Genomic DNA, 109,999 nt, shown 5'->3' with positions numbered 1-109,999 from the left:
ACCGAGATGTCGTCGGTATAGCGGCCGTGCCCCTTCAGCAGCCTGGGGTCCTCGATCCGTCGCACGGACTGGCTGAGGCCGAACTTCGCCATTGGTCGCGCTCCCCGAAATCTTTCCTTGGCGCATCATCGGCCCAGGCGACGCAAAAAGAAAAGAGGGGACGCGATGACAGCCGCTTGGGCGGCGCCCTTCTGGGTGCTTGCGGCGCGCCCGGCCTGGGGGCAGCTTGCGCCGCCATGTGGTTCCCTGCCCCCCGCGACCTGACGCCCCGCCTCCTCTCCCGCCTGCCGGACCGGCACCGCGCGCCCCGCCGCACCGGCTGGGCCGACGCGAATCGCGGCGGGCGGGAGATCGACAGCTTCCTGGAAGCCCCCTGCTTCGATGCCGCCGGCAACCTGCATGTGGTGGATATCCCCTATGGCCGCATCTTCCGCGTCACCCCCACCCAGTGGCCGGTGGTGGCGGAATATGACGGCTGGCCCAACGGGCTGGCCGCCGGCACCGCCGACAGCCTGCTGGTGGCCGACCACCGCCACGGGCTGCTGAGCCTGGACCCTGCCAGTGGCGCCATCGCCCCCCTTCTGGAGACGGTGGGCGGCGAAGGCTTCAAGGGCCTGAACGACGTCACCACCGGCCCAGGCGGGCAGATCCTCTTCACCGACCAGGGCCAGACCGGCATGCAGGACCCGAGCGGCCGCCTCTGGCGCCTCTGGCCCGATGGCCGGGTGGACCGGCTGATCGGCAATGGCCCCAGCCCCAATGGCATCGCGCTCAACCGCGCCGGCACCCATGCCTATGTGGCCATGACCCGCTCCGCCGAGATCTGGCGCCTGCCGCTGCGCGAGGATGCCTGGGTGGGCAAGGCGGGCGTCTTCTTCCGCACGCCGGGTGGCATCGTCGGGCCGGACGGGCTGGCGGTGGACGCGCATGACCGGCTGTTTGTCGCCAATCCCGGGCACGGGATGGTCTGGGGCCTGGACCCCTATGGCCTGCCGGTGCTGGCCATCGACTGCCGCGGCTTCGGCCGCACGCCCACCAATGCCTGCCTGGCGCCTGATGGCACGACGCTGCTGATCACGGAGGCCGACAGCGGCAGCGTGCTGAGCGTGGACCTGCCGGCACCCTGACGCGCCCCGCCCGGTCGCGCGCTTTTGACAGGCATGCGCCCGGTGCGATGATGCGCGGATTCGCCGCCGGACATCCAGGAGCCTCCCCATGGCCGAAGCCCTCGCCGAGCAATTGATCGGGCGTTTCTTTCGCTACCTCTCGGTGGAGAGCCAGAGCGACGCGAAAGTCGCCACGGTCCCGAGCACGCCCGGGCAGCGCCGGCTGGCGGAGATGCTGAAGGCGGAGCTGGAGGCCCTGGGGCTGGCCGATATCCATCTCGACGAGCACAGCATCCTGACCGCCAGGCTGCCGGGCACCCTGCCCGATGCGCCCCGCATCGGCTTCGTCACGCATCTGGACACGGTGGATGTCGGGCTCTCGCCGGAGATCAGGCCGCAGCGGATGGTCTTCGACGGCGGCGACATGCTGCTGAACCCCGCGCAGGATATCTGGCTCCGGGTCGGCGAGCATCCGGAGATCCTGCCCTATCGCGGGCAGGAGATCCTGGTCAGCGACGGCACCAGCGTGCTGGGCGCGGACAACAAGGCCGCCATCGCCGTGGTGATGACCCTGGTGGCCCGGCTGAAGGACAGCGACATGCCGCGCGGCGACATCATCGTCGCCTTCGTCCCGGATGAGGAGATCGGGCTGCGCGGGGCGAAGGTGATGGACCTCGCGCGCTTCCCCGTGGCCTTCGCCTATACGATCGACTGCTGCGAGCGCGGCGAGGTCGTCTACGAGACCTTCAATTCAGCGGGCCTGACCGTCGACATCAAGGGCGTCACCGCCCATCCCATGTCGGCTAAGGGCGTGCTGGTGAACCCCATCCTGATCGCGGCCGAGCTGGTGCGGATGTTCGACCCCATGCAGACGCCGGAGCAGACGGAGGGGCGCGAGGGCTACTGGTGGTGCAACGGCATCTCGGGGAACCAGGGCAGCGCGCAGCTGCGGATGTCCATCAGCGACCATGACGGGGAGCGGTTCGCGGCGCGGAAGGCATTCGTCGCGGAAGCCATCGAGGCGGTCAGGGCGCGCCACCCCCGGGCGCAGATCGATTACCGCATCGAGGAAAGATACAGGAACATCAACGAATCCCTCGGGAACGACCGGCATTGCGTGGAGCTGATCTTCGAGGCCCTGCGGGAGATGGAGATCGCCCCGAAGGTGATCGCCATGCGCGGTGGCACGGATGGCTCCGCCCTCTCCGCGCGTGGCGTGCCGACGCCGAACTACTTCACCGGCGCGCATAACTTCCACTCGCGCTTCGAATTCCTGCCTGTGAATTCCTTCGTGGATTCCTACGAACTCACCGAGCGGCTGTGCCGGCTGGCGGCGCGGCCGCGCCGCGACGGCGGGGCCTGAGCGGCGGTCCGGAGGGGCGGCGCCCCTCCGGCACGGGCGAGGGAGCGAGGCCCCTCAGCCCTCCATCGTCACGCCGGTCAGGCGCACCATCTCCGCCCAGCGCTCCACCTCCACGCGCTGGAAGGCGGCGAAGCCCGCGGGCGGCAGCGGCGCCGCCGTGAAGCCGGACCCGGCCAGCCGGGCGGCCACCTCCTGGTCCGCCAGAGCGCCCAGCATGGCATCGGCGATCTGCCGCACCGCCTCCGCCGCCGTGCCGGCGGGGGCGAAGAGGCCGAACCAGGCATCGACGGCCAGATAGGGCGCGCCGGCCTCGGCGGCGGTCGGGATCTGCGGGAATTCCGGCAGCCGGGCGCGGGCGCCGATTTCCAGCGCGCGCAGCCGGCCCTCCCGCACCAGCGGCGCGACGGAGGGGAAGGTCGCCGTGTAGAAATCGACGAACCCGGCCACGGTATCCGTCGCGGCGGGGGCGGCGCCGCGATAGGGCACATGCGTCGCCTCCATCTGCTCCCGCCGCACCAGGGTCTCGGAGATGACGTGGCTGGCCGAGCCGGCCTGGGAGGAGGCATAGGTCAGCCGCCCCTGCTTTCCGCGCGCGATCAGGTCGGCCAGCGTCTTGTCCGGCGAGTTGGCGGGCACCACCAGCGCGTGGTGAACGGTGGCCAGCTTGGCGACGGGCACGAAGCTGTCGATGACGTGGTAGGGCAGGCGCTGCATCATCGACTGGTTGCTGGCATGCGTCTGGTTGTGGCCCAGCACGATGGTATTGCCATCGGGGGCGGAACGCGCGGCGGCCTCGGTGCCGATGATGCCGCCGGCGCCGGCGCGGTTATCCACCACCACCGGCCGGGACAGGGCGGCCTGGGCCTTGTCGGCCAGGGCGCGGGCCAGGATGTCGGTCGGCCCGCCGGGCGGGGCGGGCACGATCAGCTTCAGGGGTGCGGACTGCGCGCGGCCGATGGCGGGCAGGGCCAGTCCGGCCAGAAGGCCCGAGGCCAGAAGGACACGGCGGTGCATGTGACGTTCTCCCATTTCCTCCCACCTGGCGGGAGTCCTCACGGTCTGGTCATCCGCGGGACGGCAAAGGTCAAGTGTCTTCAAACGTCTTCCGTCAGAGCGGCTGTCGATTCCGGGCGGGGCCGGCCCGGTGGGGGCGCCTTGGGCGGCAGGGGGAACAGGGTCACGAACCGCTTGGCCAGGGCATGGTCGCCGCTGACGCGCAGCGCGCCGGATGCTTCCAGCGCCGCCAGCGGGCGGCCGCCATAGATGGCGGCGGCGAGGATGCGGGGCGCGCCCTCCAGCAGCAGGTCGGTCCCTTCCGTCGGACCGGCGGCGATCTCGATCCGCCCGCCGGCCAGATGCGCGCGGTAATCCTGCCCCTCCAGCCGGAAGCCGATTCGCGCGTCCAGCCCCGCGGCCCGCACGGGGTCGAGCATGGTGCGGAGCGACAGCAGCAGGGAGGCGGCGCTGAAGGGCATGCCGGGGTCATGGAAGGGGGAACGCGCGGCCCAGCGGCCCAGGGCCTGGAAGACCGGCTCGCTCTCCAGCCCCCATTCCGTCAGGGCATAGACCTGGGCGGAGGCAGGAGGCGGCAGCTGGCGCCGCACCAGCACCCCGATGGCCTCCAGCCCTTCCAGACGCTGGGTCAGGGTATTGGCGCTGATGCCCGGCAGGTTGGCGCGCAGCTCGCCGAATCGGCGCGGGCCGAACATCAGCTCCCGCATCACCAGCAGCGCCCAGCGTTCCCCCACCAGGTCCAGCGCATGGGCGGCGGCGCAGGCATCCTCGTACCAGCGGCGCTGGCGGGGCGGCGCAATCTCAGTCACTTTTTCTAACTTCATGGTTGCTTTTAATAACCTTCCGTGGCCCCATGGTCAAACACAACACCAATGGAAGGAAACGGCCCATGCCCAAGATGATCTTCGTGAACCTGCCTGTCAGCGACCTGCCGCGCGCCATCGCCTTCTACGAGGCCATCGGCGCGACGAAGAACCCGCAGTTCTCGGATGCCACGGCCGCCTGCATGGTGGTCTCCGACATCATCCACGTGATGCTGCTGACGCATGACAAGTTCCGCCAGTTCACGCCGAAGCCGATCGCGGACCGGGGCGTGACGGAGGTGCTGCTGGCCCTCTCGGCCGAGAGCCGGGAGGATGTGGATGCCGTGCTGGCCCGCGCGGGCGGTGCCGGCGGCCGGCCGGATGTCAGCCCGAAGCAGGACCACGGCTTCATGTACTACCGGAACTTCGAGGATCTGGACGGTCATATCTGGGAAGTCATGTGGATGCAGCCGGGCGCGGTCTGCACGGAAATGGCCCAGGAGAAGCAGGAGGCCTGAGATGCAGTCCGGCATCACCACCTGCCTCTGGTTCGATGGCCGGGCGGAGGAGGCGGCGGCCTTCTACACCGCCGCCTTCCGCGCCGGCGGGCGGGAGGCCTCGGTGGGCGAGGTCCTGCGCAACCCCGGCCCCGCGCCGGGGCCCGCGGGGCGCGTGCTGCTCGTGCCTTTCACGCTGCATGGCCAGTCCTTCCTCGCGCTGAATGGCGGGCCGGAATTCTGCTTCACCCCCGCCGTCTCCCTCTGCGTCATCTGCGACAGCCAGGGGGAACTGGACCGCTTCTGGGACCTGCTCGGCGATGGCGGGAGGCCCGACCAGTGCGGCTGGCTGACGGACCGCTTCGGCCTGTCCTGGCAGATCTTCCCGGCCATGCTGCCGCGCCTGGCGGCGGACCCGGACACGGCGCGCGGCGCACGCGTCATGACGGCGATGATGGGCATGACCAAGCTCGATATCGCCGCCCTGGAAGCCGCGTATCGCGGAGAATAACCGCATCCCGGCTTCGCCGCCCTCAGCGCGCGAAGCCGGCGATCCCCTCCCGCAGCGCGGGTAGGCGCCCGTCGCGCGTCACTTCCCAGAGCGGATTGTCCACCGAGAGGCGCTGGCCGCCATCGCGCTGGATCGGCCGGATCAGCACGCCGCCGCGCGCCCGGCTTTCCGCGCCGAAGAGGGAGAGGGGGATGCGGAGATAGAGCCCTTTGTCGAAGGAGCCTTCGCCGAAGCGCGCGGCGGAGACATCGGTGAGGGTGGCGAAGCCGCCGATCTCGATGCCCGAGGCGAAGCGGCGGCCCAGCTCGATGGTGGTGCCCCAGTCGCCCGCCAGATACCGCCCGGCGCGCAGCACGCCGTAGAGATTCCAGAAGGGTAGATCGGCATAGAGTGAGACATGCCCGGTGGTGGTGCCGTAGCGGCGGAAGCCCAGGCCGCCATCGAAGTCCCGCTGCCTCACCCGGTTCAGGTCCAGGCCCAGCGCGAAGGCGCGGTCGAAGGGCCGCCACAGCACCTCGCCCGATACGCCGCCGAACATCGGCTCCAGCCACCCCGCCGAGGCGCGCGCGAAGACATCCGGCGCCAGGTTCCAGATCCGCTCGGCATAGAGGGCGGGGATGGAGGTTTTCCCTTCCCGCGCGTAGCGGGCGTAGTCGGTCCGCACATGCGGCAACAGGCTGTCGGAGGGTAGCCCCTCCGACAGATTGCCCAGCAGCGCCTGCTGCAGGCTGCCCGCCAGGCTGAACCCCGCCCCCGGCGAGACCTGCCCGCCCGCCGCCACACCGGCCTGCCAGCGCAGGCTGCGCGTGGGGTCGCCCAGTTGCAGCGCCAGGCGCGGCTCCACCGCCCAGTTCCAGTGAATGCCGGAGGGCCGCAGGCTGCCGGGGGCGATGCCGCCGGTGGCGGGCAGGGGATGTGTGGAGGCCCAGGCTTCCTCGGGGCTGGCGCGGCCGGCGGCGCTGGCCTCCAGCACGCCGCGCGGAATCTCCAGCACCGCCATCTCCGCCCCAGCCTGCCACCAGCGGATGCGCAGCATGTCCGTCCGTGCCGGCAGCAGCGGGTTCACCGCGCGCAGCACTCGCGCCGCCACCTGGGCCTGCCCGGCGAAGCGCCCGCCCTCCACGGCGATCTCCGCCAGCCGTCCCTCCAGCCGGAAGGCCAGGGGCGTGAAACCCGCCTGCCGCAGGCTGGAGAAAACCTGTGCGGCCAGCGCCGCCTCATCCAGGGGGGCGGCGGTGGCGGCAGGGCGGGGGCGCAGCGCCGGCGGGGGCGGCAGGGGCAGGGCGGGCGGCGCCGCCGGGTCCATCCGCAGCGAGACGCGGAACAGCAGATCCGTGCCATGCGTGGCGAAAACCCCTGCGTCCAGCCAGTCATTCGACCATTGCAGGCCGAAGTTGAAACGCGACTCCGCCCGCCCGCGCGCCCCGTCCCGCGCGGGGTAGCCGCCGCGCTCGTCCCGCAGCGCATCGCCCGACCATTCGGCCTTGGCGCGCAGCCCCTCCAGCCGCCCCCAGGGGGTCGCGAGGCCGGGCAGGTTCCATTCGATGCCGGCGAAGGGCGCCACATCCTCACCACGGAACCAGTCGCGCCGCAGCATGCCGCCGCGCCCGACGCTGCGCCGGCGCGTATCGAACCGCTCCGACGCCAGGCCCAGCGGGTTGTCCCACTCGCCGCCCGTGCCCGGCCGCCCCCAGCCCAGCCCGGCCGAGACATCCAGCCCCCACCAGCGCTTGGAGGCCACCAGATATTCGCCGGCATAGAGCCCGGTGCCGATGATATCCTGGAAACCCAGCGCCAGGGCGGGGGTATAGTCACCCTCCCGCAGCAGCCGCAGCTTCAGGTCGAAGGCGCGGTCGGTGGTCATGCCCTGGCCGGTGGTGGCGTTCAGCCGCTCGGTCAGGCGGAAGGTGGTCTCCAGGAAAGGCAGGGCCTGGAGATTGACGAACCAGAAGCGCCGCTGGTGCCGCAGGCTGGCGCCGGCTTCCAGGGTGCCATCCTCGCGGAAACGGGCGTTGCGGGTCTCCACCACCCCCACGCCGCCGAAGCCGCCGCCGCTGGCGGGCACTTCCTCCGCGCCGGCGGGGCGCGCCAGCAGCAGCAGGGCTGCCAGCATCAGGCTGAGAAGTCGGCGCATTTCGGTGGCGCGGCAGGTCCCGGGCGTGAACTTCACGAATTCGTGAGTTCTACGCGACCTCCGGCTGAAAGGCGATTCCGATTTGCACGCGGTTCAAATCGCGGGAGGCATGGACAGGCGCGGGGCGAATACCTTCAATGCCGGGCCATGACCTTTTCCCTGCTTGGGCATTGCGCCCGCACCGGCCAGTTCGGCGCTGTCTGCACCACCTCCTCCATCGGCATCGGCGCGCGGGTGCCATTCCTGGCGGCGCGCCAGGGCGGGGTGCTGACGCAGCACCGCACCGACCCCCGCCTCGGCCCGCGCGGGCTGGATCTGCTTCGCAGCGGCTGCACGGCGCAGGAGACGGTGGCGGCGCTCGCGGCCAGCACGCCCGATCATGGCTGGCGGCAGCTGGCGGTGATCGACCGTGCCGGGCGCACCGCGCATTTCCATGGCGCCCGGATGAAGCCCGCCTTCGCCGAGGCGCATGGCGCCGGCTGCGTCGCCATCGGCAATATCATGGCCAGCGCCGATGTGCCGCGCGCCATGATTGATGCCTTCCTGGCCCGGCCGGAAGCCCCTCTGGCCACGCGCCTGCTGGAGGCCCTGCAGGCCGGCGAGGATGCCGGGGGCGAGGGCCGCCCGCTGGTCTCCGCCGCGCTGGTCGTGGTGGCGGAGGAGAGCTTCCCCTATGTCGACCTGCGGGTGGACCGCGATGCCGCGCCCATCGTGGCGCTGGCCGCGCTCTGGCGGGACTATGCGCCGCAGGCCGATGAATATGTGCTGCGCGCGGTGGCGCCGGATGCAGCCCGGGGCGGGTGACGCCGGCCCCGGCCGGGCGGGGGCGCCTGCGGGCGGGGCGCCCTAACCCTCGGCGATCATGGCGCGGATGCGCGTCGCCAATGCGTCCAGCGAGAAGGGCTTGGTCATCACCTGCATCCCCGCTTCCAGCCGGCCGCTGTCCAGCGCCGCGCTCTCGGCGAAGCCGGTGATGAAGAGCACCTTCAGCCCAGGGCGCGTGACGCGCGCGGCATCGGCCAGCTGCCGTCCGTTCAGGCCGCCCGGCAGGCCGACATCCGTCACCAGCAGGTCCAGCCGCCCCTTGGCCCGCAGCACCGCCAGCGCGCTGTCGCCATCCGCCGCCTCCAGCGCCGCATAGCCCAACTCGCGCAGCACTTCCGTCACCAGCATGCGGATGACCGGCTCGTCATCCACCACCAGCACCGTCTCGCCCTGCTCGGCGCGCGGCGCGGCGGCGGGGGCGCCGTCGGGCGCGCGCTCCTCCTCGCAGCAGCCGTCGTGGCGCGGCAGGTAGAGCCGCACCACCGTGCCCTGACCCACCGTGCTGTCGATCCGCACGCTGCCGCCGGATTGCTTGGCGAAGCCATAGATCATCGAAAGGCCGAGCCCGGTGCCCTCGCCGATCGGCTTGGTGGTGAAGAAGGGGTCGAAGGCGCGCGCCGCCACCTCCGGCGGCATGCCGGTGCCGGTATCCTGCACGGCCAGCACCACATAAGGGCCGGCCGGCAGGTCCAGCTGCGCCGCCAGCGCCGCGCCGATCTCGATATCCGCCGTGCCGATCCGCAGCCGCCCGCCCGCCGGCATGGCGTCGCGCGCATTGATGGCGAGGTTCAGCAGCGCGTTCTCAAGCTGGTTGGGATCGCAGAGGATGGTTCCCGCATCCTCGGCCAGCGCCGTCTCCACCGCGATCATCGGCCCCACGGTGCGGGCCAGCAGCTCTTCCATCCCCTCCACCAGCCGGCTCGGCGCCAGCGGGCGCGGCGCCAGGGTCTGGCGGCGGGAGAAGGCCAGCAGCCGGTGCGTCAGCGCCGCGGCGCGGCTGGCCGAGGCCATGGCGGCGCCGACATAGCGCCCCACCCCCGTCACCTCGCCACGCGCCACCAGCCCCTGGACCATGTCCAGGCTGCCCATGATGCCCGTCAGCAGGTTGTTGAAGTCATGCGCGATGCCGCCGGTCAGCTGGCCGACGGCCTCCATCTTCTGGCTCTGCCGCAGCGCCGCCTCGGCCGCCTCGCGCTGCGCGCTCTCGGCGCGCAGCTGGGCATTGGCCACCGACAGCTCGTGCAGATGGCTCTTCTGCACCGTCAGGTCCGTGAAGACGCCGCAGAGCATCGGCCCCTCGCCGTCCACGGGCAGCAGGCCGAGCGAGACATAGACCGGCACATTCCGCCCGTCGGCGCTTTCCAGCATGATCTCGCCGCGCCCGCCCTTGGCCAGCAGCCGCGCGAAAACGGGCTGGTCCTCCGCCCGCAGGAAGGGTTGCAGGGAACGGCCGATCACCCGCTCCTGCGCGATGTCCAGCATCTCCGCCAGGCGGCGGTTGCAATAGAGCACGGTGCCATCGGGGCCGAGCGTGACGGCCCCTTCCTGCATCTGCTCGATCAGCACGCGGTAGGGGCGGTCGGCGCTCTCCAGCGTATAGACGCGGTGCTGCTGCCGGCTGTCGTCGCTGACGACCAGCGCGTCGATATCGCCGCGCCGGATGGCGTCCAGCGTTTCCTCGCTCTCCTGCAGCTGCGCTTCCAGCGCGCGGATGCGGCGGCGCAGGGCGGCGGGATCGGCGGGCGGGGCGTCGTCAACCCTCATCCGTCATCTCCTCGTCCTCGCAGAGAATGAGCGCGCGCAGCACCCGGCGCTCGTCCGAGAGGTTGCCCACCACGCGGCGGACCGGCGCGGGCGAGAGCCGGATCAGGGTCGGCGCCGCCACCACATGGTCGCGTTTCGCCAGTTCCGGCTGCTGGTAGATATCGACCACTTCCAGATCCCCCGCCTCGCCCAGCTCGCGCTTCAGCAGCAGGCGCAGGTCCTGGACGGTACGCAGGGAGCGGGCGGTGCTGCCAGCCACGAAGAGGCGCAGGCGATAGCGCGGGGATTCCGGCGGCAGGCCTGCCCAGATGCTCACGTATTCGGGCTCTGATGCTGGATATCGAGGCCCACCAGCACCTTATCGGTATTGGAGAGGTCGCCGATGATCCGCTTCAGCGGCGAGGGCAGCCGCCGCACCAGGGTCGGGATGGCCAGGATCTGGTCGCCCGCCGCCAGCCGGGGGTTCTTCATGAGGTCGATGACCTCGATCTCGTAGCGCCCGGCCAGATGCTGCTCGCAGACCCGCTTCAGATTGGCCATGGCGGTGAGGGACTTGGGCGTCTGCCCTGCGACGTAAAGCCGCAGCCGGTAGAAGCCGGCATCGTCGTCCCCGCCGGGCGGGAGGTCGGTGGAGGCGGTGTTCATTCCGCGGCATTCCGGTGACGGGCCATCGCCTCGCGATCCTTCTCCAGCGTCGCTTCCCGCTCGGTATCCTCGCTGTGCAGCCGGGAGATCTCCTCCTCCTCCGCCACCAGCGCCGCACGCATCTCGTCGATCTGCCGCTCCAACGCCTGGCGCCGCCGCGCCAGCTCGCGCTGGCGGCGCTCGGCATCCTGCTGCCGGCGCAGCTGCGCCGCCTGTTCCCGCGCCACCTGGGTCAGCCGGGCGGAGCCGGTCAGCACGCCCTCGGGGCCGATATAGGGCTCGACCATCCCGATGCCGCCGCTGCTCATGCTGTATTCCCGCACCTGGTTGGAATGGCTCATGCCACGGGACTTGATGACATAGAGGGTGCGGTTCATCTCGCCATTCGCCTCCTCGTTGGTCAGCCGGATCCAGCTGTCCATCAGCGAGGACATGCCGAGATCCTGCTGCGCCGCGCTGAAATCCTGGTGCAGGAGGGTGGTGAAGACGCCGGTGATGCCGCGGGCCTTGAGCAGGTCCACCATCCGCAGCAGGGCGGACTGCACCTCATGCTCCGGCCCGCGGAAGGCGGAGATGGGATCGACCGCGACGATATGCGGCTGGAAGAGGTCGATGTCCCGGTGCATCCGCGCCAGATGCATCTCCAGGCCGAAGAGGCTGGGCCGCGCCGCCTCGAAGCGCAGCAGCCCGTTCTCCACATGCCGGGCGAGGTCGAGCCCGATGGAGCGCGCGTTGCGGATGATCTGTGCCGCGCTCTCCTCGAAGACGAAGTAGAGGCAGCGCTCCCCGCGCGCGCAGGCGGCATCGATGAAGGAGGAGGAGAAGGTGGTCTTGCCGGTGCCCGCCGTGCCGGTCAGCAGGATGGATGAGCCGCGGTAGAAGCCGCCCAGGCCCAGCATGGCATCCAGCCCCGGCACGCCGGAGGAGAGGACCTCGGTGGAGACGTCATGCGTCAGCCCCGCCCCCGTCACCGGCAGCACGCTGATGCCCTGGCTGTCGATCAGGAAGGGGTATTCGTTGGTGCCGTGGGCGGAGCCGCGATACTTCACCACCCGCAGCCGGCGGGTGGTGATCTGCTCATGCACCCGGTTGTCCAGCAGCACCACGCAGTCGGAGACGTATTCCTCCAGCCCCTGCCGGGTGAACTGGCCCTCGCCCCGTTCCCCCGTGATGACGCAGGAAAGGCCGCGCTCCTTGATCCAGCCGAAGAGCCGGCGCAGCTCGGAGCGCAGCACCGCCTGGTTGTCGAGCGAGGAGAAGAGCGTCTCGATGGTGTCCAGCACCACGCGCTTGGCGCCGATGGAGTCCACGGCCCAGCCGAGCCGCAGGAACAGCCCTTCCAGGTCGTATTCGCCATTCTCCTCGATATCGGAGCGGTCGACCTGCACATGGTCGATGGCGATGCGGCCATCGGCCACCAGCCGGTCGAGGTCATAGCCGAGCGAGGCGACATTGGCCGCCAGATCCTCGGCCCGCTCCTCGAAGCTCATGAAAACGCCGGGCTCGTCGTAGAGCATGGCGCCATTCACCAGGAAGGTGGTGGCGAAGAGCGTCTTGCCGCTGCCGGCCGCGCCACAGATCAGCGAGGGGCGCCCGGCCGGCAGGCCGCCCAGGGTGATTTCGTCGAAACCGCTGATGCCGGTCGGGGCCTTGGGCAGGGCGGAGCGTAGCTGGGCCTCGGGTGGCATTGAGCGAAGATGTCTCCGGCGGTGATCGCAGAGACCATGCCAGGGGCCATGCTACGCCGCCTGGCGCCGTCACGGGATGAGACCGCGACGGGAAGACCGACGGAAAGCCCGGGGCGCGGCGATTCCGCATCCATTGTAGGTTTATTGCGCCGGATGAACCAAAGCAATACGGCGCGGGAGGCCTGGGACCCGCCTCAGCCTGGCTGAGCGGCCAGGCGCGGATAGCGCGGCGCATCGAAAAAGCTGCGCCCGGGCTGATAGGCCAGCGCCGGGTCCGGGGGCGCGCCAGGCTCGCCCCGCCCGTCGAACAGCAGTTCCACCAGCACGCCGGAAGGATCGTAGGTGAAGAGCGACCAGATCTGCGACGCCGGCGTCAGATGCTCACGCCAGGGCAGGCCGGCGGCACGGAACCGCTCCCGATAGGCATGGAAGCCGCTGGCCGAGAGCGCCAAGTGGTCGATCGCCCCGGCCCCGAGCGGTGCGCGGCCCGCCGCCCCCATCTCCGGCCCGCCGGCATAGAGGTGCAGGATGGTCGGCTTCCCCGAGAGCTGCACCGAAAGCCAGGCGCCGGAATAGCCGGTCACCGGCCGCTGCGACTGCCGCAGGCCCAGCAGCCCGCCATAGAAGGCGAGGCTGGCCGCCAGGTCGTTCGTCCTGATCGCCAGGTGGGCGAGGCCGGTGATCATGGGGATGTCGGGCAAGTTGGCGGACCTCGCATGGCGAACGGTCATGCTCTGGCACTCCCGGGGTTGTGATGGCAAGGCCTGACTCGGCCACCGGTGCGGTTCCGCCGCCTCTGTTGCCGCAGCGCGGACATGGCCGCGGACCGCGCTGTACGACCGCAAGGCTGGGTGCCGCCGGCACAGGTGCCACGGCGACCTGGAACACAGCATGAATCCGACAGGCGGATTCAGCAGGAAATCAAGGCCTTGATCCGAGTCGCGAAAAACCGCTGGTTGCGGCACGGATGTTCCGGACGCACTGCATCTGGTGTCTGGAGATCCATGTCAGCCACAAGCCCGATCCGGATTCGTTCCGGACCTGACCCGAGTCGCGCGGCGCGGCGCCGCCCGCCTCCCTCAGTCCCGCGCGCGGCGCCGGACCAGCGCGAGCAGGCCGATCGCCCCGGCGAAGAGGCCCAGCGTGGCGGGTTCCGGCACGGCGACAGGGGTGAGGTAGCCACGGATCTCGCCCGCCGGGAACTGGTTGGAATGCAGGTTGAGATAGGCGAAGCCCGCGTCGAGGCCGGCGGCGAAGGCGGCTTCCGCCCCGGCCGCCGTGCCGCCATTCGCGGCGATGAAAGCGGGGTTCCAGGTGCCGGCATCCAGCGTGTTGAAGCTGGCGCTGTAGCTGCCGCTGGAGATCCCGGTCGGGAAGCCGGGGAAGCTGGGCACCGTCGTCGCCGGGGCGGTGTTGTTCGGCGGCGCCACGCAGCAATGGATATGCGCGACGGTCGTCTGCCCCAGCAGGCCGGAGAAGTCGATCTCGATGGTCATCAGATGCGCGGCCACATCATAGCCGAGCAGCCCCGTGCCACTGGCGGGCGAGGCATTGGGCGGGTTCTCGGCCGCGCCGGACAGGTCGGTGCTGTAGAAGACCGGGGCCGCCTGGCTGGCGGAGGCGGCGAGCATCGCGGCGACGGCCGCGGCGGCGAGAGCTGGAGCACGCATCATCGGAGGATCTCCCTGAAGCGGGCGCGGTGCCGGATGCATCGCGGCTTGAGGGCAACCGTAGAAGAATCCAAACCGGAATGATCTCACATCGCGGTGTGAGCCCGCCGCGCCGGAAGAGGGCCGGAGGCGGCCTAGAGGGGCGCCGCCCCTCCAGGCCAGGAGCGTCAGTTCCCCGGGAACATCTTGCCGGGGTTGAGGATGCCCTTCGGGTCCAGTGTCGCCTTCAGGCCGCGCATGACGGAGAGCACCTCCTCCCCATGCTCCTGCGCCAGGAACTCGCGCTTGCCGAGTCCCACGCCATGCTCGCCCGAGCAGGTGCCGCCCAGCGCCAGGCCCCGCGCCACGATCTTGCGGTCCAGCTCCCAGGCGCGCTCCAGGCCATCGGGATCGCCCTCGGGGAAGAGGATGACGCAATGGAAGTTGCCGTCGCCGACATGGCCGACGATACAGGTGTTCTGCCCCATCGCCACCGCCTCTTCCTTGGCGCCGACAATGGCTTCCGCCAGCTTGGAGATCGGCACGCAGACATCGGTGGTGATGCCGCGGCAGCCGGGATAGAGCGCGTTCGCCGCCCACCAGGCGTCGTGCCGCGCCTTCCAGAGCCTGTTGCGCGCATCGGCATCCTCGGCCCAGGCGAAGCCCTTGCCACCCATCTCGGCGGCGATGGCCTCCACCGCCTCCGCCTGCTCCTGCACCCCGGCTGGCGAGCCGTGGAATTCCAGGAAGAGCGTGGGCAGCGGCTGGAAGTCCAGCTTGGAATAGGCGATGGAGGCGCGCATCTGGTCGGCATCCGCCAGCTCGATCCGCGCGACGGGGATGCCGGCCTGCATCACCATGATGGTGGCCTCGACGGCGGCGCCCAGGCTATCGAACTGGCAGACGGCGGCGCTGGTCGCCTCGGGGATGCCGTGCAGGCGCAGGCGGATCTTCGTCACCACGCCCAGCGTGCCCTCGCTGCCCACGAAGAGCCGCGTCAGGTCATAGCCATTGGCCGATTTGCGGGTGCGCCCGCCCGTCCGGATGACGCGGCCATCGGCCAGCACGACCTCCAGCCCCAGCGTCGCCTCGCGCATCGTGCCGTAGCGCACGGCATTGGTGCCGCTGGCGCGGGTGGCCACCATGCCGCCGATGGAGCAATGCGCGCCGGGATCGACCGGGAAGAACAGCCCCTGGTCGCGCAGGTAGTCGTTGAGCTGGTGGCGCGTCACGCCCGGCTCGATCAGGCAGTCCATATCCTCGGCATTGACCTCCAGCACCGCGTTCATGCGGCTGAGGTCGAGGCTGATGCCGCGGCGGACGGGCACCACATGCCCCTCCAGACTGGTGCCCGCGCCGAAGGGCGTGACCGCCACGCCATGCGCGTTGCAGAGCGCGAGGAGGCGGGAGACTTCCTCCGTCTTCTCCACGAAGGCCACGGCATCCGGCAGCACGGGCGGATTGGCGTCCTCGCCCTTCGCGTGCTGCTCGCGGATGGAGAGATTGGTGGAGAGCCTGTCGCCCAGGAATTCACGCGCGGCGGCGATCACTGTCTCGACGGGGTTCGACTCGATGTTCATGGGATTTCCTCTCCCCGCGGATCAGGGGCGGGTCAGGCGTCCCGCGAGAGCGGGCATGTCAGACAATGGGGGCCGCCGCCGCCAAGCGTGAACAGCGACAATTCGGGGTCGAGCACCGTCAGGCCCTCGGCCCGCAATGCGGCGTTCAGCGCCGCACTGCCGCGCGCCGATACCACGCGGCCCTCGCCCAGCGCCAGGATGTTGCAGCCGAGGTTCATGACATCGCGATAGCTGACCGGCAGGCAGCGGATGCCATGCCCGCGCAGCCAGGCGACGAAGCCGGGCTCCAGCACATCCAGGCAGGCGACGGCGAGGCCGGGCGCGGCCATGCAGAAGAGCACGTCGAGATGCAGGAAATGCTCGTCGAAGGGCTCGAGCCGGACCTCCCAGCCCTCCTCGCGCAGCCAGCCGGCCAGCTGCTCCGCCCCCGCCTCGTCCGTGCGGCCGCCGGAATGCCCGATGACGGCGAGGCCGGGACGGATGATGTGGATATCGCCGCCCTCCAGCGTGCCGGCGCTGGACTTGCGCCAGAAGCGGCTGCCCGCGGCCTCGTGGAAGTCGATGAGCCCCGCATATTCGCCCCGACGCTGCGGCCGCTCCAGCTGGCAGAGCACGGGGCCGCGATGCGTCGCCACCACGCTGTCGCGGGTATAGACCATGTAGGGCAGGTGCGGCTCGGGCCGCAGGCGATGCACCATCACGCCTGCCTGCTCCATGGCCGCCACCAGCTCGGCATGCTGGGCGGCGAGATGGTGCGGGGCCGGGCCTTGCCGGCTCTCGGCCAGGGTGTGGCGGGCGATGGTATTGGTGGGCAGCCAGCGGTAGTGGTCAGGCGGGCAGACCAGCACTTCCCTGAGCAGCCCCGTTTCGGAGACGACGCGCCAATGTGACATGGCGCGAAGGCTACGCCCGCCATGCGCGGCTGGCCAGGGGGGCGCGCCCGCGTTGACGCTCATCCAAGGCAAGCCTAGCGTTTCCCGAACCCGGCGCGGGATGCGGCGGGCAAGCAAGAGGACGTCAGAAGCATGCCGAACCCGGTAAAGGACGCGTGGCGCGCAGGCCGCGCGGTGGTGAATGGGTGGCTCTCCATCCCTTCGGCCTTCAGTGCGGAGATGATGGCCAAGGGTGGCTTCGACAGCCTGACCGTGGACATGCAGCACGGCGTCCAGGACTACCTCTCCGTCGTCGCCTGCTTCCAGGCCATCCAGGCTCATCCGGTGGTGCCGTTTGTGCGCGTGCCCTGGAACGAGCCGGGGATCATCGGCAAGGTGCTGGATGCCGGCGCCATGGGCCTGATCTGCCCGATGGTGAACACGGCGGAGGAAGCCCGCGCCCTGGTCGCCGCCTGCCGCTATCCGCCGCTGGGCGCGCGCTCCTTCGGCCCGATCCGCGCCGCCATCTATGGCCAGGGCGGCGGCTATTTCGCCACGGCGAACGAGGATATCGCCGTCATCCCGATGATCGAGACCCGCCAGGCGCTCGACAACCTGGAGGCCATCCTGGACGTGCCGGGCATCGACGGCGCCTATATCGGCCCCTCCGACCTCGGCCTCTCCCTCGGCTTCGAGCCGCGGCTGGACCGGCAGGAGCCGGAGATCCTGGCCATCTACGACCGCCTGCTGGCCGAGACGCGCAAGCGCGGCCTCATCGCCGGCATCCATAACGGCACGCCGGAATACGCGCGCACCATGGTCGACCGCGGCTTCCGCCTGGTCACCTGCAGCAATGACGCCGCCCTGGTCGCCACCGGCGCGATCCGCGACGTGGCGGTGATGCGCGGGAAGTAGGACCCGCGGCCCTTAGCCCGCCGGCAGCCGCTGGCGGGCCAGGGCGCGGAAGAAGCGCACGCCATGCGGGATGGCGGCGTCGTTGAAATCATAGCGGGGATTGTGCAGCGGCACTGAATCCTCGCCATTGCCGAGGAAGGCGAAGCAGCCCGGCGCATGCGCCAGGAAGCGCGCGAAATCCTCGGATGCGGTCATGGGCGCGCCGCTCTCCCGCACCCGCGCCTCGCCCAGCGCCTCGCGCGCCGCCGCCAGCACCGACCGCGTGGCGTCGGCGTCATTGATCAGCGGGATGAATTCGCGCGTATAGGTCACCTCCGCCTCCAGCCCATGGGCGGTGGCGGTGCCGGCGGCGATGCGGCGCATCTCGGCCTCGATCGCCGCGCTGACCTCCGGGCGGAAGCTGCGCGCATCGCCCAGTACCCGCGCCAGGCCCGGCAGGGCATTGCGCGTGCCATCCGTCAGCAGCTCCGTCACCGAGACCACCGCCGCCTCGGTCGGGTCCAGCCGGCGGGAGACGATGGTCTGTAAATTCACCACCAGCGCGCAGGCGGCCACCAGCACCTCCCGCCCCGCCTGCGGCCGCGCGGCATGGCCGCCGAGGCCGCGCAGGATGATCTCGAAATTATCCTCGGCCGACATGGCCGGGCCGGGCCGCGCCTCCAGATGGCCGAGGGGCAGGCCAGGGGCATTGTGCAGCCCGTAGATCTCCTGAAATGGGAAGCGCCGCAGCAGCCCGTCATCCAGCATGGCCTGGGCGCCCTTGCCCCATTCCTCGGCCGGCTGGAACAGGAAATGGATGGTGCCGTCGAAGCCGCCCTCTTCCGCCAGCAGCCTCGCCGCGCCCAGCAGCATGGTGGTATGGCCGTCATGGCCGCAGGCATGCATCACGCCCGGCGTCCGGGACCGGTAGGGCGGCTCCCCCTGCTCGGGGATGCGCAGCGCGTCCATGTCGGCCCGCAGCGCGATGGCGCGCTGGCCATTGCCGCGCCGCAGCGTCCCCACCACCCCGGTGCCGCCGACCGCTTCCGCCACCTCCAGCCCGAAGCCGCGCAGGCGTTCCGCCACCAGCCGGCTGGTGCGCCGTTCCTCGAAGCCGAATTCGGGATGGCGGTGGAAGTCCTGGCGCCAGCCGCGCAGCTCCGCCCAGAGGGCCTCCCGGTCCTGGCTCATGCGGCTTCCTCTCCCTTCGCCTGGCCGATGAGAGCGCGGGCGGCGGTGGCGCACAAGTAGCTGTGCAAGTGCCGGGCAACGGCCCGCGCCGGGCCGGTTCTCTCGCGGCGGGGTGATCCCGTCGTCGCTCCCTTTTCCGGCGCGCCTCTGCTAGCCCTTCCGGAACAGGGAAGCCGGGAGAGGCGCGTGGCACGCACGGAAAAACAGAAGATGCTGGCGGGCGAGCTGTATGACGCCGGGGATGCCGAATTGCAGGCCGACGCCACGGCGGCGCGGGCCTGGATGGCGCGCTACAACGCGATGCTCGCGGCGCCGCCCGCCACGCGCCGCGCCGCGCTGCGGGAATTGCTGGGCGCGGTGGGGGAGGGCGCGGTGGTCCGCCCGCCCTTCCATTGCGACTATGGCTACAACATCCGCCTGGGCGACGGCGTCTTCCTGAACTTCAACTGCGTCATCCTGGATGTCGTGGCCGTGAGCATCGGCGACAAGACGCAGATCGGGCCGGGCGTGCAGATCCTGACCGCCGACCATCCGCGCGATGCGGAGACGCGCGATGCCGGGTTGGAATTCGGCCGGCCCATCCATATCGGCCGCAATGTCTGGATCGGCGGCGGCGCCCTCATCCTGCCCGGCGTGACCATCGGCGACGACGCGGTGATCGGCGCGGGCAGCGTCGTGACGCGGGACGTGCCGGCAGGCGCCACAGCCTTCGGCAATCCGGCGCGGGTGAAGGGCTAGGGCTTACCGCTCCACCGCGATCGCCCCGCAATTCCCGGCCACCGCCCCGCCCGCCATGACCCTGTCCGCGAAGGCGAAGGCATCGCGCTGCGAGCCCGGCAGCGCGGCCGAGTGGCCGAGGCCGGGATAGAGATGCGCCTCCACCCGTGTCCCGGCGCGGCAGGCATCGGCGAAGAGGCGCTGCTGATCCTCGGGCGGGACATCCCGGTCCGCCCCGCCGATGCCCAGGAAGAGCGGCTGCGGCAGATCCAGCCGGCCATAGGTCAGCAGCGGATAAGCGCGGGTGAAGGCGGGGGTCGGGTCCTGCCGGAAGGTGGTCTCGAAGCGCAGCCGCGCGCGGAAGGCGGCCCGCATCATCTCGCCCAGGCAGCCGGTGGCGCCGGCGCGGATCACCGGCATGGCATCCTGCGTCACGTAATCCTCGATGCGGAAGCCGGGCTCCGCCTGCTCCAGCAGGGAGAGGATCAGCAGCGCATAGCCGAAGCCCGGCGCGTTCACGTCGGCCGCATGCACGCGCGGGTCGGGCGGCGGGGCATAGCCGGGGAAATAGGGCGTGCCGGTCGCCACCGTGCCGCGAATCTCCAGCTCCGGCGCATAGTCCGGCGCATGGGCGGCGGCGGCCACCACCGCGCCCGCGCCCTGGGACTGGCCGGCCAGCATGGTCCGCCGCCCCGCCAGCCCCTGCCGTTGCACGGCGCGGATGGCATCCAGCACGCTGCGCGCCGCCGGGCGCGTCGCCAGATAGGGATGCCCCCCGGCGGTGCCGAGGCCCTGGTAGTCCGGGGCGACGATGGCATAGCCCCGCGCCAGCCAGCCGCCGAGATAGCCGCCGTCGCGCGCGGAGGAGCCGGTCCAGGAAGGCGCGCAGACATCGGCCGTGCCGACGGTCCCATGCCCCCAGGCCAGCAGCGGCCAGCCGCCCGGCGGCGGCGCGCCCCGGGGCAGGAAGACCGCGCCGGAGGAGACGACGGGGGAATGCCCGTCCAGCCCGTCGGTGGAGCTGTAGAGGATGCGAAGGCCCCGCGCCGCGCCCTCCGGCAGCATCTCCGGCGGCAGTTCCTCCGTCCGCAGGAGTGTGCCGGGCGTGGCGGGGACGGGGCCGGGCCAGTCGTAGAAGGCGGAAACCCCGCCATCGCCCAGGCGGGAGTCTGGCCTCTGTGCGGCCAGGGCCGGGGTGGCCAGCAGGGCGCAGGCCAGCAGCAGGCGGGGAAGGATGCTCCGCATGGACGCTCACCTCAGGGCCGCGGCGTCATGGCGCTTTCGCGGCAGTCTGGCTCAATCCATGAGGGGCCCGGCGGGTTTCAGCGCCGCCGCGCCAGGGCATAGAGCAGCGCCGCCCCCGGCAGGGCGCAGCCCACCCAGCAGGCCAGCGTCCAGCCGCCGCGCGCGATGGCCCAGCCGCCCAGCGCCGAGCCCAGCGCGCCGCCGACGAAGAAGACCGCCATGAACAGCCCGTTCACCCGGCTGCGGACGGCATCCCCCAGCGCGAAGACGGCGCGCTGGGAGAGGATGAGGTTCAGCGTCACCGCCGCGTCCAGCAGGATGGCCGCCAGCACCAGCACCCCCAGTCCCGCCCAGCCGCCGATGCCGCCGGCCCGGGAGAGGGGGAAGGATGCCGCGCCCAGCGCCAGGGCCAGCAGCATGCCGCCCCGCGCCAGGCCCGGCCGCGCCTGCCCCGCATCGGCCAGCCGCCCCGCCAGCGGCGCCACCACCGCCCCCGCCACGCCCGCCAGGGCGAAGAGGGCGATGCCGCGCTGGGTCAGGCCGAAGCCCTCCGCCAGATGCAGCGGCACCGTGGTCCAGAACAGGCTGAAGGCGCCGAAGAGCCCGGCATGGCAGATGGCGCGCTGCCGCAGCACGGGCTGGCCCGCCCAGAGCCGCGCCATGGAGGAGAGCAGCCCGCCATAGCCCAGCCCCGCCTGCGGGCGCCGCTGTGGCAGCAGCCGCCAGAGCGCGATGGCCAGCACCGCCATGGCCAGGGCGGAGAGCGCATAGACCGCGTGCCAGCCGGCGATGCTGGTGATGAGGCTGGAGGCCGGCCGCGCCAGCATGATGCCCAGCAGCAGCCCGCTCATGACATTGCCAACCACGCGGCCGCGCAGCGCCTCGGGCGCCAGATGCGCCGCATAGGGCACCAGGATCTGCGCCGCCACGGCGCAGGCCCCGATGGCCAACGAGGCCAGCAGGAAGATCGTGGCGGAGTGGGAGAGGGCGGCCACGGCCAGCGCGGCCGCGCAGGCGGCGACGATGCCGGCCACCAGCCGGCGGTTCTCGACCAGGTCGCCCAGCGGCACCAGCAGCAGCAGGCCCAGCCCATAGCCAGCCTGGGCCAGGGTCACGATCAGCCCCCCCGCCGCCGGGCTCATGCCCAGGGAGGCGCTGATCGGCCCGACCAGCGGCTGGGCATAATAGATATTGGCGACCAGCAGCCCGCAGGCCGTCGCCAGCAGCAGGGTCAGCCAGAGCGGCATGGCCTGGAGCTGGGCCTCGGCGGGGGCCGCCGTGGTGGCGGGGGCGGTGGCGGGCATGGGAAGCGCTCCGATGGATGCTGCGGCGCAACAGAATTAGCGCCCGCGCCCCTTCACCACCACGTCCTCGCCGAACTTTGCGCGCAGCGCCTCGATCGCCTGCCAGCGGGCGGCGCGGCGCGGCGCCTCGGCATCCAGCAGGTCGCCCCGGTCGGCGCCCGCGCCATCCACCAGCGGCTGCGCGCCGATGCCGATCAGCCGGTAGGGCGTGCCGTCCACCTCCCGCGCCAGCAGCGGCTGCGCGGCGGCGAAGAGCGTGTCGGGCAGCCGCGTCGGCGTATGCAGCCGGGCATGGCGGGTCCGCAGGGCGAAGCTGGCGCTCTTCAGCTTCAGCACCACGCCGCCGGCGGCGAAGCCCTGTTCCCGCAGCCGCCGCCCCAGCTTCTCGCACATCCGCCAGAGCGGCGCCTCCAGCGCGGCGAGGCTGGCGGTATCGCTCTCGAAGGTGGTCTCGGCGCTGATGGACTTGGTCTCCCGGCGCGGGTCCACCGGGCGGTTGTCCTCGCCGCGCGCGCGGGCGGCCAGCGCCGGCCCGTCCTCACCGAAGCGCTGTGCCGCCTCGCGCGGGGAAAGGGCCTGGAGCTGCCCCAGCGTGGAGAAGCCCTGCGCCGCCAGCCTGCGCGCCAGCACGGGGCCGACGCCCGGCAACACGGTCACCGGCTCCGGCGCCAGGATGGCGGCGGCCTCGGCAGCGCCGATCACTGCGAAGCCGCGCGGCTTGTCCCGCTCCACCGCCAGCTTCGCCAGCAGCCGGTTGGGGGCGAGGCCGACGGAGATGGTGACGCCCACCTCGCGCTCCACCCGCAGCGCGAGGCCCGCCAGCACGGCGGCGGGCGGGGCCTTGTGCAGCGCCTGGGTGCCGGTGAGGTCCAGCACCGCCTCGTCGATCGACATCGGCTGCACCAGCGGCGTCAGCTCCTCCATCATCCGGCGGATGCGCCGGCCGGCCTCGGCGTATTTGGCCATCTCGGGCTTCAGCACCACGGCATCGGGGCAGAGGGCGAGGGCCTTGAACATCGGCATGGCGGAGCGAACGCCACGGGTGCGGGCGATGTAGCAGCAGGCCGCCACCACCCCGCGCTTGCCGCCGCCGACGATCAGCGGCCTGGCCCGCAGCTCCGGCCGGTCCCGCTTCTCGACGCTGGCGAAGAAGGCGTCGCAGTCAATATGGGCGATGGTGAGGCTGGCCAGATCCGCATGCGCCACGCGCCGGCGGCTGCCGCAGGCCGGGCAGGCGGGGGCCGGGACCTCCGACAGGCTCAGGCAATCGCGGCAGAGGATGGGCATGGCGGAAGCATAGCACGGCGCGGGGGCGGGGAACGGGTGTTCCGGGCGAACTTCCGCCGCGCCGCCGCGTTCTGGAGGAAGAATCCACACGACAGGAAGCGTGTCATGACCGCCAGACCGCCCGAGGGACCCAAGGCCGACTTCACGGCAGAGGAATCCTCCGGGGGCTATATCCCCCGTCCGCCCTCCGCGAAGGATCTGGACGTGATCAGCGAGGCCCAGGCCCTGGTGACGGATGAATGGGCGGGCGAGCCGCCAAAGCGGAGCCCCCGCGCCGAACCCGGAAAGGACGAGGGAAAGGCCTGAGGCAGGCCGCGCCCCGGAGCTTCAGCTCAGGGCGAAATGCTTCCGCCAGAGAAATGTTTCCGCCAGACTGGCCCGGCGCCCGGCCGCGCCGCCACCGCCTGGGCCAGCCGGTCCAGGCGCGGGCAATGGAGGGGAGTCCATTCATCGCCCCCCAGCCAGCGTGTCAGGACGGAGAGATAGATATCCGCCAGGGAAAAGCGGTCGCCGAGGATGAAGGGATCGGGCGCCGCCTCCCGCTCCACCATCAGCCAGATCTCCCGCCCCATCTGCCGTGCCCGCTCGCGGATGGCGGGGGCATGGGCGGGGTCGGCGCTGAAGCGCTGGGGGTAATCGGAGCGGGTGACATGCGGGTAGAACTCGCCCGCCGCCAGGGTCATCCAGCGCAGGGCGCGGGCGCGGGTGGAATCGCCGGGGGGCGGCAGCAGGCCGGCCTCGGGGTGGCGGTCGGCCAGGGTGAGCAGGATGGCCAGGCTTTCCGTCACCACCGTGCCGTCGGGCAGGACCAGCGTCGGCACCCGGCCCATGGGGTTGATGCGCCGGTAATCCTCGGCCAGCTGGTGGTCGCCTTCCAGCGGCACCTCCCGCAGATCCACCGGCGCGCCGATTTCCGCCAGCGCCATTTCGGCGGTGGCGGAGCCGGAGCGGAGGTCGCCATAGAGGATGTAGCGGTCCATGCGCGGCAGCCTGCCGACTGGAGCGGCGCCAGGGCGAGTCAAAAACGGGATATCGCCAACGAGAGATCGGGCCATGCGTCCTTCGGCGAGCGGCATCCTCAATGGTATCGGCTGGCTGGGCATCCTGGCCCTGGTCGCGGCGGGGCTGGGCGTCGTGCGGCTGCTGGGCTTTCCTGGGGTGCTGATCCTCGGCCTGCTGGCGGCGCTGATCTGCACCCGGGCCGAGCTTTCGGGCACGGTGCCGACCTGGAGCCGCGCCGTGCTGGCGGCCCGTGAGGAGGATGCGGAGGCGCGGGCGCGCGAGGTCTCGGCCCTGCGCTACTACCGCCGCTGCGGGTTGGCGCTCGCCCTGGCAGGGCTCGCGGGAACGCTCTGGCAGGTCTGGTCATGAAGGAGGCAGGATGCAGCGGGAGGAATGCGAAGGCGTGGCGGATGCGGTGCTGCCCCTGACCCCGGCGGCGCTGGCGGAATCGCCCGTCCTGGCCAGGGCGCTGCTGGCCCTGAACAATGCCCATGCCGTCGAGCTTTCCTGGCTGGAGCCCGCGCGCTTCCGGCATCTGGTGGAGCAGGCCTTCCTGGCCCGGCGGATCGGCCCGGCGGAGGCGCTGCTGCTGGCCTTTGACCAGGACGCCGATTACGACAGCCCCAATTTCCTGTGGTTCCGCGCCCGCTACCCGCGCTTCGTCTATGTGGACCGCATTGTTGTGGCCCCGGCGGCGCGGGGGCGCGGCCATGCCCGCAGCCTCTACCGCGACCTCTTCGCCGCCGCCCGGCGGGCGGGGCATGAGCGGGTGGTCTGCGAGGTGAACAGCGACCCGCCCAACCCGGCCTCGGAGGCCTTCCACGCCGCGCTCGGCTTCACCGGGGCCGGCGCGGCCTCCATCCATGGCGGCAGCAAGCGCGTCCGCTATCTGGAATGCCGGCTGGGCGCCTGAGCCCGACTCCTATCCCTTGTCCCACAGCCGCGCCGCGCCGAAGACGCCGGAGGAATCGCCGTGCTTCGCCCGCAGCAGCCGGGTGCGGCCGACATCGCCGAAGATGAAAGGCGCCATCAGTCCGGGCACCGTCTCGTAGAGATGGCCGAGATTGGAGAGGCCGCCGCCCAGCACGATGGCGTCGGGGTCGATCAGGTTGGTCACCGCCGCCAGGGCGCGGGCCAGCCGGCTGGCATGGCGCTCCAGCGCGCCTTGCGCCGCGGCATCGCCGGCTTCGGCGGCGGCGGCGATGCCATGGGCGCTGCGCTCGCCCGCGCCCTTCCAGTCCGCCGCCAGGGCGGGACCGCAGAGGAAAGTCTCCAGGCAGCCATGCAGCCCGCACCAGCAGCGCGGACCGGGGAATTCGGCGGGCGTCATCCAGGGCAGGGGGGTATGGCCCCATTCGCCGCCGACGCGGTTATAGCCCTCGATCAGCCGGCCATCGACCACCACGCCGCCGCCGCAGCCCGTGCCGATGATGACGGCGAAGACCACGCCATGCCCGGCGCCCGCGCCATCGGCGGCCTCGCTCAGCGCCAGGCAATTGGCGTCGTTGGAGACGCGGACGGGCCGGCCCAGCAGCGCCGCCAGGTCCCGGTCCAGCGGCTGGCCGTTCAGGCACTGGGTATTGGCGTTGCGCACCAGCCCGGTGGCCGGGCTCAGGCTGCCAGGAATGCCCAGGCCCACCGAGGCGCCGCCCTCGCCCAGCTCGGACTCGGCCTGCCGCACCAGGCCGGCCAGCATCTCCAGGATCGGCCGGTAGCCGTCGGGGGTGGCGGCGCGGCGGCGCAGCCGGGGGGTGCCGTCCGGCGCCAGCGCGACGATTTCCGTCTTGGTGCCGCCGAGGTCGATGCCGATACGCAGGGTCATGGCGGCGGAGAATGGCGCCGCGCCCGGAACGCGGCAAGCGGCCACCCTTGCGCCGGCCCGCCGCTGGTGATCCATTGCCGGGATGAGTGAGACCACGCTCGACGTCCAGGGACTGACCTGCCCATTGCCGGTGCTGAAGGCCAACAAGGCGCTGCGCGCCCTGCCGCCCGGCGCCAGACTGACGGTGCTGGCCACCGACCCCGCCAGCGTCGCCGATTTCCAGGCCTATTGCCGGGAGACCGGCCATGCCCTGGTCAGCTTCAGCGAGGCGGCCGGGACCTATCGCTTCACCCTGCGCAAGCGGGAGGACCCGCCGGCCGCGCAGCCATGAGCTCGCTGGTCCTGCTGCTGACCCACCATGCCTGCCTGGGTCATCAGAACTTCGAGGACCATCCCGAATGCCCGGACCGCCTGCGGGCCGTGCTGACCGCGCTGGAGGCGGAGGAATTCTCCTCCCTGCTGCGCGACTCCGCTCCCCCCGCGACGGAGGAGCAGCTGCGGCTGGCGCATCCGCCGGGCTATGTGCGGCAGATCCTCTCCATCCGTCCCGGCCCCGGGCGCTTCGTGCCGGTGGATGGCGATACCGGCATGAGCGAGGGCAGCGCCGAGGCCGCGCTGCGCGCCGCCGGCGCGGCGGTGGCGGCGGTGGACGCGGTCTGCGCCGGCAGCGTGACGCGCGCCTTCTGCGCCACCCGTCCGCCCGGCCACCACGCCGAGCCCGGGCGCGCCATGGGCTTCTGCTTCTTCGCCAATGCCGTCATCGCCGCGCGCCACGCGCAGCGGGCGCATGGCCTGGCCCGCGTGGCCATCCTGGATTTCGACGTCCACCACGGCAACGGCACCCAGGCGGCGGTGCAGGAGGACCCCTCCATCCTCTTCGCCTCCAGCCACCAGTTCCCCTGCTACCCCGGTACCGGCGCGGCCAGCGAGACAGGGGTGGGCAATGTCTTCAATGCCCCCCTGCCACCGGGGGCGGACAGCGCCGCCTTCCGCGCCGCCTGGGCGGAACGGCTGCTGCCGGCGGTCGAGGCCTTCGCGCCGGAGTTGATCGTGATCTCCGCCGGCTTCGATGCCCATGCGCGCGATCCGCTGGCCCAGCTCAGGCTGCGTGAGGATGATTTCGGCTGGCTGACCCGGGAAATCTGCCGTATCGCCGACCAGGCCTGTCATGGCCGGGTCGTCTCGCTGCTCGAAGGCGGCTATGATCTGCCGGCGCTGGCCAGTTCGACCGCTGTCCATCTTCGCGCGTTGATGGCCTGATGCGGCGCCCCCCGCGCCGACGAGTTTCTTGAGGTTCCCGATGTCCGAGACGCCCTCGCAGCCTCCTTTCGCGGAAGCGCCGGCCCTGTCCAGCGGCGCCGCGCCTGGCCGCTCCTCCGCCCGCGCCGCCAAGGCGTCCGCCGCCGCGCCCGCCGTGACCGACCCCAATGATGTCTCGGCCCTCTCCTTCGAGGATGCGCTGACGGAGTTGGATGCCATCGTCCGCAAGCTGGAGGGCGGGCAGGCGAAGCTGGAGGAGGCGATCGCCGATTATGAGCGCGGCGCCGCGCTGCGCCGCCATTGCGAGGCCAGGCTGGCGGAGGCCGAGCAGAAGGTGCAGGCCATCGTCTCCGGCTCCTCGCTGCGGGACCTCACGTGACGGCGCCCCTGGCCGAGGCGCTGCGGGAGGCGGCGGCGGAGCTGGAGGAGGTCCTGGAGACGTTGTTGCCGCCGGAGGAGGGGCCGGAGGCGCGTCTGGCGGCGGCCATGCGCTATGCGACGCTGGGTGGTGGCAAGCGGCTGCGCGGCTTTCTGGTGCTGGAGAGCGCGCGGCCCTTCGGCGTGGCGCGGGCCAGCGCCCTGCGCGTCGCCGCCGCGGTCGAGATGCTGCACGCCTATTCGCTGGTGCATGACGACCTGCCGGCGATGGACAATGACGAGCTGCGCCGCGGCAAGCCCACCACCCACCGCGCCTTCGGGGAGGCGACCGCCATCCTGGCCGGCGACGCGCTGCAGGCCCATGCCTTCGCGGTGCTGGCGGATGAGGACACGCATTCCGACACCGCCGTGCGGGTGGAGCTGCTGCGCCGCCTGGCCATCGCCGCCGGGCCGCGCGGCATGTGCGGCGGCCAGATGCTGGACATGCTGGCCGAGGAGGGGGCGGAGCCGCCGACCGAGGCCTCCATCGGCCGGCTCCAGCTGCTCAAGACCGGCAAGCTGATCGAATTCGCGGCCGAGGCCGGGGCGATCCTGGGCAAGGCGCCCTCGCCGCTGCGGCATGCGCTCTGCGCCTATGGCCGCGACCTCGGCGCCGCCTTCCAGATCGCCGACGACGTGCTGGACGCGACCGCGACGGCCGAGGAGACCGGCAAGGCCACCGGCAAGGATGCCGGGGCCGGCAAGGCCACCCTGGTCGGGCTGCTGGGGCTGGAGCGGGCCCGCGCGCAGGCGGAACGACTGGCGGCCCAGGCGCGCGACCATCTCGACAGCCTGGGGGAGCGCGCCGATCTCTTGAGGATGCTGGCCGGCTACACCATCGCCCGGAGATCCTGATGGCTCAGTCCCCGACCCCCCCGGCGGCCAATCCCCGCCCGGTGACGCCGTTGCTGGACCGCATCCGCACGCCCGCCGACCTCAAGAACTTCTCCGCCGACCAGCTGCGGCAGGTGGCGGATGAGCTGCGGGCGGAGACGGTGCATGCCGTCAGCCAGACCGGCGGGCATCTCGGTGCCTCGCTGGGCGTGGTGGAGCTGACGGTCGCCATCCATGCCATCTTCGACACGCCGCGCGACCGGCTGATCTGGGATGTCGGCCACCAGGCCTATCCGCACAAGATCCTGACCGGGCGGCGCGACCGCATCCGCAGCCTGCGCCAGGGCGGCGGCCTCTCCGGCTTCACCCGCCGCAGCGAGAGCGAATACGACCCCTTCGGCGCCGCGCATTCCTCCACCTCCATCTCGGCCGGGCTGGGCATGGCAGTGGCCCGCGACCTGCTGCGCGGCCGCCGCAACGAGCAGAACGTCATCGCCGTGATCGGCGACGGCGCCATGAGCGCGGGCATGGCCTATGAGGCCATGAACAACGCGGGCGCCATGCGCTCCCGCCTGATCGTGGTGCTGAACGACAACGACATGTCGATCGCGCCGCCGGTGGGCGCCATGTCGGCCTATCTCTCCCGCCTGATCTCCTCCCGCCCCTTCCTGACGCTGCGGGAGGTGATGGCCAAGCTCGCCCGCCGCTTCCCCGCGCCGCTGGAGCGCGCGGCGCGGCGCGCCGATGAATTCGCCCGCGGCATGCTGACCGGCGGCACGCTGTTCGAGGAGCTGGGCTTCTACTATGTCGGCCCGGTGGACGGGCATAACCTGGACCACCTGCTGCCGCTGCTGCGCAACCTGCGCGACGCCGAGAGCGGCCCGCCGGTGCTGCTGCATGTCGTGACGCAGAAGGGCAAGGGCTATGCGCCCGCCGAGGCCAGCGCCGACAAGTATCACGCGGTGGCCAAGTTCAACGTCGTCACCGGCACCCAGGCCAAGGCGCCCCCCGGCCCGCCGACCTATACGAAGGTCTTCGCCCAGTCGCTGGTCGCCGAGGCCGAGCGGGACGAGAAGATCGTCGCCATCACCGCCGCCATGCCCTCCGGCACCGGGCTGGACCTGTTCCAGAAGCGCTTCCCGCGCCGCAGCTTCGACGTGGGCATCGCCGAGCAGCATGCCGTGACCTTCGCGGCCGGCATGGCGACGGAAGGGATCAAGCCCTTCGTGGCGATCTATTCCACCTTCCTCCAGCGCGCCTATGACCAGGTGGTGCATGACGTGGCGCTGCAGAAGCTGCCGGTGCGCTTCGCGCTGGACCGCGCCGGGCTGGTCGGCGCCGATGGCGCCACCCATGCCGGCGCCTATGACATCGCCTATCTCGGCTGCATCCCGGAGATGGTGCTGATGGCGCCGGCCGATGAGGTGGAGCTGGCGCATATGGTGGCCACCGCCGCCGGCCATGACGCGGGGCCCATCGCCTTCCGCTTCCCGCGCGGCGAGGGCTTCGGGCTGGAGAGCGTGCCGGCGCGCGGCACGCGGCTGGAGATCGGCCGCGGCCGCATCCTGCGCGAGGGCGAGACCGTCGCCCTGCTGAGCTACGGCACCCGCCTGCAGGAAGCCCTGCAGGCCGCCGCCGAGCTGGCGGCGCATGGCCTCTCCTGCACCGTGGCCGATGCCCGCTTCGCCAAGCCGCTGGACACCGCCCTGGTGGAGCGGCTGGCGCGGGAGCACGAGGTGCTGGTGACGCTGGAGGAAGGCTCGGCCTGCGGCTTCGGCGCGCTGGTCATGCAGCACCTGGCCTGGCGCGGCGCCTTCGATGCCGGACTGAAATTCCGTCCGATGTGCCTGCCAGACATCTTCATCGACCACGACACGCCAAAGGCGCAATACGACGCCGCCGGGCTCTCCGCACGCTCCATCGTCGACACCGTCCTGGCAGCGCTGGGGGAGGGCAGGGGAACGGCCATCGCGCCGGCACTTGCATGAGCATGATCGTCTTTGAACTGTGGCACTACCAGCTCGGCCCTGGGGTGGATGATGATGAAGTGGACTGGGAAGAGGTGAACGGATTGCGGATCGGCCTCTTCTCCACCCGTGCCCTGGCCGAGGCGGCGCTGGAAGCGCGCCGCGACAAGGAAGGCTTCGTCGACTGGCCCGATGGCTGGCGTATCTGGGAGTGCGAGCTGGACGAGGCCGGCTTCGAGGACGGCTTCCCGGGCTGGGAAGGCGCGCCCCCCGGCCCCGCCGCGCGGCCGAAGCTGCACTGATGGCCAAGCTGCGCGCCGACCAGGCGCTGGTGGAGCGGGGCCTCGTGGAAACCCGCAGCCGCGCCCAGGCCCTCATCATGGCCGGCAAGGTCTTCTCGAATACCAGGCGGGTGGAGAAGCCCGGCCAGCCCGTGCCGGAGGACATGCCGCTGGAGGTGAAGGGGCAGGAGCACCCCTGGGTCTCGCGCGGCGGCATGAAGCTGTCCCACGCGCTCGAATTCTTCGGCCTCTCGCCTGAGGGGCGCATCGCGGTGGATGTCGGCGCCTCCACCGGCGGTTTCACCGACGTGCTGCTGCATGGCGGCGCCACGAGGGTCTATGCCGTGGATGTGGGCCATGGCCAGCTGGCCTGGAAGCTGCGAAGCGACCCGCGCGTGGTGGTGCTGGAAAAGACCAATGCCCGCCGGCTGGATGCGAGCCAGGTGCCGGAAGCGCCGGGGGTTGTGGTCTGCGATGCCAGCTTCATCGGGCTGGCGACGGTGCTGCCGGCCGCCCTGTCCCTGGCCGCTCCGGGTGCCTGGGCGGTGGCATTGATCAAGCCCCAGTTCGAGGCGGGGCCGGACAAGGTGGGGAAGGGCGGGGTGGTGCGCGACCCGGAAGTGCATGAGGCCGTCTGCGCGGCCGTGCGGTCCTGGTGGTCGGGCCTGCCGGGCTGGCAGGTACTGGGCATCGAGCCAAGCCCGATCCTGGGGCCCGAAGGCAACCGTGAATTCCTGATCGCCGCCCGCAAGGCCGGCGCGGAAAGCCCGGCCTGACGCGCGTCAGGCCGCGACGGCGGTGGGCTGGGCCTGTGGCTGTGCCTGCCGGGTGGCGCCGGAGATTTCCTGCAGCAGGAGCCAGACCCGGTGCGGGTCCATCCGGACCTCAGGGTCGTTCAGCAGCCTGTCCAGCTCGGCAAGTTTAGCTTCCATCTCCCGTTCGGACATAAGGGCTCCTGCCTCGACACGCGTTGGACCGATGATGCAATGCAGCATGCAGCAAATAGTTCCATATCAGAGCAAGAAATTTTACCATTTGTTGCGAAACCCGTTTCACGAGCACGCGAGATGACAGGCTTCACGGCAGGATGAAAGCTCCCGGCGCCGGGAATTGAGCGCGTGCTCCCGCCGTGCTTCAGCAGGAGGCGATGGCCGGCCGCAGTGCCGGGTCGGCGGCGGCGGGATGGGCGGAATTGCGGAAGCGCAGCTCGCCCTCGGCGGCCGCGTCGGGCGGCGCGGTGCCGAAGATCTCATGCCGCGTCGTGAAGCTGGCGGCCGCCAGCGGCCGGGCCGCGGGGCTCGTGAAGAAGCGGCGTACCGCGCCCTCCAGTTCCAGCGCCTCCCGCAGCCCCCGCCATTCCAGGCGGTCGATATCATCCAGGAAGACGGAGAGGATGCCGGGCCGGCTGCCGCTCAGCCGCGCGGTGGCCTGGCCCAGGCCGCGCACGGCGGCCTGGGCCACCGTATTGTCCTGGCCCGCCCGCGCCGCCAGCACGAAGACGCTGCCCCCCGCCGGGTCCCCCGTCACGGCCAGATGCGCGTCCGGGCCGAACTGCGCGCGCAGCTGGCTCGGCAGGTCCCGCTGCGCGGCCATGCGGGCCCCGGCCAGCATCAGCGGGTCCAGCTTCAGCACCGCCGCCGCCGAGGCATCCTGCCGCTTCTGCGCCGCCAGCAGCGCCGAGATGCGCCGCTGCAGTTCCGAGAGCTGCTCCGGCCCATGGATGCCCTCGGGCAGGGTCATCTTCAGCAGGTAGCGGCCGGGATGCGCCGCCAGCCAGGTCTGCAGGTCCGGGTTGATGCCATCCATCAGCGCGCACCAGTCGCCGCGCGGCACGGGGCGTCCTTCCTCGGCCGAGAACATCTCACAGGCCAGCTCGGCCTCCACCCCGTCCCGTGTCAGCAACAGGTCGTATGGGGTGCCTTCGGTCAGGCCGGTGAAACGGACCTCGAAGCCCCGCGCGCGCTGCCGCGCCGCCTCCCGCAGCAGGTGGAACAGCGGGATCAGCGTGGCCTCGCCGGTCAGGCCCTGCAGCAACTGCTCCCGCAGCCGGGCGCGCGGCGCTGCAGGCAGGGCGTCGGAGAGGGCGACGGCATCCCGCGCCAGGGCCAGCAGCAGGTGCTCCGCCCGGCCAGGGCCCGGGCGCCCGGCCTCGGGGCGGGAGAGGCGGGACAGGATCAGCTCCAGCGCATGGCGCTGCTGCGCCGCGCGGCCGCGCCAGGAATGCGGGCGGGTCCGCAGGGCCAGCTCCGCCATCCGCCGCGCCCAGGCATCCGGCCCCGCCAGCCCCAGGAAGGCCTGCCAGGGGGCGGTGGCCGGTTCGGCATCGGGCAGGGAGAGGTCGTTGAGCGGCATGGGGACGCCTGTCTCCGTCACGGACGCCCAAGCCTATTCTGAGCAAGGTGGAGGCCGTCAAGCCGCTGGCCGGAGCACGACTTGCGGAGCGGGCCGCCTCAGTTGCGCGGCAGGCGGGGCCGGGTGGGGGCCTCCGGGTTCTGCGCGCGGTGGCGCAGCAGGTGGTCGGCCAGCACGCAGGCCAGCATGGCCTCGCCCACCGGCACGGCGCGCAGGCCCACGCAGGGATCGTGGCGGCCCTTGGTGCGCATCTCCACCTCCTGGCCGAAACGGTCCACCGACAGGCGCGGCGTCAGGATGGAGGAGGTGGGCTTCACCGCGAAGCGCGCCACCACCGGCTGCCCGGTGGAAATGCCGCCCAGGATGCCGCCGGCATGGTTGGAGAGGAATTCGACCTCCCCATCCGGTCCCATCCGCATCTCGTCGGCGTTTTCCTCGCCCGTCAGGGCGGCACTCGCGAAACCCTCGCCGATCTCGACGGCCTTGACGGCATTGATGCTCATCAGCGCGGCAGCGATCTCGGCGTCCAGCTTGGCATAGAGGGGGGCGCCCAGGCCCACCGGCACGCCCTCCGCCACCACCTCCACCACGGCGCCCAGGCTGCTGCCGGATTTGCGCGTCTCGGCCAGCAGGGCCTCCCAGCGCTCCGCCGCCACCGGGTCCGGGCAGAAGAAGGGATTCCGGTCCACCTGCGCCCAGTCGAAACGGGCGCGGTCGATGGCGTCGGGTCCCACCTGCACCAGCGCGCCGCGAACCCGCACCGCATCCCCCAGCACCTTACGGGCGATGGCGCCGGCCGCCACGCGCACCGCCGTCTCCCGCGCGCTGGAGCGCCCGCCGCCGCGATAGTCCCGCACGCCGTATTTCAGGTGATAGGCCAGGTCCGCATGGCCGGGGCGGAAGGTATTCACGATCTCCCCATAGTCGCGGGAGCGCTGGTCGGTGTTCTCGATGATGAAGGCGATGGGGGTGCCGGTGGTCAGCCCCTCGAAGACGCCGGAGAGGATGCGGACCTGGTCCGCCTCCTGCCGCTGGGTCACGAATTTGGACTGGCCGGGGCGGCGGCGGTCCAGATAGGGCTGGATATCGGCCTCGGAGAGCGCGAGGCCCGGCGGGCAGCCATCCACCACGCCGCCGATCGCCGGTCCGTGGCTCTCCCCCCAGCTGGTGACGCGGAAGAGATGGCCGAAGCTGTTATGGGACATGGCGGGCAGGCTCTCGGACGGGGCGTTCCGGGCCTTATGCGGGAAGGGGGAGGGTAAAGGAAGCCCGCGGCGCCGGCCGGGCGAAAGGGGTTGAAACATGACGTTGCCATCCGCAATCGCGGGAATGGTTGTCCTGGCGCGCAGGAAGCCACATCCTAGCATCCATGCGCCGACGTCAGCTGCTCATCTCCGGTTTCGTTCTCGCCAGCGCCATGGCCCATGGGCGGGCCTGGGCGCAGGCGCCTTCGTCCGCCCCCGCGGCCGGCGGGTCGTTGCCGCCCCAGCCGGCGGCCCCGCCGGTGCCGGAGCTGCGCCGGACCCATGCGCTCTCCCTGCTGGGGGAGCCCAACCTGCCGGCCGACTATCCGCACTGGCCCTGGGTGAACCCCGATGCGCCGAAGGGCGGGGAGCTGGCGCTGGCGGCCATCGGCAGCTTCGACAGCTTCAACCCCTTCATCCTGCGCGGCACCGCCGCCGGCGGGGTGATGCGGATCTACGACACGCTGCTGGCCCCCAGCATGGACGAGGCCAGCACCGAATACGCGCATCTGGCGCAGGTGATCGAGGTGCCCGGCGACCGCCGCGGCATCACCTTCGAGCTGAACGAGGCCGCCCGCTGGCATGACGGCAGGCCGGTCACGGCGGATGACGTGGTCTGGACCTTCAATACCCTGCGGGAGAAGGGCCGCCCCTTCTACCGCGCCTATTGGGGCGATGTGGCGGAGGTGGTGGCCGATGGCCCGCGCCGCGCCGTCTTCCGCTTCTCCACCGACGAGAACCGGGAGCTGGGGCTGATCCTGGGCCAGATGCCCGTGCTGCCGAAGCACTTCTGGGAGGGCAAGGATTTCGCCCAGCCCGGCCTGGAGGTCCCGCTGGGCTCCGGCCCCTACCGGATCGAGCGGTTCGAGCCCGGGCGGAGCCTCGTGCTGAAGCGCGTCGCCGATTACTGGGGCCGCGACCTGCCGAGCATGAAGGGCACCAACAACATCGACACCCTGCGCTACGAGTATTTCCGCGACAGCACCGTGGCGCTGGAGGCCTTCAAGGCCGGGCAGGTCGATTTCCGGCAGGAGAACGTGGCCAAGGACTGGGCCACCGCCTACGAATTCCCGGCCGTCCGCCGGGGCGCGGTGAAGCGGGAGGAAATCCGCCACGAACTGCCGACGGGTATGCAGGGCTTCGTCATGAACACCCGCCGTCCCCTCTTCCAGGACCGGCGGGTGCGCGAGGCCATGGGGCTGATGTTCGACTTCGAATGGATGAACGCCAACCTCTTCTACGGCAGCTATACGCGCACGACTTCCTATTTCTCCAATTCCGAGCTGGCGGCGACCGGCCTGCCCTCCGAGGGCGAACTGCTGATCCTCTCCGCCTTCCGCGGCCGGGTGCCGGAGGAACTCTTCACCAGCGAATTCCGCGTGCCGGCCTCGGATGGCCAGAATTCCAATCGGGAGAATGCGCGCAAGGCGCTGGGGCTGCTCGCCGCCGCCGGCTGGACGGTGAAGGACCGCCGTCTGGTCAATGGCCAGGGCCAGCCCTTCAGCTTCGAGATCCTGCTGGACAGCGCGACCTTCGAGCGGGTCGCCCTGCCTTACATCCAGTCGCTCCAGCGCCTGGGGATCGAGGCGCGGGTGCGTACGGTCGATGCCGCGCAGTATCAGAAGCGCATGGACGAGTTCGACTTCGACATGACGGTCGATGTCATCCCGCAATCCCTCTCCCCCGGCAATGAGCAGCGCGACTTCTGGTCCAGCGAGAAGGCGAAGGAGCCGGGTAGCCGCAACCTGATCGGCGTCGCCGACCCGGTGGTGGACGCGCTGGTGGAGCTGGTGGTCAACGCGCCGGACCGGCAGGCCCTGATCGACCGCACCCGCGCGCTCGACCGCGTGCTGCTCTGGGGCCACTACGTGGTGCCGCACTGGCACAGCCGGGTCTTCCGCGTGGCCTGGTGGGACAAGTTCGGCAAGCCCGAGCGCAACCCCCGCTACGGGCTGGACCTGATGAGCTGGTGGGTGGAGCCCGCGCGGGACCGCGCCCTGCCCGCCGACCGCAGCGCCGCGCAGTAAGCCCGCCGCGTGGGCGCCTATCTCCTCCGCCGGCTGGCGCTGCTGGTGCCGACGCTGTTCGGCATCATCCTGATCAATTTCGCCATCGTGCAATTCGCCCCCGGCGGGCCGGTGGAACAGATGCTGGCGGAGCTGCGCGGGCAGGGCGGCAGCGCCATCGGCCGCATCTCCGGCGAGGGCGGGGGAGAGGTGCGGATGCCCGGCGGTGGCGGCGGGGGCGATGGCGGGCCCGTCGGCACCTATCGCGGCGCGCGCGGGCTGGACCCGGCGGTGGTGGCGGAGATCGAGCGCGCCTTCGGCTTCGACAAGCCGGCGCATGTCCGCTTCCTCGAGATGATGAAGGGCTACCTGACCTTCGATTTCGGCAGCAGCCTGTTCCAGGGCCGACCGGTGCTGGACCTGCTGCTGGAGAAGCTGCCGGTCTCCATCAGCCTCGGCCTCTGGTCCACGCTGCTGATCTACCTGATCTCCATCCCCCTCGGCATCGCCAAGGCGGTGCGGGACGGCTCGCGCTTCGACTTCTGGACCTCGGCCGCCGTGCTGGTGGGCTATGCGGTACCGGGCTTCCTGTTTGCCATTCTCCTCGTCGTGCTCTTCGCCGGCGGGTCGTTTCTGCAGATCTTCCCGCTACGGGGCCTGACAACCTCCGGCTCGGCCGGCTGGCCCTTCTGGCAGCGGGCGCTGGATTATGGCTGGCACATGGTGCTGCCCATCACCTCCCTCGTCATCGGCGGCTTCGCCAGCCTGACCATGCTGACGAAGAACAGCTTCATGGACGAGATCGGCAAGCAATACGTGCTCTCCGCCCGCGCCAAGGGGGCGGGGGAGAAGCGCGTGCTCTACGGCCATGTCTTCCGCAACGCCATGCTGCTGATCATCGCCGGCTTCCCGGCCGCCTTCATCGGCATCCTCTTCACCGGCGCGCTGCTGGTGGAGATCGTCTTCTCCCTCGACGGCCTCGGGCTGCTGGGCTTCGAGAGCGCCATCCGCCGCGACTATCCCGTGATGTTCGGCACCCTCTACATCTTCACCCTGCTGGGGCTGGTGATGCAGATCATCGGTGACATCACCTATACCCTCGTCGATCCGCGCATCGACTTCGAGGCCCGCCGCTGATGACGCCCATCACGCGGCGGCGCCTGCAGAATTTCCGTGCCAACCGGCGCGGCTGGATCTCGCTCTGGATCTTCGCCGTCCTCTTCGTCCTCACGCTGGGCGCCGAATTCGTCGCCAATGACCGCCCCATCGTGGCGCGTGTCGATGGCAAATGGTTCTTCCCCGTCGTGCGCAGCTATGCGGAAAGCGACATCATCCCCGACGGCTTCCCCACCGAGGCCGTCTGGCGCGACCCCGAGCTGCGGGAGGAGATCGAGAAGCATGGCTGGGCCATCTGGCCCCCCGTCCCCTACCGCTACGACACCATCATCCGCGACCTCGGCCAGCCCGCGCCCTCGCCGCCTTCCTGGCGCAACCTGCTCGGCACCGACGACCAGTCGCGCGACGTACTGGCCCGCGTCATCTGGGGCTTCCGCATCTCCGTCCTCTTCGGCTTTGCGCTGACGCTCGCCAGCTCCGTCGTCGGCATCCTCGCCGGCGCGGTGCAGGGCTATTACGGCGGCTGGGTCGATCTCAGCTTCCAGCGCTTCATCGAGATCTGGTCCGGGATGCCGCAACTCTTCCTGCTGATCATCCTCTCCTCCATCATCGAGCCGGGCTTCTGGACGCTGCTGGTCTTCCTGCTGCTGTTTTCCTGGATGGCGCTGACCGGCGTGGTACGCGCCGAATTCCTGCGCGGCCGCAACCTGGACTATGTGCGCGCGGCCAAGGCGCTGGGCGTCTCCGACAGCCGCGTGATGCTGCGCCACATCCTGCCGAATGCCATGGTGGCGACGCTGACCTTCCTGCCCTTCCTGCTCTCCGGCTCCGTCACCATCCTGGCCTCGCTCGACTTCCTCGGCTTCGGCCTGCCGCCGGGCTCGCCCTCGCTGGGCGAACTGGTGAACCAGGGCAAGAACAACCTGCAGGCGCCCTGGCTGGGCATCACCGCCTTCGTGGTGCTGGGCGGCGTGCTGACCCTGCTGATCTTCATCGGCGAGGCGGTGCGCGACGCCTTCGATCCGCGCAAGCTTCCGGGGGGCGGGCGATGATGATGTGGAAGGGAAAGGCTGGGGTGGAAAGTCCACCCCAGACCCCGCTTCGAATTGGAGCGGGCTGGCCAGCCCCTGCCGCCACGACCCACCGCAGCGCGCGCGGCCCGGTGGAGATGATTTTCAACAGCCTCTCACGCCACGCCCGCGCTGCCACCTCCGCCGAAGTGCCAACTCGAAGCGGGGTCTGGGGTGGACTTTCCACCCCAGCCTTCTCTTCCTTCCCGGCGTTCGCGGCATGAAGCCCATCCTCGAAGTCCAGGACCTCTCCGTCGCCTTCCGTGGTCAGGAGGTGGTGCGCGACGTGTCCTTCTCCGTCGCCCCCGGCCAGACGGTGGCGCTGGTCGGTGAATCCGGCTCGGGCAAGAGCGTCACGGCGCTGTCCTGCCTGCAACTGCTGGGGCCGGGCGGCGCCAATCCGGCGGGGCGCATCCTGCTGGACGGCACCGATGTGCTGAAGGCCAGCCCGGCCGAGTTGCAGCGCCTGCGCGGCGGCGTGGCGGGCATGGTCTTCCAGGAGCCCATGACCTCGCTGAACCCGCTGCACAGCATCGGCCGCCAGGTGGGGGAGGCGGTGACGCTGCACCAGCCCCTGCGTGGCGCGGCGCTGCGGGCGCGGGTGATCGAGTTGCTCGAACGCGCGGGGCTGCCGGACCCCGCGCAGCGGCTGGATGCCTTTCCGCACCAGCTTTCGGGCGGGCAGCGGCAGCGCGTGATGATCGCGGCGGCGCTGGCCAACGACCCGAAGCTGCTGATCGCGGATGAGCCGACCACGGCGCTGGATGTCACCATCCAGGCGCAGATCCTGGAACTGCTGGGCCAGTTGAAGCAGCGCCTGAACATGGCGATGCTGCTGATCACCCATGACCTGTCCATCGTGCGGCGGCATGCGGACCATGTGGTGGTGATGCGCCACGGCCGGGTGGTGGAGCAGGGGCCGGCTGCCCAGGTGCTGAATGACCCGCGGCACGAGTATACAAAGATGCTGCTGGCGACGGAGCCGCGCGGGAAGCCGGAACCTGTTCCCGCATCGGCCCCGGTCGTCCTGGAAGCTGAACAGATAAAGGTGCATTTCCCGATCCGGCGCGGCGTGTTGCGGCGGAAGGTGGGCGAGGTGCGCGCGGTGGACGGCGTCTCCTTCGACCTGCGCGAGGGCGAAACGCTGGGCTTGGTGGGGGAGAGCGGGTCGGGCAAGACCACGCTGGGGCTGAGCCTGCTGCAGCTGGAGCGCAGCGAGGGCATGGTGCGCTTCGAGGGCAAGCCGATCCAGGGACTGTCCCGCGCGCAGCTGCGGCCCCTGCGGGCACGGATGCAGGTGGTGTTCCAGGACCCCTATGGCTCGCTCTCCCCGCGCATGAGCGTGGAGGAGATCGTGGGGGAGGGACTGGCCGTCCATGCCCCGGAACTCAGCCGGGCACAGCGGGAGGCGCGGGTGAAGGGGGCGCTGGAGGAAGTCGGGCTCGACCCCGCCACGGCCACGCGCTACCCGCATGAATTCAGCGGCGGCCAGCGGCAGCGCATCGCCATCGCCCGCGCCCTGGTGCTGAACCCCCGCCTGCTGGTGCTGGATGAGCCGACCAGCGCGCTGGATGTCTCCGTCCAGGCGCAGGTGGTGGAACTGCTGCGTGGCCTTCAGGCGCGGCACCGGCTGGCTTACCTCTTCATCAGCCACGACCTCCGGGTGGTGCGGGCCATGGCGCACCGGATCATGGTGCTGAAGGGTGGCAAGGTGGTCGAAAGCGGCGATGCCGATGCCCTGTTGCGCGCCCCGCGCGAGGCCTATACCCAGGCCCTGATGCGCGCAGCCTTCGAAGTATGAGTCAGGAGCTTATGACGGAACTGGAAGCCCTCCGCGGCATGATCGACCGTGGCGAGGTGCAGCTCGGCGTGCATGTCCGCAAGATGAACAGCCCGGGTTCCCCCGTCTATCACCAGGCGGAGAATGTCTGGCCCCTGAGCACCCTGCTGGTGGCCAGTCTGCTGAGCCTCTGGCTGATCCATTTCTATGTGGGCGCGGCGGTCCTGGCGGTGGGCACGATCTACTGGGTGATGAAGATCCAGCCCCGCATCAAGAAGGGCGTCTTCGAGCGCAGCGCCGCCCTGGCGCTGGAGAACGAGCAGAATTTCGACGCCCTCTGGGCCAAGGACGTGCTGACCCTCTACGCCAAGCTGCCCGATGGCTCGGAACGCGCGGCGGCGCGCAAGCATGACTGGCGCGCCTTCGTGCGGGACATGCCCGGCAGCGGGTTGTAAGAACCCACCAAATACAACCACGCATCCGGCGGTAACGAAGCGAGGTTGTATTTTCTGGGCGCCGGCGTTTTCACGATATTTTCGTTGATGTAACGAAACGACCGTGTATCCCTGTTCTCCAGGGGGATGCCGTAACGATGCAGTCTCAAGCTGGGGAAGCCGGAAGTAACGCGCCGCGGAGGTTGTCCGGGATAGAGGCCGGTCGCGGCCTCGCGGCAGTCCTGGTCATCCTGTATCACGCGGTCAGGCATCTGGATCAGGCCACCGAGGTGCCGCTTCTGAAGATGATGCTTCAGTTCGGCCATGCCGGCGTGGACTTCTTCTTCGTCATCAGCGGTTTCATTATCTGTTTTGTGCATGGCGCCGATATCGGCCGGCCGGCGCGGATCGAGCATTATGTGCGGCAGCGCTTCACGCGGTTGATGCCGGTCTACTGGATCGCCACGGCGCTGACCCTGGCGGCCATCGCCCTGACGGGTCGCGCGCTGCCATCGGTCGATGCCATTCTCTGGTCCATCACCCTGCTGCCGCTGGATTACGAGGCGGTGCTGGGCATCGCCTGGACCCTGCAGCACGAGATGCTGTTCTACGCGGTCTTCGGCATCCTGATCCTGAACCTGAAGGCCGGCCTCGTCCTGCTGGCGGCCTGGCTTTCGGTGGTGGTAACCAGCCTGACCGGGGCCGATACCGGCCTGCCTCGGACGGTGGTGGAAAGCTATAACCTGCAATTCCTCTTCGGCATGGCCGCGGCCCTTATCCTCCGTTCCGGCCCGGTCCGGTCGCCGCGCCTCCTGCTCACCGCCGGCATCGCGCTCTTTGGCATGGCGGGGATGCTGGAGAATGTGGAGGTCCTGGACGGCTACAGCACGGCCGCCCGCTTCGCCTATGGCGTTCCCTCCGCCCTCATCCTGATCGGCCTGGTCGAGATGGAGCGGCTGAATGCGCTGCGGGTACCGGCGGTGCTGCAGATCCTCGGCGCCAGTTCCTATTCCCTCTACCTCTTCCACATCCTTTGCATCGGCGTGGCCTGGCAGGTGCTGGCCGCGACGGCGCTGAATCAGATGCTGCCGCCATTCCTCCTGCTGCTCCTCCTCGCCCTCAGCGGCATCCTGGGCGGGGTCGTGATATCCTTCGCCGTGGAACGTCCCTTGATCCGCCTGCTGCGCCAGGGGAGGGATCGCGCGGCTCCGGCCTCGGCAGGCCGGATGTGGCGGCGCTGGGGCGGGGCCTGACGGAGGACCCGTCAGGCGCTGGCCGCCTCGCTCCCGGCGAAGGCGAAGCCCTCATCGGCCCAGCCGGCCATGCCGCCCAGCATCAGCTTCACCGGGCGGCCGAGGCCGGCCAGCCGCAGCGCGGCGCGGTCGGCGCCGTTGCAATGCGGGCCGGCGCAATAGACGACGAACAGCGTCCCCGCCGGCCATCCGGCCATCCGCGCGGCATCGATCCGGCGGTGCGGCAGGTTCAGCGCCCCCGGCAGATGCGCGCGGGCATAGGCGGCGGGGCCGCGCACATCCAGCAGTACGAAGCCGGGGCCGCCGGGCGCCTCCATGGCTGCCCGCACATCGGCGCAGTCGGTCTCCAGCGACAGGCGGCGGGCGAAATGCGCCAGTGCCACCTCCGGCGTGGCGGGCGGCGTATCGGTGACGGGGTTCGCGGGCATGGCGGCATCTCCTTCCCGCCCAGCATGCGCCGCTGACGCGGGGCCTGGGCAGCGGCCGGAATGTCCGATAGCGTCAAGATCATGCCAAGCGACGCGCCCGCCAATCCGCTGGTGGTGGTGCTGGCCTATGACGGGCTCTGCACCTTCGAATTCGGCTGCGCCACCGAGGTCTTCGGCCTGCCGCGGCCGGAGATGGGGGAGGGCTGGTACCGCTTCGCCGTGGCCGCCGCCGAGCCGGGGCCGCTGCGGGCCACCGGGGGCGTGCGGCTGCTGGCCGATGGCGGGCTGGACCTGCTGGGCCAGGCCGGGACCATCGTCATCCCCGGCTGGCGCGGCGTGGAGGCCCCGGTGCCCGAGCCGCTCTGCGCCGCCCTGCGGGCAGCCCATGCGGCGGGGGCGCGCATCCTCTCCCTCTGTTCCGGCGCCTTCGTGCTGGCGGCGGCGGGGCTGCTGGAGGGCCGGCGCGCCACCACCCACTGGCGCTATGCCGGCCGGTTGGTGGAGCGCCACCCCGGCATCCGCTTCGTGCCCGACGTGCTCTATGTCGATGAGGGCAGCGTGCTGACCGCCGCCGGCAGCGCCGCCGGGCTCGACCTCTGCCTGCATCTGGTGCGGCGGGATTTCGGGCCGCGCGCGGCCAACCGCGTGGCGCGGCGGCTGGTGCTGCCGGCGCATCGCCAGGGCGGCCAGGCACAGTATGTGGAACGCCCGGTGCCGCGCGCCCGTGCCGCCGATGCACGCATCGCCCCGCTGCTGGACCGGGTGCGGGCCGCGCTGGACGAGCCCTGGCCCATCGCCCGCCTGGCCGCTGAGGCCGCGGCCAGCCCGCGCGCCCTGCATCGCCGCTTCCGGGAGGCGGTGGGCCAGAGCCCCGGCACCTGGCTGCTGGAGGAACGGCTGGCCCGCGCGCGGGACCTGCTGGAAGGCCCGCCCCTGCCGGTGGAGGCCATCGCCGGGGCCTGCGGCTTCGGCACGGCGGCGGTGCTGCGCCACCATTTCCGCGCGCGGCTCGGCACCAGCCCGGCGGCCTATCGCGCGCGCTTCGGGGAAGGGGGCGCCGCGCGGGCCGGGGTCAGTTGATGCGCGGCGTCGGCGGCGCGTAGAGCGGGGCCGAGACATCCATCGGGTTGCGGAAGACCAGCCCGGGATTGGGGTAGTAGTCCACGAAGAGGTTCACGCGCTCCCGCTTGCCGTTGTTCCGCACGGAATGGCGCACGCGGTTGTTGAAGTCATAGGCATGGCCCATGGCCATCGTGAACTTGCGGCCGTCGATCTTGTACTCGACCGAGGGCGTGCTGGAGAGCGAGACATGGATGCGGTGCGCGCGCGCCGCCATCGCATGGCCGTCGATATGCGGCGCGATATGCCCGCCGGCCTTCAGCCGCACCAGCGCCAGCCGGGTGACCACGCCGCGCGGGGTCTTCAGCGGCGCGATGGCCTGCTCCACCACCGGGGCCAGCACCTCCTGGAAGCGCAGCCAGTCCGGCATGGTGTAGACCGGCCAGACATCCGTATCCTCCCGCGCGATCGGCAGGAAGGGCTGGGGGTCGTGTCCCTTGGCCCGGGCCCAGACACAGACCAGGTCCTCGAAATGCTGCAGCCCGCTGGTGGAGGCCGAGGGATGCCACTCGGTCTTCATCAGGATGTTGTCGGTGGCCGAATGCGCGCCGGCCGCGACCGCGTCCTGGCGGAAGGTATTGCCGGTCCAGTCCTCTTCCGTCAGGCCCTCGACAAGCTTCAGCAGGCCCTTCACGTCGATGGGCCCGAGATCCTTCAGCGGTACACCGATATCCATGGCCAAATCCTCCCCCAGCCCGGCAGGGGGGAACGCTGCCTCCGTGCCTGCGCCAAGTCAATCGGCCGGGGAGCGGTCAGACCGTGACGCGCCAGATGAAGTCGCGGCTCTCCCCCGGCGGCAGCAGCAGGATGCCGGGCTTGTGCAGGAACTCGCCGTCCCAGCCCACCGGGCTCGCCATGCTGAACCAGGGCTCGATGCAGAGGAAGGGCGCGCCCCCCGGCTTCGACCAGATGCCCAGGTCCTTGTAGCCTTCCCAGGAGACGGTGATGGCGCGCGCCACCTTGCCCGCCGGCCCCGGCGCGATGAAGCGCAGGGAGCGGCTGGTCACCCCCGGCATCACCAGCGCGTCCTGCGCGAAGAGGCCGGGGGAGAGCGGCAGGGTGCGGCCATCGAAGGGCAGGGGCTTCTCCGCCCCCAGCAGCGCGCCCTCCACCGCCAGGGCCGGCCCGCCTTCCTGCACGGCGAAGGAGAGGAAATGCGCCTCCTTCGCCACGCCCCCGGCCAGCGGCCAGCGGAAGGCGGGATGCGCGCCGACGCCGCAGGGCAGCACGGCGCGGCCGGGATTATGGACGCGGGTGGTGACGGAGAGGGTCCGCTCCTCCGCCGCGTAGATCATCTCCAGCAGGAAGGGGAAGGGATAGGCGGCGCGCGTCGCCTCGCTGTCCGCCAGGCGCAGGACGGCGCGGCTTTCCGTGCGCTCGGCCCATTCGAAGAGGCTGTCCCGCGCGAAGCCGTGCTGCGTCATGCGGTATTCGCGCCCCTCATGCCGCAGGGTGTCGCCCGCCAGCCGCCCCACCACGGGGAAGAGCACGGGGGCATGGCGGGGCCATTCCGGCCCGGCCTGCCAGAGCAGCTCCTCGCCCCCGGCATCGCGCAGGCTGGTCAGATCCGCGCCCTCCGGCCTGATGGTGGCGGCGATGCCCGCCGCGCCGATGCTGTGCCGCTCGCTCATGCCGCCCTCCGTGTCGCCGCCCTTCTGCCCGATGCGCCGGAGGGCGCCAAGGCGCCTCTTGCCACCCGGCCCGCCATCCGCATGCTGCGACCGCAGCAGGAGAAGCCGATGCCCTATCAAACGCCGGAAGTCGCCACTCTGGAACACGCATCCCATACCGCGGTGCCGGCGGCGCGCACGGGCTTCGACGGGCCCTTCCTGGTGCGCGCCTTCCTCGGCGGCACCGGCCGGGCCAATGCCGCCAGCGCCCTCTCCGCCGCGCCGGACCCGGAGCTCGCCGCGCGTATCCCGCGCATCGAGGCCGCCTATGCCCGGCACGGCCTGGCCGCCCGCTTCCGCTCCACGCCGCTGGACCCGCCGGGGCTGGAGGATCTGCTGCTGGCACGCGGCTATGGGCGGGACAAGGATTCGCTGGTGATGGCCGGCCCCGGCGTTTTCGCCGCCACCGACCCGGCGGTGGAGGCCCTGACGGCGCCGGACGAGGCCTGGCTCTCCGTCATCGCCACCGCCGAGTATCAGACCCCCGCCCGGCGGGAGGAGAAGATGCGCGCCCCCGGCCTGATGCTGGCCCCTGCCGCCTGGATGCTGCTGCGCCTCGGCGGCCGCCCGGCCGCCGCCGCGCAGGTGACGGCGGATGGCGCGCTGGCCGGGCTGTTCGACGTGGCGGTGCATCCGGATTTCCGCAGGCGGGGGCTGGGCCGCCGGGTGCTGGGCGCCGCCATGGCCTGGGCGGCGGAGCGGGGGGCGGAAACCGCCTGGCTGCAGGTCTCGGCGGCGAACGCGCCGGCCATCGCCCTGTATGGCGATCTGGGCCTGCGAGAAGTTTACCGTTACCGTTACTTCCTGCGCAGGTGAGGCATGGCTTTGGCATATACAACGGCGGTCGGGATAGGTATGCAAGGTGTCATGTAAATGACATCAAACCTTAACCAGAGTGATTCCGGTTTGCCCCGCTGCGTCATCACCTTCGGAACATTCGACCTGTTCCATATCGGCCATCTGAATATCATCCGGCGGGCTCGGGACCTGGGCGACCGGCTCGTGGTCGGCGTCTCCACCGACGAGCTGAACTTCCGCAAGAAGGGCATCTATCCCGTCTTCCCAGAGGCCGAGCGTTTCGCCATCGTCGCCGGGCTGCGCTATGTCGATGAGGTCTTCGCCGAGGAGAGCTTGGATCTGAAGGCGCATTACATCCGCACGCATGGGGCGCAGGTGCTGGTGATGGGCGACGACTGGGCCGGCCGCTTCGACCAGTTCCGCGAACTCTGCGAGGTGGTCTACCTGCCGCGCACCGAGGGGGTCTCGACCACCGAGATCAAGGGTGGCATCGCCGCGGGCGCCGGCCTGCGGCCCTGAGCCGCGGCCCGGAGTGAACGCCGATGCATTTTCACTTCATCCTCGATGAGATCCAGTACAACGACCTGCTCTCGCCGATGATCGCCGAGGCGCGCAGGCGCCGGCATCTCGTGACCACCAGCCTGCGCTGCGCCACGCGCTATGACGCCGATGCCTATGTCGGCCTGCAGGATGTCGCGCTGCTGGGCTGCCCGCGGCCGCGCGTCTTCATGACCCATGGCCTGGGCCTCGCCAAGCGCGGCCACCTGACCCTGGATGTCGACCTGCTGCTGCTGCCCTATGGGCGCGATACCGGCATCATCGACGACCAGGCCGCAGCCCCCGGCAACCGGATGACGACGGTGCATGGCCTCGGCTCCCCCAAGATCGACCTGCTGGCGCGGCGCCGCCAGAGCGCCCCGGCCCTGCGCCGGCGGCTGCGCGAGATCTATGGCTTCGACGCGCGCCCGATCATCGGCTACTGCCCGACCTGGCGGCATGACGGCACCCTGCACCACGCCCAGCGCGCCCACCGGCTGCGGGAGGCCGAGGCGCTGCTGGAGCGCGACTTCAACGTCGTCGTCCTCCCCCATGCGCTGGAGCACGACAAGAGTGAGGTGGAGGAACTGCACTTCCAGCCCTCCGCCGCGCTTTCCCGCCTCGACCATCTGGTGGCATTGGACTGCGCGGTGACGGATACCTCCGGCATCGGCTTCGAGCTTTGCGCCATCGGCATGCCGATGGTGCTGCTCGATAACCCCGCGGAGCCCGACTATCTGCTGGCGCGGATGCTGGAGCGGCCGGTGCCGATCGATTATGGCCCGGTCTGCACCCTGGAAACGCTGAGCGCGGCCGTGGCCAGCGCCCTGGCGCATCCCGAGGCTCATGCGGCCCGGCGCGACTACTGGGCCCAGATGGCCTTCGGCCCGCGCGACGGCCGCGCGGCCGAGCGGGTGATCGACGCCATCACGGAATTCGCCATCAGCCAGCGCCCGCGCTTCATCCCCGCCGCCGGCGCGCCGATGCCGCTGCAGGACTACCGGGCCGCGCGGCATCGCTTCCGGTCCGCCCGCCCCTGGATGGTGAGGGGCGGCGTGCCCTGCCTGCCGCTGGAGGACCGGGCCGGCAGCGTCTTCTACGGGCCTTACCAGCCCCTCGGCGCCGGCCGCTTCGCGCTGGAGGTGGATCTGGAGGCCAGCGGCACCGCACCCCTGGAATTGCAGGTGGATACCGAGGGCGGCCGCAGGGTGCTGGCGCGGATGCCGGTGCAGGGCCGGGTGCGGGCCTCACTGCCCTTCACCGTGCCGCCGGCGCTGGCCGGCAATTCCTTCGAGTTCCGGCTGCGGCAGCCGGCCCCGGCCGAGGGGGAGGTGCTGATGCATGCCTTCCGCCTGTTGCAGGTCGCCCTGCCCGAGCCGGAGATGACGCTGCCGCCGGAGAACCGGCCCCCGCCGGCCGAGGTGGTGAAGATCGTCGAGGTGGAAGTGAAGGTGGAGGTGCCCGTCGCGCCGCCACGGCCGGAGCCGTTGCCCGACCCGGCCTGGGCCGAGGTCGCCGGCTTCCTGGAGGCGCAGGTGGCGCCCGCCAGCCGCGTGCTGGCGCCTGAGGCCTTCCGCCCCTGGCTGCCCGAGCAGGCGCGGATGGACAGCTATGGCCATGCCCCGCCCCCCGGCGAGGGGCCGGGGCGGGAGGGGGATTACGACTGGGTGGTGCTGCACAAGGGCTGGCTGGACAGCCTGTCCCTGCCGCTGCTGCTCCAGTTGAAGGAGGCGGCGCGGCCGGTGATGGCCAATGCGGTCTTCATCGTCTGGCGCGCCACGGAGCTGCCGGACCGGCACCAGAGCGCCCATGTCCAGGCCTTCCTGGAGCGCCTGCGGGTGATGGATATGCAGAGCTTCTTCGCGAAGCTGGCGGCCCGGCCCGACGCGGAGGGCGGCGGGCCCGAGGCCAGCCCGGAAGGGGCTGAGCCCCTCAGGGAATGAGGACGGTGCTGCCGGTGGTCTGGCGGGCTTCCAGCGCCCGGTGGGCCTCGGCGGCGTCCTTCAGCGCATAGGTCTGGTTGATGCGGATCTTCACCGCCCCGGACTGCACGGCGGCGAAGAGGTCGGCCGCCGTGGCCTCCAGATCCGCCGGGCGGGCAGTATAGGTGGCCAGCGTCGGCCGCGTCAGGTAGAGCGAGCCCTTGGCGGCCAGGATACCGATGTCGAAGGGCGGCACGGGGCCGGAGGCATTGCCGTAGCAGACCATGGTGCCGAAGGGCGCCAGGCAGTCCAGCGAATCCATGAAGGTGTCGCGGCCCACGCTGTCATAGACCACGGGCAGCATGGCGCCGCCGGTGATCTCCTTCACCCGCGCCGGCAGGTTGTCCTGGCCGGCGATCAGCACGTGGTCGGCGCCGTTCTGCCGCGCCAGCTCCGCCTTGGCCTCGGTGGAGACGGTGCCGATGACGGTGCAGCCCAGCGCCTTGGCCCATTGGCACAGGATCAGGCCGACGCCGCCGGCCGCCGCATGCACCAGGATGGTCTGCCCCGCCTTCACCGGAAAGGTGCGGCGCAGCAGGTACTGGGCGGTCATCCCCTGCAGCATCATGGCCGCGCCGGTCCGGAAGTCGATGGCATCCGGCAGCTTCACCAGCCGGTCCGCCTTGATGGTGCGCGCCTCGCAATAGGCGCCCAGCGCCATGGCATAGGCCACGCGGTCGCCGGGCCTCAGGTTCGTCACCTCTGCGCCCACGGCTTCGACGACGCCCGCACCCTCCATCCCCAGGGTGACGGGAAGCTGCGGCACCTTGTAGAGGCCGGTACGGAAATAGACGTCGATATAGTTCAGCCCGACCGCCTCATGGCGCACCAGAGCCTCATCCGGCTTGGGGGTCGGCAGGGGCACTTCCTCCCAGACCATGTTCTCTGGGCCGCCATGGGCATGGACGCGGATGGCATGGTTCATAGGAGCGATCCTTGCTGGCGCAGTGCGCGCCGTTCGAGGTCGAGCAGGTAGCGTTTGGTGGCGGGCCCTTCGCCGCCGGAATAGCCGCCCAGCGCGCCGCCCGCCCCCACCACCCGGTGGCAGGGGATGATGATGGGAATGGGGTTGGCGCCATTGGCGCCGCCGATGGCCCGCGCGGCGGTGCCGAGCTGCCGCGCCAGGTCGCCATAGCCCCGCGTCTCGCCCGGCGGGATGGCGCGCAGCGCCGCCCAGACCCGCTGGCGGAAGGGGCTGCCGAAGGGCGCGAGCGGCAGGTCGAAGACCAGGCGGTGCCCGTCGAAATAATCCTGCAGCTGGTCGGCCGCGGCGCGCAGGCCGGGCGTCTCCTCCTGGTCGCGGCCACGGCCCCAGTCCAGCGCGATGATGGCGCCGTCCTCTTCCGAGAGGGTGAGCGCGCCGAGGGGGGTGAGAATGGAGAGCTGGGGCATGACAATGTAAACCTGAAGCGGATTCGACACGCTGGGCCGCCCACGTCAAGCTTCATGGGATCTCAGCCGCCAACGGCGGGGTGATTCCCGGGCGTCGGCCGTATCAGGTCGGCATGGCAGGCAGGCGGCTCAAGGGGCTGCGGCGCGGCATTCCGGGCGGGGCCGATCTGTTCTAGGAGACCGGCATGCACCGTGCCGCCCCCAACCTTCCGCTGCCCGCCCACGCGCCCGATGACGGCCGCGCGGCCCCTGCCCGCACGGCGGAGGGGGCCACCCCCGCCATGGCGCAGTGGTTCGCCGCCCGCGCCCAGCATCCGGGCGCCCTGATCTTCTTCCGCATGGGGGATTTCTTCGAGCTTTTCTTCGAGGATGCCCACCGGGCCGGCGAGCTGCTGGGCCTGGCCGTCTCCCACCGGGGCGAGCACCAGGGCCAGCCCATCCCCATGGCCGGCGTGCCCGCGCATGCGCTGGAAGGCTATCTGGCGCGGCTGATCCGCGCGGGGCTGCGCGTCGCCATCTGCGACCAGCGGGAGACGCCGGAGCAGGCCAAGGCCCGCAAGGCCCCGACCATCCGGCGGGAGGTGGTGCGCCTCGTCACTCCCGGCACCATTACCGAGGACGCGCTGCTGGAAGGCGCCCGCCCGGCCTGGCTGCTGGCGCTCTGCCCGCGGCAGGGGGCGCCCCATGGCGGAGAACTGGGCGCGGCCTGGGCCGACCTCTCCACCGGCGCCTTCCGCACCGAGCTGCTGCCGGAGGCCGAGCTTGCTGGCCTGCTGGCCCGGCTGGAACCTGCCGAGCTGCTGGCCCCGGCGGCGCTGGAGGGCCACCCCGCCCTGGCCCCCTGGGCCGACCGCATCGCGGCGCAGGAGCCTGGGCGCGACCCGGCGCGGGACCTGGCGGAATTCTACGGCGTCGCCAGCATGGAGGGCTTCGGCGCCTTCCAGCCCCCCGAATTATCCGCCGCCGCCATGGCCCTGGCCTATATCCGCGCCACCCAGGGCGAGGCCGCGCCGCGCCTGCGCCCGCCCGAGCCCGCGGGCGGTGGCGGCACGCTACGGATGGACGCCGCCACCCGCCGCAGCCTGGAGATCCTGCGCAGCGAGCGCGGCGATACCCGCAACTGCCTGCTCTCCGCCGTCGACCGGACGCTGACCGGCGCCGGCGCGCGGGAGCTGGCCTCGCGCCTCGCCTGCCCGCTGGCGGAGATGGCGCCGATCCTGGCACGGCACGAGGCCGTGGCCTGCCTGCTCGCGGATGCCCCCGCCCGCGCCACGCTGCGCGGCCATCTGAAGGGCGCGCCGGACATGGCCCGCGCCCTGGCCCGGCTCTCCCTGGACCGCTTCGCCCCGCGCGACCTCGCCGCCCTGCGGGACGGCCTGGCACGGGCCGAGGCCATGGCGGACTTCCTGCGCGGCCGCCCCCTGCCGGCGCTGCTGGAGGAGGCCGCCGCCGCCCTGGTGCCGGAAGCCTCTCCCCGCGCCGAGCTGGACCGGGCGCTGGCGGAGAACCTGCCCGCCCGCATCGAGGATGGCGGCGTCGTGGCCCAGGGCTATGACGGGGAGCTGGACGCCCTGCGGCGCCTGCGCGACGACGGCCGCGCCGCCATCGCCGCCATGCAGCTCGACCTTGCCCAGGCCTGGGGCGTGGCCAGCCTGAAGATCCGCCACCACCAGCAATTCGGCTATCTGGCCGAACTGCCCGCCGCCGCCGGCGAGAAGCTCCTGCGCGCCCCGCCCGCGCCCGGCCCCATGGCGCCGGTGCACCGCCAGACCATGGCCAATGCCATCCGCTTCACCTGCGCCGCCCTGGCGGATCTGGACCGCAGGCTGGCCGAGGCCGGGCAGCAGGCCGCGAGGCGGGAGGCGCTGGTGGTGCGCCACCTGCGCGACCTCTGCCTGCGTGCAGCCTTCGGCATCGACGCCGCCGCCCAGGCCATGGCCGAATTCGACATCCATGCCGCCGCCGCCGAACTGGCCGCCGGCCAGCGCTGGTGCCGGCCGGAGATGGTGGAGCGGACGGATTTCCGCATCACCCAGGGCCGCCACCCCGTGGTGGAGGCCGCCCTGGCGCGCGACCCGCTGAAAAGCGCGGCCTTCGTGCCCAATGACGCCGACCTCTCGCCCGGCCAGCGACTCTGCCTGCTGACCGGGCCGAACATGGCCGGCAAATCCACCTTCCTGCGGCAGAACGCCATCATGGCCGTGCTGGCCCAGGCCGGCATGTTCGTGCCGGCCGAGGCCGCCCGAATCGGGCTGGTGGACCGGCTCTTCTCCCGCGTCGGCGCGGCGGACGACATCGCCGGCGGCCGCTCCACCTTCATGGTGGAGATGACCGAGACCGCCGCCATCCTGAACCAGGCCACCCAGCGTTCCCTGGTGGTGCTGGACGAGGTCGGGCGCGGCACCGCCACCTGGGATGGCCTCGCCATCGGCTGGGCGGTGCTGGAGGCGCTGCACGACCGCATCCGCTGCCGTGCCATCTTCGCGACCCACTTCCACGAACTCACCGCGCTCACAGGCAAGCTGCCGGAACTGGCGCCCGCGACCATGAAGGTGCGGGAACATCGCGGCGAGGTGGTCTTCCTGCACCTCGTCGCGCCCGGGGCCTCCGAACGCTCCTGGGGGTTGCATGTGGCCAGGCTGGCCGGCGTGCCGCGCGAGGTGGTGATGCGTGCCACCGCCGTGCTGGCGGCGCTGGAGGAGCGGGCGAGGGGCCTCGACCCCCTGGCCGGGGAGATGCCGCTCTTCGCCCGCGCGCCCGCCGCGCCCGAGGAGCCGGAGCCGGAGGGGCCGGACCCCCTGCGCGCGGCGCTGGAGGCGCTGGACCCGGATGTCCTGACCCCCCGCGCGGCACTGGAGGCCCTCTACCGGCTCAAATCCCTGCTGCGCTGAGGCCACAGCCGCGGGATCAATGGCCTGTCCGGCAAGATCATGACACCTATTCGTGTTGAGGACGCTGTTGCCGCGTCGCAGCAGAGGATAACATGAAGGGATGATCAGCAGCGGCGACATGCCCGACGCCATCGCTTCCACCGACCGCCCCTCCGGCGCGCGTCCCCTGCGCCCCCTGCCGGACCTCGCCCTCGACCTGGTGCCGAGACCCGGCGCGCCGGTGCCGCGGGATGTCGCGCTCACGCTGCTGCGGCGGCAGCTCGGACGCATCCAGTCCCGCGTGCAGGAGGCTTTCGAGGCGCATGCCCTCTCCGGCCTCGCCGCCGGGCGGGCGCTGGCGGAGCTGACGGACGGGCTGATCTCGGCGATCCATGCCTATACCCTCGCCCAGGTGGCGCCTGAGGCTGGCGAGCGCGGCGCCAATCCCCTCGCCGCCGCCTCCGAGCCGCCCTTCGCCCTGGCGGCCACCGGCGGATATGGCCGTGGCGTCCTCGCGCCCTTTTCCGATATCGACCTGCTCTTCCTCTCGGATGCGCCGCTCGGGCCGCGCGGGCGGCGGGCTGTGGAGTTCATGCTCTACATGCTCTGGGACCTCGGCCTGAAGGTCGGCCATGCCACCCGCAGCATCCGCGAGTGCCTGGAGGATGCCAGGGCCGACGCCACCATCCAGACCGCCCTGCTGGACAGCCGCTTCCTGGCCGGGGAGAGCGGGGTCTTCGAGCGCTTCGACGCCGCCTTCAGCCAGGCACGCCAGGAGTGGGGCGTGGGGCAGTTCCTCGCCGCCAAGCGGGCCGAGCGCATGGCGCGCCACAAGCGCTATGGCGACAGCCCCTATCTGGTCGAACCCCATATCAAGGAAGGCCGCGGCGGCCTGCGCGACATCCAGACCATGTACTGGCTGGCGCGCTATGCCTTCGGCGTGCAGCGGATGCCGGAGCTGGTGGGCCCCGAGAGCCCCGGCGGCGGCCTTCTGACGGAGCGCGAGGCCCGCGCCTTCCGCCGCGCCTGGGACTTCCTCTGGACCGTGCGCTTCCACCTCCACTACGTGACGGGACGCGCCGAGGAGCGGCTGACCTTCGACCTGCAGCCCGTGGTGGGGGCCCGGATGGGCTATACCCGCCACGGGAAGCAGGATGGGGTGGAGCGCTTCATGAAGCACCTCTTCCTCACCGCCCGGGACGTGGTGCGCCTCTCCCACCTCCTGGAACCGGCCATCGAGCGCGCCGCCCTGGGCGCCCCGGCCGTGCAGAAGGCCAGCGATCCCGCGCTCGCCGCCGCCGGCATCGCCCTCGCGGATGGCCGGCTGATCTTCGCCCCCGACAAGGACATCGCCGCCGATCCCGCCGTCATGCTGCGCCTGGTGCGCGCGGCGCGGGACCGGGGGCTGGACCTGCACCCCCTGGCGCGGCGGGCGCTGATCCGCAACGCCCCGCGCGCCCAGGCCCTGCGGGACGACAGCCACGCCGCCGGCATCTTCCTCGACCTGCTGGAGGGGAAGGATTCCCACCGCTGGATGCGGGTGCTGAACGAGGCCGGCTTCCTCTCCCGCTATATCCCGGACTGGGCGCGCATCGTCGGGCTGATGCAGTTCGACACCTATCACGTCTTCACGGTGGAGGAGCACACGATCGAGGCGATCGGCGTGCTGAACCAGCTGGAGCGAGGTGATCTGGAGGAGGCCGTGCCGGTCGCCTCCGAGCTGATCGGCCAGCTGCAGTCCCACCGCGCGCTCTATGTCGCGACGCTGCTGCACGATATCGCCAAGGGCCGGGGCGGCGACCATTCCGAGCTGGGCGCGGGCCTAGCGCTCGAGATCTGCCCCCGCCTCGGCCTGAACCAGGAGGAGACGGAGACCGTCTCCTGGCTGGTGCTGAACCACCTGCTGGTCAGCCAGACCGCCTTCAAACGCGACATCGACGACCCCAAGACCATCCTCGACATCGCCGAGGTCGTGCAGTCGCCCGAGCGCCTGCGCCTGCTGCTGGTGCTGACCGTCGCCGATATGCGCGCCGTCGGCCCCAAGGTCTGGAACGGCTGGAAGGCGACGCTGCTGCGGGAACTCTACTGGCGCGTGGCGGAGGTCCTGGCCGGCGGCCTCTCGGTGCCCGAGCGGGACGTGCGCGTCTCCCGCGCCAAGCAGGCCGCCGCCGCCATGCTGGAGGACCAGCCGAAGGAGGTGGTGGAGCAGTTCCTCAGCCTCGGCTATCCCGGCTACTGGCTCTCCTTCGACCCGGAGACCCATGCCCGCCATGCCGCCCTGATCCGGGAGGCCGAGGCCACCGGCGCGCCGCTGACCGTCTCCTCCCGCGTGCTGGAAAGCCGGGCGGTGACGGAGGTGACGGTCTATTGCACCGACCACCCCGGCCTCTTCAGCCGCATCGCCGGCGCGCTGGCGGTGGCGGGGGCCAGCATCGTCGATGCGCGCATCCACACCATGACCAATGGCCGCGCGCTGGACACCTTCTGGGTGCAGGACGCCCAGGGCGGCGCCTTCGACGCGCCGCACCGCCTGGCGCGCCTTTCCGTGCTGATCGAGCAGGCGCTCTCCGGCCGGCTGAACCTGACGCAGGAGATCCTCAAGGTGCGGCGGGAGCCGGCGCGGCTGCGCGCGGTGCAGGTGCCCGGGCGCGTGGTGATCGACAACCACGCCAGCAATACCCACACGGTCATCGAACTGAACGGGCGCGACCGGCCCGGCCTGCTGCATGACATGACGGCGGCCATCAGCGAGCAGGGGCTGCAGATCGCCTCCGCCCATATCACCACCTATGGCGTGCGGGCGGTGGATGTCTTCTACGTGAAGGACGTCTTCGGGCTGAAGATCGAGAACGAGCGCAAGCTCGCCTCGCTGCGGATCGCCCTGCTGGAGGCGCTGGGGCAGCCCGGCACCTCGGAAGTGGTCCCTTCCTCCGCCTGAGACGAGGCCGGGGGCGGCGGCGCCTCATGCCCCCGCCACCCGGTCAGGCGGGATCACCGGACCGGGTGGGGCTGCGCGCCGGAACACATGGCTGGAGCAGGTGAAGTGAACCCGGGTGAGCGGAAGCCGCCCTAGCCGCGCCCGGCCACCGGTTCCAGCCGCAGGATGCGCCCGCGCCCCTCGTCGGTCAGGATATAGATCAGCCCGTCCGGCCCCTGCAGCACCTGCCGGAAGCGCAACTCGCCCCAGAGCAGCCGCTCCTCCCCCGTGATACGGTCGCCATCGGTCGAGAGGCGGAGCAGGCCGGGCGTGTTCAGGCTGGCCATGAAGAGGCTGCCCTTCCAGCCCGGGAAGGCCTCGCCGTCATAGAAGCCGATGCCGGAGGGGCTGACCGAGGGAACCCAGTAGCGCAGCGGCTCCTCCATGTCGGGGCGGGAGCTGCCTTCGCCGATCCGGCTGCCGTCGTAATCCACCCCATGGGTGACGATGGGCCAGCCGTAATTCAGGCCGGGCTTCAGCAGGTTCACCTCATCCCCGCCCCGGGCGCCGAACTCGGCCTCCCACAGGCTGCCCGTCCAGGGGTTCAGCGCCAGCCCCTGCGGGTTGCGGTGGCCATAGGTGAAGATCTCGGGCCGGGCATCCGGGCGGCCAAGGAAGGGATTGCCCTCGGCGGGGCGGCCATCGCGCTCCAGCCGCAGCACCTTGCCGGCCAGGTCGTCCAGCCGCTGCGCCCGCATCTTCTCGGCGTGGCGGTCCCCGGTGGAGAGATAGAGCTTGCCGTCCCGGCCGAAGGCGATGCGGCAGCCGTAATGCAGCCGGCCGGAGGATTGCGCCGGCAGCGCGTCCAGGATGGGCTGCGTCATCTCCAGATGCCTGGCGTCGGCGGAGAGGCGGGCGCGCACCAGGCGGGTGGCGGCGCCTCGGCCGCCGTCGCCCTGCACCATGGCGGCCTGGCAGAAATAGAGTTCGCGCGTGGTGGCGAAATCGGGCGCCGGCTGCACATCCAGCAGCCCGCCCTGGCCGGCGGCCAGCACCTCCGGCACGCCGCCCAGCGGCGGGGAGAGGGTGCCATCCGGCGAGACGATCCGCATCCGCCCCGGCCGCTCCGTCACCAGCAACCGGCCGTCGGGCAGGAAGGCGGCGCCCCAGGGGCGCTCCAGCCCGGCGCTGAAGGTGGAGACGCGGAAGGGCTCGCTGGCCCCGCGCACCACCTCCCCGGTGCCCGGCACGCGCTGGGCGCAGGCCGGCCCCGCCAGCATCACGGCGGCGGCCATGGCGGCGGCCAGCCGGGCCAGGGGGCGGCGCCCCCTGGTCATGCCGGGCAGCGGCATCCCGGGCCTACTTCGCCAGGGCGCCGGCGATCCAGTCCTTCAACTGGCTCTTGGGCAGGGCGCCGACCTTGGTTTCCACCGGCTTGCCGTCCTTGAACAGGATCATGGTGGGGATGCCGCGCACGGCATAGTCGTTCGGCGTCACCGGGTTCTCGTCGATATTCACCTTGGCGATGGTCAGCTGACCCTCATAGTCCTTGGCGATCTCGTCCAGGATCGGGGCCACCATGCGGCAGGGGCCGCACCATTCCGCCCAGAAATCCACCAGCACGGGGCCGGGGGCTTCCAGCACATCGGCCTTGAAGCTGTCGTCGCTGACGGGCTTGGTCAGTTCGCTCATGGTTTCGGTCCTTGTTGCGCGAAGGCGCGGCATGCCGGCCTCCGCCTCGCTTGGCAAGAACGTCGTGTCGCCGGGCATGCGGGTCAAGCCATCGTCATTCTCGCGGTGAAAGCCCGGGCGGCTGCTTGTGAGCCTCAGCGGCGGGAGGCATAAACACGGCGTGACACGTCCCCTGATCATCGCCCCATCCCTCCTGGCAGCCGATTTCGCGCGGCTGGGAGAGGAGGTGGCCGCCATCGAGGCAGCCGGCGCGGACTGGCTGCACCTCGATATCATGGACGGGCATTTTGTGCCCAATATCAGCTTCGGCCCCGCGGTGGTGAAGGCGCTCCGGCGCCACAGCCGCATGGCCTTCGATGTGCACCTGATGATCGCGCCCGCCGACCCCTACCTCGCGGCCTTCGCCGAGGCGGGCGCGGACCTCATCTCGCTGCACCCGGAGGCCGGGCCGCATCTGCACCGCTCGCTCCAGACCATCCGGGCGCTGGGCAAGAAGGCGGGCGTGGTGCTGAACCCCGGCACCCCCGCCTCGGCCGTGGCGCCGGTGCTGGACCTGGTGGACCTGATCCTCGTGATGACGGTCAATCCGGGCTTCGGCGGCCAGTCCTTCCTGCAGTCCCAGCTGCCCAAGATCGCCGAGCTGCGGCGGATGATCGATGCCACCGGGCGGGAGATCCATCTGCAGGTGGATGGCGGCGTGACGGAGCAGACGGCGCCGCTCTGCATCCAGGCGGGCGCCGATGCCCTGGTGGCCGGCACCGCCGTCTTCGGCAAACCGGATTACGCCGCGGCCATTGCCGCGCTGCGGGGGAAGCGCGCCTGATGTCGGACTGGCTGCGCGGCGCGCGCAAGGTTGTGGCGGGGCTGAAGCCGATCAAGGTGCCGGAGGCGCCGGCCCGCGCCTTCCGGGACCTTTGGCCGGGGGATGCCGCGCGCGGCCAGCGCCTGCTGCGCGGCGAATGCGAGGTGCAGGGCACCACCCGCGCGCTGATGCTGACGCAGGAAGGCGGCACGGGCTGGACCGCCGCCGGGGGCTCCGCCACCTGGCGGGCCGCCGTGCATGGCTTCGCCTGGCTGCGCGACCTGCGGGCCCTGGGCACCGACGGCGCCCGGCTGCGCGCCCGCGACCTGGCCGCCGACTGGCTGGCCTATGGCGGCAATGAGGCGATGGCGGCGGTGCCGGAGGTGGCGGGGGCTCGCATCTCCGCCTGGCTCGGCCACTGGGATTTCCTGGCGGCCACCGCCGAGGACGGCTTCCGCCGCGCCATCATGGTGCGGCTGGCGCAGGATGCCCGCGTGCTGGTGGCCAGCCTGCCGGATGAGAGCGGGCATCGCGGCGCCCTGGTGGCGCTGAAGGGCGCGCTGGCCGCCGCCGTGGCGCTGGCCGAGGAAGCCTGGATCGCCCGCTGCCTGCGCCTGCTGCCGGCCGAGATCGACCGCCAGATCCTGCCCGATGGCGGGCATGTCGAGCGCAGCCCGGCGCAATTGCTGCAGGCCGTGCAGGACCTGATCGAGATCCGCAACCTCGTGCATGGCGCGGGGCTGGAGGCGCCGCCGCACCTCGCCCTGGCGCTGGACCGCGCCGCGCCGGCGCTGCGGCTGTTCCGCCATGGCGATGGCGGGCTCGCGCTCTTCAACGGCACGCGGAACGAGGGCGCGGCGCTGGTGGACCTGGTGCTGACACAGGGGCAGGCGCGCGGCCGCGCGCCGCTCATCCTGGGCGAGGCGGGCTTCCAGCGGCTGCAGGCCGGGCGCACCCTGGTGATCGCCGATTGCGGCGCGCCGCCGGAGCAGGGGCGCGGCCCCTCCAGCGGCCCCGCCGGCCTGCCGCGCCATGCCGACCGGCTGCACCATGCCGGCACCCTGTCCTTCGAGATGTCGGTGGGGCGGGACCGCGTCATCGTCAATTGCGGCGCGGCGCCGGCGGCCGAGGCCGGCTGGCGCGACGCGCTGCGGGCCACCGCCGCCCATTCCACCCTCACGCTCTCCGACACCAACAGCAGCGAGCTGAAGGAAGACGGCCTCGGCCGCCGGGTGGAGGTGGTGGAGGCCGAGCGCCAGGAAGCCAATGGCGCGCAATGGCTGGATGCCAGCCATGACGGCTACCGGCGCGGCTTCGGCGTCATCCACCGCCGCCGCCTCTATCTCTCCGAATCCGGCGACGACCTGCGCGGGGAGGATATGGTGGAGGGCGAGGAGGTCCCCGCCTATACCATCCGCTTCCATCTGCATCCCGGCATCGTCGCAAGCCTGCAGGAGGAGGAGAACACGGTGCTGCTGCGGCTGCCCAGCGGCGCCAGCTGGCGGCTGCGCGCCAGCCGGGCCAGGGCCGGGCTGGAGGAGAGTGTCTTCATGGCCGGCGAGCCGCGCCGCACCAGCCAGGTGGTGCTGACCGCCGAGGCCGGCACCGGCTCGGTGCAATGGGCGCTGAGCCGGGTGAACCTGCCGCAATCCTCCGCCGAGGGCTGAGACGGGCTTGGCGCCCGGCCCCGTGCGCGCCTGAAACGAAGAGAAGAGGGATGGCCGGGGAGCTTCCATGCTCCCCCGCCGCCGCAATCCATGAAGATCGCTGAAGTCTGCAACGTCGATTTCTCCATGCGGCATTTCGTGCTGCCGCTGATGCGCGGCGCCCGTCAGCGGGGGCATGAGGTGGTGGGCCTCTGCGCCGATGGCCCGCTGCTGGAGGTGCCGCGCGGCGAGGGGTTCCGCATGATCCCCGTGCCCATGGCCCGCAGCCTGAACCCGCTGGCCCAGGCGCGCGCCTTCCGGTCGCTGCTGGATGTCTTCCGGGCGGAGAAATTCGACCTGGTGCACGGGCATATGCCCATCTCCGGCCTGCTGGCGCGGGCGGCGGCCAAGGCGGCGGGGGTGCCGCGCATCGCCTATACCGGCCATGGCTTCCTCTTCAACCAGCCCGGCCCGCTCTGGCGGAAGGGGCTGTCGATGGGGCTGGAATGGCTGGGTGGCCGCGCCACCGATGTCTTCATGACCGTGAGCCAGGAGGAGGCGGCGGATGCCCGGCGCCTCGGCATCGCCCGCCATGCGGTGGGCATCGGCAATGGGCGGGACCCCGCGCGCTTCCGGCCCGACCCGGCCGGCCGCGCCGCCCTGCGCGCCGAGCTGGGCGCCACGGAGCGGGACTGCGTCATCGTCATCGTCAGCCGCATCGTCCGCCACAAGGGGCATGTGGAACTGCTGCGGGCGATGGAGCAGCTGCCGGATGCCACCCTCTGGGTGGTGGGCAACCGGCTGGATTCCGACCACGGCCCCGACATGGCGGAGGATTTCGCCCGTGCCCAGCAGGTGCTGGGGCGGCGGCTGGTGCGGCTGGGATACCGGGAGGATATCCCGCGCGTGCTGGCGGCGGCCGATATCTTCTGCCTGCCCAGCCATTTCGAGGGCCTGCCGATGTCGGTGATCGAGGCCATGCTGACCGGCCTGCCGGTGGTGGCCACCGATATCCGCGGCCCGCGGGAGCAGGTACAGCATGGCGTGACCGGGTTGCTGGTGCCGCCGCAGACGGTGCAGCCCCTGGCCGGGGCCCTGGCGGCACTGGCCGCAGACCCGGCGCTGCGCGCCCGGATGGGCGAGGCCGGGCGGCGATACGCGCTGGAGCATTTCGACGAGGCCAAGGTGATCGCCCGCACCCTGGACCTGCTGGGCCTCTGAGCCCGGAGGCCCGGCTTTCATCTGGCTGGGCATCCTCACCCGATCAGGCGATTCCTTCTGATCGGGGTCCGCCCTAGCCCTGCGGCATCGGGTTCGCATCCCGCGCCGGGGTATAGACGATGCGCAGGTTCTCCCCGTTATCGACGATGGTCGGCGTCCAGCCCCGCTGGGCCGGCGCGCCCTCGGCATGGCGGATGACGATGCTCTCGCCGTTGCCAAAAACCTGCACGGGGCCGCCGCCCAGGATGTTGCCACCATCATTGGAGTATTCGACGGCGAAATTCTCGCCAGTGCCCAATACCTTCAGGGGTTCCTGCGCCATGGCAGCACCCATGGAGCCGCTGATGAGAACAGCGGAAAGAATAACTTTGCGAAGCATTTTGATTTCCTGTCACAATAAAGGCAGACTTTTGGCCGCCCTGCTGCGGCAAGGATGTTGCCGGGAAGGAGAATTGGCCAATTCTTCCAGGCAATGACAGGTATTTGCCGGATGGATGACGAAAGCATGACAATTTCCGGAGAGCGGCCTCGCCCTTCCGGTCGGCCGGGCCAGCGGCTAGCCTGCGGCCATGCTGTCCGAGAAGCGCATCCTCCTCATCGTCTCCGGCAGCGTCGCCGCCTTCAAGGCGCTGGCGCTGACACGGCTGCTGCGCAAGGCGGGGGCGCGGGTCACGCCCGTGCTGACCTCCGGCGGCGCCCGCTTCGTCACCCCCCATGCCCTGCAGGCCATCGCGGGGGAGGCGGTGCACCAGGATCTCTGGTCCCTGACCACCGAAGCCGAGATCGGCCATATCCGCCTGGCCCGGCTGCCGGATCTGGTGGTGGTGGCACCGGCCTCGGCCGATCTGCTGGCGAAGATGGCCCACGGGCTGGCCGACGACCTCGCCACCACCCTGCTGCTGGCCACCGACCGCCCCGTGCTGGTGGCGCCGGCCATGAACTGGGCGATGTGGGCGCATCCGGCGACACGGGCCAACATGGCCCTGCTGCGCGCGCGCGGCGTCCATGTGGTGGGGCCGGAGGATGGCGCCATGGCCGAGGCCGAGAGCGGCCCCGGCCGCCTTTCCGAGCCCGAGCAGATCTTCGCCGCCATCGAGTCCCTGCTGGCCGGGCCGCGCCCGCTGGCCGGGCGGCATGTGCTGGTGACATCCGGCCCGACGCATGAGCCGATCGACCCCGTCCGCTACATCGCCAACCGCAGCAGCGGCCGGCAGGGCCATGCCATCGCCGCCGCCCTGGCGGCGCTGGGGGCGCGGGTGACGCTGGTCTCCGGCCCCGTGACCCTGCCGGACCCGCCGGGCGTCACCGCCGTCCATGTCGAGAGCGCGCGGGAGATGCTGGCGGCCTGCGAGGCCGCGCTGCCCGCCGATGCCGCCATCTGCGCCGCCGCCGTGGCGGACTGGCGCACGGCCAGCGAGGCCGGGCAGAAGCTGAAGAAGGTGCCGGGCGAAGCGCCGCCGCCCCTGGCCCTGGCGCTGAACCCGGATATTCTGGCCACTCTCTCCGCCCATGCGGCCCGCCCCCGGCTGGTGGTGGGCTTCGCGGCGGAGACGGAGAATGTGGTGCCCAATGCCGTCGCCAAGCGGCAGCGCAAGGGGTGTGACTGGATCGTGGCGAATGACGTATCGGGCGATGTGATGGGCGGATCGGAGAATGCGGTGCATCTGGTGACGGCGGCGGGGGTGGAGGACTGGCCCCGCCTGCCGAAGGAGGAGGTGGCCCGCCGCCTGGCCGCGCGGGTGGCGGAGGCACTGTCGTGAGCGTCTCCATCGCCGTCCGCCGCCTGCCGCATGGCGAGGGGCTGCCGCTGCCCGCCTATGCCACCGCCGGCGCCGCCGGCTTCGACCTGCTGGCGGCGGTCTCGTCGCCCCTGGTCGTCCCGCCCGGCGGACGGGCGCTGGTGCCCACCGGCCTCTGCATCGCCCTGCCGGCCGGCTATGAATTGCAGGTCCGCCCGCGCTCGGGCCTGGCGCTGAAGCACGGCATCGCCCTGCCCAACAGCCCCGGCACGGTGGACGAGGATTATCGCGGCGAGCTGGGCGTGATCCTGCTCAATACCGGCGACGCCCCCTTCACGGTGGAACGCGGCATGCGGATCGCCCAGGGCGTGGTCGCGCCCGTGGTGCGCGCCATCTGGCAGGAGGTGGAAGTGCTGCCGGAGACGGCGCGCGGCGCCGGCGGCTTCGGCAGCACGGGGAGCTGAAAGGCCTGTTCCATCCCGCCTTTGCCGGCAAGCCGGCGAAGGCAGCGCCCTGGCTTCAGGGGCCTATCGGGAATCGCGCTGCGTCACCCGCCGTGGCGCCGGCAGCGTGATGCGTATTCGCCCGGACGGGAGGTCGACTTCTTCCAGGCGGGTGTCGATCCGGGTGCGAAGCCCGCTCCGCCTGAGATCCTCGTCGATCCGGCGCGACTTAGCCGCGAATTCAGGCGTGTAGATGTCGGGAATCGCCAGAGTCTGGGCGCCGGTGCCCGTCTCGGTGCCCAGTATCGGCACGGGCAGGGTGCCGTAGCGGGCGGAACCTGGCCAGATCGCCATGACCTTGCGGGCATAGGGGAAGCCGAGAGTCGGCGTCTGCGAGTGGTAGCCCGCGGCGGCCATGGGCCAGCTCCGCGTCGCTCCCTGCAGGCTTCTCAGGAAGCGGGCCGCATAGCTGGTATTGGTCTTGGGGTCGAATGCCTCCTCCAGCGAGGCGAAGGCATCCGGGTGATGCATCAGGTTGATCTGCGCGCATCCCACGTCGATGGAGCGGATGCCGCGGGCCTGGAAGCCGCGCACGGCTTCGACGGCTTCCTCCTTGGTGTCGTGGAAATATCCCTTGCCGCCGACATTGATCGCCCAGGGCCAGGGCACGGTGCGGCCGGTCACGGGATCGGTCCGCCCGCTCTCGACGAAGGCGATGCTGCGCAGCAGATGTGCCGGGATCTTGTGGCTCCGCTCCGCTGCGGCGATGGCCGGGAGGCAGAGTGTCCCCGCAGCCGGGCTGGGCGTGGCAGCCACGCTGGACGTGGCGGCGGGACTGGGCGTCGCAGCGGGGATGGGCGCCGTAATCGGACTGGGTTCGGCAGGCGGGTCGGCCAGGGCAAGGCCTGGAAGCAGCACCAGAAGGCCCGTGAGGCCACGGAAGCGGCGGCTCAGGACGGTACTGGCAGGGATGGTCGAGGTGAGCGCGTTCCGCGCGAAGGCGCCGAGGTCCAATTCTTCCATTCCCGCGAGCCTTCGACCGACTAGCGGTCTCGATATGCGCGCGGCTAATCAAAAAATGGTGCAATGGCGACTCGGCGCGGGGAAAAGCCGGAGGACGGCATCGCCGCACCCCGCCGGCACCCTGCCTCAGCCCGGCTGGCCATGCTGCCCTGCCGGGGGCGTATAGACCGCCCCAGCGCGCTTCAATCCGCCTCGGCCGCCTGCTGGAAGCGGTAGTCATGCGCGGCATAGGTGCCGAGCACGCGCAGCTCCTTGGAGAAGAAGGCCAGCTCCTCCAGCGCCCGGCGCAGCCCCGGCTGCTCCGGGTCGCCATCGACGTCGCAGAGGAATTGCGTGGCGGTGAAATGGCCGTCGAGCATGTAGCTCTCCAGCTTCGTCATGTTCACGCCATTGGTCGCGAAGCCGCCCAGCGCCTTGTACAGCGCCGCCGGGATGTTGCGGACGCGGAAGACGAAGGTGGTCACCGCCCGCTTCGTGCCCGGCGGCAGCGGCTGCGGCGTGGCGGACATGACATAGAAGCGGGTGGTGTTGTCGGCGGAATCCTCGACATTCCGGGCCAGGACCTCCAGCCCGTAGATCTCGCCGGCCAGGGAGGAGGCGATGGCCGCGTCCTCCATGCTGGGATTCTCCGCCAGCAGCTTGGCGGCACCGGCGGTATCGGCCTCGATCACCGGCTCCAGCTTCCGCTCCCGCAGCAGGTTCAGCACCTGGCCCAGCGCCATCGGGTGACTGTGGGCGCGGCGGATATCCTCCAGCCGCGCGCCCTTATGGGCCAGCAGGCAGTGCTCGACCCGCTGGTAGTGCTCGCCCACCACATGCAGGCCCGAATCGGGCAGCAGGCGGTGGATGTCCGGCACCCGCCCGGCCAGGGAATTCTCGCAGGGCAGCATGGCCAGTTGCGCCCGGCCCTCGCGCACCGCGGCCATGGCGGCCTCGAAGGACGGGCAGGGCAGGGTGTTCCAGCCGGGATAGGCGCTGCGGCAGGCCAGGTCGGAATAGGCGCCAGGCATACCCTGGAAGGCGATCACACCCGTCATCTCATCACCGCTCACATGTCCCGGCAGCGCCCCCATTCTCCGGTGGCGCCTTCGGTGGCACACGGGTTGAAGCGGAGGGCCTCTGCCATTATGGTCCGACCGCTTCTAGTCGAGGCCCCGCCTGGGCGCAAACGCACGTGGCTCGGGGTCATTATGCAGGGATCGGACGGCAGTATGAGCTTGGAGGCTAACAAGGCATTCGCGGCCGTCCTGACCGCGGGCATCGCCTTCATGGTGGCGGGCTTCATCGGGAAGCAGATCGTGCACCCGAAGCAGCTGGAAAAGACCGCCATCGCGATCGAGGGCGTTCCGGCCGCTGGCGGCGGTGCCCCGGCGCAGGAGGAACCCGCGCTCCCCGAGGTCGGTCCGCTGCTGGCCGCGGCCAATGCCGACAACGGCAGGCAGATCGCCGGCCGCCTCTGCTCCGCCTGCCATACCTTCGAGGATGGGCAGGCCAACAAGGTCGGCCCGAACCTCTATGGCGTGGTCGGCGGGCCGCATGCGCATCGCCCGGACTTCAACTACTCCCCCGCTATGGCTGCTCTGAAGGAAAAGCCCTGGGGGTATGAGGAGATGAACCACTTCCTGGCCGCCCCGGCCCGCTACATCCGCGGCACCCGCATGGCCTTCGCCGGCATCCGCAACGCGGAGCAGCGCGCAGACGTCATCGCCTATCTGCGCACGCTCTCCGCGAATCCGCAGCCGCTGCCGTGATGGACGACCTCATCGCGGCCGCCGAGGCGGCCGCTGATGCGGCGGGGGCGGTTATCCGCCCCCTTTTTCGTTCCCACCTGCTGGTGGAAGCGAAGGGCGACGCCAGCCCGGTGACGGAGGCGGACCGCGAGGCCGAGCGCACCATCCGCGCCCTGCTGGCCAGCCGCTTCCCCGACCATGGCGTGATCGGTGAGGAATTCGGCAATGCCGCCGCCGATGCCGAATGGGTCTGGGTTGTGGACCCGATCGACGGCACCCGCGCCTTCGTCACGGGCCGGCCGCTGTTCGGCACGCTGATCGGGCTGCTGCACCATGGCCGCCCCGTGCTGGGGCTGATCGACCAGCCCGGCACGGGCGAGCGCTGGATCGGCGCCGAGGGCCGGCCGCTCTCCTTCCGCGGGCCGATGGGCGGCACGCCGGGCTGCCGCCCCTGCGCGCGGATGGCCGAGGCCGAACTCTCCTGCACCAGCCCCTCCATGTTCGCGGAGGAGGAAGCCCCCCGCTTCGCCCGGGTGCGCGACGCCGCCCGCCGCGTGACCTGGGGCGGCGACTGCTACGCCTACGGGCTGCTGGCGCTGGGGCTGGTGGATGCGGTGGTCGAAGCCGACCTGAAGCCCTGGGACTGGGCGCCGCTGGTGCCGGTGATCGAATCCGCCGGCGGGCGCATGACGGACTGGCAGGGCCGGCCGCTGCGGCTCGATACGGCCTCGGGCCAGGTGATCGCGGTGGGCGACGCCGCGCTGCTGCCGGAGATCATGGGGCTGCTGGGGTGACGGCCGGGGGATAGGACGCCCCTGGCTTGTGCCCTGCGCCACGCCGGCACCGCCTGAGATCCTTGCCCTCCGGCGACTGACGCCCCGGCCCTGCGGCCCCAGCCGGACCCGAAGCGGGACCAGGGGGTGGAGCTTCCACCCGGCGGGTGGCATGGGCAGCGCCTCCCCCCCCCGGTGGTGCCTCTCAGCCGACCTCGACGATCCCCTCCAGCCCATATGCCGCCGCCAGGGCCTCCACGCGCCGCTGCACGCTGTCGCCGGCGAAGACGCCGCTGCCGGCCAGCCGCAGGGTCAGGGTGCCGCCGGAGACGCGCAGGGAGGTTCGCGCCAGCAGCGCCGGGGTGCCGCCCGAGAGGGTATAGGCCAGGCGCATCACCGCCCCCAGCATCTCGGCCCGCCGCATGGCGCCGGTATCCAGCAGCATGCGCGCGGTGGTCAGGAAGGGCGCGTCGTTCTCGGGCTCGTAGCGCAGCGCGGTGGCCAGGGCCAGGAAGGCGCGGGCATGGTGGTCCAGGCCGATGCCGGGCTGGCGCAGCACGCGCAGGAAGGACTGCTCGGCGCGGTAGTCCGGGTGGTCGTGGCTGCCGACATCCGAGAGCCAGCAGGCGGCCTGCCGCAGGGCCGTGTCCTCCGGGCTTTCCTGGTTCCAGAGGGGGGCGGTCCAGTCCACCAGCGCCTGGGGCATGGCGGTGTCGCGGCCATAGCGCGCCGCCATCTCCTGCCCGGCGGAGAGCAGCGGGTCCAGCCGCAGCGTCTCAGGCGGGAGGAGGCGGGCGTACCAGCCCTCCCGCATGCCATTGGCGCTGAAGACCACGCGGCGCGCGCCCGTGGCGCGCAGCAGGCGGCGCAGCGCCACGGCGGCGAAGGGCAGGTCCTGGATGCGCTTGCCGGGCGCGCCGGGGATGCGCTCCAGCGTCCGCCGCGTGGCCGCGATCACCAGCCCGCAGAGGTCGCGCGCCTCGTCCCGCCGCAGCACGTAGTGATGGACGATGGAGAGGGGATAGGAGGTCTGGGCGATATGGATCTTCGCCAGCGCGCGCCAGGCGCCGCCGACGAGGTAGAGATCCCGGTCCTTGCCCGCGGAGAGCCAGGGGAAGCGGGAGAGCTCGGCCTCGGCGATGCCACGCGCCTTGGCCACGTCGCCCCCGGCGCGGTCGGACAGGCGGATGGCGCCCAGCGGGAGGGAGGCCATGCGGCCGACCTCGCCCTGGTTCAGCTCCACCAGCTCCAGCGAGCCGCCGCCGAGATCGCCGAGGATGCCATCGGCGCCGGGGAATCCCATCAGCACCCCCTCGGCCGAGAGGCGCGCCTCCTGCTCCCCTTCCAGGATACGGATGGGCACGCCGGGCAGACATTGCTGGAGGGAGGCGGCGAAGGCCGCGCCATTCTCGGCATCGCGGACGGCGGCGGTGGCCAGCACCTCGAGCGGCCCGACGCCCATGGCGTGGGCGACGGCGTGATAGCGGGCCATGACGGTCAGGGCCTGGGCCATGGCCGTCTCGTTCAGCCTGCCGGTGGTCTGCAACCCCCGGCCCAGGCCCAGCACCGCCTTTTCATTGAAGATGGGCAGCGGGTTGCGGCCGCGCCCCTCGAAGACCACCAGCCGCACGGAGTTCGAGCCCAGATCCACCACGCCGCAGCGGGGCGGGTGGCCGGACAGGCTGGGGGGGGAGAGATTCGCGGTCTCCGGCAGATCCAACGGGAAAGTCCTTAGTCCTGGGCGACGCGGTCCTGCCGCCGGCGGGGGGTGACACGGCGCGGCCCCCGGTGCAACGCGCTGCCGCGCCCGGACAGGGAGGGGTTGGTCATGAAATAGTCGTGCGCCGAGACCGGGTTGGCCCCGGGTTCCAGCCGGCGCCACTGGCCGTCGGCGTGCAACTGCCAGGATTGCGCCGTGTCCTTCAGGTTCACGACCATGATCTGGTCGAGGATCTGCGCGTGCACCGTCTGGTTCTCCACCGGCACCAGCGTCTCCACGCGCCAGTCCATGTTGCGGGCCATCCAGTCGGCGCTGCTGATGAAGACGCGGGCGCGGCGGCTGGGCAGGCGGTGGCCGTTGCCGAAGACGCAGATGCGCGAATGCTCCAGGAAGCGGCCGATGATGGACTTCACCCGGATATGGTCGGACAGCCCCGGCACGCCCGGGCGCAGGCAGCAGATGCCGCGCACCACGCATTCGATCTTCACGCCCGCCCGGCTGGCGCGGTACAGCGCGTCGATCAGCGTCTCATCCACCAGGGAGTTCATCTTCAGCCAGATGCCGGCGGGCTTGCCCTCGCGCGCGAAGGCGATCTCCTGCTCGATCAGCCCCATCAGCGCCGGGCGGATGGTCAGCGGCGCGAAGGCCAGCCCGGCCATGGTCTCCGGCCGCGCATAGCCGGTCATGTAGTTGAACAGCTTCTGCGCGTCCCGCGTCAGGCCGGGGTCGGCGGTGAAGAAGCTGAGGTCGGTGTAGATGCGCGCCGTGATGGGATGGTAGTTGCCGGTGCCGAAATGGGCATAGGAGCGGAGCGAGCCGCCCTCGCGCCGCACCACCAGCGACATCTTGGCGTGGATCTTCAGGTCCACGAAGCCGAAGACCACCTGCACCCCGGCGGCTTCCAGTTCGCGGGAAAGGGCGATGTTGCGCTCCTCGTCGAAGCGCGCCTTCAGCTCCACCATGGCGGTGACGGATTTGCCGAGGTCGGCGGCCTCGATCAGCGCGCGGGTGATGGGGCTGTCGCGGGAGGTGCGGTAGAGCGTCTGCTTGATGGCGACCACATTGGGGTCGCGCGCCGCCTGCCGCAGGAACTGCACCACCACGTCGAAACTCTCATAGGGGTGGTGGACCACGATGTCCTTGGCGCGGATGGCGGCGAAGCAGTCACCGCCGAAATCCAGGATGCGCTCGGGGAAGCGGGGGGTATAGGGCGTGAAGAGCAGGTCGGGGCGGTCATCCACGATCAGCTGCTTCAGGTCCGCCATGCCCAGCAGGCCATCGACCATGAACAGCTCGGCGCGCGGCGCGTCCAGCTCCTCGGCCACGAAATCGACGAGGTCGGCGGCCATGCGGGCATCCACCGCCAGCTGGATGGCGCGGCCGCGCCGGCGCCGCTTGAGCGCGGATTCATAGGAGCGGACGAGATCCTCGGCCTCTTCCTCGAATTCCACGTCAGTGTCGCGGATCAGCCGGAACAGCCCCTGCTCGACATTGATGTAGCCGGGGAAGAGCCGGTGCAGGAACAGGCTGATCAGGTCCTCCAGCAGCACGAAGCGGATCGGCCCGGCCCCCTGCGGGAAGGCGGCGGCGCGATGATGCGTGTCCTCGGAGGGCGGCAGGCGGACGAAGCGCTCGATCTGCGAGGGCACGGGCAGCAGCGCCCGCATGATGCCGCCATCCTCCTCCCGCACCAGCTTCAGCACCATGCAGAGCGCGAGGTTGGCGATGAAGGGGAAGGGATGCGCCGGGTCCACCGCCAGCGGCGTCAGCACGGGGAAGACGCGCTCCAGGAACCAGCTCTCCAGCCAGCGGCGGTCGGCCTCCGACAGTTCCTCGACGCCGATCACGCCGATGCCCGCCTCCCGCAACTCGCCGCGAAGCTGGCGCCAGGCGGCGTGCTGGCCCTCGACCAGCGCGGCGGCGCGGGCATGGATGGCGACCAGCTGCTGCCCCGGCGTCAGCCCCTCGGGCGAGGTGGCGGCGATGCCCGCGCGCTCCTGCCCCGCCAGCCCGGCGACGCGGACGGAATAGAATTCGTCGAGGTTGGAGGCGGAGATGGCGACGAAGCGCAGCCGCTCCAGCAGCGGGTGCTTCGGGTTCTCCGCCTCCTCCAGCACGCGGGCATTGAAGTCCAGCCAGGACAGCTCGCGGTTGATGAAGCGCGCCGGCGCATCGGGGGCGATGGCGGCCTCGGCCGGTTCGGTGGTCAGCGGTGCAGCATTGGCGTCCATGCCCGTGACACTACAGCAAGGCGGGCGTGCCGGTGGAGAGGACAGCGGGCTCGGACCCGGAAACGTCATGAAGCGCGGGCGTATCAGCCCCGAAGCCCGGCCAGTCCGCCAGCGCCGCCCGGGCCAGGCCGCGCGTGACGGCGCCGCCGGCGGCCAGCGCCGCCCGGTCCAGCCGCGCCACCGCCTCGGCCAGGGCCGCGGCCTCGCGGGGCAGGCGCGCCAGCAGCCATTCCTGCACCGCCTCCGGCACCCGCAGCTGGCGTTCGGAGAAGTCGCGCGCCAGCAAGGTGGCCAGCAGCCGGTCGGAGGGCTCGGTGATGCCCACGGCGGTGGTGGCGCGCAGCCGGCTGGCCAGGTCCGGCAGCGCCACCGGCCAGCGGGCGGGCGGTGCGCGCCCGGCCAGCAGCAGCGGCAGCCCCGCATCGGCGCAGGCATTGATGAGGTGGAAGAGCGCGGCTTCCTCCACCACGCAATCGGCATCGTCCAGCACGCTGGGGGCGGGTTCCGGCACGCCGCGCAGCGCCGGCCCCTGCAGCACCCGCCAGCCGCGCCGCGCCGCCACCTGCCGCAGCAGGTGCGACTTGCCCACCCCCGGCGGGCCGAAGAGGGCGAGGCGTTGGCTGGGCCAGGATTCCGTCCGCTCCAGCCAGGCCATGGCCTCGGCATTGGAGGAATCCGGCAGGACCTCGCCCGAGAAGCTCTGCGGGAGATCCAGCGGCAGGGCGAGCTGGCGCTGCGGTTCCATCGCGTTCAGGGCCCCGTGCGGGGCGGGTCCAGATAGAGTGGGCTCTCCAGGTAGCGCCGCAGCCAGTAGCGCGCCAGCACGCCCAGGACGGCGGCCATGGGCACGGCCAGCAGCACCCCCAGGAAGCCGAAGGCGACACCGCCCGCGAACAAAGCGAAAATGACCCAGACGGCGTGCAGTTCCACCCGGTCCCCCAGCAGGTAGGGGTAGATGATATAGCCCTCGATGACCTGCCCGGTAACGAAGACGGCGGCGACCGTCGCCACCCCCTCCCAGTTGCCGAACTGGCCGAGCGCCAGCAGCAGCGCCGTGCCGAGGCCGGTCATGGAGCCGACATAGGGGATGAAGGAGAGCACGCCGGAGGCGAGGCCCAGGATCAGCCCCAGCTCCAGCCCTACCGACGAGAGGCCGATGGCATAATAGGCGCAGAGCAGGGCGCAGCAGAGCAGCTGCCCGCGCAGCCAGGCGGAGAGCACGCGGTCCGTCTCCCGCGCCAGTTGCCGCAGGGTGGTGGCGTAGCGGCGGGGCAGCCAGCTTTCCAGCCGCCGCAGGATCTTCTGCCAGTCCCTCAGCAGGTAGAAGCCGACCACGGGCGTAACGACGACTAGCGTGAAGACCGAGAGCAGCGCGTAGCCGCCGCCGATCAGCCGTGTCGCCGCCGTGCCGAGGAAGGAGAGGATGGCCGCCACCTGGCTGACCGCGAGGTCGCGCAGCCGGCTGTCCATCACCTCCGGCCCGAAGCGCTGCTCCAGCGCCACCATCGCGTCCTGCACCGCGCTGCCGATGCCGGCGACATAGTTGGGCAGCCGTGCCAGCAGGGTGCCGACCTGGGCGATCAGCAGCGGATAGAGCAGCAGCACCGCCAGCAGCGCCGCCGCCATCAGCCCGCCCACCAGCAGCAGCGCGGCCAGGCCCCGCGGTATGCCGAGCCGGTTCATCCGCGTCGCCACGGGGTCGAGGAAATAGGCGATGCAGCCCGCCAGCACGAAGGGGGTCAGGATCGCCGAGAACAGCCAGATCAGGAAGAGCAGCGTGGCCGTGAGCCCCAGCACCAGCCCCAGGCGCTGCCCCCGGGTGGCCGTGCGTGGCCCCGGCTGCAGCGGCGGCAGGGGGGGCAGCCGGGGTGCGCCGCGCGGCGGCAGCGGCGTTTCCGGCGATACGGGGGCGGGGGTCGTCTCGGACGGCATGCTCACCCTGTCTTGTGCCCTGCCAGGCGGCGTTCCGCATCGGCTCAGCGGACCTGGCGCCCGGCCTCCCGCAGATAGGCCAGGCCGGAGGCGGCGGTCGTGGCGGCCACGCCCCAGGCCAGCATCTCCATAGCAGGGCCCGGCCCTGGACCGAAACCCGCGACGAGCAGCGTCAGCCCGGCAAAGGCGATCTGCGCCGCCGTATTCACCTTGGAGATGCGCAGCGGGCGGATCTGCGGCGCCGTGCCCAGCAGCCAGAGCACCACCACGCCGCCCAGGATCAGCAGGTCCCGGAAGACGACCAGGATGGCCAGCCAGTCCGGGATCATGCCGGTGATGGCGAGCGTGACATAGGCGCCGGTCATCAGCGCCTTGTCCGCCAGCGGGTCCAGCATGGCGCCGAGGCGGGAGCGCAGATGCCAGCGCCGCGCGATCCAGCCATCGATGGCGTCGGAGATGCCGGCGGCGGCGAAGAGCACGAATGCCCAGTCCAGCCGCCCATGCATGATCAGCCAGATCGTCCCGGGCACAGCGCAGAGCCGGGCCAGGGTGATCAGGTTCGGCAGGGTCAGCGCGCCGGCCTCGGCCAGGGCCGGCCCGGGCGGCGGCGCGGCGGAAGGGCGGGGCGCTTCAGGCTCCGCTGGCAAGGCCGAGCAGCCAGGGCGCATTGGGCGCGGCCATCGGCACGGGCGCGGGGCTGGCGCCATAGGGCACCGGCGGCGCCAGCACGCCCGGCTGCGGCGCCGCGGGCATGGCGCCGGCCTGTTGCAGCAGGACGCCGCGGGCGGAGAGGCCGCGCGCCGCCTCGTCGGGCGGCACCCGCAGCCCCAGGCGCAGCCGCGCCCCGTCCACCGCGATGGCCAGGATATCGACCGAGGCGACCTCGGGGCTGGACAGCAGGCGGCGGCGCAGATCCAGCCATTCCGGCATGCCGTTGAAGACGGTCACGCTCTCCACATAGGCGGAGGCGGGGGAGGAATAGCCGGGCGGCGGGCTGAAGCTGCCGTATGACCCCCCCGGCGCGGCTGCCTCGGCGGTGCCGCTGCCGCTGCTACCACCACCACCACCACCACCACCACCGGAACCGCCGGAGTGGATGCCGGCGAAGTTGGAGACCTTGCGCGGATTGAAATTCACCGTCAGCCGCCCGTTGTAGCCGGTGCGGGTGGCGCGCTCCTGCTCGACGATGATGCTGTCCACCATCGACTCGATCTGGGAATCGGAGGCGCTGCGGCTGAAGCCCATCTCGCTCGCCATCTTTTCATAGGCTTGGCGCTGGGCGGCGGCCAACGCTTTGGTGCGGGCCACCACGGCATTCTCGGCAGTGGTCTCCACCGTCACGCCGCGCTGCACGAAGCCGCTGCCAGCCTCCTGGGCACCGGCCAGGAGCGGCATGCCGAGCAGTCCCGTGATGACAGCAGTTGCAGCCAGCCGCCGAAAATGTTGCATTCCGCCCCCTTGGAAGCCCGGGCCATCGACCCCTGGGTCTTTGCGCATAGCTTATCGGGCCCCTTCATGACCAGTCTGACCTACCGCGACGCCGGCGTGGACATCGAAACCGGCGATGCCCTCGTCGATGCCATCAAACCCCTGGCCAAGGCCACCACCCGTCCGGGTGTCATGGGCTCGCTGGGCGGCTTCGGCGCGCTCTTCGACCTCAAGGCCGCCGGCTATACCGATCCCGTCCTGGTGTCCTCCACCGACGGCGTCGGCACCAAGCTGAGGCTTGCCATCGATACTGGCTTTCATGACGCCGTGGGCATCGACCTGGTTGCCATGTGCGTCAACGATCTGGTGGTGCAGGGCGCCGAGCCGCTGTTCTTCCTGGACTATTTCGCCACCGGCAAGCTGGAGCTGGCGCAGGCGCGCGCCGTGATCGCCGGCATCGCCGAGGGCTGCCGCCAGGCCGGCTCCGCCCTGGTGGGCGGCGAGACGGCCGAGATGCCGGGCATGTACGCCAAGGACGACTACGACCTCGCCGGCTTCTCGGTCGGCGCGGCCGAGCGCGACCAGCTGCTGCCCCGCCCGGATGTGCGCCCCGGAGACGTGCTGCTGGGCCTCGCCTCCTCCGGTGTGCATTCCAACGGCTTCTCCCTCGTACGGCGCATCCTGGAAGCCAGCGGCCAGGGCCCGGCGGACCCGGCGCCCTTCGCCGCCGGCACCACGCTCGGCCACGCGCTGCTGGAGCCCACCCGGATCTACGTGAAGTCCGTGCTGGCGCTGCACAAGGCGCGCCTCCTGAAGGCGGCGGCGCATATCACGGGCGGCGGCATTGTGGGCAACCTGCCGCGCGTGCTGCCCCAGGGCAGCGTCGGCGTGGTGGATGCCAGCGCCTGGACCCCCGCGCCGGTCTTCGCCTGGCTGGCCCAGGCGGGCAATGTGACGCCGGATGAGATGCTGCGCGTCTTCAACTGCGGCATCGGCATGGTGCTGGTGGTGACGCCCGGCGATGTGGAGACCGCCACCGCCCTGCTGACCGCCGAGGGCGAGCAGGTCAGCCGCATCGGCCAGATCACCGCCGGCACCGCGGGCGCCGAGCCCGAGGTGCGGATGGAAAACCTCACGCCGCAATGGCCGGCGTGAGCGGGACGCGCCGCCGCACCGCCATCCTGATCTCCGGCCGGGGCAGCAACATGGCGGCGCTGCTCAGCGCCGCCGCCGACCCTGCCTTTCCGGCCGAGATCGTGCTGGTGCTCTCCAACAAGCCCGCCGCCGCAGGGTTGGCGCGGGCGGCCGAGGCTGGCATCTCCACCGCCGTGGTGGAAAGCCGCCCCTTCGGCCGCGACCGCGCGGGCTTCGAGGTGGCGATGGAAGCCGTGATGGCCGAGCACGGCATCGAGCTGATCGCGCTGGCCGGCTTCATGCGCATCCTGACCGATGGCTTCGTCAACCGCTGGTCCGGGCGGATGGTGAATATCCATCCCTCCCTGCTGCCCGCCTTCCCCGGCGTGGATACCCATGCCCGCGCGCTGGCCGCCGGGGTGCGGCTGCATGGTTGCACCGTGCACCTGGTGACGCCGGGCGTGGATGAAGGCCCCATCATCGCCCAGGCCGCCGTGCCCGTGCTGCCCGAGGATACCGAGGACAGCCTCGGCGGCCGGGTGCTGGAGCAGGAGCATATCCTCTACCCCGCCGCCCTGGCGCTGGTCGCCGCCGGGCGGGTGCGGGTGGAGGAAGGCCGCGCGGTGATCGAGGCCCCCGCCCCCCCCAGCGCCACGGTGCTGCGCAATCCAGGCTGAGCGCCAGGGGTTCCTCCCGGCGGCTTGCGGCGTTCCGGATGGCCGGGAATGATCGCGGGAAGCCTGCGCCAGAAGGAGTCCGCGGCATGAACGAACCGGCTACTCCCAGGCAGCGCGAGGCCGCGGTGGCGGAGCGCCAGGGGCTGGCGGTCAATGGCTATGCCAGCCCTGCTGGCCATCCTGGTGCTGGCGGCCGCCGGGGTGGCGCTGATCGCCAGCGGCACCGCGGCGGAGAACCCCGGGCAATCCGCCCTGGGCTTCCTGCCGCTGGCGCTCAGCGCCATCCTGCTGCGCGGTGTCTATGTGCTGGCGCCGAATGAAAGCGCCGTCTTCCTGCTCTTCGGCTCCTACAGCGGCAGCGACAGCAGCACGGGGCTGCGCCTCACCAATCCCTTCTACACCCGCTCCAAGGTTTCCCGCCGGCTGCGGACGCATGAGATCGCGGCGCTGAAGGTCAATGACGCGGCGGGCAACCCGATCGAGATCGGCGCCGCCGTGGTCTGGTCGGTCTCGGATGCGGCGGCGGCGCTGCTGGAGATCGACGACTACGAAAGCTTCGTGCGGGTGCAGAGCGATGCCGCGCTGCGCCGCATCGCCGGCAGCCACGCCTATGACGCCGAGGAAGCCGCCATCGCGCAGGGCAGTCCCGAAGGGCCACCCGTGCCGAAGTCGCGCGCCACCCTGCTGGATGGCGGCGACGAGGTGGTGCAGGGCCTGGTGCGGGAGCTGCAGGACCGGGTGCGCCGCGCCGGCATCCGCATCGAGGAAGCGCGGATCACCCACCTGGCCTATGCGCCGGAGATCGCCGGCGCCATGCTGCGGCGGCAGCAGGCCGAGGCGGTGCTGGCCGCCCGGCGCAAGATCGTGGCCGGCGCGGTGGACATGGTGGAGGACGCGCTGGCAGCCCTGGAGCGCAAGGGCCTGTCCCTGGAGCCGGAGCGGCGGGCCGCCATGGTCGCCAACCTGCTGGTGGTGCTGGTGGGCGACAAGGACGCGACGCCGGTGATCAACACGGGCGCGATGCCCTAGGGTGAAAGCCCATCAAGGAAGGGCTGGAATGGGTGGGATGCAGACTCTCAAATCGCAGGTTAGGTTGGAACTATGCAGCTCTCCACCGTGCCGCCAGAGAAAGTCGCCTTGGTGCCCGAAATTGAGGTGTCGGACTTCGCGCGGAGCCTGCGCTTCTATGTCGCGGTGCTCGGCTTCTCCGTCTTGTACGACCGGCCCGAACGCCCCTTCGCCTACCTCACGCTCGGAGCGGCGCACATAATGATCGAGCATGGCGGCACATGGATGACGGGCACTCTCGAACGGCCGTTCGGGCGAGGCATGAATTTCCAGATCACCGTGCCGGATGTGGCAGCCGTAGTGTCGAGGCTCGCCGCGGAGAAATGGCCCCTGTTCCGGCCTATGGAGGATGCCTGGTACCGCAGAGGCGACGAGCACGTCGGAGCACGCGAGATCGTCGTGCAGGACCCTGATGGATACCTCCTGCGGTTCTCACAGCACCTTGGCGTCCGCCGAACGTAAGTCTGCTTCGGGTCGATAGCGGCGGCAGCCAATTGGGTTCACCATAGCGCCCGCTGCGGCGGAAGGCCTCCCCGGCCTCCCGCCACGCGCCTCTCACCGCCCCAGCAGCATCCGCAGGTCGATGCTGTTCGCCATGGCCAGGTAGCCAGCGCGGTTGGGGTGCAGCTTGTCGCCCGGCCCGCCGGTGGTGGATTCCGGCACCATCTCCGCCCGTAACCCGCCGCTGGCCTCGTCCAGCACGGCGTTATCGAAATCTGCCACGCCGTCGAAGGTGCCGGAGCCGCGGATGAAGGCGTTCAGGGCGCGCCGCTTCTCGTCCTGCTCGGCATGGCCGTGGGCGGCGCTGCTGCTGCCCAGGGCCGTGGTGACGGTGGCGCCGATCACCCGCACGCCCGGAATGCTCTCCCGCAGCCGTTTCACCCCCTGCTGCATGCCGTCCCTTACCGCTTCCAGCGTGGCATTGCCGTTCTTGCTGAAGTCGTTGATGCCTTCCAGCCAGATCACCGCCGTGACGCCGGAGAGGGAGATCACGTCCCGGTCCAGCCGCGCCAGGGCGGAAGGGCCGCCGGGGAAGGGAGCGGTGGGGCCGTAGCTGGCGGGGCCGGCCACCTGGTTGCCGCCGATGCCGGCATTGACCACCGCCACCGGCCGCCCGGTGCTGGCCGCGAGGCGTCGCCACAGCACGTCCGGCCAGCGGTCATCGCCGTTCATGGTGGAGGCCGTGCCGTCGGTGATGGAATCGCCGAAGCCGACGATCACCGGCGTGCCGGCCGGCGCCATCATATCCACGGCATCCAGGAAGAACCAGGAAGCGGTGGAGAAAGGGAAGGACTCCTCGCCCTCCTCCGCGCCACGCGGGCCGGCGCCGGGCGGGGTGGCATAGGAGGTCTGCAACGCCTTGGCGTGCCAGGTCATCGGCCCCGTGGCGCCCACGGCATGCAGGGAGACCGCCAGCTTGCGTCCCGCCAGCAGCGGCGCGGCCGGATTGGCGGCGAAGGGCAGTTCCACCGGGTCGGACCAGACCTGCCCGCCGGGCGGGATGGTCACCGCCTCCTGCCCGCCGAAGCGCACGGGGCGGTTGCTGCCGGGCATCAGGGCGGCGCCGCCCAGCTGCAAGCCGGCATGGACGCCGTCCAGCGTCAGCGGCCGGGTGCCGAAGGCATTGGAGAAGCGCAGCCGCGCCTGCGGCCCCCAGACCGTCGGCCGCAGCACCAGCCGCAGCGTCTGGTCCCGCGCGCCTTCCGCCGGATCGGGGAAGGCGAAGCGCTGGTCGGGCTGGGCGGAGGGATTGCCGGTGGGGTAGGGGCCCTGGGCGGATGCGGCCCAGCTGGTGGCCCAGCGCGGCGTGCCGGCGCCGGGCGCGGTGGGCACGGTCACCTGGGCGAGGGCGGCCGGGTCGCCGGCCCCGGCCGCCAGCATCATGCCCGTGCCACCCATGGCGAAGGTCCTGCGTTTCATGGCATCGTCCTCACGCGGCTCGTGCGGCCGCTGAGGCCAGTGTTTCGCGGCTCAGCCCGCAAAAGCAACGGGATTGCGGTCAATCCACCCAGAGCCCGCGCCTCCTGTGCCAGTCCTCGATCGATTCCTCCGGATATTCGTCGAAGGTCACGTCGCGCGGCCCGATCTGCGGCCGGACCCAGGACGCCTTGAAGCGCAGCATCAGGTGCACGCTCTCCTCCGGCACCGGCAGCGGCGTATCGATGGCCGAGGCGAAGGGATGCACCAGCTCCGGCCAGCTCGGATCCGCCATCCAGAGCGCGCTGGCGCATTTCGGGCAGAAATGGCGGCGGCCGCTGCTGGTCTCGCAGCTTCCGTCATCGGCCTGCAATTCGGCACGGTAGATGGCGGTCCGGCCCTGCACCTGCAGACTTCCGGCCGTGCCCATGATGTTGATGGCATAGCCGCCGCCGCCGGCCGTCTTGCGGCAGATGGTGCAGTAGCAGCGCTGATAGGGCACGGGAGTATGGCTTTGCAGCGTGAAGCGGACGGCGCCGCAGCGGCAGGAACCTTCCAGGGTCAGGGGCATCGGGGTGTCTCCAGCACAAGGGGGGCTGCCCAGAAACGCCGGGACGGGCGTCCCGTTCCCCCCTTGCCCCCAGGCTCGGCGCTGCCTAAACCACGGCTTGACGGTGGCGCAGCAAAGGGACGTCCATGGCCGAAGTGAAGCACGAGATCGACTTCGTGGAAGTCAAGGCAGAGGATATCGTCGGTGAGCGCGCCCATGGCTGGTCCGTCTTCACCAAGGCGACCACCTGGACCATTGTGGCCGTGGTCCTGCTGCTGCTGATGCTGTACGGCTGCTGGGGCTGAAGCCCGCGGCCTTCACCGACCGCGCATGAAAAAAGGGCGGCTCCCTGCGGGAGGCCGCCCTTTCTGCTGCGCGGGTGCCGCCAGGGCACCCGCCGCCGGCGTCAGCCGACCAGCTCGATGCCCGAGAAGAAGAACGCGATCTCGCGCGCCGCGGCCTCGGGGCCATCGGAGCCGTGCACGGAGTTCGCCTCGATGCTCTCGGCGAATTCCTTGCGGATCGTGCCCTCGGCGGCATTGGCCGGATTGGTGGCGCCCATGATCTCACGGTTACGGGCGATGGCGTTCTCGCCTTCCAGCACCTGCACGACCACGGGGCCCGAGGTCATGAAGGAGACCAGGTCCTTGTAGAAGGGGCGGGCCTTGTGCTCGGCATAGAAGGCGCCGGCCTGGGCCTCGGAGAGCTGGATGCGCTTTTGCGCCACGATGCGGAGGCCCTGCTCCTCGAACTTCGCGTTGATCTTGCCGGTCAGGTTCCGGCGGGTCGCGTCGGGCTTGATGATGGAGAGGGTGCGCTCGGCCATGAGGGAGGTCCTTCTGTGCGAAGAGGAAAAAAGGCGGTTCAGCGCGCCGGATAGGCGGGGCCGGGGCCGGGCGCAAGGGGCCAGCGGGTGACAAGGCGGCGCGGCCTGGGCGCGGCCTTGGCAACTTCCGCCGCCCGCCAGGGCTTTACCCCGCGCTTTCTGCCACCGAGGAACCCTCCATGCGGCGCCGGCCCGTCTCCGTCATCACCTTCGCCCTCATCCTGGTGCTGCTCGTCTGGCAGGTGCCGGACGCCCTGCTGCTGACCTTCGCCGGCGTGCTGCTCGGGGTCTTCCTGCGCGGTGGCGGGGATCTTCTCTTCCAGCGGTTCGGCTTCTCCGGCATGGCCCGGGTGCTGCTCTTCGCGCTGCTGCTGCTGCTGGGCGTGGGCTTCGCGCTGCTGGCGGCGCCGCAACTGGCGGAGCAGGCCAGCCAGCTCTGGCAGCAGCTGCCCAGGGCACTGGCGCAGATCACGGAGCGCCTCTCCCGGTACAGCTGGGGCCAGCAGCTGCTGGAGAGGGCGAAGCCGGAGAACCTGCAACTGCCCAGCGGCGGTGGCAGCAGCGCCTTCGCCCTGCTGGGTGGCACCTTCGGCGCGCTCGGCAATGCCGTGCTGCTGATCTTCCTCGGCCTCTATTTCGCGGTCGATCCCGGCCTGTACCGGCGTGGCATCGAGCTGTTCTTCCCGCCCTCCCTCCGCCCCAAGGCACGCGCCACCTGCGAGGAAGTGGCCGGAACCCTGCGCGGCTGGCTGGGCGCGCAGTTCATTTCCATGGCCGTGGTGGGGGTGCTGACCACGCTGGGCCTCTGGGCCCTGGGCATCCCGCTGGCACTGCTGCTGGGCATGATCGCGGCGCTGCTGACCTTCATTCCGAATATCGGGCCGGTGATCGCGGCGGTGCCGGCGGTGCTGCTGGGGCTGGATTCCGGGGCGACCGGCGCCTTCTCGGTGATCGGGCTCTACCTGGCGGTGCAGTCGGTGGAGAGCTACCTCATCACCCCCTATGTCCAGAAGCGCAGCGTGGACCTGCCGCCGGCACTGACCATCATGGCCCAGGTGGCCATGGGCACGCTCTTCGGCATCATGGGCCTGGCCCTGGCCACGCCCCTCGCGGCCGTGGGGATGATGCTGGTGCACCGCCTCTACGTCGAGGACTACCTGGAGCAGGAGCGGCCGGAAGAGACGCCAGTCGTGCTGCGCTGAACGGGAGGTCCGCCGGGCCGGGCAACCCTCCGGCCGCGGGCGCGGAAAAAGCCGGGGGGGGCGCCCCGCCGGCCGGGTATCTCAGCTCACCTTCTTCCGCACCCGCTCGCATTCCTCCCGCGGCGACGCCTCCCGCGCCACGGAGAGCAGCAGGCGGCGCAGCCAGGCATGGCCCTGGTCCGCCTCGAAGCGCCGGTGGAAAATCAGGGACAGGCGGGTATGGCGCGTCTCCACCGGGCAATTCCGCACCGCCAGCCCATGCGCCTCCGCCATCTGCACGGCCAGGCGAGCGGAAATCGCCATCACCATATCCGTCCGCCCGAGGATGCCCGGCACCGCCGCCAGATGCGCCACCACCGCCCCCAGCCGGCGCGGATGCCCGGCCTCCCGCATCGGCAGGTCCAGCGCGCCCTCGCGGGAGCCATTGGGGGAGTGCAGGAGGTGCGGATACCGCGCGAAACGCTCCACCGTCAGCGCGCCCTCCGCCAGCGGATGGCCCGGGCGCATCAGCACCAGGAAGGCCTCGGGCAGCAGGCGCAGCCGCGTATAGAGCGCCGGCGGCTCGGCCAGCATGCCCAGCACCATCTGCGCCCCGTCCTGCTCCAGCAACTGCATGGCATTGATCCGGTCGGCATGCTGGATGGCCAGCATCACCCCCGGCGCCTCCACCGCCAGCCGCTCCAGCAAGGGCGGCGCCAGCACCGCCTCCGCATATTCCGAGAAGCCGAGGGTGAAGACCCGGTCCGATGTCGCGGGGTCGAAGGGCGCATGGGCGGCCAGCGTCTCCCGCAGCCGGTCCAGCACCTCCGCCACCGGGGCGGTCAGGGACAGCGCCAGCTCCGTCGGCTCCACCCCGCCGGGGCGACGCAGGAACAACTCATCCCCCAGCGTCTGGCGCAGCCGCGTCAGCGCATTGGACACGGCGGGCTGCGACAGGTGCAGCCGCTGCGCCGCGCGCGTCACATGCCGCTCGCGCGCCACCGCGTCGAACACCCGCAGCAGGTTCAGGTCCAGGTTGGAAAGGTCGGCCATTGATGCCGGTGATGATGACCGTTTCCGATCGGCGTTGGAAGCCCGGGCTGGAGCAGGGCTACCCAGGAGCCAACAGGCTCCCCCGCCGCTCCGAAGGATACACCGCCATGAACGACCACCGCCTCGCCCCCTATGCCACGCTGCTGCTGCGCGTCAGCCTCGGCATCCTCCTCCTCGCCCATGGCTTCTACATGAAGGTCCTGACCTTCGGCCTCGCCGGCACCATGGGCTTCTTCGGCAGCCTGGGCTACCCGCCCGTCCTCGGCGCCATCGTCGCCCTGGCCGAGACCGCGGCCGGCATCGCCCTGATCCTCGGTCTCTGGACCCGGCTCGTCTCCCTGCTCACCCTGCCCATCCTGATCGGCGCCACCCTGCAGCACGCCGGCAACGGCTGGGTCTTCAGCAACACCGGCGGCGGCTGGGAATTCCCGCTCCTCCTGACCGTGCTGATGCTGGTGCAGGCCGGGCTGGGCGCCGGCGCCCATGCGCTGGACATCAACCGCCTGCTGGGGCGCCCCGCCACCACCCAGGCGGCCTGACCCGGCGCCTTGCCGTGGCGCCACCGCCACGGCTCGGCATCGCCCGCGCCCTGGTCTAGGATGCCTCCCAAATCATGGGAGGAACCGCGGCATGGACGCACCATCGGCCGGCCTGATCGTCACCATCATCCTGCTGGGTCTGGTGGTGCTCACCGCCTTCAAGGGCATCCGCACCGTCCCCCAGGGCTATAACTGGACCGTCGAGCGCTTCGGCGCCTTCACCCGCGTCCTCCAGCCCGGCCTCAACTTCGTCATCCCCTTCATCGACGCCATCGGCCACAAGGTGAACGTGCAGGAAATCGTGCTCGATATCCCCGAGCAGGCCGTCATCACCCGCGACAACGCCAATGTCTCCGTCGACGGCATCGTCTACTACCGCGTCATGGACCCGGAGAAATCCGCCTACCAGGTGCAGAACCTGACCCAGGCCCTCTCGGCGCTGGCCATGACCAACATCCGCGCCATCATCGGCGAGATGGACCTCGATTCCGCCCTTTCCTCCCGCGACAAGATCAACTCCCACCTCCTCTCCGTGCTGGACGGCGCCACCGACCCCTGGGGCGTGAAGGTGACGCGCGTGGAAATCCGCAAGATCGAGCCGCCCGCCAACCTCGTCGTCGCCATGAACACCCAGATGATGGCCGAGCGTGAACGCCGCGCCACCGTCATGCGCGCCCAGGGCGACCGCGAGGCCGCCGTGGCCCGCGCCGAAGGCGCCAAATCCGCCCAGATCCTGGAAGCCGAAGGCCGCCTGGAAGCCGCGAGCCGCGACGCCGAGGCCCGTGAGCGACTGGCCGAGGCCGAGGCCCGCGCCACCCAGGTCGTGGCCGAGGCCGCCCGCGACGGCGGCACCGCCGCCCTGAACTACTTCATCAGTGAACGCTACATCCAGGCCTTCGGCCAACTGGCCGCCAACCCCGCCTCCAAACTGGTGGTGGTGCCGATGGAAGCATCCGCTCTTGCCGGCGGCATCACCGGCGCGCTGGAAATCTTCCGCGCCGGCACCGGCACGCCCCCGCCGCCACGCCCCATCCCGCCAGCCTCCCGCCCCACGCCGAACACCAGCGTGCCCAACACCTGATGGCCGGCTGGTTCGCCCCCTGGGCCGTCTGGGTGGTGCTGGGCCTGCTGGCCATGGCGGCGGAACTGCTGCTGCCCGGCGCCTTCCTCATCTGGATCGGCGCGGCGGCGGTTGGCACCGGGCTGGTGCTGCTGGCCTTCGACCCCGGCTTCATCGCCACCGCCCTGGTCTTCATGCTGCTGCTGGCCGCCGGCATCGGCGCCAGCCTGCGCCTGTTCCGCCCCCGCGCGGCACCCGCCGCCCTCAACACCCCGGCCTCCGGCCTCGTCGGCCGCACCGGCCATCTGCTGGAAGCCCAGGGGCTGGAAGGCCGCGCCCGCATCGGCGATTCCGACTGGCCCGTGCGCTTGACAGCGGAAGCCGAGCCCGGCGCGCGGGTCGAGGTCATCGCCGTGCAAGGCATGACCCTGCTGGTGCGGCCGGGGTAGGTCGCGCTTGCGGCACCCGGCCAGGGGAAGGTGCCACCTTCCCCCGGACCCCTATCCGCCAGGAGGCTGAGCCTCCTGGACCTGCGACGGTTTAGGTGAGGTATCCAAAGGGTTAATCCTGGCCGTAAACGGACTGGCAGCTTGCAAGCCTAAACTCACAAATGCGGACCATCTGAACACCTTCCGAGCACAGATTCTAAGCCAACGAAATTCAAAGGCTTGTGGCGCGCGCGGAGTCGCGTTGAAGAGGTATTTAGAGATGTCCATCTGCGTGACCAGTTCTCAGCAAGTTCGGCCCAAGTATAGCTTAGAAGGCACTGCGGTGGATCTGAGAGGTGATGAGCGTCTCGGCTTCCTTTGGGCTACAAGCCCATAGCTTGGTGGCCCACCTTCGTCAGAAGTGCAGTTCGATCTCAGGCTGCGCTGGCGACCCGAGCTCTGGCCTTGACAGGTGAAATGAGCCGGCTTGAACTAAGCTGACCTTACGTTGCGATTTCAGAGCCCGTTTGAGAATGGTCATGGGTGAGCAATGCGCCGGACGAGGAGCGCGCCCATGCTGACGTGGATCATGGCTTCGGAGACGTCGCAGCGGCGTTCATAGTCGCGGACCAGGCGGCGCCAGCGGGTCATCCAGCCAAAGGTTCTCTCCACCACCCAGCGGCGTGGCAGCACCTGGAAGCCTTGCTGGTCCGTCAGCTTGCGCACCACCTCGATGACGAAGTCATGGAAGGCGGCAGCGCTCATCAGCTTGCCGCGGTCATAGGCGCCGTCGGCAAAGAGGTGCTTCAACCAGGGCCAGCGCTTGCGGATCGCCTTGACGATCTGCTCCGCCCCGGAAGCATCCTGCACGTCGGCCGTCGTTAGGTTGACCATCAGCAGGCGGCCATCAGTGTCGACCGCAATGTGGCGCTTGCGGCCCTTGAGGCGCTTGGCGGCATCAAAGCCGCCGCCGCCCAGTGCTTGGGGCGACTTGACCGTCTGGCTGTCCAGAACCCCGGCGGAAGGGCTGGCCTCGCGCCCCACCCGCTCACGATCCAGCATCAGCGCGATGTTGTGCAGAGTGGCGAACAGGAACCGTCGTGCGAGCCGCCGGAACCACCAATAGATCGTCTGCCATGGTCCGAAATGGACCGGCAGCATGCGCCAGCCACACCCGGCCCGTGCCAGGTAGCGGATCGCGTTCAGCACCTCGCGCAGGTCAACGCCTGGCCGCCTGCCGCGGGTGCTGCTGGGCGGCAGCAGAGGCCGAATAACCCGCCATTCCTGATCCGTCAGATCGGTCGGGTAGCGGCGCCGCTCAAAGCCAGCCTGCCGTGCGCGATGTTCCTTGGTCCACATCCAGCCCATCTGGGCACGCGAGGACGCCTGAACACCTCACCCGCAGCATTCTCAAACGGGCTCTCAGATCTGGGGTACCCTAAATGGCAGATTTTCCGATTCAGGTTAAGATTACCAGTAATGAAGCCACTCTCAGCAGCATCATGGAGTTTATGCAGTCGCAGAGTGAAGGACCTGTGCGCACGGGAGAAAGTTTGGACGAAGGAGATACTCTCAATTTCGATCCGACTTTAGGGGACCTTGCAGCTATTCTGGCGGTGGTACGCAGCGGAGTCTGGCTCGCTTCTGCGCCGAAGTATCTCTTCAACTACATAAGAGGAGCTGCCCGTGAAAATCCGAAGGTTATGATGACGATCAAGACGCCTAAGGGAATGGTGAAGCTAGAGGCTGTTATGAACCTGGTGCTAGAGAACTGATTTTGCTGGCCTTCCCCAGCGGACCTACCTGCGGAAGGCCGAGCAGATCCAGCATGTTATGAGTGGTTCATAACAGCCTCTAGAGTATTCTCAGTCGTTGACTGAGCATGAGGTGAAAGAAATGTTGAACAGTATCCTCTAAATAGCATGAGGGCGCCGAAGGGAGGTGTGGATCCGCGATTTTTGGGGCTACAGTTCCATTTTTCTGATGCCGCCTCTCTACACTATTTTATGGACTGTTATACAGACCCGGCTGCCCGCAAAGCCAGAGGCGGTAAGGATTATTTAGAACGGCTGATTACATCTACGGTGTTTGAGCATGAAAATCGTCATTTTTGGGACAGCTTACTTAGCCCATACTACTCATCACTCCTCAGAAAGAAAATTTCTGCATATTTGAATTTCACTCGATTGTTGCCGAGTTTGGTTCCGCTAGCTGTATTGTCCGGAAGCAACATATTCCCGGTGCCTCTGTGTCGATGGCTTGAAATGCCACCGAACACCCGCAAAGATATGGACCCCTTTGCGGCCTTCTTAATTGGGAACGAACATCCAGTTCGGACAGTTCCCATGCCAGTTATCCCAAATCTTGCGCAGACTCCGAGTTCAGGGGCTTTCGAATGGCATCCTGACCCGGAGAAAACTCTGGCGGAATTTCTTTCCCAAGCAAGCATAGATGCACCTGGAGGTGGTTATAATGATTCGGCGAGAGCCGAAATAGAACTTTACCTTGTAATTATAAAAGATGTCTACGACACAATTGACTGCTGGTCCTCCAGACCTGCCAGAACAAAGATTGTCCACGCGGAACCGTGGGAAATCTTTGAAATTCCCGCAATAAACGTGCAACTCATAGCCGCTGCACAGATGCATTCTCATAAGGCATCTCGAGATTTGTTGGCCTCTTTTATAAGGGGTAAAACTACTTACTCAAACGCTTTGCTTCAAATCGTAAGTGGCTGGTTTGCGAACGAAAAACGAATGCTGGTTGGTCCGACCGCGGCTTCAGTTTGGTCGTTGCTTGGACCCTCACCACCACGCCAAAAGCCAGTTCGCGAATTCGAGGAGGCGGATTGGTCATTTCATCCTTCGATTCGCCTGGACTGGCTCTACTCTAAACTCCAGCAACGAGGCTTTCCCAAGGAGGACGCCATCGGCTTGAACACTCTCGACGACTGGGAATCCGCCCTTACGGGAAGAACCATCAAAGCGAATCTTGAGGAAATGGTGTATCAAAATCTTCGCTTTGCGCACTCAGTTGAGGCATCCATATCGCAAACTTGGAATTCTCTTCGCGATTCCGCACAGATGAAGAATCTGTCAAAATTCCTACAGCAATTCCTAGCTTGGCAGGCGTTGGCCGTTAGTAGGTTTCTCTCCCACCCTGAGATGTACTTAAATCCTGAGTTGTTTGTCACGTACGAGCAACGCGAGCTACCTCTTCCCCATGCACTCATGCATTTCCATGGGTTTGGCTGGAGTGTTACTGATAGCAATCAAAGAATCGGAGTTACGCCGATCCGCTTTCATATGCAAAACGGGAAGCCTGTAGCTACAGCTAAGGCTCTTATGGAGGGCGATACCTACCTCAAAGGTGGGCACCCTGCTCCCGCGAAATATAAGATAACGGCGCCGGAGGCATTCGATGTTTACGAATCGATCTTCTGGATGGATCACCTCTTCTCTCGCAAACGAGGTGACTATATGGAGGAAAACCCTTTGATTAACGGGTTAGTTAGGGGTCAATCGCCCATCAAATTTTTCGAACTGCTTTGATGATACTCTATTTTCACGTTAAACAGAAAGTCGAACGGCATTGTAAGATGAGCTAAAATTAAGATAGATTTTTTTACTGTGGGAGCCAAAGTAGAAATAAATGTGGATCAGAGTTATATCTAATATTCATTAATTGAGAAAGGGTAGCAGACATCGCACAGGCCGCCTTTACCTTTTAGTCTAACTTACTCATCGGCTGATGAGCCCGCTTCTGGTGCTGCTATGACCACCTTAGGTGTCTAGGAAGGGCGCAGAGTGGACCTGAGCAGAGGCTCCGAAAGCTTGCTAATCCTTGACAAAAGGAATAAATTCCTCATACCCTTGTTCGCCCCGTCGGAGTGAGCCTAATGTCCAGCCTCACCATCTTTACCCGCTGGACCCCGCTCTCTGATCCCGCCTGGACCGCCCTCCAACCCTTTCTCCCGACTCTTGCACCCCAAGGACGCCGCACGGCGGACCTCCGCCAGCGCCTGGACGCCATCTTCCACCTCGCCCACCAGCCCGGCGACCCGTGGAAGTACCTGCCGGAACGCTTCGGCCGCCCCGAAACCGTCGCTCGCTTCTTCCGCCGCCTGGTGCATGATGGCTTCTGGCACCGCCTGCTGCGCGCCCTCGCCGCCGCCCCGCTGGGCCACCCGCTGAGGGCGCTGGAACACAGCATTTGCCGCGCCTGCCGCCGCGCCGCGCGCCTGGGTGGCCTGCCGCTGCTGGTCCTCATCCGCCGCCTCAACCTGCGCGCGGCCCTGAACGGCCCGCCCTGGCTGCTGCCGGACCCCCTTTTGTCCGAAACCCTCCACCGCCTGCCGCTCAACCCCCGTTGGGCGCCGGATGCCCTCCGCAGCCTCCTCCGCCTGGCCCGCAATGCCCTCGGCCGGGCCAGTATCCCGCGTTCCGTGCGTCTGGCATGGGTATGACCGCCTTGCTCGCACCGCGCGCCTGCGGCAAACCCACGCGGAATTCTCCCCTTGGGAAAAGGAACCCGGCGCAATGGCGGTGAAAGACGTGAAGAAGGTGGTCCTCGCCTATTCCGGCGGGCTGGACACCTCCGTCATCCTGAAATGGCTGCAGACCACCTACCAGTGTGAGGTGGTGACCTTCACCGCCGACCTGGGCCAGGGTGAGGAGCTGGGCCCGGCACGCGACAAGGCCCGCCTGCTCGGCATCAAGGAAGAGAATATCTTCATCGACGACCTGCGCGAGGAATTCACGCGGGACTTCGTCTTCCCCATGTTCCGCGCGAATGCCTTGTATGAGGGCCAGTACCTGCTGGGCACCTCCATCGCCCGCCCCCTCATCGCCAAGCGGCAGATCGAGATCGCGGAGCAGGTGGGGGCGGACGCCGTCTCCCACGGCGCCACCGGCAAGGGCAACGACCAGGTCCGGTTCGAGATCGGCTATTATTCCCTGAAGCCGGACGTGAAGGTCATCGCCCCCTGGCGCGAATGGGACCTCACCAGCCGCACCAAGCTGCTGGAATTCGCCGAGGCGAACCAGATCCCCATCGCCAAGGACAAGCGCGGCGAGGCCCCCTTCAGCGTCGACGCCAACCTCCTGCACAGCAGCTCCGAGGGCAAGATCCTGGAGGAGCCCTGGGACGAGCCGCCGGAGATCGTCTGGCAGCGCACCATCCGCCCCGAGGACGCGCCCGATGTCGCGACCGAGATCACCATCGAGTTCGAGCGTGGCGACTCCGTGGCCATCAATGGGGAGCGCATGTCCCCCGCCACGCTGCTGACCAAGCTTAATGAGCTGGGCAAGGCCAATGGCATCGGCCGCCTGGACCTGGTGGAGAACCGCTTCGTCGGCATGAAGTCCCGCGGCTGCTACGAAACCCCGGGCGGCACCATCCTCTACGTCGCGCACCGTGCGATCGAGAGCATCACCCTGGACCGTGAGGTGGCGCACCTCAAGGACAGCCTGATGCCGAAGTATGCCGAACTGATCTACAACGGCTTCTGGTTCGCGCCCGAGCGCCGCATGATCCAGGCGATGGTGGATGAGAGCCAGAAGAGCGTCAGCGGCACCGTCCGCCTGAAGCTCTACAAGGGCAACACCATCGTGACGGGCCGCCAGTCCCCGAACAGCCTGTATTCCATGAAGCACGTCACCTTCGAGGACGACCAGGGCGCCTACGACCAGTTCGACGCCCAGGGCTTCATCAAGCTGAACGCGCTGCGCCTGCGCCTTGGCGCCATGGCCGGCCGCAAGGGCGGCGCGGTCTGACCCGCGCGGGGGAGAGCACAGCCTCTCCCCCCAGGACCGCACACCACGGTCCGAAACCGCAGAAAAAAGATGGGGGTGCCGGGGGAATTCCTTCCCCCGGCCCTTTCCTTGTCAGGCCACAGCCGGAAAGGCCGCCGCCACCCGCCGCAGGTGGTCCGCCTCATGCCGCGCCACCTCGGCCATCACCGCCGCGCTGGCGCCATCCCGCAGCGCCCGCACCGCTTCCCGCGCGGGGGAGGTGCCGTAGATCCCGTGCCCATCGGTGCCCAGCACCGTCGGCACCCCCGCCGAGATCAGCCGCGCCAGCCGCCCGCCGCCGCCGCTGCGCCCCGGCCCGCTGCGATAGCCCAGCGCGCGGTTGGAGCCGATGCCCATTTCCACGACGGCGCCGATCTCCCGCGCCAGCGCCACCTCCCGCCGCCCGACGCCGTAGAGCGCATGCCCGATCCGCCCCATGCCGGGTGGCAGCCCCGCCTCGCGGAAGCCTTCCAGGGCCATGCGGACATTGCCGGGGTGGCAGGGCGTCTCCCCCGCATGGACCCGGACGATGGCCGGCAGCCCCTGCCGGACGCGCGTCGCGGCCCAGGCCGCCACCGCCGGCATGAAGTCGCCTGTCGGGTTGGTCTCGTGCCCAGCGATGTCGAGGCCGGCCAGGAGGGGATGCCCGGCCATCATCTCATCAAGCCGGGCGAGGGCGCGGGTGATAGCCTCGGGCGGGGCGTGGCGGTTCACGGTGGCAAGGAAAAGGATACGCACCCCCTGCGAAGCCAGGGTGGCGCGGGCCGCCCGCTCCGCCGCCTGCATCCAGGCTTCCCCATCTTCCGTCAGCGGCGCGCTGGCGCTGAGCTCGATATGCCGCACGCCGTCCTGCCGGGCATCCGCCGCGACCGATTCCAGGATGCCCGCCAGCAGCGCCGGATGGGCGCCGAGGGGACGCCGCACGGAATAGGCGCGCTCCAGCAGCAGGAAGGGGTCGGGGCCGCTGCCATCGGCGGGCCGCCGGGGCATTTCCATCGCCGCTTCCAGCAGGGCGAGGCTGCGCGGGGGCAGCGAGCGGAGGGGAATCATGGGCGAGCCACGCGCCGGGGCGGCGATCCCGCCCGGCAGGATGCGGGTATCCTCCTCGACCAGCCGGATGCCGTCTGGCAGGGGGATGCCGGCCAGCCGCAGCATGGCCGCCGGGTATGGCAGGTCGTGCAGCAATCCCAGTCGGATGAGTTCAGCGGAACGTGGCGCGCCGGTCAGGTGGGTATGAATATCGGTCTTGAGCGCCGTGGCCGGGGAGAGGCTAGTGAACTGTTCCATGGCGGAGCATATCGGGCCGATCCGGCCCAAGGCCAGTCAAATTTTTTTACCAAGAGAAACCCAGGGTCAGCTCCCCACCGGCCGCTCGAAGCTCCAGCGCAGGGTGCGGGCCATGCTCCGCGTGCCGGCGCGGATCAGCGGCAGGCGCAGCCCCGGCGCGGGCAGCCCGTGCATACGGCGCGCCCAGCCCGGCAGCAGGTCGATCGCCGCTTCCATGGTCAGGTTCTGCAAGGGCTCGATCAGGCGGTTGGAGGCGCGCCGGTTCAGCACCAGCCCCGCTACCTCCCGCGTGCGGGCATCGCAGAGCAGCTCTGGCCGCATGGCAGCCATCAGCCGCTGTGCCTCCAGCCGGCTGTGCGGCACCGGAGCGGCGCCCAGCGCCTCGGCGACCTGGGCCACCTCGGTAAAATAACGGTCCTGGTCCGCCAGGGGCATGTCTGGCTCGGCATAGCGGATCCAACTCTCCAGGAAGCAGGTGGTCTCCGTCACATGCACCCAGCTCAGCAGGGCGGGGTCGCTGGCGGCATAGGGGCTGCCATCGGCCAGGTGGCCAGTCACCCGCTCATGGATGGCGCGGACACGGGCGATCACCGCTTCCGCCTCCTCCCGCCCGCCATAGGTGGTCAGGGCGATGAAGCGCGCGGTGCGGCGCAGGCGGCCATGCATATCGGCGCGGAAGTTGGAATGGTCCCAGACGCCCGCCAGCACTGCCGGGTGCAGCATCTGCAGCAGCAGAGCGGCGATGCCGCCCACCATCATCGCGACCACGTCACCATGCACGCGCCAGGCGACTGTCCGGGGGCCGAAGAGCCCGTCAGGGCGCCGCCGCACAGGCTTCTCGCCGCGCGCGCGGTCGTTGAAGATGCCGGCGACCTCGGCGGCGATGGCCTGCTTCACCGGCCGCGCCAGAGGCGCCAGAAGCCGGGCGGGCAGCATGCCCGTGCCACCGGCCCCTGCATCGGAAGGGGGCGGGAAGAACCTCATGCGCATGGCTTCATAACGCTCCGCCCGCCCGGCGGCTGCGCCTTCGCGGCCTCGGCCTCGCGAATAGGAGGCGCCGGTCACGTTATCCCGACGGAGGAGGTCAGGAAGGGCACCGGAGCGGCCGGAAGCTCGGGCGGACCAGCAGCTCCAGGACGGGCCTTAACCCCCCAGGCGCGCAGATCGGCCAGCCAACCACCAGCATCCATGCGCCCGCTTCACGCGCAGGCGGCACTCGGCTTCGTCGAAGGAGAGCAGAGGCAGCGGTCATCTCCCGGGCGCGCGAACCGCGCTGCGCCTTGTCCGGGAACATGGCCGCCGGAGGTGGCCGGGAGGGGCGGTCACCCCTCCCGGCCAGGTCGGTCTCAGGCCGCGCTCTTCAGCGCTGCCTTCTTCACATCCTCGCTGACGCCGCTGGCGAAGGTCTCGAAGTTCTTCTCGAACAGGGAGACCAGATGCTTGGCCGTCTTGTCATAGGACGCCTTGTCAGCCCAGGACTCGCGGGGGTTCAGCACCTCAGCCGGCACGCCCGGCACATCCTGCGGCACGGCGAGGCCGAAGAACGGGTCCGTCACGAAGGTGGCGTTGGCCAGGCTGCCATCCAGCGCCGCGCGCAGCAGGGCGCGGGTGTGCTTGATGGACATCCGGTGGCCCGTGCCATAGCTGCCGCCGGTCCAGCCCGTGTTCACCAGCCAGACCTGGGCGCCATGCTTGCCGATCAGTTCGGCCAGCATCTTGCCGTAGGTTTCCGGGTGGCGCGGCAGGAAAGGGGCGCCGAAGCAGGTGGAGAAGGTGGCCTGCGGCTCCTTGCCCAGGCCCTTCTCGGTGCCCGCCACCTTGGCGGTGTAGCCGGAGAGGAAGTGGTACATCGCCTGCGCCGGGGTCAGCTTGGCGATCGGCGGCAGCACGCCGAAGGCATCGGCGGTCAGCATCACCACGTTCTTCGGCAGCCCGGCCATGCCACCCGGCGCCGTGTTCGGGATGAACTCGATCGGGTAGCAGGAGCGGGTGTTCTCGGTCAGCGAGCCGTCGTCGAGGTCGAGATTGCCGCGCTCATCCGCGATGACATTCTCCAGCACCGTGCCGAAGCGGTGGGAGGCGTTCCAGATCTGCGGCTCGGCTTCCTGGGAGAGCTTGATGACCTTGGCGTAGCAGCCGCCCTCGAAATTGAAGACGCCCTTGTCGGACCAGCCGTGCTCGTCATCGCCGATCAGCGCGCGCTCGGGGTCGGAAGACAGCGTGGTCTTGCCGGTGCCGGAGAGGCCGAAGAACAGCGCGGTGTCGCCATCCTTGCCCACATTGGCGGAGCAGTGCATCGGCAGCACGCCCTTGGCCGGCAGCAGCCAGTTCATCACCGTGAAGATCGACTTCTTGATCTCGCCGGCATAGCTGGTGCCGGCGATGGCGATCACCTTCCTGGCGAAGGAGAGCGCGATCAGCGTGGTGGAGTCCGGGCGGCCGCCATGCTCCGGCTTCGCTTCCATCTCCGGCGCGTGCAGGATGACGTAATCCGGCTCGAACCCGGCCAGATCCTCCACCGGCGGGCGGATGAACATGTTGCGGGCGAAGAGCGCGTGCCAGGCATTGGTCGTCACCAGGCGGACCTTGATGCGGTGCGCGGGATCGGCGCCGGCATAGAGGTCCTGGGTGAAGAGTTCCTTCTGCGTGCCCAGCCAGGCGCGCACATCCGCGGTGAAGGATTCGAACTTGGCGGGGTCGAGCTTCCGGTTGACCTTGCCCCACCAGATTTCCTGGGAGACTTCCGGGTCATCGGCCACGAACTTGTCGGCGACGGAACGGCCGGTGTGCTGGCCGGTGACGGCGATGAAGGCACCATCGGCCGACAGGCGGCCCTCGCCACGGCGCAGCGCATGGGTATAGAGGCCCGGGGCCGTCAGATTGGCATGAAGCTCCGCCGTCGTGGCGACGCCGGTGCCGGCAAGGGCGGCGATATTCGCGGTCATCAGCGCGATTGTCTCCATATGGCGCTTTTCCTCCGGAGGGGGTCCGCCGGGGCAGTAGCCAGAGGGTTGAGGCCGCTCCATCTCTCACCTGGACGACATCGGCGCGACGCTAGGGCGGCGGCATGAAGCGCGTCAACGTATGTGTTGCGGTATGATCATACGATGACTGGAGCCGCCTGCCCGAACACCCGTGGTTCCACTCGGCGCCGAACTGCCTTATGCCGCGTTGTGTTCTGCATCTGGCCCGGCTTGCGCCACATTCGGTCGCGATACTGGCCTTCAGAGCCTGGGATGCCCGCGCGATCACATTCTCTTGGGGGAGCCCCGCCCGACTATGCCCGCCACCATTGCCCTGGTCGATGACGACCGAAACATCCTCACCTCCGTTTCCATGACGCTGGAGGCGGAGGGTTTCCAGGTGCGCACCTATACCGACGGTGAGAGCGCGCTGCAGGGCCTGCTGGCCCGCCCTGTCGACCTGGCCGTGCTGGACATCAAGATGCCGCGCATGGACGGCATGGAACTGCTGCAGCGCCTGCGCCAGCGCTCCTCGCTGCCGGTCATCTTCCTCACCTCAAAGGACGAGGAGCTGGACCAGCTGATGGGCCTGCGCCTCGGCGCCGACGACTACATCACCAAGCCCTTCAGCCAGCGCCTGCTGCTGGAGCGCATCCGCGCCCTGCTGCGCCGCAACGAGGCCGGCCGCGCCGAGGGCAGCGGCGCGCCGCCCACCGGCGTCATCTCCCGCGGCGACCTGGTGCTGGACGAGACCAAGCATACCTGCACCTGGAAGGGCCAGCAGGTGCAGCTGACCGTCACGGAATTCCTGCTGGTCAAGGCGCTGGCGCAGCGGCCGGGCATGGTGAAGAACCGCGACCAGCTGATCGACGCCGCCTATGGCGAGAACATCTACGTGGACGACCGCACCATCGACAGCCACGTGAAGCGCGTGCGCAAGAAGTTCCGTCAGGTGGATGACGACTTCAACATGATCGAGACGCTCTACGGAATCGGCTACCGCTACAAGGAAGCCTGAGGGCTCCCCCCGAGGATCGAGACATGCCCGACGCCAGCGGCGCAGCCGCCGTCCTGCCGCAGATCCGCCCGCAGCGGGAGCGGCGGCGCGTGTCGCCGCTGCTGCGCCGCATCCTGCTGGTCAACATGGTCGCGCCGGCGCTGCTGGCGGCCTCGGTCCTCTATCTCGACCAGTATCAGACCGGCCTCCTCTCGGCCGAGGTGGAAGGCCTGCGGACCCAGGCCCGCATCTATGCCGCCGGCATCGCCGAGGCGGCGGTGCGGCTGCAGGACGACCGTGCCGTGCTGGTGCCCGATAGCGCGCGCCCGCTGCTGCGCCGGCTGGTGGAGCCCTCCGCCAATACCCAGGCCAAGCTCTTCGACACCTCCGGCCTGCTGGTGGCCGACAGCCGCGTGCGGGAGGGGCAGGGCGGCGCCATCATCACCGAGCCGCTGACCCCGCCGAAGCCGCAGGGCCTCTTCGCAGGCGGTATCGGCCGCTTCTACGACCGGCTCGTGACAATCCTGCCGCGCTCGCTCTTCGGCGCGCGGCGGAGCGACGACATCCATGTCGATGTCGCGCCGGATGCGCCGAGCTTCGACTGGCAGCCCGAACTCGGCCCCGACCGGCGGGAGGAGCTGCGTCTAGCCCTGGAAGGCGGCGTCCGCCCCTATATCCGCCGCACGCGGGAAGGCCGGCTGCTGGTCTCCGTCGCCGAGCCCGCGCGGCGCGGCAGCCAGAGCATCGGCATCGTGCTGCTGACGCGCGAGGCGCGGGAAGTGGACCAGCGCCTGCTGGAAATCCGCACGTCCGTTCTTGGCCTTTTCATCCTGGCGCTGCTGCTGACGGTGGCGGCCTCGCTCTATCTCTCCCGCACCATCGCATCGCCCATCCTGGCGCTGGCCGGCGCCGCCGCCGCCATGCGCCAGGGCAAGGGCCGCGCCGGCTCCGTCCCCACCGCATTGCTGGCGCGGACGGACGAGATCGGCATCCTGGCGCGGGACCTGCAATCCTCCGCCACCGCGCTCTGGGCGCGCATCGACCAGAACGAGCGCTTCGCCGCCGATGTGGCGCATGAGCTGCGCAATCCGCTGACCAGCGTGCGCTCCGCGCTGGAGACCCTGCTGCGCGTGGAGAAGCCGGACCAGCAGAAGCGCCTGCTCTCCATCATCGCCGAGGACGCGGTGCGGATGGACCGCCTGATCGGCGATATCGCCGATTCCTCCCGCGTCGATGCCGAACTCTCCCGCACCGTCTCGGAACCGGTGGATGTGGCGCCGATCCTCTCGGCCCTCGTGGATCTGCACAACACCACGCGCGACGAGGAAGAGGACCCCGTTATGGTGCTGGACGCGGCGCCCGTGCCCCTGGTGGTGCGCGGCGTGGAGGGGCGCATCGTGCAGGTCTTCCGCAACCTGCTGGGCAATGCCGTCTCCTTCTCCCCGCCCAAGGGCACGGTCTGGGTGCGGGCGCGGCAGACCGGCGCGATGATGGAATTCACCATCGAGGACGAAGGCCCCGGCATCCCGGAAGCCAAGCTGGAAGGCATCTTCGACCGTTTCTACACGGAGCGCCCGACCAGCGAGAGCTTCGGGCAGCATTCCGGCCTCGGCCTTTCCATCAGCCGGCAGATTGTCGAGGGCCTGGGCGGGCGGATCAGCGCGGAGAACCGCCGGAACGAGAGCGGCAAGGTCATCGGCGCGCGCTTCGTGGTGCGGCTGCCGGTGGGGTGAAGCGCCAGGGGCGCTGCGCCCTGAAGGGCCACCAGGGTGACGGCGGCGCCGCGGACCCATTTGTCTGGCGCATTGCGCCGCGCTTCCCAGCTTCGGATAAGGCTCGAAGCGAATCCGGGGCGGAGTTTCCGCCTCCGGCGGGGCATCGAATGGGGCGGAGCCCCTTTGGCCCGGGCCCATGCTGTGGCAGAACCGCTCCACCAGATGCGGACGTGGCGGAACGGTAGACGCAGCAGACTTAAAATCTGGTTCCCCCCGGGGAGTGCGGGTTCGAGTCCCGCCGTCCGCAGACCTTCACCTCTTCGCCCCGATGACCGGCCCGAACGAACTCACGATCCGCTGCTCCGCCAGCCCGCGCGGGATCAGCTGTCCAGCCGGATGCCCAGCTCGCGGATCAGCGGGCGCCACTGGGCATTCTCGGCGGCCACGAAGGCATTGAGCTGCGCGGGCGTCCAGGGCGTGGTCTCCACGCCCAGGCCGGCGACGCGGGCCTGCATCTCGGCCGAGGCCATGGCGGCGTTCATCTCGGCATTCAGCCGGTCGATGGCGGCCTGGGGCGTGCCGGCGGGGGCGGACATGGCCTGCCAGCCGAAGGCCACCGCATCAGCCACCCCCGCCTCCGCCGTGGTGGGCACCTGCGGCGCCTGTGCCGAGCGCGTCTCGGACAGCACGACCAGCCCGCGCGCCTTGCCGTCGCGCAGGAAGGGGATGCCGGTGGCGCAGTCGATCAGCACGCTGTCCACCGTGCCGTTCAGCAGGTCCTGCATGGCCGCCGGGCCGCCGCGATAGGGCACATGCGTCGCCTCGAAGCCGGCGCGGCGCTTCAGCATCTCCATCGCCAGGTGGTGGGGGGAGGCGACGGCGGGCGAGCCATAGGTGGGCACCCGCTGCCTTGAGGCGGCGATATAATCCGCCAGGGTCTGCACCGGGCTTTCCGGCCGCACCACCAGGAAGAGCGGAAAGCGGCCGATGAAGCCGACGCCCGTCAGGTCCCTGTCGGGGTCATAGGGCAGGCGGCCATAGAGCGCGGGGTTGTAGACAAGGTTGCCATTGTCGGCATGCAGCAGCGTGTAGCCGTCCGGCGCGCTGCGGGCGACGGTCTCGCTGGCCAGCACGGCGCCGCCGCCGGGGCGGTTCTCGACGATCATGTTGAAGCCCAGATGCGGGCTGATGAAGCTGGCGATCAGGCGGGCGAAGGTGTCGCTGGGCCCGCCGGGGGGATAGCCCACCACCCAGCGCGGCGCACGGTCCGGCCAGGGGGCGGCCTGCGCCATCGCGCCGCCAGCCGGCAGCGCGGCGCCGAGCAGCGCCCCAGAGACGAGACCACGGGCGAAATCGCGCCGTCCCAGCATACTCCATCATCCTTTGCGGATGGCACGCACCCCATGGCATGCCCGCGCATATCATGAGGCGTGGCGGCGGATCGCGCCAGCATGCGGGAGCGCGACAGGGTTCAGGGAAACGCGGGGCTGGCTTCGGGCGTGCTCCGTCGCGCCAGGAAATCCCAGAAGGCGAGGGAGGCCGGCGCCAGCATGCGCCCCACGGGACGCACCAGGGCGATCTCCAGCGCGCAGTCAGGCTCCCGCACCGCTGCCTGGGCAAAGCCGTAATGCGCCATCTCATCGAGATTGCGGGCATGCAGCACCGTCACGCCGATACCCTCGGCCGCCATGCAGGCGGCGGTCTCGGCCGTCTGGGTCTCGATGAAATAGCGCGGGAAGCGTCCGGCAGCGCGGAAGGCGGAGGCGGTGATCTCATAGGTGGCGGAGCTGCGGCCGACGAAGATGAAGCGCTCCTCCGCCAGCTCCCGCCAGGTCGCGCCGGTGGCGGCGAAAGGATGGCCAGGCGCCACCACCACCCGCATCGGCGAGCGCAGCAGCGGATGGACGATCAGCTCGGTGCCCTGGCGCGGCAGGGTTGCCAGACCGAAATCGACCTCACCGGCGCGGACCATGCGGATCACCTCCTCCCCCACCGCGTCCCGGATGAAGAGCGCGGCCGTGGCGCTGCCGGCGCGGAAGTGGCGGTAGGCCGGCACCACGATCTGCCGCGCGATGGAGGGGAGGGCGGCGATACGCAGCCGCGCGGCCTCCTCCGCTCCGTTCCGCCGCAGGGAGGCGACGGTGAATTCCAGCGATTGCAGCACGCTTTCGCAGGTGGAGAGCATCTGCCGCCCGGCTTCGGTGAGGGTCACGCCGCGGGTGTTCCGCTCCAGCAGCATGGCGCCGGTCTCGGTCTCCAACAGCCGCACCGCCTGGCTGAGCGCGGGCTGGGACAGGTTCAGCTCCTCGGCCGCGCGGCGGAAGCTGCCGAGGCGGGCGACCGCCGCGAAGGCACGGAGCTGCCGGAGGGAGATGGGGGGAAGAGACATAAGCGCAGCCTATCACCGGCGGTGAGAAATCCTATTTTTCAATCGCTTTCCCCTTCGCTAGCTCTGGTCCGCCGGGCAAGCCGGCCGCGGCGGCGCCGGGTAGGGCGCGCAGAGGGAAAATGACCATGTCCAGATCGCGCATCTCACGCTTCGGCGGCCTGTTGGCCGGGCTGCTGGCAACGGCCGGTCTGGCCGGGCTCGTGCAGCCGGCCCAGGCGCAGAACTTCCCCAGCCGGCCGGTGACGCTGGTGGTGCCCTATGCGGCCGGCGGCACGCCGGACATCCTGGCGCGGCTGCTGACCGACCATGTCGGCCGGCAGATGGAGCAGCCTTTCGTGCTGGACAACCGCGCCGGTGCCGGCGGCAATATCGGTGGCCAGATGGTCGCCCGCGCCCAGGCCGATGGCCATACGCTGCTGGTCTGCGCCTTTTCCTGCTCGACCGCCGGCAGTCTCTACGCCAGTCCCGCCTATGACATCCAGCGCGACTTCGCGCCCGTCATCATGATCGGCACGGTGCCGAGCGTGATGGTGGTGCCGGCAGCGCTGCCGGTGCGGACCTTCGCGGAATTCGTCGCGCTGGCGAAGAAGGAGTCGGTCAACTATGCCTCCTCCGGCGTCGGCTCCTCCCCGCATCTGGCCAGCGAACTGCTGAACCAGCTGGCGGGGATCGAGGTCACGCATGTGCCCTATCGCGGCGCCGGGCAGGTGACGGCGGATCTGCTGGCCAATCGCGTGCAGCTCTATTTCGATAACCTGCCTGCCGCGCTGCCGAATATCAAAACCGGCCAGATCCGCCCGCTGCTGGTGGCGCAGACCGCGCGCTCGGCCGCGGCGCCGGAGATCCCGACCTCGGCCGAGGCCGGCATTCCCGACCTGGTGGTGACCCCCTGGTTCGGCATCCTGGCCCCCGCCGGCACGCCGGAGCCGGTGCTGCAGAAGCTGAATGCCGCCTTCGACGCCGCGCTGCACGACCCCGCCGTGGCCGCGCGCATGAAGGAACTGGGGGTCGATGTCATCGGCGGTGGCCGCGACAGGCTCGGTGAGTTCATCGCCGGCGATGTGGTGAAGTGGGGCGCCATCATCAAAGAGCGCAACATTGTTGCCAACTGACCGTCAGGCGACGGCGGCCATGCCGGAATTCCGACTCGCCGGTTTCGGCTCCTACACCGCTGGCGGCCGGGTGGTGGAGATCAGCGGCGAGCCGGTGCGGGAACTGCAGTTCACCAGCACCACGAGCTACCGGCACGATCCCAACGGCATGCTCGCGATCGAGCATGCCTATGTGCAGTATTTCACCCCGGCCGCGCGCCGCGGCCTGCCGCCTGTCGTGCTGATGCATGGCGGCGGCATGTCCGGCACCATGTGGGAGACCACGCCGGACGGGCGTCCGGGCTGGCTGCATGGGCTGCTGGCCGCAGGGCTCGAAGTGCATGTGGTGGACAATGCCGAGCGCGGCCGGGCGGGCTGGTGCCCGGTGCCCGGAATCTGGCCGGGCGAGCCGATCCTGCGCACCATCGAGGAAAGCTGGACCCGCTTCCGCTTCGGCGAGACGGATGCCGATGGCCGACGGCAGGCCTTTCCCGGCCAGCGCTTTCCCGTGGCGGCGCTGGAGGCTTTCGCGCGCGGCTTCGTGCCGCGCTGGACTACGCTGGGGGATGTCGCGGCAGCCTCGCTGGGCGCGGTGCTGCGGCGTGTCGGCCCCTGCATCCTGCTCTGCCACAGCCAGGGTGGTGAGCCCGCCTTCCGCGCCGCCGCGGCGGCGCCGGGGCTGGTGCGTGCCATGGTGGCGGTGGAGCCGACCGGCTTCGCCGACCCCGCCGCGCTGCGCGGCATCCCGACCCTGATGGTGATGGGCGACTACCGGGAGCATTCGGCGCATTGGCGCGGCGTGTCCCGGCGCTGCATGGATTTCGCCGAGGCCCTGACGGGGCAGGGCGGCCGGGCAGACTGGCTGGACCTGCCGGCCGAGGGCATCCACGGCAATAGCCACATGCCGATGATGGACGACAACAACCAGGAAATCCTGGTGCGCATCCTGCGCTGGCTGGACGCCCGCCTGGCCTGAGCGCGCCGCCTCAGCCGGTCAGCAGCAGCGCCCAGAGCGGCAGGGTGGCCAGCGCCAGCAGGTGCTGGCTGGTGATCATGGCCGCCATCAGCGGCGCGTCGCCCCCCATGGCGCGGGCTTGCACATAGGCGGTGGAGGCGGTGGGCTGCGCCATGAAGAGGATGGCGGTGGCCGCCGCCAGCGTCTCCAGCCCCGTCAGCATTGCCAGCCCCAGGGCGATGGCCGGCATCAGCAGCAGCTTGAAGCCGGCGGTCAGGGCCTGGGTGGGCATCCGGTCGGTCAGCGCGCCGGGCGTCAGCGCCGCGCCGACGCAGAGCAGCCCGGTGGCGAGGCTGGCCTGGGAGAGCCCGCGCAGCAGCCCCGAGGCCCCCGGCGGCACCCCGCCCGCGAGCGCCAGCAGGAAGCCGATGGCGCAGGCCAGCAGCAGCGGGTTCAGCGCGATCTGCCGCAGCAGGCGCAGCGGGCTGGGCTTGGTGGCGCGGCCCAGCGTCAGGGCGACCGTGACGACCACCTGCACGAAGGGCACGATCAGCCCGGTGGCGATGCCGCCCATGGCGATACCCGGCGGCCCCAGCACCGCGCCCGTGATGGCGAAGGCGAGGAGGTTGTTGTAGCGGATACCGCCTTGCAGCACCGAGGTCATGGCGGCATGCCCATGCCCCAGCGCGCGGGCCATCAGCACGCTGCCCGCCGTGCCCAGCGCCAGCGTGCCCCAGATCACCGCCGCCATCCCGCCCAGCGGCAGGTTGGCTAGGTCCAGTGTGCCGATGGCGACGATCAGCAGCGCCGGCAGCAGCACGAAGAAGACCAGCCTCTCCAGCCCGGCCCAGACGGCGGCATCCGGCAGCAGGGTCCGCCGCAGCAGCACGCCCAGGCCGATCATGCCGAAGGTGGCGGCGAAGGCATCCACCCCCGCGGCGAGCGGCAGGGCCATGGCGTCAGGCGCCGATCAGCGCCTTCAGGTCCGCCTGGGGCCGGGCACCGAAATGGCCGATCACCTCGGCTGCCGCGACGGAGCCCCAGCGGCCGCATTCGGCCAGCGGCAGCCCGCGCGTCAGCGCGGCCAGGAAGCCGGCGGCATAGGCGTCGCCGGCGCCGGTGGTGTCCACCACCTTCGCGGGCTCGGCCTTCACCGTCACGGTCTCCCCGCCGGCCAGGATGACGCTGCCCCGCTCGCTGCGCGTCAGCGCGGCGATGCCGACATCGGCGCGGGCGCGCTCCATGGCCTGCTCGAAGCTGTCGGTCTCGTAGAGGCTGAGGATCTCGGTCTCGTTGGCGAAGAGGATGTCCGTCTCCTCCGCCACGAAGGCGCGGAAGGCCTCGCGGTGGCGGCCGACGCAGAAGGCGTCGGAGAGGCTGAGCGCCACCTGCCGGCCCGCCGCATGGGCCAGCCGCGCCGCGCGGCGGAAGGCCGCCTGGGCCGCCGGCGGGTCGAAGAGATAGCCTTCCAGGTAGGTGACGGCGGCGCGGGCCACCATCGTCTCCTCCACATCGGCTTCGCCGAAGGTGACGCAGGCGCCGAGATAGGTGTTCATGGTCCGCTGCCCGTCAGGCGAGACCAGGATCAGGCAGCGCGCGGTGGGGGCGCCACCCGACAGCGGGGCGCCGGGGAACTCCACCCCGGCCGCGCGGATGTCATGCGCGAAGGCCTGGCCCAGCAGGTCGTCCGCCACCTTGCCCAGGAAGCCGACCCTGGCGCCCAGCCCGGCCGCCACGGCGCAGGTATTGCCGGCCGAGCCGCCGCTGCTCTCGATCCCCGGCCCCATGGCGTCATAGATCGCCCCGGCCTGCGCGGCGTCGATCAGCGCCATGGCGCCGCGCGTCATGCCATGCCGGGCCAGGAAGCCGTCATCCGCCCGCGCCAGCACGTCCACGATGGCGTTGCCGATGCCGAGGATATCGAGGGTGGGTGCTGCCATGTGGGGGAACCTTGCCGCGGATGAGCTTCCGCCGATAGCAGCCGCCCGGCGGCCCGGCCAGGGGGCAGCGCCGCTTCCGGTGGGCCTGCGGGATCGTTTCGGGTAAGTGTCAAGCTCAGGCTTTCACCTGGGGTTGCTTGGCACCCGCCGCTATCCGCGCCCGTAAGGAAGTCCCTGAAAAAATTCACGGAGCAGGGGGGCTGACCCGGTTGTCCGCCCGCCATGCCGCGTGATAGCCCCAGGGTGAAACCGCGCGCGCCCGCAGCCCGCGCGGCCAGGCTGATTTCGCCCGTGCCGCCGGCACGGGAGCCGGCATGCAGCCGAGCAGAGGGGGAGCGCCCATGTCCGTCTTTCGCCGCCGCCGCGAGGAACCCACGCCCACACAGGGAGCTCCGTCCGGCCTTCCGGAAGGGGGGGAGCCGACCACCGTCCCGGTGGCCCGCGACCCTGATCTCGCCGTTCCGCCCTTCCGCCCCGCGCCCAGCAAGGAGGCCTCCGCCATGAACCTGCCGTCGAAGCCCGGACAGCCCGCCGGTATTGGCGTGCCGCCCCGCCCCCCCTCGATGGGCGGCGCGAGCCCCTATACCCCGGCCGGGGGCAGCCCCCGCCCGGCTCCGGCGCCCGACCGCCGCTCCATGGTGGTCGGCAAGGGCATCAGCCTGCAGGGCACCGTGACGGATGCCGAGCGGCTGGTGGTCGAAGGCACGATCGAGAGCCAGATGCTGCACGCGGCCGAGCTGGTGATCAGCCATTCCGGTGTCTTCAAGGGCGAGGTCGAGGTGGATGACGCCGAGATCGCCGGCATCTTCGACGGTACGCTGACGGTGCGCGGCAGCCTGATCATCCGCGGCACCGGCAAGGTTCTGGGCGTCGCCCGCTGCCGCCGGCTGCAGGTGGAGGAAGGCGGCCAGGTCTCCGGCCGCATGGAGATGCTGGGCGACAATGGCCCGGCGCCGCGCCAGCCCATGCCGCTGGCTTCCAGCGACGCCGACCAGATGAACTGAGCTTCTTCAAGCTCCGTGCTGAAGAAAAAGGGCGGGCCGCACCGGCGTCCCGCCCTTTTCCATGTCTGCGGCGCGGGTTATCCCGACCGACATGCCCTGCACCCCGCTGCTGCCCCTGCTGCTGGCCTGCCTGCTGGCGGCCTGCGCCCAGGACCCTGCCCTGGAGCGTCAGGCCGTGCTGGATGAGGTGCTGGCCAGTTACCGCGCCAACCTCGCCGGCATGCGGCCGCTGAACGCGCCTCTCGTGGCGCGGGAAGGCGATATGGAGGCCAGCATGGTCGCCATGCCCGCACTGAGCGGGGTTCCCACCCAGGCGGCCCAGCTATTGGGCCAGCCCCCCGCCGCGCTGCTGCGCCTGCTGGGCGCCCCGCGGCTGCGGCGGCAGGAAGGGGATGCCGAGATCTGGCTCTACCAGAGCCCCTTCTGCCACCTGGACGTGATGTTCTACCGCGACTCCGGCCGGGCGGGCACGGCCCCCGCCGGGTCCGGCCTGCGCGTCACCTACGCGACGGCCCGGGCGGCGGGGGCGGAGCGGCGCACCGAGGCCGCCTGCCTGCAGGAACTGGCGGGGCTGCGGCAAAGCTGAGCGTGCGGCCGGGCCTCAGGCCGCCCGCAACGCGGCCAGGAAGCCATCCATCTTGCCGCGTAGCCCCTCCGCCTGGCGCGCCAGCTCCCCGGCCGCGCCGCGCACATCGCCGGCGGCGCGGCCGGTGCGCTCGGCATCCTCGCTGACGCCGGTGGCATGGCGGGAGGCTTCCTCCGTCCCCGCCGCCGCCTGGGCCACGGCATGACCGATCTCCCGCGTCGCCTCCGCCTGCTGCCCGGCGGCCTCGGCCACCAGCCCCGTGGCGTCGTTCAGCTCGCGGATCATGCGGGCGATGTCGCCCATGGCCTGCACCGTCCGCTCCGTCTCCGCCTGCATGGCGGCGATCTGCTGGCCGATCTCCTCGGTGGCGCGGGCGGTCTGGCTGGCGAGCGACTTCACCTCGCCCGCCACGACCGCGAAGCCCTTGCCGCTCTCGCCAGCTCGCGCGGCCTCGATGGTGGCGTTCAGGGCCAGCAGGTTGGTCTGGCTGGCGATACCGGTGATCAGCTGCACCACATCGCCGATCCGCCCTGCCGCCTCCGACAGCCCGCGCACGGTGCGGTCGGTGTTCTGCGCGGCCTCGGAGGCCTGCTGCGCCCGGGCGGCGCTGTCGCGCACCTGCCGCGCCACCTCGGCGATGCTGGCCGAAAGCTCCTCGGCCGCCGCCGCCACGGTCTGCACATTGCCGCTGGCCTGCTGCGAGGCCCCGGCCACCGAGGCGGCGCGGGCATTGCCGGATGTGGCGATCTCCGCCATGCCGCCGGCGGTGGCGTCCATCTCCGACGCCGCCGAGGCCACGGCGCGCAGCGCGCTGGCCGTCTCCGCCTCGAATTCCCGCAGCAGGGTATCGACGCGCCGGGCGCGCTCGATCTGCAGGCGCTGGCTCTCCTGCTGCGCCGCCGCCATCTCCCGCCGCTCCAGCGAGCCGGCGCGCAGCGTCTCCACCGCCTGCGCCATCTCGCCCAGCTCGTCCCGCCGGTCCCGGCCGGGCACGGCGAGTTCCAGCTCGCCGCCGGCGATGCGCGTCACGCTGCCGGTCAGCGCCCGCAGCGGCTGCACCACGCGGCGCAGCAGCAGGATCGCCGAGGCCGCCGCCGGCCCGCAGATCAGCAGCACCAGGAGCAGCGCCTCGGCCAGCATGACCTTTGCCTCGCTTCCGGCGACCTCCACCATCTCCTGCGCCTGGTCCAGCGCGGCATCGCGCAGCAGCAGGATCTCCGCCTGGGCGGGGGTGGACCAGGCGCGGAAGGGCACCACCGCCACGGGCCAGGTGACATTGCCACCGTTCAGCCCGCCCCGCGCCAGCGCCATCATCTCGCGCCAGCGTTTCTCGGCCTGGGCCAGATAGGTCTCGCGCTGGTGGCGCAGCGCCGCCTGCAGCGCCGGGCGGTCCGGCATGGCGGCCGCCAGCCGGCTGGCGGTGGACCAGGCCTGCTCGATCCGTCCGGTCTGCTGATGCGCCAGTTCCAACTGCTCCTGCGTCACGGGCATGCCGCCCAGCCAGGCGGAGACGACGGTGTTGCGGCGCCCGGCATGGTCGCGCAGGTCCATCACGGCGGTGGCGATCTCCACCGCCTGGCTGGCGGCGGGGGCCAGGTCCGCCACCTGCCGCGCCGCGTCCTCGCCCAGCCGGGCCAGGCTGTCGGCCCCCTGGTTGCGGAGCGTCTGCGTGATGTTCGGCAGGCCGGCGTCGCGCCGCGCCAGGGGCTGGGCCAGCGCGTCCATCACCTGCGCCCGCAGGGTGGCGACGCGATCCTTCACCTCCCGCACCCGCGCGGCGGGAAGGCCGATGGCGGAGAGGCGGCGCTCGGCCTCGGCCAGCAGACGGTCGGTCTCGGGGGACTGGCTCCGCAGGGGCATGAGGTCCGGCGCCTCCAGCCGCAGCAGGGAGGCATAGGAGCCGACCTCCACGCCGATCGCCGTCTGCGCCCGCTGGGCGGCGGCGGTGGCGCGGGTGGCCAGGATGGCTCCCTCCGCCCGTTGCCAGGCGCTCCAGGAGGTGCCGGAGAGCCAGGCGGAGGCGATGGCCCCCGGCACCGCCACGCCGCAGAAACAGGCCAGGAAGAAAGTGCGGATACGCATGCCGATGCCTCCGGTCTCAATGGCCGGAAGGGTCGGGCACAGGGCTTAAGATTGGGTTAGGCGCGCGCCTCAGCCGGTGCGGCTGGCGCCCATGGCCAGGGTGTGCTGGTCCGCCCGCGCCTCATAGGCGGCGCCCCGCCGTGCCGCCCAGGCCGAGACCTCATGATGCAGCGGCAGCAGCGCGTGGTCGGTGAAGGCGATCTCGCAGGCCCGGGCCAGCAGCGTGTTGCGCGCGCCATCCTCCATGTTCCGCAGCGCCTGCCGCAGCAGCGCGTCCAGCTCGGGGTTCGAGTAGCGGCCGGCATTGCTGGCACCCATGCCGGCCTTGCGGTCATGGGTGGCGAGCAGCGCCCTCAGCGGGCTGGAGGTCTCGCCCGTGTTCACGCTCCAGGCGGCCAGCGACATGCTGAACCCGGCGCCGGCATTGCGCTGGGAATAGGTGGCCCAGGGCATCGTCTCGGCCTGTGCCTGGATGCCGACGCGCGTCAGCATCCGCGCCACCGCCTGCATGAGCCCGGTGGCGTTCACGTAGCGGTCGCCGGGGCCGTGCAGGGTAAGGCGGAAGCCTTCGGGGTAGCCGGCCTCGGCCAGCAGCGCCTGCGCCCTGGCGGGATCGAAGGGCACGGGAGACAACCCCTCCGCGATGCCGGCGCCGCCGGGGGGCAGGAACTGGCTGGCGATGACGGCATCGCCTTCCATCACCTGCTCCACCAGGGCCTTCCGGTCGATGGCCATGGAGAGCGCCTGCCGCACGCGCCGGTCCTTCAGCGGGTTCCGCGCCAGCGGCTGGCCGTCGTGGTCCGTGATGAAGGGGGAGACATCCCGCTTCTGGTCCATGGCGAGATAGACGAAGCGGCTGGAGATGCCGCGGACCAGGTGGAAGCCGCTCCCGGCCTTCACCCGCGCCGCGCCGCCGGGCGGCACGGCCTCGATGATGTCCAGTTCGCCCGAGAGCAGCGCCGCCAGCCGCGCGTCGGCATCGGCGATCAGGCGCAGCTCCACCGCCTCCCAGGGCAGCCTGCCGCCCCACCAGCCGTCGTTGCGCGACAGGCGCAGGTGGCTGCCCGGCTCGTATTCCTCCAGCACCAGCGCGCCGGTGCCGATGGCGGCATTGCCGTTGTTGAACTCGGTGGTCGGCGCGTCCCGGTGGCCGGCGCTGATGATGCGGATGCGGCTGAGCGCGTTCAGCAGCAGCGGGTCGGGTTCCCTGGTCTCGATCAGCAGCCTGCGCGGCCCTGTGGCCACCATGTTCCTGATGCCGCGGGTATAGATGCGGAGGGGGGCGGTGCTGGGCAGGTCATTGGCCCGCTGCAGCGAGACGATGGCATCCTCCGCCGAGAATTCCCGCCCGTCCGTGAAGGCGGTGCGGCGCAGATGGAATTCCCAGCGCGTGTCGTCCAGTAGCCGCCAGGATTCCGCGAGCCCGGGCCGGGAGGCCGATCTCGCGTCATTGGTGACCAGCGCGTCGAAGATATGGCTGGCCACGGCATTGTTGGGGGCGCTGCTCTGGAAATGCGGATCCAGCGTGGTGTTGAGCGCCGCCAGCCCGATGCGCAGCGTGCCCGGACCTTCCGCCCGCGCGCCCTGGCCCAGCACGGCCTCCAGCCAGCCGGTGGCCTGCAACGCGGCGCCACCCAGCACGGCGCGCGCCAGCCAGCGGCGGGTGGGATGAGGACCTGACATCGCGAGGCTCCTGGGCAGTCCGGGGCGGGAAGGCGGCACGCCCGGTCCTGCCGCGCGTTATGGCGATAGAAACTGGCGGAAAATTGACTGTCAATCGGCCTGCGCGCAGGGGCTAGGCCCCTTGGCCACCTCCCGCTGGTGGTCCGGAGGGGCCGGGCCCCTCCGGCCGCGTCACGCGCCCGCCGGCCGCAGGGCCAGCCAGACCAGGATGACCGCGCCGAGCGCGATGCGGTACCAGCCGAAGGGTGTGAAGCCGATGCGGCTGATGACGGCCAGCAGCCAGCGCACCACCACCAGGGCGACGACGAAGGCCGCCACGAAGCCCAGAGCGATGACGCCGGCGGCGGAGAAGTCCAGCTCGTTCCGCGCCTTGAACAGGCTGAAGGCGGTGGCCGCGACCATGGTGGGGATGGCCAGCAGGAAGCTGAACTCGGCCGCCACCTTGCGGTCCACCCCCACCAGCAGGGCGGAGATGATGGTGGCGCCGGAGCGGCTGGTGCCGGGGATCATCGCCAGCGCCTGGCCCAGGCCGATCAGCAGGGCCGCCAGCGGCCCGATCTCGGGGATGGAATGGATGGAGGGCGCGGGGCGCATGCGCTCGATGGCGATGATGACGATGCCGCCCAGGATCAGGGCGATGGCCACCACCAGCGGCGTGAAGAGCAGGTTGGTGATGTAGCCATGCAGCGTGGCGCCGAACATCATGGCCGGCAGGAAGGCCAGCAGCAGGTTGACCGCCGTGTAGTATTCGGCCGATCCGCGCCGCCACATGCCCATGGCCATGCGGAGCAGCGTGTCCCGGAAGACCCAGATGACGGCGAGGACGGCGCCGAGCTGGATGGTGATCTCGAAGGTCTTGCCGGGCGGGCCCTCGAAGTCCAGCAGCTCGGCCAGCAGGATCAGGTGTCCGGTCGAGGAAATGGGCAGGAACTCGGTCAGCCCCTCCACCACACCCATCAGGAGAGCGGAGAGCAACAGCAAGGCATCCATGCGGAAATCCTGTCGGGAACGGGAAGGGGCTGGAACGAAAACAGGCCAGCCGGTTAGCGCCGGCTGGCCTGG

General features: G+C 70.6%; 107 protein-coding genes and 1 tRNA gene (1 of these 108 cut by a window edge). 56 read left to right on the top strand and 52 right to left on the bottom strand.

Going from position 1 to position 109,999, the window contains the following annotated elements; translation table 11 throughout:
* Positions 1-92 carry the 5' portion of a xanthine dehydrogenase family protein molybdopterin-binding subunit gene (locus IAI58_RS02055; protein ID WP_207449851.1) on the bottom strand. Its footprint begins 2,242 nt before the window's first position, so the window shows 92 of its 2,334 coding nt (coding positions 1-92); it begins with the start codon at positions 90-92; its stop codon lies beyond the left edge, outside the window.
* A gap of 144 nt (positions 93-236) precedes the next feature.
* On the opposite strand from IAI58_RS02055, the gene IAI58_RS02050 reads away from it, so the two are divergent.
* Both IAI58_RS02050 and pepT read left to right on the top strand, forming a co-directional pair.
* Positions 237-1,127, top strand: coding sequence for an SMP-30/gluconolactonase/LRE family protein (locus tag IAI58_RS02050; protein WP_207449853.1), 891 nt, complete (start codon positions 237-239; stop codon positions 1,125-1,127).
* Between the two features lie 88 nt (positions 1,128-1,215).
* A complete protein-coding gene (gene pepT / locus IAI58_RS02045) occupies positions 1,216-2,469 on the top strand; it encodes a peptidase T (RefSeq protein WP_207449855.1) in 1,254 nt (417 codons plus the stop codon).
* A gap of 54 nt (positions 2,470-2,523) precedes the next feature.
* Here pepT and IAI58_RS02040 read toward each other — a convergent pair whose 3' ends face one another.
* Both IAI58_RS02040 and IAI58_RS02035 read right to left on the bottom strand, forming a co-directional pair.
* On the bottom strand, positions 2,524-3,483 hold the full coding sequence (locus IAI58_RS02040) for a Bug family tripartite tricarboxylate transporter substrate binding protein (RefSeq protein WP_207449857.1): 960 nt from the start codon (positions 3,481-3,483) through the stop codon (positions 2,524-2,526).
* An 80-nt stretch (positions 3,484-3,563) separates the two neighbouring features.
* Entirely contained in the window at positions 3,564-4,292 is a 729-nt protein-coding gene (locus IAI58_RS02035) for a winged helix-turn-helix transcriptional regulator (RefSeq protein WP_207449859.1), read from the bottom strand.
* An 80-nt stretch (positions 4,293-4,372) separates the two neighbouring features.
* Between IAI58_RS02035 and IAI58_RS02030 the strand changes: the two genes are divergently transcribed.
* Both IAI58_RS02030 and IAI58_RS02025 read left to right on the top strand, forming a co-directional pair.
* The gene (locus IAI58_RS02030) at positions 4,373-4,804 is read left to right on the top strand and encodes a VOC family protein (protein ID WP_207449861.1); all 432 of its coding nucleotides are present in this window, start codon (positions 4,373-4,375) and stop codon (positions 4,802-4,804) included.
* A gap of 1 nt (position 4,805) precedes the next feature.
* Entirely contained in the window at positions 4,806-5,294 is a 489-nt protein-coding gene (locus IAI58_RS02025; RefSeq protein ID WP_207449863.1) for a VOC family protein, read from the top strand.
* Between the two features lie 22 nt (positions 5,295-5,316).
* On the opposite strand, the gene IAI58_RS02020 is transcribed toward IAI58_RS02025, so the two are convergent.
* Entirely contained in the window at positions 5,317-7,428 is a 2,112-nt protein-coding gene (locus IAI58_RS02020) for a YjbH domain-containing protein (protein WP_207449865.1), read from the bottom strand.
* Positions 7,429-7,575: 147 nt separating this feature from the next.
* Between IAI58_RS02020 and IAI58_RS02015 the strand changes: the two genes are divergently transcribed.
* Positions 7,576-8,232: a DUF1028 domain-containing protein gene (locus IAI58_RS02015; protein ID WP_207449867.1), complete on the top strand. Its 657-nt coding sequence runs from the start codon at positions 7,576-7,578 to the stop codon at positions 8,230-8,232.
* A gap of 42 nt (positions 8,233-8,274) precedes the next feature.
* Here the strand turns inward: IAI58_RS02015 and IAI58_RS02010 are convergent, their stop codons facing one another.
* The 8 genes from IAI58_RS02010 to IAI58_RS01975 form a co-directional block, all read right to left on the bottom strand.
* Positions 8,275-10,017 carry an ATP-binding protein gene (locus tag IAI58_RS02010; protein ID WP_237182894.1) on the bottom strand — a complete coding sequence of 581 codons (1,743 nt, stop codon included), beginning with the start codon at positions 10,015-10,017 and terminating at the stop codon, positions 8,275-8,277.
* Positions 10,007-10,333 (bottom strand): circadian clock KaiB family protein, encoded by a 327-nt coding sequence (locus IAI58_RS02005; RefSeq protein WP_207449868.1) that lies wholly within the window; start codon positions 10,331-10,333, stop codon positions 10,007-10,009. The genes IAI58_RS02010 and IAI58_RS02005 overlap by 11 nt, the downstream gene beginning before the upstream one ends.
* On the bottom strand, positions 10,330-10,662 hold the full coding sequence (locus IAI58_RS02000) for a circadian clock KaiB family protein (RefSeq protein ID WP_207449870.1): 333 nt from the start codon (positions 10,660-10,662) through the stop codon (positions 10,330-10,332). The genes IAI58_RS02005 and IAI58_RS02000 overlap by 4 nt, the downstream gene beginning before the upstream one ends.
* Positions 10,659-12,350, bottom strand: coding sequence for a circadian clock protein KaiC (gene kaiC, locus IAI58_RS01995; protein WP_207449872.1), 1,692 nt, complete (start codon positions 12,348-12,350; stop codon positions 10,659-10,661). Before kaiC ends, IAI58_RS02000 begins: the two co-directional genes overlap by 4 nt.
* Before the next feature lie 194 nt (positions 12,351-12,544).
* Positions 12,545-13,051 carry a VOC family protein gene (locus IAI58_RS01990; RefSeq protein WP_208776008.1) on the bottom strand — a complete coding sequence of 169 codons (507 nt, stop codon included), beginning with the start codon at positions 13,049-13,051 and terminating at the stop codon, positions 12,545-12,547.
* Positions 13,052-13,429: 378 nt separating this feature from the next.
* The gene (locus IAI58_RS01985) at positions 13,430-14,023 is read right to left on the bottom strand and encodes a CHRD domain-containing protein (protein ID WP_207449877.1); all 594 of its coding nucleotides are present in this window, start codon (positions 14,021-14,023) and stop codon (positions 13,430-13,432) included.
* A gap of 164 nt (positions 14,024-14,187) precedes the next feature.
* The gene (locus tag IAI58_RS01980; protein ID WP_207449879.1) at positions 14,188-15,579 is read right to left on the bottom strand and encodes an FAD-binding oxidoreductase; all 1,392 of its coding nucleotides are present in this window, start codon (positions 15,577-15,579) and stop codon (positions 14,188-14,190) included.
* Between the two features lie 32 nt (positions 15,580-15,611).
* Positions 15,612-16,472: a dimethylarginine dimethylaminohydrolase family protein gene (locus IAI58_RS01975; protein WP_207449911.1), complete on the bottom strand. Its 861-nt coding sequence runs from the start codon at positions 16,470-16,472 to the stop codon at positions 15,612-15,614.
* A gap of 132 nt (positions 16,473-16,604) precedes the next feature.
* On the opposite strand from IAI58_RS01975, the gene IAI58_RS01970 reads away from it, so the two are divergent.
* A complete protein-coding gene (locus IAI58_RS01970; RefSeq protein ID WP_207449881.1) occupies positions 16,605-17,366 on the top strand; it encodes an HpcH/HpaI aldolase family protein in 762 nt (253 codons plus the stop codon).
* Between the two features lie 12 nt (positions 17,367-17,378).
* On the opposite strand, the gene IAI58_RS01965 is transcribed toward IAI58_RS01970, so the two are convergent.
* Positions 17,379-18,536: a M20 aminoacylase family protein gene (locus IAI58_RS01965; protein WP_207449883.1), complete on the bottom strand. Its 1,158-nt coding sequence runs from the start codon at positions 18,534-18,536 to the stop codon at positions 17,379-17,381.
* Between the two features lie 210 nt (positions 18,537-18,746).
* On the opposite strand from IAI58_RS01965, the gene IAI58_RS01960 reads away from it, so the two are divergent.
* Positions 18,747-19,274, top strand: coding sequence for a sugar O-acetyltransferase (locus IAI58_RS01960; RefSeq protein ID WP_237182616.1), 528 nt, complete (start codon positions 18,747-18,749; stop codon positions 19,272-19,274).
* Positions 19,275-19,277: 3 nt separating this feature from the next.
* On the opposite strand, the gene IAI58_RS01955 is transcribed toward IAI58_RS01960, so the two are convergent.
* The 3 genes from IAI58_RS01955 to IAI58_RS01945 form a co-directional block, all read right to left on the bottom strand.
* Positions 19,278-20,498 (bottom strand): lipase family protein, encoded by a 1,221-nt coding sequence (locus tag IAI58_RS01955; RefSeq protein WP_207449887.1) that lies wholly within the window; start codon positions 20,496-20,498, stop codon positions 19,278-19,280.
* 77 nt (positions 20,499-20,575) lie between these two features.
* On the bottom strand, positions 20,576-21,802 hold the full coding sequence (locus IAI58_RS01950) for an MFS transporter (RefSeq protein ID WP_207449889.1): 1,227 nt from the start codon (positions 21,800-21,802) through the stop codon (positions 20,576-20,578).
* A gap of 36 nt (positions 21,803-21,838) precedes the next feature.
* A complete protein-coding gene (locus tag IAI58_RS01945; RefSeq protein WP_207449891.1) occupies positions 21,839-23,089 on the bottom strand; it encodes a DNA polymerase IV in 1,251 nt (416 codons plus the stop codon).
* A gap of 105 nt (positions 23,090-23,194) precedes the next feature.
* Between IAI58_RS01945 and IAI58_RS01940 the strand changes: the two genes are divergently transcribed.
* Positions 23,195-23,395: a hypothetical protein gene (locus IAI58_RS01940; protein WP_207449893.1), complete on the top strand. Its 201-nt coding sequence runs from the start codon at positions 23,195-23,197 to the stop codon at positions 23,393-23,395.
* Positions 23,396-23,421: 26 nt separating this feature from the next.
* On the opposite strand, the gene IAI58_RS01935 is transcribed toward IAI58_RS01940, so the two are convergent.
* Entirely contained in the window at positions 23,422-24,069 is a 648-nt protein-coding gene (locus tag IAI58_RS01935) for a glutathione S-transferase family protein (protein ID WP_207449895.1), read from the bottom strand.
* A 73-nt stretch (positions 24,070-24,142) separates the two neighbouring features.
* Between IAI58_RS01935 and IAI58_RS01930 the strand changes: the two genes are divergently transcribed.
* On the top strand, positions 24,143-24,460 hold the full coding sequence (locus tag IAI58_RS01930) for a hypothetical protein (protein ID WP_207449897.1): 318 nt from the start codon (positions 24,143-24,145) through the stop codon (positions 24,458-24,460).
* A 10-nt stretch (positions 24,461-24,470) separates the two neighbouring features.
* The gene (locus tag IAI58_RS01925; protein ID WP_237182611.1) at positions 24,471-25,004 is read left to right on the top strand and encodes a GNAT family N-acetyltransferase; all 534 of its coding nucleotides are present in this window, start codon (positions 24,471-24,473) and stop codon (positions 25,002-25,004) included.
* A 9-nt stretch (positions 25,005-25,013) separates the two neighbouring features.
* Here the strand turns inward: IAI58_RS01925 and IAI58_RS01920 are convergent, their stop codons facing one another.
* Positions 25,014-25,913, bottom strand: coding sequence for an ROK family protein (locus IAI58_RS01920; RefSeq protein WP_207449899.1), 900 nt, complete (start codon positions 25,911-25,913; stop codon positions 25,014-25,016).
* 82 nt (positions 25,914-25,995) lie between these two features.
* On the opposite strand from IAI58_RS01920, the gene IAI58_RS01915 reads away from it, so the two are divergent.
* The 7 genes from IAI58_RS01915 to IAI58_RS01885 all read left to right on the top strand — a co-directional run bounded on the left by IAI58_RS01915 (position 25,996) and on the right by IAI58_RS01885 (position 31,448).
* Positions 25,996-26,244, top strand: a complete 249-nt coding sequence (locus tag IAI58_RS01915) for a sulfurtransferase TusA family protein (RefSeq protein WP_207449901.1) — start codon at positions 25,996-25,998, stop codon at positions 26,242-26,244.
* A complete protein-coding gene (locus IAI58_RS01910; RefSeq protein ID WP_207449903.1) occupies positions 26,241-27,173 on the top strand; it encodes a histone deacetylase family protein in 933 nt (310 codons plus the stop codon). Before IAI58_RS01915 ends, IAI58_RS01910 begins: the two co-directional genes overlap by 4 nt.
* A gap of 154 nt (positions 27,174-27,327) precedes the next feature.
* On the top strand, positions 27,328-27,552 hold the full coding sequence (locus IAI58_RS01905) for an exodeoxyribonuclease VII small subunit (RefSeq protein WP_237182940.1): 225 nt from the start codon (positions 27,328-27,330) through the stop codon (positions 27,550-27,552).
* Positions 27,549-28,445 (top strand): polyprenyl synthetase family protein, encoded by an 897-nt coding sequence (locus IAI58_RS01900; protein ID WP_237182893.1) that lies wholly within the window; start codon positions 27,549-27,551, stop codon positions 28,443-28,445. The genes IAI58_RS01905 and IAI58_RS01900 overlap by 4 nt, the downstream gene beginning before the upstream one ends.
* The gene (dxs, locus tag IAI58_RS01895) at positions 28,445-30,412 is read left to right on the top strand and encodes a 1-deoxy-D-xylulose-5-phosphate synthase (protein ID WP_208776007.1); all 1,968 of its coding nucleotides are present in this window, start codon (positions 28,445-28,447) and stop codon (positions 30,410-30,412) included. The genes IAI58_RS01900 and dxs overlap by 1 nt, the downstream gene beginning before the upstream one ends.
* Entirely contained in the window at positions 30,409-30,693 is a 285-nt protein-coding gene (locus IAI58_RS01890; protein ID WP_207449788.1) for a hypothetical protein, read from the top strand. Before dxs ends, IAI58_RS01890 begins: the two co-directional genes overlap by 4 nt.
* The gene (locus IAI58_RS01885) at positions 30,693-31,448 is read left to right on the top strand and encodes a TlyA family RNA methyltransferase (RefSeq protein ID WP_207449786.1); all 756 of its coding nucleotides are present in this window, start codon (positions 30,693-30,695) and stop codon (positions 31,446-31,448) included. Before IAI58_RS01890 ends, IAI58_RS01885 begins: the two co-directional genes overlap by 1 nt.
* Before the next feature lie 6 nt (positions 31,449-31,454).
* On the opposite strand, the gene IAI58_RS01880 is transcribed toward IAI58_RS01885, so the two are convergent.
* The 3 genes from IAI58_RS01880 to aroC form a co-directional block, all read right to left on the bottom strand.
* Positions 31,455-31,619 carry a peptide chain release factor 1 gene (locus IAI58_RS01880; protein ID WP_207449784.1) on the bottom strand — a complete coding sequence of 55 codons (165 nt, stop codon included), beginning with the start codon at positions 31,617-31,619 and terminating at the stop codon, positions 31,455-31,457.
* 187 nt (positions 31,620-31,806) lie between these two features.
* Positions 31,807-33,045, bottom strand: coding sequence for a hypothetical protein (locus IAI58_RS01875; RefSeq protein ID WP_208776006.1), 1,239 nt, complete (start codon positions 33,043-33,045; stop codon positions 31,807-31,809).
* Positions 33,046-33,122: 77 nt separating this feature from the next.
* Complete coding sequence (gene aroC / locus IAI58_RS01870) at positions 33,123-34,229, bottom strand: chorismate synthase (RefSeq protein ID WP_207449805.1); 1,107 nt, start codon at positions 34,227-34,229, stop codon at positions 33,123-33,125.
* A gap of 164 nt (positions 34,230-34,393) precedes the next feature.
* Between aroC and IAI58_RS01865 the strand changes: the two genes are divergently transcribed.
* The 6 genes from IAI58_RS01865 to IAI58_RS01840 all read left to right on the top strand — a co-directional run bounded on the left by IAI58_RS01865 (position 34,394) and on the right by IAI58_RS01840 (position 41,927).
* Positions 34,394-36,295 (top strand): extracellular solute-binding protein, encoded by a 1,902-nt coding sequence (locus tag IAI58_RS01865; RefSeq protein WP_207449780.1) that lies wholly within the window; start codon positions 34,394-34,396, stop codon positions 36,293-36,295.
* A gap of 9 nt (positions 36,296-36,304) precedes the next feature.
* Positions 36,305-37,411 (top strand): microcin C ABC transporter permease YejB, encoded by a 1,107-nt coding sequence (locus tag IAI58_RS01860; protein WP_207449778.1) that lies wholly within the window; start codon positions 36,305-36,307, stop codon positions 37,409-37,411.
* Positions 37,411-38,442 (top strand): ABC transporter permease, encoded by a 1,032-nt coding sequence (locus tag IAI58_RS01855; protein ID WP_207449776.1) that lies wholly within the window; start codon positions 37,411-37,413, stop codon positions 38,440-38,442. The genes IAI58_RS01860 and IAI58_RS01855 overlap by 1 nt, the downstream gene beginning before the upstream one ends.
* A gap of 238 nt (positions 38,443-38,680) precedes the next feature.
* Complete coding sequence (locus tag IAI58_RS01850; protein ID WP_207449774.1) at positions 38,681-40,261, top strand: ABC transporter ATP-binding protein; 1,581 nt, start codon at positions 38,681-38,683, stop codon at positions 40,259-40,261.
* The gene (locus IAI58_RS01845; protein ID WP_237182602.1) at positions 40,258-40,695 is read left to right on the top strand and encodes a hypothetical protein; all 438 of its coding nucleotides are present in this window, start codon (positions 40,258-40,260) and stop codon (positions 40,693-40,695) included. The genes IAI58_RS01850 and IAI58_RS01845 overlap by 4 nt, the downstream gene beginning before the upstream one ends.
* A 137-nt stretch (positions 40,696-40,832) precedes the next feature.
* Entirely contained in the window at positions 40,833-41,927 is a 1,095-nt protein-coding gene (locus IAI58_RS01840; RefSeq protein WP_208776005.1) for an acyltransferase family protein, read from the top strand.
* Positions 41,928-41,938: 11 nt separating this feature from the next.
* On the opposite strand, the gene IAI58_RS01835 is transcribed toward IAI58_RS01840, so the two are convergent.
* A complete protein-coding gene (locus IAI58_RS01835) occupies positions 41,939-42,355 on the bottom strand; it encodes a rhodanese-like domain-containing protein (protein ID WP_207449770.1) in 417 nt (138 codons plus the stop codon).
* 60 nt (positions 42,356-42,415) lie between these two features.
* On the opposite strand from IAI58_RS01835, the gene ftrA reads away from it, so the two are divergent.
* Entirely contained in the window at positions 42,416-43,435 is a 1,020-nt protein-coding gene (gene ftrA / locus IAI58_RS01830; protein WP_237182601.1) for a transcriptional regulator FtrA, read from the top strand.
* Here the strand turns inward: ftrA and IAI58_RS01825 are convergent.
* A complete protein-coding gene (locus IAI58_RS01825) occupies positions 43,428-44,150 on the bottom strand; it encodes an aspartyl/asparaginyl beta-hydroxylase domain-containing protein (RefSeq protein WP_207449768.1) in 723 nt (240 codons plus the stop codon). The genes ftrA and IAI58_RS01825 overlap by 8 nt on opposite strands.
* 76 nt (positions 44,151-44,226) lie before the next feature.
* Positions 44,227-45,105 (bottom strand): aldose 1-epimerase family protein, encoded by an 879-nt coding sequence (locus tag IAI58_RS01820; protein ID WP_207449766.1) that lies wholly within the window; start codon positions 45,103-45,105, stop codon positions 44,227-44,229.
* Between the two features lie 108 nt (positions 45,106-45,213).
* Here IAI58_RS01820 and IAI58_RS01815 point away from each other — a divergent pair, with 108 nt between their 5' ends.
* Genes IAI58_RS01815 through IAI58_RS01805 form a run of 3 tightly spaced genes read left to right on the top strand, consistent with a single transcriptional unit; the run spans position 45,214 to position 48,422 of the window.
* The gene (locus IAI58_RS01815) at positions 45,214-45,960 is read left to right on the top strand and encodes a GNAT family N-acetyltransferase (protein WP_207449764.1); all 747 of its coding nucleotides are present in this window, start codon (positions 45,214-45,216) and stop codon (positions 45,958-45,960) included.
* Positions 45,961-46,017: 57 nt separating this feature from the next.
* A complete protein-coding gene (locus tag IAI58_RS01810; RefSeq protein ID WP_207449762.1) occupies positions 46,018-46,461 on the top strand; it encodes an FAD synthase family protein in 444 nt (147 codons plus the stop codon).
* 23 nt (positions 46,462-46,484) lie between these two features.
* Positions 46,485-48,422: a CDP-glycerol glycerophosphotransferase family protein gene (locus tag IAI58_RS01805; protein WP_207449760.1), complete on the top strand. Its 1,938-nt coding sequence runs from the start codon at positions 46,485-46,487 to the stop codon at positions 48,420-48,422.
* On the opposite strand, the gene IAI58_RS01800 is transcribed toward IAI58_RS01805, so the two are convergent.
* Together IAI58_RS01800 and IAI58_RS01795 are read right to left on the bottom strand one after the other, a co-directional pair.
* A complete protein-coding gene (locus IAI58_RS01800; RefSeq protein WP_207449758.1) occupies positions 48,412-49,386 on the bottom strand; it encodes a quinone oxidoreductase family protein in 975 nt (324 codons plus the stop codon). The genes IAI58_RS01805 and IAI58_RS01800 overlap by 11 nt on opposite strands.
* On the bottom strand, positions 49,383-49,853 hold the full coding sequence (locus tag IAI58_RS01795) for a methylated-DNA--[protein]-cysteine S-methyltransferase (RefSeq protein WP_207449756.1): 471 nt from the start codon (positions 49,851-49,853) through the stop codon (positions 49,383-49,385). Before IAI58_RS01795 ends, IAI58_RS01800 begins: the two co-directional genes overlap by 4 nt.
* A gap of 281 nt (positions 49,854-50,134) precedes the next feature.
* Here IAI58_RS01795 and mutS point away from each other — a divergent pair, with 281 nt between their 5' ends.
* Entirely contained in the window at positions 50,135-52,744 is a 2,610-nt protein-coding gene (mutS, locus tag IAI58_RS01790) for a DNA mismatch repair protein MutS (protein WP_408906217.1), read from the top strand.
* Between the two features lie 100 nt (positions 52,745-52,844).
* A complete protein-coding gene (locus tag IAI58_RS01785) occupies positions 52,845-55,661 on the top strand; it encodes a [protein-PII] uridylyltransferase (protein WP_207449752.1) in 2,817 nt (938 codons plus the stop codon).
* Between the two features lie 131 nt (positions 55,662-55,792).
* Here IAI58_RS01785 and IAI58_RS01780 read toward each other — a convergent pair whose 3' ends face one another.
* Entirely contained in the window at positions 55,793-56,977 is a 1,185-nt protein-coding gene (locus IAI58_RS01780; protein ID WP_207449750.1) for a PQQ-dependent sugar dehydrogenase, read from the bottom strand.
* 22 nt (positions 56,978-56,999) lie between these two features.
* Positions 57,000-57,332, bottom strand: a complete 333-nt coding sequence (trxA, locus tag IAI58_RS01775) for a thioredoxin TrxA (RefSeq protein WP_207449748.1) — start codon at positions 57,330-57,332, stop codon at positions 57,000-57,002.
* A gap of 160 nt (positions 57,333-57,492) precedes the next feature.
* Here trxA and rpe point away from each other — a divergent pair, with 160 nt between their 5' ends.
* The 3 genes from rpe (at position 57,493) to IAI58_RS01760 (ending at position 61,001) form a co-directional block, all read left to right on the top strand.
* On the top strand, positions 57,493-58,155 hold the full coding sequence (gene rpe / locus IAI58_RS01770) for a ribulose-phosphate 3-epimerase (protein ID WP_207449746.1): 663 nt from the start codon (positions 57,493-57,495) through the stop codon (positions 58,153-58,155).
* Positions 58,155-59,801: a heparinase II/III family protein gene (locus IAI58_RS01765; protein ID WP_207449744.1), complete on the top strand. Its 1,647-nt coding sequence runs from the start codon at positions 58,155-58,157 to the stop codon at positions 59,799-59,801. The genes rpe and IAI58_RS01765 overlap by 1 nt, the downstream gene beginning before the upstream one ends.
* Positions 59,802-59,891: 90 nt before the next feature.
* Positions 59,892-61,001 carry a glycosyltransferase family 4 protein gene (locus IAI58_RS01760; RefSeq protein WP_207449742.1) on the top strand — a complete coding sequence of 370 codons (1,110 nt, stop codon included), beginning with the start codon at positions 59,892-59,894 and terminating at the stop codon, positions 60,999-61,001.
* Between the two features lie 73 nt (positions 61,002-61,074).
* Here IAI58_RS01760 and IAI58_RS01755 read toward each other — a convergent pair whose 3' ends face one another.
* Positions 61,075-61,323 (bottom strand): hypothetical protein, encoded by a 249-nt coding sequence (locus IAI58_RS01755; RefSeq protein WP_207449740.1) that lies wholly within the window; start codon positions 61,321-61,323, stop codon positions 61,075-61,077.
* A gap of 247 nt (positions 61,324-61,570) precedes the next feature.
* Here IAI58_RS01755 and coaBC point away from each other — a divergent pair, with 247 nt between their 5' ends.
* Entirely contained in the window at positions 61,571-62,761 is a 1,191-nt protein-coding gene (coaBC, locus tag IAI58_RS01750) for a bifunctional phosphopantothenoylcysteine decarboxylase/phosphopantothenate--cysteine ligase CoaBC (RefSeq protein ID WP_207449738.1), read from the top strand.
* Positions 62,758-63,204 carry a dUTP diphosphatase gene (gene dut, locus IAI58_RS01745; protein WP_207449736.1) on the top strand — a complete coding sequence of 149 codons (447 nt, stop codon included), beginning with the start codon at positions 62,758-62,760 and terminating at the stop codon, positions 63,202-63,204. The genes coaBC and dut overlap by 4 nt, the downstream gene beginning before the upstream one ends.
* 63 nt (positions 63,205-63,267) lie before the next feature.
* On the opposite strand, the gene IAI58_RS01740 is transcribed toward dut, so the two are convergent.
* Positions 63,268-64,206, bottom strand: a complete 939-nt coding sequence (locus IAI58_RS01740; protein WP_207449734.1) for a lytic transglycosylase domain-containing protein — start codon at positions 64,204-64,206, stop codon at positions 63,268-63,270.
* 182 nt (positions 64,207-64,388) lie between these two features.
* Positions 64,389-65,243 (bottom strand): prephenate dehydratase, encoded by an 855-nt coding sequence (locus IAI58_RS01735; RefSeq protein ID WP_207449732.1) that lies wholly within the window; start codon positions 65,241-65,243, stop codon positions 64,389-64,391.
* 174 nt (positions 65,244-65,417) lie between these two features.
* Here IAI58_RS01735 and IAI58_RS01730 point away from each other — a divergent pair, with 174 nt between their 5' ends.
* Together IAI58_RS01730 and hisN are read left to right on the top strand one after the other, a co-directional pair.
* Entirely contained in the window at positions 65,418-65,957 is a 540-nt protein-coding gene (locus tag IAI58_RS01730) for a c-type cytochrome (RefSeq protein WP_207449730.1), read from the top strand.
* On the top strand, positions 65,957-66,730 hold the full coding sequence (hisN, locus tag IAI58_RS01725; protein WP_207449728.1) for a histidinol-phosphatase: 774 nt from the start codon (positions 65,957-65,959) through the stop codon (positions 66,728-66,730). The genes IAI58_RS01730 and hisN overlap by 1 nt, the downstream gene beginning before the upstream one ends.
* A 184-nt stretch (positions 66,731-66,914) precedes the next feature.
* Here hisN and IAI58_RS01720 read toward each other — a convergent pair whose 3' ends face one another.
* From IAI58_RS01720 to IAI58_RS01695, 6 genes are read right to left on the bottom strand one after another with little or no spacing between them, the layout of a single operon-like run.
* Entirely contained in the window at positions 66,915-68,429 is a 1,515-nt protein-coding gene (locus IAI58_RS01720) for a Ppx/GppA phosphatase family protein (protein WP_456315966.1), read from the bottom strand.
* Positions 68,430-68,440: 11 nt separating this feature from the next.
* Positions 68,441-70,660 (bottom strand): RNA degradosome polyphosphate kinase, encoded by a 2,220-nt coding sequence (locus IAI58_RS01715; protein ID WP_237182600.1) that lies wholly within the window; start codon positions 70,658-70,660, stop codon positions 68,441-68,443.
* Between the two features lie 10 nt (positions 70,661-70,670).
* Positions 70,671-71,405 carry an HdaA/DnaA family protein gene (locus tag IAI58_RS01710; protein WP_207449726.1) on the bottom strand — a complete coding sequence of 245 codons (735 nt, stop codon included), beginning with the start codon at positions 71,403-71,405 and terminating at the stop codon, positions 70,671-70,673.
* A gap of 5 nt (positions 71,406-71,410) precedes the next feature.
* Positions 71,411-72,592: an AI-2E family transporter gene (locus IAI58_RS01705; RefSeq protein ID WP_237182599.1), complete on the bottom strand. Its 1,182-nt coding sequence runs from the start codon at positions 72,590-72,592 to the stop codon at positions 71,411-71,413.
* A gap of 44 nt (positions 72,593-72,636) precedes the next feature.
* Complete coding sequence (locus tag IAI58_RS01700; RefSeq protein ID WP_237182598.1) at positions 72,637-73,239, bottom strand: CDP-alcohol phosphatidyltransferase family protein; 603 nt, start codon at positions 73,237-73,239, stop codon at positions 72,637-72,639.
* Positions 73,223-73,987 carry a hypothetical protein gene (locus IAI58_RS01695; protein ID WP_207449722.1) on the bottom strand — a complete coding sequence of 255 codons (765 nt, stop codon included), beginning with the start codon at positions 73,985-73,987 and terminating at the stop codon, positions 73,223-73,225. Before IAI58_RS01695 ends, IAI58_RS01700 begins: the two co-directional genes overlap by 17 nt.
* A gap of 120 nt (positions 73,988-74,107) precedes the next feature.
* On the opposite strand from IAI58_RS01695, the gene purM reads away from it, so the two are divergent.
* From purM to IAI58_RS01675, 4 genes are all read left to right on the top strand, one after another.
* Complete coding sequence (purM, locus tag IAI58_RS01690; RefSeq protein ID WP_207449720.1) at positions 74,108-75,175, top strand: phosphoribosylformylglycinamidine cyclo-ligase; 1,068 nt, start codon at positions 74,108-74,110, stop codon at positions 75,173-75,175.
* Entirely contained in the window at positions 75,163-75,831 is a 669-nt protein-coding gene (purN, locus tag IAI58_RS01685; protein WP_207449718.1) for a phosphoribosylglycinamide formyltransferase, read from the top strand. Before purM ends, purN begins: the two co-directional genes overlap by 13 nt.
* Before the next feature lie 153 nt (positions 75,832-75,984).
* Positions 75,985-76,860 (top strand): SPFH domain-containing protein, encoded by an 876-nt coding sequence (locus IAI58_RS01680; RefSeq protein WP_207449716.1) that lies wholly within the window; start codon positions 75,985-75,987, stop codon positions 76,858-76,860.
* A gap of 72 nt (positions 76,861-76,932) precedes the next feature.
* The gene (locus tag IAI58_RS01675) at positions 76,933-77,361 is read left to right on the top strand and encodes a bleomycin resistance protein (RefSeq protein ID WP_207449714.1); all 429 of its coding nucleotides are present in this window, start codon (positions 76,933-76,935) and stop codon (positions 77,359-77,361) included.
* Positions 77,362-77,454: 93 nt separating this feature from the next.
* Here IAI58_RS01675 and IAI58_RS23245 read toward each other — a convergent pair whose 3' ends face one another.
* On the bottom strand, positions 77,455-78,819 hold the full coding sequence (locus IAI58_RS23245) for a GDSL-type esterase/lipase family protein (protein ID WP_207449711.1): 1,365 nt from the start codon (positions 78,817-78,819) through the stop codon (positions 77,455-77,457).
* A 79-nt stretch (positions 78,820-78,898) separates the two neighbouring features.
* Positions 78,899-79,387: a GFA family protein gene (locus tag IAI58_RS01665; RefSeq protein ID WP_207449709.1), complete on the bottom strand. Its 489-nt coding sequence runs from the start codon at positions 79,385-79,387 to the stop codon at positions 78,899-78,901.
* Between the two features lie 125 nt (positions 79,388-79,512).
* Here IAI58_RS01665 and IAI58_RS01660 point away from each other — a divergent pair, with 125 nt between their 5' ends.
* On the top strand, positions 79,513-79,671 hold the full coding sequence (locus IAI58_RS01660) for a preprotein translocase subunit SecE (protein WP_207449707.1): 159 nt from the start codon (positions 79,513-79,515) through the stop codon (positions 79,669-79,671).
* Positions 79,672-79,772: 101 nt separating this feature from the next.
* Here the strand turns inward: IAI58_RS01660 and ndk are convergent, their stop codons facing one another.
* Entirely contained in the window at positions 79,773-80,192 is a 420-nt protein-coding gene (gene ndk, locus IAI58_RS01655; protein WP_207449705.1) for a nucleoside-diphosphate kinase, read from the bottom strand.
* 179 nt (positions 80,193-80,371) lie between these two features.
* On the opposite strand from ndk, the gene IAI58_RS01650 reads away from it, so the two are divergent.
* Complete coding sequence (locus IAI58_RS01650) at positions 80,372-81,394, top strand: AI-2E family transporter (protein WP_207449703.1); 1,023 nt, start codon at positions 80,372-80,374, stop codon at positions 81,392-81,394.
* An 81-nt stretch (positions 81,395-81,475) separates the two neighbouring features.
* On the opposite strand, the gene IAI58_RS01645 is transcribed toward IAI58_RS01650, so the two are convergent.
* Positions 81,476-82,426, bottom strand: coding sequence for a LysR family transcriptional regulator (locus tag IAI58_RS01645; RefSeq protein WP_207449701.1), 951 nt, complete (start codon positions 82,424-82,426; stop codon positions 81,476-81,478).
* A 107-nt stretch (positions 82,427-82,533) separates the two neighbouring features.
* Here IAI58_RS01645 and IAI58_RS01640 point away from each other — a divergent pair, with 107 nt between their 5' ends.
* The 3 genes from IAI58_RS01640 (at position 82,534) to IAI58_RS01630 (ending at position 84,474) form a co-directional block, all read left to right on the top strand.
* Complete coding sequence (locus IAI58_RS01640) at positions 82,534-82,965, top strand: DoxX family protein (RefSeq protein WP_207449699.1); 432 nt, start codon at positions 82,534-82,536, stop codon at positions 82,963-82,965.
* 91 nt (positions 82,966-83,056) lie between these two features.
* Complete coding sequence (locus tag IAI58_RS01635) at positions 83,057-84,046, top strand: SPFH domain-containing protein (RefSeq protein ID WP_207449697.1); 990 nt, start codon at positions 83,057-83,059, stop codon at positions 84,044-84,046.
* Positions 84,046-84,474: an NfeD family protein gene (locus tag IAI58_RS01630; protein WP_207449695.1), complete on the top strand. Its 429-nt coding sequence runs from the start codon at positions 84,046-84,048 to the stop codon at positions 84,472-84,474. The genes IAI58_RS01635 and IAI58_RS01630 overlap by 1 nt, the downstream gene beginning before the upstream one ends.
* A gap of 516 nt (positions 84,475-84,990) precedes the next feature.
* On the opposite strand, the gene IAI58_RS01625 is transcribed toward IAI58_RS01630, so the two are convergent.
* Positions 84,991-85,812, bottom strand: a complete 822-nt coding sequence (locus IAI58_RS01625) for an IS5 family transposase (RefSeq protein WP_208776004.1) — start codon at positions 85,810-85,812, stop codon at positions 84,991-84,993.
* A gap of 83 nt (positions 85,813-85,895) precedes the next feature.
* Here IAI58_RS01625 and IAI58_RS01620 point away from each other — a divergent pair, with 83 nt between their 5' ends.
* The 4 genes from IAI58_RS01620 (at position 85,896) to IAI58_RS01605 (ending at position 90,227) form a co-directional block, all read left to right on the top strand.
* Positions 85,896-86,228: a hypothetical protein gene (locus tag IAI58_RS01620; RefSeq protein ID WP_207451599.1), complete on the top strand. Its 333-nt coding sequence runs from the start codon at positions 85,896-85,898 to the stop codon at positions 86,226-86,228.
* 147 nt (positions 86,229-86,375) lie between these two features.
* Positions 86,376-88,004 (top strand): hypothetical protein, encoded by a 1,629-nt coding sequence (locus IAI58_RS01615; RefSeq protein WP_207448072.1) that lies wholly within the window; start codon positions 86,376-86,378, stop codon positions 88,002-88,004.
* Between the two features lie 347 nt (positions 88,005-88,351).
* The gene (locus tag IAI58_RS01610; RefSeq protein ID WP_207448070.1) at positions 88,352-88,918 is read left to right on the top strand and encodes a transposase; all 567 of its coding nucleotides are present in this window, start codon (positions 88,352-88,354) and stop codon (positions 88,916-88,918) included.
* A 73-nt stretch (positions 88,919-88,991) separates the two neighbouring features.
* Positions 88,992-90,227, top strand: coding sequence for an argininosuccinate synthase (locus tag IAI58_RS01605; protein WP_207448068.1), 1,236 nt, complete (start codon positions 88,992-88,994; stop codon positions 90,225-90,227).
* A gap of 111 nt (positions 90,228-90,338) precedes the next feature.
* On the opposite strand, the gene IAI58_RS01600 is transcribed toward IAI58_RS01605, so the two are convergent.
* The 3 genes from IAI58_RS01600 to IAI58_RS01590 form a co-directional block, all read right to left on the bottom strand.
* The gene (locus IAI58_RS01600) at positions 90,339-91,532 is read right to left on the bottom strand and encodes an amidohydrolase family protein (protein WP_207448067.1); all 1,194 of its coding nucleotides are present in this window, start codon (positions 91,530-91,532) and stop codon (positions 90,339-90,341) included.
* 66 nt (positions 91,533-91,598) lie between these two features.
* Positions 91,599-92,516: an oxygenase MpaB family protein gene (locus IAI58_RS01595; RefSeq protein ID WP_207448066.1), complete on the bottom strand. Its 918-nt coding sequence runs from the start codon at positions 92,514-92,516 to the stop codon at positions 91,599-91,601.
* Between the two features lie 362 nt (positions 92,517-92,878).
* On the bottom strand, positions 92,879-94,495 hold the full coding sequence (locus tag IAI58_RS01590; protein WP_408906206.1) for a phosphoenolpyruvate carboxykinase: 1,617 nt from the start codon (positions 94,493-94,495) through the stop codon (positions 92,879-92,881).
* Between the two features lie 316 nt (positions 94,496-94,811).
* On the opposite strand from IAI58_RS01590, the gene IAI58_RS01585 reads away from it, so the two are divergent.
* The 3 genes from IAI58_RS01585 to IAI58_RS01575 all read left to right on the top strand — a co-directional run bounded on the left by IAI58_RS01585 (position 94,812) and on the right by IAI58_RS01575 (position 97,514).
* The gene (locus tag IAI58_RS01585) at positions 94,812-95,513 is read left to right on the top strand and encodes a response regulator transcription factor (RefSeq protein ID WP_207448065.1); all 702 of its coding nucleotides are present in this window, start codon (positions 94,812-94,814) and stop codon (positions 95,511-95,513) included.
* A 23-nt stretch (positions 95,514-95,536) separates the two neighbouring features.
* Positions 95,537-97,225, top strand: a complete 1,689-nt coding sequence (locus tag IAI58_RS01580) for a stimulus-sensing domain-containing protein (RefSeq protein ID WP_207448064.1) — start codon at positions 95,537-95,539, stop codon at positions 97,223-97,225.
* 206 nt (positions 97,226-97,431) lie between these two features.
* A tRNA-Leu gene (locus IAI58_RS01575) sits at positions 97,432-97,514 on the top strand.
* Between the two features lie 73 nt (positions 97,515-97,587).
* Here IAI58_RS01575 and IAI58_RS01570 read toward each other — a convergent pair.
* On the bottom strand, positions 97,588-98,577 hold the full coding sequence (locus IAI58_RS01570; protein ID WP_207448063.1) for a Bug family tripartite tricarboxylate transporter substrate binding protein: 990 nt from the start codon (positions 98,575-98,577) through the stop codon (positions 97,588-97,590).
* Between the two features lie 101 nt (positions 98,578-98,678).
* Positions 98,679-99,596, bottom strand: coding sequence for a LysR family transcriptional regulator (locus tag IAI58_RS01565; RefSeq protein WP_207448062.1), 918 nt, complete (start codon positions 99,594-99,596; stop codon positions 98,679-98,681).
* A gap of 125 nt (positions 99,597-99,721) precedes the next feature.
* On the opposite strand from IAI58_RS01565, the gene IAI58_RS01560 reads away from it, so the two are divergent.
* Together IAI58_RS01560 and IAI58_RS01555 are read left to right on the top strand one after the other, a co-directional pair.
* Positions 99,722-100,708 carry a Bug family tripartite tricarboxylate transporter substrate binding protein gene (locus IAI58_RS01560; RefSeq protein ID WP_207448061.1) on the top strand — a complete coding sequence of 329 codons (987 nt, stop codon included), beginning with the start codon at positions 99,722-99,724 and terminating at the stop codon, positions 100,706-100,708.
* Positions 100,709-100,727: 19 nt separating this feature from the next.
* Positions 100,728-101,663 carry an alpha/beta hydrolase gene (locus IAI58_RS01555; protein ID WP_207448059.1) on the top strand — a complete coding sequence of 312 codons (936 nt, stop codon included), beginning with the start codon at positions 100,728-100,730 and terminating at the stop codon, positions 101,661-101,663.
* A 10-nt stretch (positions 101,664-101,673) separates the two neighbouring features.
* Here IAI58_RS01555 and IAI58_RS01550 read toward each other — a convergent pair whose 3' ends face one another.
* On the bottom strand, positions 101,674-102,597 hold the full coding sequence (locus IAI58_RS01550; RefSeq protein ID WP_207448057.1) for an AEC family transporter: 924 nt from the start codon (positions 102,595-102,597) through the stop codon (positions 101,674-101,676).
* A gap of 4 nt (positions 102,598-102,601) precedes the next feature.
* Positions 102,602-103,582, bottom strand: coding sequence for an adenosine kinase (locus IAI58_RS01545; RefSeq protein ID WP_208776003.1), 981 nt, complete (start codon positions 103,580-103,582; stop codon positions 102,602-102,604).
* Positions 103,583-103,923: 341 nt separating this feature from the next.
* On the opposite strand from IAI58_RS01545, the gene IAI58_RS01540 reads away from it, so the two are divergent.
* Together IAI58_RS01540 and IAI58_RS01535 are read left to right on the top strand one after the other, a co-directional pair.
* Positions 103,924-104,586, top strand: a complete 663-nt coding sequence (locus IAI58_RS01540; RefSeq protein ID WP_207448053.1) for a polymer-forming cytoskeletal protein — start codon at positions 103,924-103,926, stop codon at positions 104,584-104,586.
* Positions 104,587-104,677: 91 nt separating this feature from the next.
* Positions 104,678-105,172, top strand: coding sequence for a hypothetical protein (locus IAI58_RS01535; RefSeq protein ID WP_207448051.1), 495 nt, complete (start codon positions 104,678-104,680; stop codon positions 105,170-105,172).
* 15 nt (positions 105,173-105,187) lie between these two features.
* On the opposite strand, the gene IAI58_RS01530 is transcribed toward IAI58_RS01535, so the two are convergent.
* The 3 genes from IAI58_RS01530 to IAI58_RS01520 all read right to left on the bottom strand — a co-directional run bounded on the left by IAI58_RS01530 (position 105,188) and on the right by IAI58_RS01520 (position 109,927).
* Entirely contained in the window at positions 105,188-107,254 is a 2,067-nt protein-coding gene (locus tag IAI58_RS01530; protein WP_207448049.1) for a methyl-accepting chemotaxis protein, read from the bottom strand.
* A gap of 69 nt (positions 107,255-107,323) precedes the next feature.
* Entirely contained in the window at positions 107,324-108,937 is a 1,614-nt protein-coding gene (locus IAI58_RS01525; protein ID WP_207448047.1) for an ABC transporter substrate-binding protein, read from the bottom strand.
* A 171-nt stretch (positions 108,938-109,108) separates the two neighbouring features.
* Complete coding sequence (locus IAI58_RS01520; RefSeq protein WP_207448045.1) at positions 109,109-109,927, bottom strand: undecaprenyl-diphosphate phosphatase; 819 nt, start codon at positions 109,925-109,927, stop codon at positions 109,109-109,111.
* Positions 109,928-109,999 lie beyond the last annotated feature (72 nt).

This window comes from Roseomonas marmotae, from assembly GCF_017654485.1.
Classification (GTDB): Bacteria; Pseudomonadota; Alphaproteobacteria; order Acetobacterales; family Acetobacteraceae; genus Pseudoroseomonas; species Pseudoroseomonas marmotae.
Note: the sequence above shows the minus strand (reverse complement) of the source record. Positions and strands in the feature narration are given on the sequence as shown.

Bases quoted from the DNA above. Each gene is read 5' to 3' on its own strand.
- IAI58_RS02050 (WP_207449853.1), top strand. From the start codon at position 237: ATGTGGTTCCCTGCCCCCCGCGACCTGACGCCCCGCCTCCTCTCCCGC.
- pepT (WP_207449855.1), top strand. From the start codon at position 1,216: ATGGCCGAAGCCCTCGCCGAGCAATTGATCGGGCGTTTCTTTCGCTAC.
- IAI58_RS02040 (WP_207449857.1), bottom strand. From the start codon at position 3,483: ATGCACCGCCGTGTCCTTCTGGCCTCGGGCCTTCTGGCCGGACTGGCC.
- IAI58_RS02030 (WP_207449861.1), top strand. From the start codon at position 4,373: ATGCCCAAGATGATCTTCGTGAACCTGCCTGTCAGCGACCTGCCGCGC.
- IAI58_RS02025 (WP_207449863.1), top strand. From the start codon at position 4,806: ATGCAGTCCGGCATCACCACCTGCCTCTGGTTCGATGGCCGGGCGGAG.
- IAI58_RS02020 (WP_207449865.1), bottom strand. From the start codon at position 7,428: ATGCGCCGACTTCTCAGCCTGATGCTGGCAGCCCTGCTGCTGCTGGCG.
- IAI58_RS02015 (WP_207449867.1), top strand. From the start codon at position 7,576: ATGACCTTTTCCCTGCTTGGGCATTGCGCCCGCACCGGCCAGTTCGGC.
- IAI58_RS02010 (WP_237182894.1), bottom strand. From the start codon at position 10,017: ATGAGGGTTGACGACGCCCCGCCCGCCGATCCCGCCGCCCTGCGCCGC.
- IAI58_RS02000 (WP_207449870.1), bottom strand. From the start codon at position 10,662: ATGAACACCGCCTCCACCGACCTCCCGCCCGGCGGGGACGACGATGCC.
- kaiC (WP_207449872.1), bottom strand. From the start codon at position 12,350: ATGCCACCCGAGGCCCAGCTACGCTCCGCCCTGCCCAAGGCCCCGACC.
- IAI58_RS01985 (WP_207449877.1), bottom strand. From the start codon at position 14,023: ATGATGCGTGCTCCAGCTCTCGCCGCCGCGGCCGTCGCCGCGATGCTC.
- IAI58_RS01980 (WP_207449879.1), bottom strand. From the start codon at position 15,579: ATGAACATCGAGTCGAACCCCGTCGAGACAGTGATCGCCGCCGCGCGT.
- IAI58_RS01975 (WP_207449911.1), bottom strand. From the start codon at position 16,472: ATGTCACATTGGCGCGTCGTCTCCGAAACGGGGCTGCTCAGGGAAGTG.
- IAI58_RS01970 (WP_207449881.1), top strand. From the start codon at position 16,605: ATGCCGAACCCGGTAAAGGACGCGTGGCGCGCAGGCCGCGCGGTGGTG.
- IAI58_RS01965 (WP_207449883.1), bottom strand. From the start codon at position 18,536: ATGAGCCAGGACCGGGAGGCCCTCTGGGCGGAGCTGCGCGGCTGGCGC.
- IAI58_RS01960 (WP_237182616.1), top strand. From the start codon at position 18,747: ATGCTGGCGGGCGAGCTGTATGACGCCGGGGATGCCGAATTGCAGGCC.
- IAI58_RS01955 (WP_207449887.1), bottom strand. From the start codon at position 20,498: ATGCGGAGCATCCTTCCCCGCCTGCTGCTGGCCTGCGCCCTGCTGGCC.
- IAI58_RS01950 (WP_207449889.1), bottom strand. From the start codon at position 21,802: ATGCCCGCCACCGCCCCCGCCACCACGGCGGCCCCCGCCGAGGCCCAG.
- IAI58_RS01945 (WP_207449891.1), bottom strand. From the start codon at position 23,089: ATGCCCATCCTCTGCCGCGATTGCCTGAGCCTGTCGGAGGTCCCGGCC.
- IAI58_RS01940 (WP_207449893.1), top strand. From the start codon at position 23,195: ATGACCGCCAGACCGCCCGAGGGACCCAAGGCCGACTTCACGGCAGAG.
- IAI58_RS01935 (WP_207449895.1), bottom strand. From the start codon at position 24,069: ATGGACCGCTACATCCTCTATGGCGACCTCCGCTCCGGCTCCGCCACC.
- IAI58_RS01930 (WP_207449897.1), top strand. From the start codon at position 24,143: ATGCGTCCTTCGGCGAGCGGCATCCTCAATGGTATCGGCTGGCTGGGC.
- IAI58_RS01925 (WP_237182611.1), top strand. From the start codon at position 24,471: ATGCAGCGGGAGGAATGCGAAGGCGTGGCGGATGCGGTGCTGCCCCTG.
- IAI58_RS01920 (WP_207449899.1), bottom strand. From the start codon at position 25,913: ATGACCCTGCGTATCGGCATCGACCTCGGCGGCACCAAGACGGAAATC.
- IAI58_RS01915 (WP_207449901.1), top strand. From the start codon at position 25,996: ATGAGTGAGACCACGCTCGACGTCCAGGGACTGACCTGCCCATTGCCG.
- IAI58_RS01910 (WP_207449903.1), top strand. From the start codon at position 26,241: ATGAGCTCGCTGGTCCTGCTGCTGACCCACCATGCCTGCCTGGGTCAT.
- dxs (WP_208776007.1), top strand. From the start codon at position 28,445: ATGGCTCAGTCCCCGACCCCCCCGGCGGCCAATCCCCGCCCGGTGACG.
- IAI58_RS01890 (WP_207449788.1), top strand. From the start codon at position 30,409: ATGAGCATGATCGTCTTTGAACTGTGGCACTACCAGCTCGGCCCTGGG.
- IAI58_RS01885 (WP_207449786.1), top strand. From the start codon at position 30,693: ATGGCCAAGCTGCGCGCCGACCAGGCGCTGGTGGAGCGGGGCCTCGTG.
- IAI58_RS01880 (WP_207449784.1), bottom strand. From the start codon at position 31,619: ATGTCCGAACGGGAGATGGAAGCTAAACTTGCCGAGCTGGACAGGCTG.
- aroC (WP_207449805.1), bottom strand. From the start codon at position 34,229: ATGTCCCATAACAGCTTCGGCCATCTCTTCCGCGTCACCAGCTGGGGG.
- IAI58_RS01865 (WP_207449780.1), top strand. From the start codon at position 34,394: ATGCGCCGACGTCAGCTGCTCATCTCCGGTTTCGTTCTCGCCAGCGCC.
- IAI58_RS01855 (WP_207449776.1), top strand. From the start codon at position 37,411: ATGACGCCCATCACGCGGCGGCGCCTGCAGAATTTCCGTGCCAACCGG.
- IAI58_RS01850 (WP_207449774.1), top strand. From the start codon at position 38,681: ATGAAGCCCATCCTCGAAGTCCAGGACCTCTCCGTCGCCTTCCGTGGT.
- IAI58_RS01845 (WP_237182602.1), top strand. From the start codon at position 40,258: ATGAGTCAGGAGCTTATGACGGAACTGGAAGCCCTCCGCGGCATGATC.
- IAI58_RS01840 (WP_208776005.1), top strand. From the start codon at position 40,833: ATGCAGTCTCAAGCTGGGGAAGCCGGAAGTAACGCGCCGCGGAGGTTG.
- IAI58_RS01835 (WP_207449770.1), bottom strand. From the start codon at position 42,355: ATGCCCGCGAACCCCGTCACCGATACGCCGCCCGCCACGCCGGAGGTG.
- ftrA (WP_237182601.1), top strand. From the start codon at position 42,416: ATGTCCGATAGCGTCAAGATCATGCCAAGCGACGCGCCCGCCAATCCG.
- IAI58_RS01825 (WP_207449768.1), bottom strand. From the start codon at position 44,150: ATGGATATCGGTGTACCGCTGAAGGATCTCGGGCCCATCGACGTGAAG.
- IAI58_RS01820 (WP_207449766.1), bottom strand. From the start codon at position 45,105: ATGAGCGAGCGGCACAGCATCGGCGCGGCGGGCATCGCCGCCACCATC.
- IAI58_RS01815 (WP_207449764.1), top strand. From the start codon at position 45,214: ATGCCCTATCAAACGCCGGAAGTCGCCACTCTGGAACACGCATCCCAT.
- IAI58_RS01810 (WP_207449762.1), top strand. From the start codon at position 46,018: ATGACATCAAACCTTAACCAGAGTGATTCCGGTTTGCCCCGCTGCGTC.
- IAI58_RS01805 (WP_207449760.1), top strand. From the start codon at position 46,485: ATGCATTTTCACTTCATCCTCGATGAGATCCAGTACAACGACCTGCTC.
- IAI58_RS01800 (WP_207449758.1), bottom strand. From the start codon at position 49,386: ATGAACCATGCCATCCGCGTCCATGCCCATGGCGGCCCAGAGAACATG.
- IAI58_RS01795 (WP_207449756.1), bottom strand. From the start codon at position 49,853: ATGCCCCAGCTCTCCATTCTCACCCCCCTCGGCGCGCTCACCCTCTCG.
- mutS (WP_408906217.1), top strand. From the start codon at position 50,135: ATGGCGCAGTGGTTCGCCGCCCGCGCCCAGCATCCGGGCGCCCTGATC.
- IAI58_RS01785 (WP_207449752.1), top strand. From the start codon at position 52,845: ATGATCAGCAGCGGCGACATGCCCGACGCCATCGCTTCCACCGACCGC.
- IAI58_RS01780 (WP_207449750.1), bottom strand. From the start codon at position 56,977: ATGACCAGGGGGCGCCGCCCCCTGGCCCGGCTGGCCGCCGCCATGGCC.
- trxA (WP_207449748.1), bottom strand. From the start codon at position 57,332: ATGAGCGAACTGACCAAGCCCGTCAGCGACGACAGCTTCAAGGCCGAT.
- IAI58_RS01765 (WP_207449744.1), top strand. From the start codon at position 58,155: ATGTCGGACTGGCTGCGCGGCGCGCGCAAGGTTGTGGCGGGGCTGAAG.
- IAI58_RS01760 (WP_207449742.1), top strand. From the start codon at position 59,892: ATGAAGATCGCTGAAGTCTGCAACGTCGATTTCTCCATGCGGCATTTC.
- IAI58_RS01755 (WP_207449740.1), bottom strand. From the start codon at position 61,323: ATGGCGCAGGAACCCCTGAAGGTATTGGGCACTGGCGAGAATTTCGCC.
- coaBC (WP_207449738.1), top strand. From the start codon at position 61,571: ATGCTGTCCGAGAAGCGCATCCTCCTCATCGTCTCCGGCAGCGTCGCC.
- IAI58_RS01740 (WP_207449734.1), bottom strand. From the start codon at position 64,206: ATGGAAGAATTGGACCTCGGCGCCTTCGCGCGGAACGCGCTCACCTCG.
- IAI58_RS01735 (WP_207449732.1), bottom strand. From the start codon at position 65,243: ATGACGGGTGTGATCGCCTTCCAGGGTATGCCTGGCGCCTATTCCGAC.
- IAI58_RS01730 (WP_207449730.1), top strand. From the start codon at position 65,418: ATGAGCTTGGAGGCTAACAAGGCATTCGCGGCCGTCCTGACCGCGGGC.
- hisN (WP_207449728.1), top strand. From the start codon at position 65,957: ATGGACGACCTCATCGCGGCCGCCGAGGCGGCCGCTGATGCGGCGGGG.
- IAI58_RS01715 (WP_237182600.1), bottom strand. From the start codon at position 70,660: ATGGACGCCAATGCTGCACCGCTGACCACCGAACCGGCCGAGGCCGCC.
- IAI58_RS01710 (WP_207449726.1), bottom strand. From the start codon at position 71,405: ATGGAACCGCAGCGCCAGCTCGCCCTGCCGCTGGATCTCCCGCAGAGC.
- IAI58_RS01705 (WP_237182599.1), bottom strand. From the start codon at position 72,592: ATGCCGTCCGAGACGACCCCCGCCCCCGTATCGCCGGAAACGCCGCTG.
- IAI58_RS01695 (WP_207449722.1), bottom strand. From the start codon at position 73,987: ATGCCGCTCCTGGCCGGTGCCCAGGAGGCTGGCAGCGGCTTCGTGCAG.
- purM (WP_207449720.1), top strand. From the start codon at position 74,108: ATGACCAGTCTGACCTACCGCGACGCCGGCGTGGACATCGAAACCGGC.
- purN (WP_207449718.1), top strand. From the start codon at position 75,163: ATGGCCGGCGTGAGCGGGACGCGCCGCCGCACCGCCATCCTGATCTCC.
- IAI58_RS01680 (WP_207449716.1), top strand. From the start codon at position 75,985: ATGGCTATGCCAGCCCTGCTGGCCATCCTGGTGCTGGCGGCCGCCGGG.
- IAI58_RS01675 (WP_207449714.1), top strand. From the start codon at position 76,933: ATGCAGCTCTCCACCGTGCCGCCAGAGAAAGTCGCCTTGGTGCCCGAA.
- IAI58_RS23245 (WP_207449711.1), bottom strand. From the start codon at position 78,819: ATGAAACGCAGGACCTTCGCCATGGGTGGCACGGGCATGATGCTGGCG.
- IAI58_RS01665 (WP_207449709.1), bottom strand. From the start codon at position 79,387: ATGCCCCTGACCCTGGAAGGTTCCTGCCGCTGCGGCGCCGTCCGCTTC.
- IAI58_RS01660 (WP_207449707.1), top strand. From the start codon at position 79,513: ATGGCCGAAGTGAAGCACGAGATCGACTTCGTGGAAGTCAAGGCAGAG.
- ndk (WP_207449705.1), bottom strand. From the start codon at position 80,192: ATGGCCGAGCGCACCCTCTCCATCATCAAGCCCGACGCGACCCGCCGG.
- IAI58_RS01650 (WP_207449703.1), top strand. From the start codon at position 80,372: ATGCGGCGCCGGCCCGTCTCCGTCATCACCTTCGCCCTCATCCTGGTG.
- IAI58_RS01645 (WP_207449701.1), bottom strand. From the start codon at position 82,426: ATGGCCGACCTTTCCAACCTGGACCTGAACCTGCTGCGGGTGTTCGAC.
- IAI58_RS01640 (WP_207449699.1), top strand. From the start codon at position 82,534: ATGAACGACCACCGCCTCGCCCCCTATGCCACGCTGCTGCTGCGCGTC.
- IAI58_RS01635 (WP_207449697.1), top strand. From the start codon at position 83,057: ATGGACGCACCATCGGCCGGCCTGATCGTCACCATCATCCTGCTGGGT.
- IAI58_RS01630 (WP_207449695.1), top strand. From the start codon at position 84,046: ATGGCCGGCTGGTTCGCCCCCTGGGCCGTCTGGGTGGTGCTGGGCCTG.
- IAI58_RS01625 (WP_208776004.1), bottom strand. From the start codon at position 85,812: ATGTGGACCAAGGAACATCGCGCACGGCAGGCTGGCTTTGAGCGGCGC.
- IAI58_RS01620 (WP_207451599.1), top strand. From the start codon at position 85,896: ATGGCAGATTTTCCGATTCAGGTTAAGATTACCAGTAATGAAGCCACT.
- IAI58_RS01615 (WP_207448072.1), top strand. From the start codon at position 86,376: ATGAGGGCGCCGAAGGGAGGTGTGGATCCGCGATTTTTGGGGCTACAG.
- IAI58_RS01610 (WP_207448070.1), top strand. From the start codon at position 88,352: ATGTCCAGCCTCACCATCTTTACCCGCTGGACCCCGCTCTCTGATCCC.
- IAI58_RS01605 (WP_207448068.1), top strand. From the start codon at position 88,992: ATGGCGGTGAAAGACGTGAAGAAGGTGGTCCTCGCCTATTCCGGCGGG.
- IAI58_RS01600 (WP_207448067.1), bottom strand. From the start codon at position 91,532: ATGGAACAGTTCACTAGCCTCTCCCCGGCCACGGCGCTCAAGACCGAT.
- IAI58_RS01595 (WP_207448066.1), bottom strand. From the start codon at position 92,516: ATGAGGTTCTTCCCGCCCCCTTCCGATGCAGGGGCCGGTGGCACGGGC.
- IAI58_RS01590 (WP_408906206.1), bottom strand. From the start codon at position 94,495: ATGGAGACAATCGCGCTGATGACCGCGAATATCGCCGCCCTTGCCGGC.
- IAI58_RS01585 (WP_207448065.1), top strand. From the start codon at position 94,812: ATGCCCGCCACCATTGCCCTGGTCGATGACGACCGAAACATCCTCACC.
- IAI58_RS01580 (WP_207448064.1), top strand. From the start codon at position 95,537: ATGCCCGACGCCAGCGGCGCAGCCGCCGTCCTGCCGCAGATCCGCCCG.
- IAI58_RS01570 (WP_207448063.1), bottom strand. From the start codon at position 98,577: ATGCTGGGACGGCGCGATTTCGCCCGTGGTCTCGTCTCTGGGGCGCTG.
- IAI58_RS01565 (WP_207448062.1), bottom strand. From the start codon at position 99,596: ATGTCTCTTCCCCCCATCTCCCTCCGGCAGCTCCGTGCCTTCGCGGCG.
- IAI58_RS01560 (WP_207448061.1), top strand. From the start codon at position 99,722: ATGTCCAGATCGCGCATCTCACGCTTCGGCGGCCTGTTGGCCGGGCTG.
- IAI58_RS01555 (WP_207448059.1), top strand. From the start codon at position 100,728: ATGCCGGAATTCCGACTCGCCGGTTTCGGCTCCTACACCGCTGGCGGC.
- IAI58_RS01550 (WP_207448057.1), bottom strand. From the start codon at position 102,597: ATGGCCCTGCCGCTCGCCGCGGGGGTGGATGCCTTCGCCGCCACCTTC.
- IAI58_RS01545 (WP_208776003.1), bottom strand. From the start codon at position 103,582: ATGGCAGCACCCACCCTCGATATCCTCGGCATCGGCAACGCCATCGTG.
- IAI58_RS01540 (WP_207448053.1), top strand. From the start codon at position 103,924: ATGTCCGTCTTTCGCCGCCGCCGCGAGGAACCCACGCCCACACAGGGA.
- IAI58_RS01535 (WP_207448051.1), top strand. From the start codon at position 104,678: ATGCCCTGCACCCCGCTGCTGCCCCTGCTGCTGGCCTGCCTGCTGGCG.
- IAI58_RS01530 (WP_207448049.1), bottom strand. From the start codon at position 107,254: ATGCGTATCCGCACTTTCTTCCTGGCCTGTTTCTGCGGCGTGGCGGTG.
- IAI58_RS01525 (WP_207448047.1), bottom strand. From the start codon at position 108,937: ATGTCAGGTCCTCATCCCACCCGCCGCTGGCTGGCGCGCGCCGTGCTG.
- IAI58_RS01520 (WP_207448045.1), bottom strand. From the start codon at position 109,927: ATGGATGCCTTGCTGTTGCTCTCCGCTCTCCTGATGGGTGTGGTGGAG.